Here is a 96,628-nt window from a genome sequence, read left to right as displayed (position 1 = left end):
GATCGCGCGCACCTGTTCCCCGCGCTGCGCACCACACTCGAGCCCTACTTCGAGCGCTCCGGCGCCGACCACATCGAGTGGCCGGACGACCCCCACGGTTAACCCGGTAAAAGACTTAGCGAGGTCAACGGTCAGGAAGAAACCAGCTCTACAACACTGGGTTCCTCGTCTGCGCGCACCGATGGACCGCCCGCCACGAACCCGGCGCGCGCGACGCACGGCATCGGTGGGACCGGCGGGCGCAGCTGCTCATCCCGCTGGGCGCCGAGCTGGAAACCTTCAGTCCCTCCAAACTGCTCGCCGCGGTCTACCCCGAAGCCGTCGCGGTCGCCGAACTGATCGGTACCCTGCACTGGCGGCGGCTGGCCGCCGGCAACCCCGACATGCAGCAAACGATTCGCCACCGAAATCGGGCGGCGCCTGGGCGATCCGGACTATCGCCCCCGCGTGGTTTGCGACGCCATCGCGCACTGGATGGACCAGGATAGCTGGCGCCCACCCAGCCTGCCCATCCACGATTACCGCAGCCAGCGCACCTTCGGCGGCCCCAGCCACCCCAAACCCGACCAGCGCACCGACAAGGCTCGCCTGATCAGCGCCGCCTGGTTTGCCCAACACCGCCGCGGCGGGCACACCATGCTGCATCACCGCAGCCTCGCCCCCGTCATCCAGCGCGACTGGTCACCACCCAACGTGCTGTTCGAAAGCGCCCTAAACGCCACCGCAACAGTCAGCCAACCCGACGCCGACCCCGACACCGACCGCACCATCGGATCCTTCGACTACATCCGGCCCGGCCCCGCCAACCACTTACCTCGACACCGCCGTCGAGCCCGCGTTGTGGCCGCACCGCACCCAACCCCGCCAGAAAGCCAAACTGCGACCCTGGTCGCAAAGCGAACGGCCCTACTTCACCCCGAGCCCGCCGACGGCGACAATTCCGAGCCAGATGAGAAACGGCTGCGTGGGCGCCGGTCACGGTCAACACCCGGATTGAACGAGCCGATACATCGCGGCCGCCGTTTTCGACGCCCCGGCAGTGCCGGATGACCTGAGCGCGCGTGACCGCGGTGATGTCCTCGCCGGCCGCACGGCTGGCCGGGGAGGGTACTGCGCGGGTGACCATCCCCTCGGCCAGCAATTCGCTGGCGGGGCCAACGGATGTCCGACCCCACGCAACTGGGTGGCGCGATCGGTGGAGGCTAAGAGCAGAGCACCCTGCTGGACACTACGCGCAGCAGCCTCGAAACGCCGCGGACTGCTTCGAGCACCCCTGCTCGGCAGGTTCTCGTTCAGTGCCGTGGCGGGTTGAGGTGATACGGCGTGTATCATACCGGTGAGCGTGGGCGTCACGGGGGGCGGGTGAGGTGTGAGTAATGAGGCGGTGCGTGACCAGCTTGATGAGGTGTTGGCTGGTCTGCAAAGCCAGCTTGCCGACGTCGCGGCCGCGCAAAAGAAACAGGCTGCGTTTCGGGTGGAGGGCCGGGCCACCGAGGGCACTGTTGCGGTGACGGTCGATGCGCGGGGCCAGGTAGTGAACGTCGTGATCGACACGTCGTATCTGGACGATCATGATTTCGATGGATTGGGAGGCTATGTCTTGCAGGCAGCCCAGGCTGCGGTAGGGGAGGCTGGGCAGCGGGTAGCGCAGATGTTGGCGCCGATCAACCAGCGCGACAAAGCCTTTCCCGCGTTTTCGGCCATTGTTGAGGACATCCCGCAGCTGCGGGATGCGCTGCCGCCCGGGCTGGACGATTTCGCTGCGGGCGCGCCGTGGAAGAAATCCCCTGGGATGTCGGTGGGCGGTGGCGACGAGAACCCTGAAGATGGGGCTGGGTTTCCGACGGTGAGGAGATGAGCTAATGACTGACCCATTTGCCGTGCAACCCGAGGGGCTGGCCGGCGTCGCTCGTTCGGTAGGCGATGTGGGTTCCCGCCATCAGGCGGCGGCAACCCAGATGGGCGCGCAACCGACGGGGTATTGCGCGCAAACTCACGGCGACATGAACGATCACTGGGCCCACTGGGCCGGAGTGTGCGCCGCGGTGGCCGCGCAGGCTGATTTCCTGACATCCCACGCCGAGGTGTTAGGGCATGCCGCGCGCATTTTCACGGCAGCCGACGAGGCTTAGCCGCCCGGCACCGGGCCCTCGGATCGCGCCCTAAGCACCGGCTATGGATATTCAGATACCCCCGCAGGTGTCGTGGGTGGCGGCGTTGGTAGGCCCGCCCTGGCCGGCGGGGCCTGAGCCCAACGGCAGCGAAAGCGCCTGGTGGGCCCACGGCGAGCAGGCGCGTGCCCTCAAGGCCCAGGTGCAAGCGCTGGTTCCGGACTTGGCGCGAGCACCCACCCAGCTCGTCGACGTGTTGGACGGCCAGACCCAACAGGAAGCCTTAACCCGGATCGCCCAGTTGTTCGGCGGCCCCTATGCGGTGGACAAGATCCTCGAGGCGCTGGACACCTTCGGTGAGGCTGGCGATGCCACCGGAACCAACGTGCAGGCCTACAAGCTGGGCGCGGTGTTCGCGCTGATCTATGCGGGCAAAGACATTCTGCAAGCGTTGGCCAGCGCACCGCTGACCGGTGATGAATCGCTGACGTGGATCCCGGTCATCGTGATGCAGGCCAGAGAAGTGATCGGCAGGTTTTTTTCGAAGATTACCGGCGATATCGCCGACACCCTTGCTGCGGCAGCACCCCGGACCACGGTGGCTTCGATGGCGATCCGAGGCGGATCGCAGGCGGTCGGGTTTGGGCTCAAGCAACAAGGGTTCACCGCTGCGGTGTTAGCCGGTGAGGGCCACCCCCAGCAGCTCAGCCTCGAAACCCTCGCGAAGACCATGGTGGTCTCAGAAGCCGAAGGCCTCGCCGCCGGAGGAGTCGGCACCGAGGTCGCCCATGTGCTGGGCGCCGAGAGCGGCGGTGTGGCCGGTGCGGCGAAAGCCGCGGTGGCCGGGATGTCGGGCATGGTTGCCGCCAACACCGCCGGCGGGCTCACTACAGGTGAGTTCACAGACCCGTTTTCCGGTGTCGGCCTTGGTGCGTTGGGGGCGGCGCATGGGGCCGGCGACCACAGCGCGTCGATGCATGCCCCCACCGAAAGCCCGGTACCAGCTAACGGCGCTGAGGCAGCCCGTGCACCTTCGAGCGGCCTGGAAGCCGCGGCTAAGGACGGACCTGTTGACCCGAATGCGGGCCGACCACAAACCGATACAGGCCCGTCGCCCACCAAACCCACTAGCCCGGCCGCCCCCACCGGCCGCACGGAAGCCCATGGCTCGCCAGGCGCTGATGACCCGGGCACGCACTCAGCGACCGGATCCACTCCCCGGCACGCATCGGCCCCAACCGAGGTGGCCGCCCAGAACGCGCACCCTAGCGAACCAACCAATACCGCCGATGCGCACACCCGGCCCGCCAACGCCACCCCGACCGCGACGGCGGAAACCACACCGGCCGCCAGGACCCACGAAGAAGGAGTACTGAACCTAACCTCGCCGCCTGAGACCAGACCCCCCACCGACCCGGCCAGTCCACCACATCCAGATTCGGTCACGCCCTCCAGCACCACGGAAAATCCATCGGCGGCCACACCGGTGCACGCCGCCGACACAGCAGACCCGAGCCCCACACCGCCGACCTCCCCGGAGCGCGGCTCCACTGTGGGGCCGCCAAGCCCCACACCGGATGCACGGGCCGAGCTTGCCGAATCGTCCTCTGTCGCTGGGGAGCCCGCCACCCAGCCCGCCGGAGCTCCGGCCGCGCATACCTCCAACACCGGCCCCGCGCACACCGGCCCGGGCACCCAGCACGGCGGCGTTGAGCGGGTGGCGCCCGCCCACACCGGCGGCACCGTGGAGAGTCCGACAGAGCGCCTGGGTCCCGAGCCAGCCACGACCACGCAGGCCGCCCGGTCCGGTGCTGACGCTCACCTGGTGGATCGCGGCGAGGGCGCCCGCGGCGAGAGCGGGCGCCCAACCGATCCGTTCAGCACCCGCAGCGACTCTGCCCGCCCAGGCAACACCCGCGGCGACGCCCACAGGCCCGCCGGTGCTCGCCCCGGCAAACAGCTACGGCGCAGCAGCGTTGCCCGCGACGTTCCCAGAGACCTACAACCCGCCGCCGCCACCCGTACCCGAGACCCACTTGCCGCAGGCAAGGACATCGGCATCATCAAAGCCAGCCACGACGACAGCGGTCCGCGCCCAGGCGAGCCGGAGTCACACAAGGGTGGCGGCGAAGGTCGCGACGGCCACAACACCCCAGACCCCGGCGCCAGCGGCGGTGGGGCAGACCATTATCGCGGTGGTGACAGCGGCCACCGTGGTAGTGGCGGCTATCGCGGCGGTGACGGCGGCCATGGTGGTAGCGGCCGCGGTGGTGGCCATGGTGGAGCGGGACCTGGTGACGGAAGCAGCGCTGGCGATCCCCCGGGCCGGGGCGGTGGCCGCGACGGTGCTGGCCACGGTGGACCGGGGCCGGGTGACGGGGGCGGTGTTGGCGATCGTCCGGACCGAGGCGACGGGGGCGGCCGGGGTGAGGTGCCCATGCTGCTGCGATTGTCTCACGGCGGCGACGAGACTCCGTTCCAATTCCTCCCGGGTGACGAGATCCAACTAAGCCGCAACCCAGACCCGAATCTGGTCATCGCTCCCGCATCAGAGACACCTGAGCACGCGACCGTCGGCTCGGACGCTGACGGGCGACTGTGGATCCGCGACAATAACTCCACCGGAGGCACCTGGGTCAACGGCGATCGACTGCCGCCGAGATACGAGTACCTATTGCGCGACGGCGACGCAATCCGTCTCGGAAGCGGCCACGAAATCACTGCCCGATTCACCCAGTCGGGGCCGGAGCCGGTCACCGTGCGACTGTCGCAAGGAGACGAGGTAGTGCCGCTGCGGTTAACGCCAGGCTCCGAGATGACGCTGGGGCGAATCACGGATTCGCCGCTCACCACCGTCTTCGGCGAATTCGCAGGGATGTCGCGCAACCACGCGAGCGTCGGTGTTACCACCAACGGAGACGTCTGGATCCGGGACAACGGCTCCCGCAACGGCACCTGGATCAACGGCGACCGGATCACTCCGGGGCGGAAGGTTCCGCTGTATAGCTTGGATACGCTCAAAATGAGCGGCCTCGAGACAACGGTCGCAACCGAACCCAAACCGACTGAACTGCTTTGGGTCCTGCCGATTGCGGAGAGCTCTCATCTTAGGGAAACTCTTTTGATAGCTGTTCGGCCGGGCAGTGAGGTGACACTCGGCAATGAGGCGTCCTCGCCGCTACCCCGCAGGATCGCCGAACAGCCGGGGATCGCAACCAACCACGCCACTCTCGCGGTTAGGCCCGATGGCTCGGCCTGGATTCGGGACAACGGGTCAGCGGAGGGTACCTGGGTCAACCAGATCCGGATTCGCCCGCACGAACCCGTCCCTCTCTACCGCTACGACGAAGTGAGCTTTGGCGATAATGCGCCGGTCGCCTCATACATACCCCACTCGAGTGAGCGCCCGCCGCTCGATCTGCGTCTGGACACGCGCGCCGATGGGCGATTGGCCCCGGGGATCCCGCCGCGCGCAGAGCTCAAGCTCGGCTCGGGCGCCGGCTCACCATTGGCTTGGGCGCGCGGCATCGCACCCGACCACGCCCGGATCGGAGTTCATCCAGACGGGTACGTGTGGATACGGGCCGCGGACGGGAAGACCTTCGTCAACGGCGAACGGCTAGTCGGCACCGAGCCGACCCGGCTGCGCGACGGCGATGTCGTTAGCCTCGGCCGCAAATACGAGTTCATCGCGCGGTTCACTGAACCGCGGCGGCTGGAGTAACCCGTTGCCCCAACGGATGCCCGCTCTCGCCCAGCTGCTGCCGGTCGATTCCGGCTCCGACCTGGTGCTGGGGCGCGCGACAGGCTCACCACTGGACGAGCTGCTCAGTAGGGATGACCATGTGTCCTCCAACCACCCAAGTATTCGGTGTCCGTCCCATGGAGTGTGGATAGGGACAACGGGGTCTGCGAACGACCCCTGGCTCAACGGCAAGTACTCGCCCGGGGGATCGCCGAAAATGCAAGGTAGGTCCGGACAGATCGCGCCAGCTCGTCCCGAGCTACCTTTCAATCGCCTGCAATGCAAGCGGACTTCTCGCAATCTTCAACCGGACAGGACAGCTGGTTCAGAGGTCGGGTGCAGAGCTGCGCGAGGGCGGCGGTGGTGAGATTTCTGGGTTTGGGTGCGGCCCAAGGGCTTCGCGGGCTTTAGCCGTGTCGTTCATGGGAAACAAAGCGGCACGCGAAGCGGCGACGGCGGCGCAGACCGAGGTGATGCGTTCCACGAACGCCAACGTCGAGGATTTTGCCGCGTTCTTCGATGCCCGCAAGCGTGCGGAGGCGGTCGATGGTTCGATGCCCAGGCGCCGGCATGCGTTCGCTCAGGAGGCCGCGGCCCGGCGAGATGGTCATCGCCTGCAGTGCGGGGCGGCGCTGCGCGCGATGCGCGAGCGCGTGGGCGAGATCGCGCGGATGGCTGGCATCAGCGAGAAACCGGTGCGGGAGTTGTTGCTCCGCGAAACCCAATCGGCGGAGTCGGCGGCACACGGCCGGGCAATGTGGTCGTGGCGGAGGCCACGACGCCAGGATCGTTCGTCGCGGAACCTGATTGGGCCCTGTATGTTCCCTGCGAATCGTGGTGATCCGGATTTTTCGACGCGACCGATACTGAGGTTTGGGTTACCTTGGCGTCATGAATCTTGAGGTCGATTCCGCGCTGTTAGGGCTTGCGGCAGCTGATGTTTCGGCGTTGCAGAACTCTGTGCAGAGGGTCTTTGATGATCTGCGCCGCGATTTAGCCAGCCGCGGGACATCGTGGGAGCACGGAAGCTTCGGGGAGGCTTTCGCGGGGGGCGCGCACGGTTATCTGGTCGCGAAAGATCAACTGTTCCAAAACGCACACAACGTTGCCACAACCCTCGGCAACTATTCCTTGGCCATGTCGCAAGCGGCCGACGCGTGGGTCACTGCGGACGGCAAATGAGCGAGGACCACGCCAGGGAACGCCTGTCAGCGATGATCGACGGTTTCGCCGAACACCTCGAGCGGGTCAAGCAGGCGCAGGAGCGACGTGCCCAGATCGTTGTCGAGGCCCACGCCGCCGACAGCCGCGTGACGGTGAAGGTCAATGCCGAGGGTGCGCTGGTGGATCTGCGCTTGTGCGATGACATCGGCGATCTCGCCTACGACGAGATCGCGGCGGCCGTGCTGAGGGCCGCGCGGGAGGCAGCGGCCACGGCCGGCGACCGCGTGCGGGAGGTGATGGCGCCCGTGCAGCGCCGCCCGGCGGCGATCCCTACCATCGCGGAGTTGATCGAGGACATCCCGGAACTGCGTGCGTGGGTGGGGCGTCCCTAGCGACCATGGGTCTGTACCTTCCGCCGCAACTCGACTGGGTGGGCTATATCGCGGGCAACCCGTGGCCGACCGAGGACGAGGACGACTACTGGGCGATCGCCGATGACTGGTCTGCCGCACGTGATCGCATCCTGGCACTGCTGCCAGGCGGATCCGCCCACCCGAATCTTGGCACCGCGACAAATGCGATGCAGCAGGCCTACCCGGTAGGCGCGGGCGGCGACGCCATGCGGACCGCACTGCAGGGACTCGCCGCTGGCGACGGTTCGCTCGCAGACTTGGCCGGGCAAATGAAGCTGGTTGTTGATGCCGCCAACAGCACCGGCGCCAAGATCCGCGAGCTCAAAATCATGATCCTAGAATCGCTGGTGCTGCTGGCCTGGGAGCTGGCGACCTCGTATCTCTTTCCCCCGACGGCACCCGCAGCTGATGCCGAGGAAATCGGGAGTACCCGGATCTACCTCCAGTGGCTGCTGCGCGAGGCACGTCTGGAAATCGAGCGGTTCTGCGAGCCGCTGCTGGGTGTATTTCGCGCTGTCGGGCGGTTGGTCTCCGGTCTCGTAGAGCCGGTGACCGATGCCGTCGAACGATTCGGGGGGGCGATATACGGTGCGGTAGAAGACGCGGCGGGCGAAACCGCGGCCAAGGCCGTGTCGTACCTCCCGAAGCTGGCGTGGGAGACGGCCCCCTCCACGGTGAAGTTCGTCGGCGCCCAGGACGTCATTGCTCAGGCCGACCCGGTCATAGAACACCGCAGCGGGTTCAACTACGAGGAGCTCGGTGTGTCGCTGGTGTCCGCCGAGGCAGGCACCTTGGCCGCGGTCCCGGGCGGTAACTTCGCTGGTGCGACTCTTGACAAGCTGCTCGGGGGTCTGGGCGCCGATACATCTCAGGGCTTGGCCGGGGGCATTCGTGGCTTGGCCGCGGGCGGGTTCGGCAACGTCTGCAGCGGGCAAATCTACGGTATCGCGTCGGGTGTCCTCACCACGGGCAAGCCGCAGTACCCGAACGCCGAAGGTTTGATCGGCGCGGTCATCCGTGGCACGGCCGGCTTCCCCCGCGGCTCCATCGGCGAACTTGGCGCCGCACCCGATAGTGTCGGCAGACCGCCCGAACCGGGCGTGCGGACGGTTCGCAACGAGGCAGGCGAGCTGGTGACCACCGCCGTCGACAAAACCGGCCGCACCACGATGACCACCACGAGCACCGATTCTGGGGGCAGGCTGGCCACCCGCACCGTCGGGCCGGACGGCTCGGTTACCACACGCACCGCCGACGGTGGCGCAGAGACCCGTCACGATGGTTACACCACCACCACGACGGCGGACGGGAAGACTCGCACCACGGCACCCGATGGGTCGACCACGGTCACGGCGACCGACGGTACGCGCGTCACCGAGCGTCACGGCGCGACCACCGCGACGTTGACCAAGGCCGACGGTGAGGTCACCGCTACCACCGTGGGCAATCAGGTGACAGTGCGTATGCCTGACGGCGCGATCACCACCACGCACAACGACAGCGGAGCGCTCACCGTCACCCACACCACTGCCGGTGGCTACACGGTCACTGCTCACTCTGACGGCTCGGTGACGACCACCGACCCTGCTGGCCGTACCACAACCGAACCCGCACCCGCATCGCCCGAATCACCCCAATCGCCGCCGGTTAGTGCACCGAAAACGTCCGAGTCATTCACGCATAGCGGCGCGCACCTGACACCCAACGACGACGAGCCCCACAACCAACACCTCGCCCACAACGAGCCACTACCACATAACGAACGTCAAGCATGGCGTCGCGAGGCGTGGCACACAATGCGGCAAGAGCGGCTGCAGCCGGCCCGCGATGCGCTGGCAGAACGTCAGCAGGCTGAAACCGAGCAACTCACCCAGACCCACCGCGAGCAGCAGCAGACCGCCGACCCGTCGCAGCGCGACGAGCTATCGGCCCGCCAGCGGGAGGAAAGCGACCGACTCGCCGCGCGGCACCAAGCCGAGCAGGACAAACTCGACCAAGCCCAACGACGCGAGGTCCGCAATGCCCAGCCGCGAGAAGGCAGCGCGATGCGCACCAGAACTCGCCCGAAAGAACTCCCGACCCATTACCGATGGCCCGACAGCGTCACCGTCCCCCATCCCGCGCCGTCCTTGCCCGTACCTCACCACACGCTACCGCCAGCCGGCCCGGCGCCCACTCCGCCGACCTCGGGCCCCGGATATATCGTGCAGCCGGGCGACACGCTCAGTGGGATCGCTGCACGCTTCGGAATCGACTGGCTGACAATCTATTCCGCCAACCACGCGGTGATCGGCAACCAACCCGACCGGCTGCTCCCCGGTGAGAAACTCACGGTCCCTCGCGTATCGCCAACCCAACCGTTGCCATACATCGTGCAGCCCGGCGACACGCTAAGTGGGATCGCTGCGCGCTTGGGAATCGACTGGCAGAAGCTTTATTCAGCCAACCATGCGGTGATTGGCAACGACCCCAACCAGCTCCTCCCAAGCAAACGATTCACCATCCCCTAAGACGAGATTCGCGCCGCCATCGGGCTGCGACGTGCAGGGTCCAGGCGCGTACGTGTCAGCGCAGCGGCACCTCATGGGAGCCGTGCCCGGTGAACATGGTGCACCGGCCACGGCTCGGTCGTTTTGGAGCTGCGCAGCCTGATAGAACACCGGCACAACGCGGTCGGCGCTGACGCAAGCGGCCTGAGCAACAGCTTCGACCGCTGGGTCACCGAGGCCATGGGTCACCGCGCCAGCAGCAGGTAGGACGGCCGGGAATCCTCGTCCGGGTTAACTGCGATCAACAATTCCGCTACCAGCCTGAGTCTGCCCGAGCGCACCTGAGCTGTCCCGGCCGCTGCCAGCCGCGTCGGCATCGCAGCGTCGACCTCGACTTCGCTCGATGACCCTACCACTACATGGCGATACGCCATGTATCGTCATGTGATACCGTTTGTATCAATCCGTGAAAATCAATCGATCTACGACTTAAAACGGGCGGGCCCGAAAGGGCAATCGCGGGCTTCTCTTCACGGCTACGACGCCATGTCGCGGTTGGCTTGAACTCCGATGCCGGCGTTTCCGCAGAACCGCTTTCGGACTCGCAAACCAATGTACTACTAGTGGTGCTAGAAAGTCAGCATGCCGATCACCCGGGCTGTGCAACTCGGATAGGTCGGTCTATTGCCAGTCGAGTTCGCTGCCGCCTGCGGAGTTGATCGACCTCACGGATGTACCCACCCGCAAGGAGATCGAGGAGTGTAACGTCGAGTTTGCTGCATGAGTACGGCGTGGATCACCTCGATCTTCATGAAGTAACTACGAGCCGGCGCGTGACTACTCAGACGATTGCTGCGACCTGTTCGACCGAGGCACCGGTGCCGTCCGCTTTCCTTCTCGCCTCGACGGTCGCGCATGCGTTGCCGTCTTCGAAAAGTGCGGCGCCGTCAGGGCTGCGGGTGAACCATCGCGCTCACCGATCCGTCACCCGAACCACTTACAGGAATCCGCCCGTCATCAACGCGGTTGCTCATGGCACTGCAGGCATGGTCGTGTGCGATTCGGAGCATGAGGGCAGTTGCCAATCGTTAGGGGCGTCAACGAAGCGGCGAATTTGCGCTCGCACCGCCTTGGGCAACCCCTTCGGGACGAGATCATGGCCCAGTTCACTGAAAGGACATACGGTTTCGAGCCACTGAGCGAACCCGCGAATTGCGCCAGGACGCACCGTCAGAGGGTCGCTGATCTGGCACACCATCGCACCGTTGAGGGTATAAGTCAGTTCCAGGGCGGATTCGTCGTAGTCGGTGGCGCCAGCGCAACCAATCACCAACGCCGGGTGGATCGCCAGATGCGGCGTTATCCTCTCCGCCAGCACCCCAATGGTCTCCCCACTCGAAGTGGGGATAGCGACGGTGATCATCGCCATGGCGTATTCCTTTCCCCGATAAAGCTTTCGGTGTCAGCGCTCTGGCTGTCGCCGGTTCGGGGCGGGTCCATGCCCCGGCACCGCAACCGTCCTGCGAGTACTCGCTGACGATCAGCCGGCGGACGGCGTCGTTGCCGCACAGCCAACGGAAGTCATCGTGACTCGGTCGAGATATTCGATGCATCCGTAGGTGATAAGTGGCAGGTGGCATACATACCTATCACACCCTGAGCAGGCATCGAGGCGCGGCATGGATCTGTTGCACGAGGGGTAGTGACTTAGCCGAGCGCGCGCCACCGTCGTCATTCCGACGTCGGGGTCGACGAGGATCTGCGCCCGCCATCGGTCGCGGATGACGCTAGAACTCCGGGGCTGTCGAACGCGATGACGCGGTATCCGGCGTGTGCGCCGGTCGCCAGCAAGGGGGACCGCGGCGCGGATCGTCTGGGCTCATGAAGAACTCGGCCGCCCGGTCGTAGTAAGCGGCAGCCATGGTGTGTCCGGCGGCCCCGTCGTAGCCGCCAGTTCGAGGAATGTCGTGATCCAGTCGGAATATGCGGTGGCTGACGAGCCTTGGACGTGTTCAGGAACATTGCCCCAGCGGGGGATACTATGCAGATGCAGCAGCGTCAATACCGCTCAGTCCTGCGAGCGCACGACGACAGTATCGCCGACCACCGGAAAACACTGCGGCTCAAGCTTTCCGGGCCGATCCGCTTTCGTTGGCCGACCCTGTTAGCGTCCAGGCTATCGGTGATCCGTCATCGGCGATCACTTCGACCACCGCCTACCGAGTCACTGCCCAATGGAAAGCTTTTCGCGCAACCGACGATTCACCGGTTCGGGCAGCAGCGCTGACACGTCACCTCCCAGCATGGCGACCTCTTTGGCCAACGACGACGACACGAACGAATACCGTGGTGCCGTCGCGATGAAAAACGTGTCGACGCCGGCGATGTGTTTGTTCATCTGTGCCATCTGCAACTCGTATTCGAAGTCGGTGCCGGTGCGCAAACCCTTCACGATGGCCGTCATCCCGAGCGACCTGACGAAGTCAACCACCAGGCCTCGCCCGACCTCCACCCGCAAGTTGGGTAGATGTGTCGTTGACTCCTTGATCATCGCGATCCGCTCATCGAGGTCAAACATGCCCTTTTTGCCTGGGTTGGTCAGGATCGCCACCGCCACCTCGTCGAACTGCGCCGAGGCGCGTTCAAAGACGTCGACGTGGCCCAACGTCACCGGGTCAAACGACCCTGGGCACACCGCGCCGCTCATGACCGATGACGGTAGCAGGGACGGGACACCCAGATTCGGCCATCTCCAGGCAGGCGTCGCCGAAACCCACTGGGGGCCGCACCGGTCGCCGGGCGGGGAACGCCTGATATGTGCCGCGTGCTCTATCGCCGCAACGGTCCCATATCAGTGGTGGAGGCGGGATGACGAAGACGACTACGACGGCCCACCGAAACCGGCCGAGGGCTGGAACGCACAAGTTGCATGCGCGGTTTGCGTGTGATCGCCTGCAGCACATGGTTGTTCGCGCCGGTGTCGATAGCTGTCATAGAGCTGGCACGGTGGCAGGCGGCTACAATGCTTGGCGGATGTCAGGGATGTTCGAAGGCAGGGCCCGCACCGGCCGGGCCATGCCGCTTGACGGCTCCCCGGTCGGCTTGGGGTATGTGACCCGTGCCGAAGCGAAGAGGTCGTGAAGCAGGGGGAACATCGATGGAAGATGGATCCACGAACCTCGGCGGGGCGCCCGGCGCTGATGCAGCGACTCTGCCCGAGGCAGTCGACCGAGCCAGGTTCCAGGCCGAATTGGACAGGCTGCGGCTTCGGGACAAGGCGCACACCCGGGAAGGCGATGCGATTGCCGCGGCCCGCCGGCGTCTACCCATGGTCGAGGTAGATGCGGGCCTCGAGCTGATCGGACCCGACGGGCCGCTCCCGCTGCTCGAAGCGTTCGAAGGGCGCCGGCAGTTCATCGCGTACTACTTCATGTGGAACCCCGGCCACCCCGCACCCGAGCAATGCGAAGGCTGCACGTTCTACACCAGCCAAGTTGGCGGGCTGTCCTACCTGCACTCGCGCGACATCACCTATGCAGTCGTTTGCCAGGGACGCAACACGGCCTCCCGCGGAGCCGATGTCCAGATGTCGTACGACGAAAGCGTTCGCTACCGCGACTTCATGGGGTGGGGCATACCATGGTACTCAGCACAGCCCTCCCTCGACGCCCTCCTTGTCGGTCGCGAAGCGGGCTTATTTCACCTCGTGTGCTACCTGCGAGATGGCGACCGTGTCTTCGAGACCTATTGGACGAGTCGCCGCGGCGTCGAGTCGATGGACTACAGCTACGCGCTTATGGACCCCACCGTGTACGGGCGCCAGGAGTCGTGGGAGGACTCACCCCATGGTTGGCCACGACAATGCTCCAACACGCGAACAGCCAGCGGGCCGCCCGATTGGCCACCGATAGCAGAGTGGCCGAGTGGACGCCCGATTGCCCAGTGGTCGAGCTTGGAAGCTGGACGTTCTGACGACCTCACCGTTCGGCGATAATCGTCGCTGCGACAACCGGTCGGACCGCGTCACTTTGGGCTCGTCAAATACGCTGCGCCGCAGGATAACTTGTCAAAGTCGCGCGTGTCATCGGTCCGACATGGTTGGCCAAACGGACGCGTCGAGTTGGTTGTCATTCACCGCTTTTCGTCTCCATGTGGGTCGTATTCACCACATTGCAGGCGCATGGCGGCCTGGGATCTCAGCCGCGAATGTCATTCGGTACTGATGGTATTGACGGTTGAGGCTCTCTATCGATGCGTTCAGTGACCGCTGTAAACGTTTCCGCCGCCGGGATGCCTCCACGGACTCCGTTCGTTGGGCAGGTCATTGCTCCCTTGGTCGACACGGATGCGTCAAGGCGGTCCAAGCCCGTGACTTCAAGCGATAATTGATCGCCGTCGTAAACTCGTCCGACGCCTTCGGGTGTACCGGTGGTCACGATATCCCCAGGGACCAGGGTCATCACCGACGATGCGTACGCGATCAGACGCGGCAGGCTCCATATGAGCTCCGAGATGGCGGCGCGCTGGCGTAGTACCCCGTTGACCCACAAACGAAGCTGCATGTCCTCAATTTGTGGCGCCTCATCCCGGGAAACAATGGTAGGCCCGATTGGCGTAAATGTGTCGAACGACTTTCGCATCGACCGGTCCTCGCCTCCGCGCATCGTCATATCCAGAAGGCACGTGTAACCGAAAACATGATTTAACGCGTCGGCTTCGGGCACATGACGAGCGGTCCTGCCGATGACCGCCGCGAATTCCCCCTCCTGGTCGAAACGGCGATCTCCGTACGGCAGCTGTATTACACCGCGGTGTTCAACCAATGACGATGGGGCCTTCAGGAAGACCCCGAGTGCATCAATGCAGCAGTCGGCTTTCATCTCGGTTTGATGGTTACGGTAATTCACCGGCGCAGCAACCACTTTCGTGGGATCCGTGACCGGTGCGACGACCTGGACCGACGGACGGCGCATCACCGGGCAGTCGCCGATCAGGTCGTCGATGCTGACACCCTCGTGCAAGATGGTGATCAGTCGGCGCATTGGGCCGACCTCACCTTGAGGCAGGCGGCTTGTCACGTCGACGATCATCGTCGGATCGGCCGGATGGACTACCCCCGCATGCAATGAGCCGTCGGCTGCGCGGTATGTCAGATAACGCGTGGGGCCTCCTCAAACGTCACGCGACAAAGTACCGAACATCCGGACTCTTGTCGCCGACGATTCAATCCACGAGCACTGGGGCGCCGGCGAATTCGAGACGCGCCTTTTCGTAGTCGAAGGCGATCGGCTCACACGCGCCCGCAATCAATGCCGACAGGCGCGGTTCGCCGATCACATAGCTGAACTGGGAGTTGCGCATGAGAATGCGGGCCCGAAGCTGAGCAACGGACAGCTCCTCGAGGGTCTGCCATTCGTCCGGACTGGGCTCTTCGTCGTCCAGCCCGACGATGCCTTTCAACATGTGGCCGAATTCGTCCTCATAGACCTTGGCGCAGGCCGCAGCGATGAGGGCATTGGCGCGTCCATGAGGTCCGTTGGTCCGCGACACGAGCTTCATGCCCTCAGAGAAGAGCGTGCAGTAACCCCCTTCGGTGAAGCTTGTTGCGCGTGCGCCAAGTTTGGGATGACGCGCTTTGTGTGCAAGGCGCAGTTCCGCGAGTGCGCGATCCTCCGGCCAAACGATCCTGGCGCTTTTAGGATTGAGCTTGGGTTCGTCGGCGAGCCCTAACGCGTCATGGACATCGGCGAAGGCACAATAATGTGCAAATTCCGCGTGCAAGCCTTCGGCGAGATCGAGGACATCGTGCCGATCGAGCTCGATGTCCACCTTCGAGAACCCGGCCACCAGCGCCTCGGCGGGTCCCAGGACAATGCCTTTGTCGAGCGGCGCCAAACCCGAACCCCAAATTTCCTTCGAGCATTGGTACGCAAGCCACCGGCGGTCCGTTTCGCGGGTGCGCTTGTTCCAGTCCCAATATGTGCGGAACACCTCCGCCTCAGCCGCCCAATAGGGCGAGGCTGCATCGATTAGCCGCCGAAGGCGAGCGCTTACGGTCATGCTTCACCTCACAGGGACCCTCTACCAAGCTGCCAACTATGACAGCGGCATGCGGGCCATCGTTGGGTTATCTGCGCCAGTCAGGAGGTGATACATAGCGTATCATCGCCAGGATACAGAGCGTATCACAGAGCGGCACCTACACAATATGGGCGGATTTGATGACGGCTCAACGATTCCGCTCGGCCGACCCGAGCGTTGACAGGCTCTACCACCAACTGGCGGAATGGTCGCTCCAGCCACTGTGGGAACTCGACGGACTGCTCACCGCTCAACCGAGGGCTCGGGCGGTGCCCTACCGCTGGCCGGGTGCGGTGTTACACGAACTTGGCACTGGTACGCGGAACCTTGTTTCGATCGACAGCGCGGGCGACCGGCGAGTGCTGGTGTGCTGTAACCCCGGCCTTGAGGGCGCTCCGTATACCGTGTCGACGCTATCGGCGGCGCTGCAATACCTTGACGGGCATGAAGCCGCGCCACCGCATCGGCATACCCCCGCAGCGCTGCGGTTTGTCGTCGAAGGGGAAGGGGTGTGGACTTTGGTCGACGGCCAGCCGTTGTATATGAGTAGCGGAGACCTGATCCTGACGCCAAGTTGGGCGTTCCATGAACACTGCAATCCCACACCTGAGGCCATGATCTGGCTAGACGTATTGGATCTGCCGGTCGTGGCCGCACTCGATGCCGTATTCTTCGAACCGGGTCCGCCAAAACCGTTGCCGTCCACAGAAATTTGCGACCAAAAGTCGTTGCCTCGAGGCGGGGGGCGTATGGAATCCGCGACTGATCGCCGATCGTCCCGACTGGTCCATCCCTGGGCGGAGATCGACGCTCTTCTAAGCACGCAACTCAGCGTCAGGGGAGGCGGTCACGCCCGCGTTCGTTACGTCGATCCGATTGATGGCGGCGACGTTCTGCCTACGATGCGCTGCGAGATGCAACGCGTACTCGCCGGCCGCGCGACGGGAACCGAACGGCAAACAGGCGGCCGCGTGGCCTGCGTTCTCCATGGTGCTGGCAGCATTCGTGTCGGTGACGAAACCTTCGACATCGAGCGCGGCGACGTAGTTGCGATCCCCTCGTGGCAGGCGTGGTCGATCAGGGCGGACGTGGATCTCGACTTGTTTTCCACCAGCGATGCGCCGGTTCTAGAGGGCCTCGGGCTATACCGCTGCGAGACGGCGAACGGCGGCGTTGACGTGCTGCAAGCTGATCATCGTTGACCAATCCGGCCACATCCCGCTTAACAGAACGTGTCGCCAGGCCACCGCATCGCTCGGGAGTTCTTACCGCACAGCCGGGTTCGCGATGCTGGGGGGTATTTAGGCAACCTTGGCGGCCGCTGACTGTTAGCGCCGAAGGGGCAAATTGGCTCTAGCCCCATGACGATACACCATGTATCGTCATGTCCAGTCCGATACATAGTGTATCGCACCTGCGGTCGGTGGGTGCTCGCCTGCGCATCCAGGAAAGGACTGCCGAGAGGTGACGAATTGGCAGTCGCCATGCACTGACGTCGATGGCGTCAGCATCCAAGTGTGGCTGCCACGGTCACGTGCGAGTGCCAACGCGCTCGCGGCAGCGGTGGCGCGGCCATGAACCTTCTGCAGCGCGAACTGAAGAATTTCGCCGACCTGTGTCAAGCCGGAGAGGCAGTCGCGGCCCAGCGACAGCGACAAACCTTGGTTAGTTCGACATTCGCGGTGCCGGACGCGTCAGTGGCGGAACGAGTTCGTCACCTGCCCAATCAGACTGGACGGACGTTCGTGTGGGCATCGTCGTGGACTGGAGAACGTCGACTTGCGGTGGGCATGGCGCTGGACTTGATCGGCCAAGGGGTTAACCGGTTCGACCAGGTGTCTGCCTCCTGGACGGAATGCCGGGATGGTGCGCTCGTCGACGGCACCGGTCATCAGCCTTCTCTCGTAGGGGGATTCAGCTTTCTACCGAATTCGGGAAAGCGACTCGGTGGATTCCCGGACGCTTTGATGTGGCTGCCGACAGCCCAGCTGACCGAGAACGCAGGTTCGGTACCAACACTGACACTTAATGCGTGGATAGGGCCGCGCTCAGGCTACGCCGCAGCCGTAGAACGCGCCGCACGGGCCGCCCGCACCATCACGAGCGACTCGGTGGTCCGCCCCAACCGGCAATCCTGCGTGAGGTCGCTGCGGGAAATACCATCGCCGCTCGAATGGAAGCTATCGCTGCAGCGTGTACTCGACGCGATCGAAGCGGGCACACTAGACAAATTGGTGTTGGCGCGCCAATTGCAGGCCACCTTCGACGGACCATTTGCCGTTACACCGGTATTGGCTTCCATGGTGCGCCAACACGATGCCGGGGCGGTGTTTGGTGTCGAGCTGGATAATCGCTGGTTCATCGGCAGCAGCCCCGAATGCCTGGTCCAATTCGACGGCGAACGCGCTAATTCTCACGGACTTGCAGGATCAGCGCCCCGCGATTCCGACCCGACTCGTGATGCGCAACTTGCTCGCAGGTTGCAAGCCGACCGCAAGCTCGTCAGCGAGCACGTCATCGTCGCGGACTTTGTCCGGCGCACGTTGCAAAAGTTCTTTCGTGATGTCCGGACCATTGGCGATGAGCCGGTGCTGAAGCTCGCGGACATTCAGCATCGACAGACCACCATCAGCGCGACCGGACCGACTCAGGCGGTTGATCTGCTGCGCCTGGCCGAAATGCTGCATCCCACGCCAGCCGTTGGCGGCTTTCCACGCACACAAGCGTTGGAGTGGCTGGACACTCATGAGCTGTTCGACCGAGGTTGGTATGCCGCGCCTATCGGCTGGACGGGTGCCGACGGCGGCGGCGAGTTCGCGGTTGCCATCCGCTCCGCCACGATCATCGATGCAACTGCAACCCTGTATGCAGGCTGCGGGATCGTGAAAGGCTCCGATCCTGACGAGGAATACGCCGAGAGCTGCGCCAAGATGCAGACGATGCGCAGAGCACTCGGTATCGCTGACGGCATCTTGGTCGCCTCGTGAACTCGGCTACGTCTCTGTCAGTGGTTCTGGCCGACGAATTTGCCCGATGCGGCATCCGTGACATCGTTATCGCTCCGGGGGCACGTTCGGGACCGCTAGTGCAGGCACTCCATCAGCGGGCCATGCTGTCGGGCCAACGCCTGCATATGCACTTCGATGAACGGGCGGCCAGCTTCCTCGCGCTTGGAATGGCAAAAACAAGTCGACGGCCCGTCATCGTCGTTTGCACGTCCGGCACGGCAACCGCAAACCTACATCCAGCAGTAATGGAGGCGAGCCACTCCCATCTTCCGGTGATCGTAGTGACGGCCGACCGCCCCCCGGAAATGCGTGGCACCGGCGCGAGTCAGACAACGGATCAGGTCAAGCTCTACGGTTCAGCCGTACGGTTGTTTGCGGAGGTGGGTCCGATTTCTCCGGAGGAGAATGCGGCCCCTTCGCCAAACAACTATTGGAGATCATTGGTTTGCCGAATCGTTGCTTCGGCGGCACAGGGGCCGGTCCACCTCAACGTGGCGCTGCGCGAACCGCTCACCTTCGATCTTGCAGACGACCCACTTTCACGGTTTCCCGGCAGACCCGATGGCAAACCATGGGTCGCCATAACGCCGCCTCCCCGCTGCGCCGCCGCGCCGATCATCACCGAAATACCGGCGCGCTCAAAAGGACTCGTGATTGTCGGCGACGACGTAGATGACGGTGATGCAGCTGTCGCGTTCGCTGAGGCAGCCGGTTGGCCGCTACTGGCCGAACCGCAGAGTAACGCCCGCAGCGGGCCCAACGCCATCACCACCTACCCATATTTGTTGGGCCACGCAACCATGCGGCAGCGGCTCATGCCCGAGATCATCGTCAGCGTCGGTCGCCCAGGAATATCCCGCGAGATTCTCGGCCTAGTGCACGAGGTCGTCGAGCACATCGTCGTCGATTCTCACACCGATTGGGCCGATCCCACCCGCAGCGCGCACAAAGTCGTCCCCACGCTTCCGCTACCCGTAGGGCCGTCCGCGGACGCGTCCTGGCTACGGCAATGGCGCGCTGCCGATCAGTTGGCTCGCCGTGCGCTCGACGATTTTCTCGATGAGTCGGACCTCAGCGAACCGCGGCTCATCCGAGACGTGCTCAATCACATTCCCCAAAACGCGCTCTGTTTCATCGGATCGAGCATGCCGATCCGCGACGCCGAAATCACCATGCCGGCCGGTCGAGCTCTCCGCATCATCTGTAACCGCGGACTGGCCGGAATTGACGGGAACACCTCCACCGCCATCGGGGCGGCCCTGGCGCACCAGGCCACCGGCGGCGGAAAAGCGTACGCGATCATGGGCGACCTCACCTTCCTGCACGACACCACTGGTCTTATCAGTTGTGCACACAGCGCGCGGCCGGATCTCACCCTTATCGTCATCAACAACCAAGGCGGAGGCATCTTCTCGCTTGTTGGATATACCGCCGACGCCATCGGCTTCGAGGACCTGTTCGCATCACCTCACAGCGTTGACCTCGCCGGGCTAGCCGCCGCCACTGGTTGGGAACATCAAACGGCTTCCACCCCATCGCAGCTGATCGCCGGCATTAACGGTCACGGTCCACGCATCCTGGAAGTTCATACGGCCCGAGGCGTCAACGCCAAACTGCACCAACGCCTCAAACAGCACATCCACCAACACCTGGACGATGGGCCCGGTATTGGTGAGGGGACATTGCTGGACTTTCTCGCCGACGAAGGTGAGCGCCAATGCTTGCTCGAGTCCTGACATCCGCGGGCACCGAGGCATTCGAGACCGGAACCTCGATGGCGCTAGGAACCGTTGAGCGCCCGACTGCCGAATTTCAACATGAAGCTGCCCGCGAAGACGTCACCTCGTCGCGAGCTGCGGCAGTCCCGATGCAACCGCTGGGTTCTCCGTTCGACCAGACGTTTCCGATGCCGGCGGATCTGAGTGCTCGGCTGGACGATGCGTTGACGAGGCCGGCTGCGCAACAGCCGAATTGGACGGCCAATCAAGTGGGGCCAGTCCGAACACTGTTGGAGACCGTGCCGCCGGTGACTGTGCCCTCGGAGATTATGAGGTTGCAGGACATGCTGGGCCAGGTCGCGCGTGGTGAGGCGTTTTTGTTGCAAGGGGGCGACTGCGCAGAGACGTTCATCGCTAACACCGAGCCGCATATCAGGGCCAATGTTCGCGCATTGCTGCAGATGGCGGTGGTGCTGACGTATGGCGCCGGCGTGCGCGTGGTCAACGTGGGACGCATCGCGGGTCAGTACGCAAAGCCTCGGTCAGCTGACATCGACGCGTTGGGTTTGCCGTCCTACCGCGGTGACATGGTCAACGGCTTGACCGCGAATGCCGCAGCGCGTGAACATGATCCGTCGCGACTGGTGCGTGCTTACGCCAATTCCGCGGCTGCGATGAACTTGGTGCGCGCTCTGACGTCGGTGGGTTCGCTGCACCTGGTCAGCGATTGGATTAGGGAATTCATCCGGATTTCGCCAGCCCGAGCCCGTTATCAGGCGCTGGCCGCGGAGATCGATCGCATGCTGCGGTTTATGAGCGTTTGTGGGGTGGATGACCGAGGCCTGCATAACGCCGAGATCTTCGCCAGCCACGAGGCATTGGTGCTTGATTATGAGCGCGCCATGCTGCGGCTCTCCGAGAGCCGGCATGGTGAGCCGCAACTGTATGACCTCTCGGCGCATTACGTGTGGGTGGGGGATCGGACTCGGCAACTCGATGGCGCGCACATCGGATTCGTCGAGACGATCGCCAACCCGATCGGGGTCAAGCTTGGGCCGACGACAACCCCGGAACAAGCCGCCGAATACGTTGAGCGCCTCGACCCGCATAACAAGCCGGGCAGGTTGACGTTGGTCAGCCGATTGGGCCACAACAACGTGCGTGACATGCTGCCACCGATCATCGAGAAAGTGCAGACCACAGGTCATCAGGTGATCTGGCAATGCGATCCCATGCACGGCAATACCCACGTGTCATCCACCGGATACAAGACACGGCATTTCGACCGCATCGTTGATGAGGCGCGAGGCTTTTTCGAAGTGCACCGGGCGCTGGGCACCTACCCCGGTGGCCTCCATGTGGAGATCACCGGGGAGGATGTGACCGAGTGCCTCGGCGGCGCGCAAGAGATCTCCGACCCCGGGCTAGGCGGCCGCTATCAAACGGCATGTGACCCTCGACTGAACGCGCAACAGTCGCTAGAGCTTGCGTTCATCGTTGCCGAAATGCTACGCGGCTACAAAGAGCAACGAGAACCGCAAATCTCGTCGAGTACTTGCGAGACTGCGGACGCGTGCTTCATGATCCATTGATAAGAGCGTTGGTGTGCCGGATATCCGCGAGGTGATCGCGGTTCTGCAGCGCCGACCGGCTGGGCGCCGGGTGCGCGTCGTCAGACGACCACGCCATGCAGGCCGGGGCGATCAAGAGCTGTCAAGAACGGGCCTCGGTTGCGTTCGTGTTGACACTGGCGTTCGCTGTAGTGGTCTGGGCCAATTGGACCGTCGGCGCGGCGGGGCCCTCGGCACCCTCGAGGGGACGTGTCCGCCCGTGCGAAGTGGCGAAGCCAACCATCAACAGAGCCCCGCCAGCACCGAACAGCGCAATGCAGGCGGGCAGCAGCGTCGACTGAGACATCGCCGCGGAGAACGGCTCTCGCACAGCCGAGGGCAGTTGCACAATTACGCCGTCGGTCCGCTGCAGATGCCCCCCGCTCGGTAGGCCGACCGCGGTAGTAACCCGCGACGTCATGAACGCGGCTATACCGGCGCTGCCCAACACGGCACCAAGCTGACGGGTTGCGCTATATACCCCCCCACCCGCACCGGCTAGGTGTAGCGGCAGGTTCCGCCCTGCCGTAGCGGCGAGTGGTGACCAGATGAACGCGATCCCTACTCCAATCGCGATGAACGGCAACGTCAAACGCCAGATGGGCGTAGACGGGGTCATCTCGATGGAGAGCCACGTCAGTGCGATCGCAAGCACCGAGAAGCCGGAGCCGACCACCGGTCGAGGATGCGACCTGTCGACGATCTTGCCCACTATCGGCGCCAGCAGACCATTAGTGATCGCCATCGGCGCGGCCACTAGCGCCGAACGGGTCGGCGACAGCCCGCACACCGCCTGCGCGTAGAACATCAACGGCAGCACCATCGCCGTCGTTGCGAAGCTGACCAGTGCCACGCCGAGACTGGAAAGACTGAAGTTGCGATCGCGGAATATCTCGAGCGGGATCAGCGGCTCGTGGGCTTGGATCGATTGCCAGTAGATGAACGCAGCCACGAACCCGATGCCGGCAAGTATCAGTGCCCAGATCCACGGGCCCCAGCCGGCGGACTGACCTTCCTGCAGGGCGAAGACGATGAGGAAGATCCCCATCCCGGACAACGCGACACTCACAAGATCGAACCGTTGCTTGTGGGTCGGCAAAGCCGGGATCAGCCAGATCGCCAGCCCCAGGCCGACGATGCCGATGGGGACGTTGACAAAGAAGATCCATTCCCAGCCCAACGCGGCGACCAGTACACCGCCGGCCAACGGGCCGACCAACGTGGCGACGCCGGCGGTGGCACCCCATACACTCAGCGCCGCACCGCGACGCTCCGCCGGAAAAAGGCGAGTGGTCATCGAAAGGGTCTGCGGCGCAAGCATCGCTGCCCCGGTGCCCTGCGCAACACGGGCAGCGATCAGCATGCCGATACTGCCCGACAGGCCGCACCATAACGAGGCGGCGCTGAACACAGCCAGGCCGAGCAAGTAGAGGTTCTTGGGGCCGAATCGGTCGCCGAGCCGGCCAGCCACCAACAGCGGAACCGCGTACGCGAGCAGGTAGGCGCTGGTCACCCAGATCACCGTGGCGTATCCGATGCCGAGCTCGGCCATAATGCTGGGATTGGCGACCGCGACGATGTTGGCGTCAAGCAGGATCATGAAGAAGCCGATCATCATGGCCCAGAGCGCCTTCCAGGGATCAGCCGTGTTCGTGGGCTTCGCCGCGGTCGTAAGGCCTATGCTTCGCGGGGCTCGGTGCGGCACGCCCGCGTTGCCGCGTGGACGGCGGTCGTGGTCACCGCCGGTGCACCCGGCGCGGATGGCGCCATGGGTCAACTCCGGGGTGGGTACGCGTGGATCCGCGTCTGCGCTTGGCAGCGCCCGCAATCCCAATTGAGATGTGCTATACGGTTTTTCGCGCCGGTGGTTGATCTCGTGCGAGGTCCGCCTCGGCCCCCGCGATGTGTCAAGGCCGCGGTCCATCCACCCAGACTGGTAACCAGACATACCTCAGCAGTCCTTTGCTCGGTCGCGCCTTTGCGGCCGGATCTGCGTAACCCGATCTCGGGCGTATCACTGACGATACAACGTGTATCAACGGTTAGACAACCTGCGGCCCGTCAGCCGAGTCGAGCAATGGGCGCTCGACGCGGATAGCCGGGAATTTGATGTTTTCGCGAGCGCTGTTATGGCGATCGAGGTTGAAATTGGACCGGCAGTGTCTCCAAGTGGAACGTCGCGCGCGGCCACGCAATGCGAGGTGTGAACCCGGGTTTAATCCAGTAGTCCGGTATGCGCCGATGGAATTCCTCGACCACAAGCCGCAAATTCCGGCGCGCCAGATGGGATCCGAGACATCGATGAATACCTCCACCGAAACTCAGGTGGGTGCGGCCGGCCCGGTCTAGGTCGATCTCATCAGGAAAGTCGCCGCCAATATCACGGTTGGCGCAACCCATCATGACGATGCAGTAGGCATCGGCCGGAATTCTAACCCCGCACACATCGACTTCCTGGGTAGTACGACGTGGCATATAGGGAACAGGCGCCTCAATCCGGAGAACTTCCTCGACCAAGGGCACGACGGTGGCCCGATCGTCGATTACTTTGCGGCGCAGGTCAGGCTGCCGTGCAAGATAGTAGAACAGAAAGCCGATTGCGCCGCTGGTCGTGTCGATCGCGGCGAGTACGAAAGTAAAGCACAGACCCAGTAGCTCGGTGTCTGACCATCGGTCCTCGCCGGTGATCGCTAGGATTCTGCTCAACATGTCGTTGCCGAGCCGGCCGCGCTTTCGCTCGAGGTTGTCCTGCAGGTAGGCGAACATCGCCAGGCCAGCTTCTTTCTGTACGTCTGACGCCACGTCGTGAGCCTGTGACAAAACGGTTTCCCCCCAGCTGCGGAATTTGTCACGGTCCTCGACCGGCAGACCGAATAGCGTCAGCAACACTTGAGTAGGGAACAACTCCGCGAGGTCCTTGACAACATCGCATTCGCCCGAGCCCACGAAGTCGTCGATTAACGCAGCGGCTTGTGCGCGAAGGCTATCCTCCAACGCCGCGACGACTTTCGGTGAGAGAAGTGGGTCCAAGATCTTCCGGTAGCGGGCGTGATCGGGCGGGTCGGTCATGAGAGGCAGTAGCGGAACTGGGCTTCCGATTGCGAAAGCTCTTGCAGAGGAGAATATTTCGGGATTACGAAGCGCGAAGCGCACCGCCTCGAGGCTCGTTAGGTACCACGTCCCTGCCGCCTCATATACAGCTCCGGGCCGTCTCATGTAACGCCAACCTTCAGTCCGGTCCAGCGCCATCGGGGCGGAGTCCAGATAGTTGCTTTGCATTTCCCGTGTGGCGTCAGTCATCTGAATTTCGCACTCCATCAATGCCGGGTAGCTTTGGTCGATCTGCTGGGCGCCGCGCGTACGGCGGTGGCGATGTGCAGTAGCGCCAGCAGGCCTCCGGGGGGGTGCGGGTGCTGCCGCACCGAACCTTTCGGATTGCGCGCTTATGCACTGGCCCGGCCTACGCCCGCCCCGGAGACATAACAGCCATTCTCATTGGGGCTCTGATGGCGACACATCAGTAGCTGCTAGGTGACGTACCTATACGTTGCGGTCCCGCTCGCTGGTCGACGGGATTCGCCCTCCTCGTCGATCGGGCTTCACCAAGGTGGGCTAACGACCTCGCCACTCAATCATCGCCGCCACCTCCGGTCTCGGACCAATCGCCGAGGTGGGCAGTCCTGAGCCAGCCTTGCCTTCCGATGATACAAAGCGTATCGTCGCGCTGATACAGTAAGTATCAAGAATCGGAACCCGGAAACGTTGTGCGAACCGAAGCAAAAACGGACCCGCACGGTCAGGCGGCCGCTATGAGCGACAATGCCCACGGCGTCGTGGCCTCGACTCCGTAAGCAAACGGGGCTGGAGCAGTGGACTTTGGCGCGCTGCCACCGGAGATCAACTCCGCCAGAATGTATTCCGGTCCCGGATCAGGATCGATGCTGGCCGCCGCGGCTGCCTGGGATGGGCTGGCCGCCGAACTGTATTCGGCTGCCAACGATTACCGGTCGGTGATCTCGGGGGTGACTGCCGGACCATGGCTAGGCCCGGCGTCGGCATCAATGGCGGCCGCGTCCGCCTCCTATATTGCCTGGATGAACATCACCGCGGCTCTGGCCGCGCAAACGTCCGATCAGGCCCGGGCGGCGGCGGCCGCATATGAGTCGGCGTTTGCCGAAACGGTGCCCCCGCCGCTGATCGCGGGCAACCGCAGCCTGCTGATCTTCTTGATCGCCACGAACATTCTGGGACAGAACACCCCCGCGATCGCGGCAACCGAAGCGCAGTATGGCGAAATGTGGGCCCAGGATGCCGCGGCGATGTATGGATATGCTGGCTCATCATCCGTCGCGGCGACGCTGACGCCGTACGCCCCGCCGCAACCCACCACCAACCCGGTTGGCGTAGCTGCGCAGGGCGCGGCCGTCGCCCAGGCAACCGGAACCTCGGCCTCGACGCACACGCAAGCGACGTTGTCACTACTAACTTCCACCGTGCCTATGGCGCTTCAGCGGCTCGCTTCGCCCGGCTCGTCAGGATCGTCGACCTCGGCGTTGTCGTCATTGAGTTCATCGTTGAGCTCCATGACTCCCGCTATCACGGCGACAGCTGGCGTTGCGTTAACAACGGGCTCGGTGCTACAGGCTGCAAAGGCGTTGATGCCGGCTGCGAGTGCCGTCAGCCAAGGACTCGCGTCGCCTGGATTAGCTGTCGCGGGACTCGGTTCGGGGACGGGCACGCTCTGGTCGGCGGGCTCGGCGGGCTCGGCGGGCTTGGGCCGGGCGGCCTCAATCGGGGCGTTGTCGGTGCCCCAGACCTGGGCCACGACGACCGGTGCGGTAAGCCCCGCTGCAGCCCCGGCGGGTACCAGTCTCGGCGCTGTTCCGGAAGTTTCTGGGAGTGGGCCAGGAGGGTTACTGGGTGGGTTGCCCTTGACGGGCACGGCCGGGAGGGCCGCGACCGGAGTCGTGCCCGACGCACGGTTCCTCGAGCGCCCTCCCATGTTGCCCCCTTGGTCAACAGTCATATAGGAAGGGGCCGGGCTTCCGGGCGGTCGGTGGTTCGTCACGCGGGACAGATCAAAAACAGTCGGCTGGCCAATATTTCCGCCAGGTAGGGCAATCACCAGAGTCAACGGCACCGCACCGGCAAGTGTCGGGGGCCGCGAATGACACGCGACGGGCAGTAGTCAGCTGCGCCGGTCACTCTGAGTCGGGGAAATCGCTCGTACAGCGCCCGTAGCGCGATCTCACCCTCCAGTCGAGCCAGGGCCGCGCCGAGGCAATAATGCACACCAGTGGCGAAAGATAAGTGCTCCCGGGCGTTGGGTCTGCCGATGTCGAACTTGTTCGGTTCCGAGAACACCGCGGGGTCTCGGTTGGCCGCTGCCAGCAAGGTGACGACAGGGGTGCCGCGGGATAGCTCTCGGCCTGCCAGCACCGTTGTCTCTCCGGCCACCCGCACGCTGTATTGCGCCGGGGCCAGGAGCCGCAACACCTCTTCGACCACTTGATTCGCTGAATCGAGGTTTGCCGCGAAAGCGTCGCGCTGCTCTGGGTTATCCGACAGCGCTATGACTGCATTTCCGATGATGTTGGAGGTGGTGACGAAGCCACCGATCAGTAGCGCCTGGCATGTCGCCAGCAGGCCCACCTCGGTCAACCCGCCGTCGTCCACGGCAGTTGCCAGCCTGCCGATCAAATCGTCGCTCGGATGCCTTGCGCGCTCGGCGATGATGGAGGCGAAGTAATCGGTAAGTTCGGCAAGCAGGAGACGGGTCCTGCGGCGGTCACTTAGCCCACGCGCGCCATCGACCGTCGCGCCGAATTCGATACCCCAACGCGCGAATAGGCTGTGGTCTTTCGGGGATAGGCCTAGCAGCTCGCAGATGACTCTGCTGGGGACCTGGATGGCGAACTCATCGATCAAATCGACCGATTCGCCTCGATCCAGTTGGTCTAGCTGTCGGTCGATGACTTCCTCGATGAACGCGCGCCGGGCGCGCATGAGGTGGGGACTGAACCACGGCGCCACGATCTTGCGGAGCCGGGTGTGATCAGGCGGGTTCTCAGAGGCCAACGAGTCGTCGAGCGGATGTACCAGCATGCCGCTCCGTTGCCACGGCAATGGGGTCAGATTCAAGTGAACAGCCGACGTGGGTGCGGCGAGGAACCGTTCACTGCGCAGTACGTCCTTGCACACCGCGTGGGAAGCGGTCATGCAGAGCCCACTTCGGCCGCGAACCAGGTCACCTCGGGCGCGTATCTTCTCGTACCGCGGGTAGCCGTCGCCGCCGCGCGGCATGGCCAGCACCTGGGCGACGGGATCACCCAGTGCGGCCGAGATACCGAGACGCACTCGGCCACGATAGATTCGGCTAATGGTGTGTAACTCGCTAAACTTGAGCATCATCGAATCTCCTGCGCCGAGCGAAGTTTCGGCGCGTGCGTGATCCCTCGATCGAGTAGCTCATTGCGGATGCGTTCGCGCAGCACGAATTTCTTGATCTTGGTCGCCGACATCGGCCATTCGTGGACGAATCGAACGTAGCGAGGTACCCGATAGGTCGCAATATTGCCGAGACAGAAGTCGATGATCTCCGACTCGGTTGCTGTCGTTCCGGGTTTCAATTCGATGTAGGCCGCCGGCACTTCCACGTAGTACGCGTCCGGGGCGGCGACAACTTGAGCGACGTGCACTGCGGGGTGGCGCAGGAGGAAATTCTCCACCTCGGCTGCCGAGACGTTTTCGCCGCCGACTTTGAGCATGTCCTTGAGTCTGCTGACGTAGGTGACTCGGCCTTCGGCGTCCATGACAGCCACATCGCCGGTGTGGAACCAACCTTCGTCGTCGAAAGAACGGGCGGTGAGTTCCGGATCGTGGAGGTACCCGTCGAAGCAATTGGAACCGCGAAACAACAGCTCGCCTTCCGTGCCAGATGGGACATCACGCCCCGTGCGCGGGTCCACCACGCGGCACTCCATGCCTGGCAGTGGATGCCCACCAGTGGTTGTGCGTCGTTCCAGCGTGTCCGTCTGGCAATTCAATGCCAGGAAGCCGGTGGCTTCGGTCATGCCGAAACAGGACACCTGAATGGCATCGGGAAGCCTACTTGCCATGTGGCGCAAGTGTTCCGGCGCGCCGACCGCCATGACCAGCCGAAGCGATGACAGGTCTCTGTTGCCGAAATCGGGTTGGTTCAGCACCGGTAGCCAGATTGTCTCGAAACCAGGCAGCGCGACGGTGCAGCGCTGAGCTTCCAAGTGGTCAAGAGCGGCATCGGGGCGGAAGAAGCCAACATGGCAACAACAGCAGCCCGCATAGATGCAGGCTATTACGAACGCAATGCCACCAATATGGAACAGCGGCAGCGCGTTCCACACTCGGTCCAGCCCAGTGAGGAATAGTCGGGCGTCCACCGTGCCCGCTGCAAACCGGCTGAATGCCTCGTGACTGATCATCGCCCCTTTCGGGCTGGCGGAAGTGCCCGACGTGTAGATAACCATCGCGGTGTCCCGCACTCGGACCAAAACTTGGCGACAGCGGACGGATCGCGGCGTGACTCCTTGCGCCGCAGCGAGAAAGTCCTCCTCGCACAGGAAGTCTGGAGACGGCTCACTGATGCCGAGCAGCACGATCTGTTCGAGCGTGGGCACCTCGGTTGCGATCGCGGTCAGGGTGTGGGACCTAGATGGCTCGCTGAACAGCAGTCGCATCCGGGAGTGTGCGATCACCTCGGTGAGCTCGTAATCCTTGAATCTGGTGCTCAGCGGCACGGGCAGCGCGCCTACCTTCATTGCACCGAACATCACCCCAATGGTGTCGGGGCAATTTGGCAGCAGGATGCCGATGGTGTCGCCCGCCGTGACCTCCAGCGCCAGTAGTCCTCTGGCGACCGCATCTGCACGCGCTGCCAAGCCGGCGTAGGTCAGCGTCGCGTCCGGAAAAACGAGCGCGTCGCGATCCGGGTGTTCGTTTGCCCGCCTGTCCAGTAAGTCGGCGAGGGTAGTGACGTCGATCCACTGACATCCGGCAGCGCTGTTGTCGTTTTCCACCACTGCCCCCACACCTACAACGATGCTTCCTGGCTACGCTCGCCGAACGAAACATTAACACCGTCCACCACCACGAGCTAGAGCTCGGCGCGGACGAGTGATCGGAGCACGCAGCAGAAGCTCCGGCACGAAAAGTGTTCAGGCCCTTGCAAAGTCCCCTGACGCCGATCAAGCCTGCCATCTGGTCGCAGGGTTGGCACCCCCATACCTACGGGATCCCATCGTCTACCGATGTGTAGCGCCTACCTATTAATCGACGCTCGGGCTGTGCCTTTGTGAGGTTTATGCCTCGTCCAATAGGTGTCGGGTGGTCTGAAGTGGGGGACTGGCCATGCTGTCATCCGTTTTCGAACGTCACGGTACGTCGCTCGATCGGGTCGTCGCAGACGCATTCGAGTATTTCCGACGCTGCCAGCAGCAGGATGGGTCGATTGCGGACGATCCGACGTCGGCAATGTTCCGAGAGTGGGACTCGGTCAACGCGCTCAAGGCTATCGCACTGTGGCAGAACGACATTCACGCGAACCTAACCGATGTCATCGAGGCAACACTCGAATTCCTCGCCGCGCGTGAGAAACCCACAGGAATGCTGAGCTGGGGCGGGGCGGAAATCGCACCGGACAAGTATTGCACCGAGACCAGCAGCGAATACGTCGCTGCCCTGACCTTGCTCGGCCGCACGGACGAGGCGTGTGCCAAGGCAAGTTTTCTGCGCGATAGGCAGCGGGCGGATGGAGCCTGGGACGAAATGCACAGTCATATTCCGAAGGCATTCCAGTTGGAACCGTCAGTGACCGGGTTCGCTCTTCTGGCGCTCGATGGCCTGGATATCGAGCCGAAGTATCTTGACGAAGCACTCGCCTACCTGGCCGGAAGGCAGCACAGTGATGGACATTTCGGCATAAATTGGTATTACTACGCCTCCTATTACTACCTGATGCGGCCCTCGGTGGCGGCATTGGCAAGTTACGCAAGCTATCCCGCAGTGGCGGCGGCCCGCGATTTCGTGCTGTGTCAGCAGCGGCCCGATGGAAGTTGGTTCAGCCGGGCCGAGGGCGCAGGTACCCCCGCCGCACCCGAATTACACACAGCACTTGCTCTGGCTACCCTCGCTCATGCGGGGATGTCGGCCAACGAACCCCCAGTATGTCGTGGGATCGACTGGCTGCTGGACCGCCGCAGGCACGACGGTTCCTGGTTCGGCGGGGACTATCCGTATCCCGAAACCGATGGATATCGGGAATTCCATGCCCCGCAGGATACTTTCACGACCGCGCAAGTATTGGCAGCGTTTAAACAGTTGGAGACGACGTGAAAGAGTGTGCCGACGAACCCGTTGCGATCATCGGTATCGGCTGCAGACTGCCCGGGGGCATTGCCGACCACCACGCGCTGTGGCGGGCCCTCGAAGAGGGAGTTGACGCGATCGGCCCGATCCCGGCGGACCGATGGGACGTCGAACGCTATTACTCGCCCAAAGCGCAACGACGCGGGCGGATGAGTGCTCGCAGCGGCGGGTTCCTTACTGAGGTCGATACTTTCGATGCAGCGTTCTTTGGCATATCCGGCCGCATCGCCGAGCAGATGGACCCGCAACAACGGGTGCTGCTCGAAGTCTGCTGGGAGTCGCTCGAAGACGCGGGAATCGTGCCGGGTGATCTAGCGGGCAGCCGCGCCAGCGTCTTTGTGGGCGCCTGCAGCCAGGACTACGGGAATCTGCAATCGGCACCGGCCGAATTGGAGGGGCTCGGACCGCATTCGGCCACGGGCACTTTCATGAGCATTATTTCCAATCGTCTGTCCTACATGTTCGACCTGCGCGGTCCCAGCATGACCATCGACACCGCCTGCTCTTCGTCTCTGGTCGCCGTGCACATGGCGATGCAGAGTCTGCGACGGGGGGAAAGCGAACTGGCCCTGGCCGGCGGAGTCAACTTGATGCTGACGCCGCAATTCGGCATCGCACTGAGCCAGGCTGCCATGCTGTCACCGGATGGTCGGTCGCGAGCGTTCGATTCGTCGGCCAACGGATACGTGCGTGGTGAGGGTGCCGGAATGGTGGTGCTCAAAACCCTGACCCAAGCACGCCTGGATGGTGATCGCGTGTATGCGCTGATCCGGGGATCCGCGGTCAACCAGGACGGACGCACCCAGGGCATCACCGTGCCCAATGGGGAGGCGCAGGAGGCGAACTTCAGGGTTGCCCTGGCCGCCGCCGGGATCGCGCCCGCCGACGTGGGCTACGTCGAAGCGCACGGCACCGGAACGCCGGTGGGCGACCCGATCGAAGCCAACGCCCTAGGGCGCGTGCTGGCCGCCGGTCGACGAGCGGGACGCAAGGCGCTGTTGGGTTCGGTCAAGACGAACATCGGGCATTTGGAGGCGGGTGCAGGCATCGCCGGTCTGATCAAGGCGGCAATGTGTGTATACCATCGGCGGATTCCGCCGAGCCTGCACTTCCGAAACCCGAACTCCGACATCGACTTCGCCGGCTTGCCCATCGCTGTCGCAACGGCCTCACAGCCCTGGCCGGACGAGTACGCCTACGCCGTCGCCAGCGTCAATTCGTTCGGATTCGGCGGCACCAATGCGAACGTCGTGATCACCGAGCCCGAGCCGGCCAAACATGTGCTGCCTGGCAGCACCGTCGACTACGCCGAGTTCCTTGCTGTAGCAACAGGATCGCAAATCGGTTGCATCGATGACGCCGTCGACGAAACCCCGGAACGCCCAGCCGCCAGCGGACCCGAGCCAACCCGATCATCACAGCCGGCAGTTTTGACGTTCAGTGCGCGTAGCGAGCAAGCCCTCGACAGCTTGGCTGAAAAATACGCCGACCTCCTTCGGGCGGACGCGTACGACTTGGAGACCCTGGGCGCCGCGCTATCGCTACGGCGCAGCCACCACGAGCACCGGCTCGTTGTGGTGGCGTCGGACGCAGCCGAGGCAGCGGCGAAACTCCAAGCGGCAGAAGTGGTTAGAGGACACGCCCCGCGCTCCGGCACCCGAAAGGTTGCTTTTCTATTCAACGGGCAGGGGCCACAGTGGTATGCGATGGGGCGGACATTGCTGGAAACGTCAGCGGTGTATCGCGCGAAGATTCTGGAATGCGACAAGGTCGCCAGGCAGTTTCTCGACTGGTCGATCTACGAGGCGCTGATGGCGGACGAAGCTTCGTCCCGGATCGGGGAGACCCAATACCTGCAGCCAACCATGTTTGCGTTGCAGGTCGCTCTCGTCGAATTGTGGCAATCCTGGGGCGTGCGACCTGACGCGGTGCTAGGGCACAGCATGGGGGAGATTGCCGCAGCCCATGTTTCCGGTGCGCTGAGCCTCTCCGATGCGCTCAGGGTGATTTGCCACCGAGCGCGTATCCAGCAAAAGGCCGATGCCTCCGGTGGAATGATGTTCATCGCGCTCCCCGCCGCCCAGGCCCGCGAATACTGTGTCGCCGAGCCGGACCAACTGTGGGTATCAGCGGTCAATAGTCCGCGCGCGTGCACTGTGTCTGGCCGCAGGCCGGCATTGCAGGCTTTGGCAAAGGAACTCGATGAGCGCGGTGCGTTCAACAGGTTGCTGAACGTGAATTGCGCCTGCCACAGCCCCGACATGGAGCCGTTGCGTGACGAGCTCCTGGACGCGCTCGCCGGCATCGTTGGCGGTGACACCACCGTCCCGATGTACTCGACGGCCACCGGCGCTCGCATTGATGGGAGGGAGCTGGGTACCGACTACTGGTGGCACAACTTCCGCAATCCTGTGTTGTTCGAGCAGGCGGTTAAGTCGTTGCTTGCCGACGGCTACGACACCTTCGTTGAGCTGAGCCCACATCCTGTGCTGGTCAACTCTCTCAACGAAATCACCACCGACGCAGTCGTGGTGTCGTCGCTGATGAGGAAGAAGGACGACTGGACGACCTTCCTTGACGGATTCGCCCGGCTTTACAACAGCGGCTGCCCGATAGACTGGCGGCAGCGCTACCCGGCGGGTGCACCGGTACTCGATTTGCCCACCATAGTCTGGAACCGCCAGTCGTTCTGGAATGAGAGCACCATCTCTCGCCGGTATCGCACTGTCGCGCAGGAACATCCGATGCTCAAACGGGTGGACGGCGCGCGGCCGACGTGGGAGATCAATTGGGACGATCACCGACTGTCTTGGGTGCGCGACCACGATGTGTTCGGATCGGTGATCGTGCCCGGCGCCTGCTATGTGGAGGCCGCGCTGTATGCCGCCCGGGAATTGACCGGAGGCCCTTGTGCATTAGAGTTCGTCGACTTCGAGCGTGCATGTGTACTGTCCGACGAACCGCAACTGAGCAGACTCGAACTTGACCCCCAACAAGGGACTTTCGAATTCCATCAGCGCGCGGTTCGCGGTGACAGCTGGCTGCGCAACGCCCGCGGCAGATACCACCCTGCCACGACGCAACCCAGCGAATGCTTCGATGTGGAAGCCATCCTGTCTCGCTGCACCAACACCCATAAGGCCGTCGACATCTATGGCCAACTGGCCGACCACGGGTATGTCTACGGCCCTGCGTTCTGCGGAGTAGACCGCCTGTATGTCGGCACCGGAGAGGCCCTGGCCCGTATCCGGCCACCTCGAATCCTTCGTAACCGCTTGTCTGGATACCTCTTTCATCCCGCAGTGCTAGACGCCTGCTTCCAGAGCGCGATTCTGCACCCAACGACCGATCGTCCCGACGACCTACTGCCCGCCAGCTATCTGCCGACCGGAATCGAGCGGGTTCGGCTTTACCGGGATACTGGCCTGCCCGCTTGGGCTTACACTCGGCTCCGCAAGCATGACGATGCCCTGGTGGTTGACATCTATCTGCTGGACGAGAACCGGCAGTTGATCGCCGATTTCACTCCATTGACCGGCAAGGCGGTTCGGCGGCCGGCCGCCACGGACCGCATCGAAAACCACTTCTATCACCTCACGTGGCAACCATCCGGACAAATCGTCCAACCGCAATGCAGCGCATTCACCTTCGAGCCCGCCGATTTCGCAGACGAGCTTGAGCAGGCCGGTCGCACCATCGCCGAGCGACTCGATCGGCATGTCTATGCGACCACCTACCAGGATGACGTGCGCCGGCTCTGCGCCGCATACGCGGCCGCCTGCCTCAATCAGCTGGGACCGGACACCGAGTTCACAGTGGCCGACCTTCCCGGCTTGCTACCCAAGTATCATCGCGCCTTTCGCGGCATATTGCGACTGCTGGTCGAGGACGGTTCGCTGAGCGAGCATGCGGGTCGGTTCCGGATTGAGCGAACTGCCGGCGGCGCCCTGATGGCGGTCGCAGAAGATGTCGAAAGAGTCTGGGCGGAAGCCTTTTCCAAGTATCCCGAGTGTGCTTGGGAACTGCTGTTGCTGCAGCGGACCGGCAGCAACCTGCACGACGTATTGACCGGTGCGGCGGATCCACTGGAGTTGCTGTTTCCGTCGGGCTCACCGGGCGATATCGAAGCCATCTACCACAATTCGCCCATCGCCCGGTTTTACAACCTGCTCGCCCGTCGCATCGCTCGGCGGCTCACCGAGGGTGCCGATCCGCGGCGCACACTTCGGGTATTGGAGGTCGGCGCGGGCACCGGCGGGCTGACCGCAAGCCTGCTTCCGGTGCTGCCGTCGCAGCGGTGTGAGTACGTATTCACCGATGTGTCGGCGGCATTCATCGCGGCCGCGCGGGAACGCTTCCGCGACTACGACTTCGTTGACTATCGTGTGCTGGACCTCGAACACGAACTTCCGGCAGAGGAGTTCGGTCCGGGTTCGTTCGACTTGGTAGTGGCCGCCGATGTCGTCCACGCCACCGCCGACGTAAAGAACAGCCTCTTGCGGCTGCACGACGTGCTCGCCCCCGGAGGCGCGCTGCTGCTGCTCGAGGCCGCTCCCGATACGCCCTGGCTCGACCTCACCTTCGGGCTCACGGCGGGCTGGTGGGCCGCACGTGATCTGCGGTTGCGTCCCGACGGCCCGCTGCTGTCCGTGCCGGTGTGGCAGGAGCTGTTGCGCTCGGTCGGATTCGACGAAGTCGCAGCGTTCGGCGACCCGGACCATTCCGGTGGGGGCTCGCAAACTGTGCTGCTGGCGCGGACCCCCCGGACTGCGGTGGAGGCCGACGAGTCATTGGTGTCGGTCGCCGCCGCAACGGTGTCCGATGAGCATGGCGGACATCGCCCGGAGCCATTGGGGAACTGGATGATCCTGACCGGCACCGATCGACTTGGCAAGGATCTGGCCACGCGAATCGACCAGCACGGTGGCCGAGCAGTCCTTGTCGACAGCCTCGCCGAAGACGACTTTCGCACGTTGCAGCCGACCGGCATCATTGACCTGCGCAACGCAAGCGGGCTATCGCTGGCTGATGCGATCACGGACTCCGCGGTGCAGCTTCTCGATGTGCTGAAAACGATTTGCCGCACCGATTCGCAGCGCTGGCCGCGGGTGTACGTGCTAACTCGTGGTGCCCATGCTTTGCGCAACGACGAGGTGGAGTTGTCCGGTTCGTCCGCGTGGGGAATCGGTGTGGTTGCGCGACTCGAGCTACCCCAGTTACGTTACGCCACCATCGATCTCGACCCGACGCCCACGCCGGGGGAGTTGGACGCGGTGTGGGCAGAACTGCGAAGCCCCGACAACGAGTGCGAAATCGCGCTGCGCGGCGGCGCGCGATTTGTGCGCAGGCTGGGGCCGGCACCCCACACTCCCGTGACCATTCCCGCGACCGACCTGCCGCCCGACGCCGGCTTCGCACTCGGTGCCTCAGTCGCCGGATCACTGGACGAGTTGCGCTACTACGCCGAGAAACGCCGCCCTCCTGATGCGGGGCAAGTGGAAATCGAGGTCGTGGCAACCGGACTCAATTTCCTGGACGTCATGATCGCCCTCGGGCAAGTGCCACCCCACGAATCTGCCGTGGGCTACCGGTTCGGGGCCGAGTGCGCGGGCGTCGTCACTCGGGTCGGCACCGGCGTCTCTCACATCAACGTCGGAGACGCGGTGGTAGCAGTCAACGCCACGCAGGGAGCGGCGGCAAGCCACATCACGTTGCCCGCGACAGGGGTGGTCGCCAAGCCTGCGAACCTGAGTTTCGAGGCCGCCTGCGCCTTGCCAATCGTGTTTCTCACGGCGTGGTACGCCTTGAACAAGCTCGCTCGGCTTTGCGCCGGTGAACGGGTTCTGATTCACGCTGCCGCGGGCGGTACCGGTATGGCGGCGGTCCAAATCGCTCGTCTGCTAGGGGCTGAGGTGTTCGCGACTGCGGGCAGTCCGGCAAAACGAGAACTGCTTCGCGCCCTCGGCGTGAAGCATGTGTTCGACTCGCGTGCAATCGATTTCGCTGACGAGATTCGTGTTGCCACCTGCGGCGCGGGGGTGGACGTAGTGCTGAACTCGATCGCTGGTGAGTCGATGTCACGCAGCATCGCCTGCCTTGCGCCGTACGGCCGATTTGTCGAACTGGGTAAGCGCGATCTGCTGGGCGACCGCCGGTTGGGGCTGCGTCCCTTTCTACGTAATCTCGCTTACTACAGCTTCGACTTGCGTCAGCTCCTGATCGACCGCCCAGCTGAGGTACACACCGAGTTGACGATGTTGATGGCCCGCTTCGCGGCTGGCGAATTGCATCCGCTGCCTTATCGCGTCTTTCACCCTGCTGAGGCTGAGTCGGCCTTCCGACACATGGCCGCCGCTCGGCACGTCGGCAAACTCGTGCTCGCGATTGCCGAGCGTGAATTCCCACTGGTAAATGCCCCCGAACCGCCGTCCATGACGGGCACCTGGTTGATCACCGGTGGCCTCGGCGGCGTCGGTCTGGCGATGGCCGAGCACCTAGCCGACGGGGGAGTGCGGCACCTTGTGCTGGTCGGACGTTCCGGTGCGTCCGATGAGGGCGCCGGCGCCAAGGTGGCCGAACTTCGGCTGCGCGGGGCGCGCGTCGAGGTCGTGGCCGCCGACATCAGCTCGCGTGACAGTGTGGCCGCGCTGCTCGATAGCATTGAGCGCGAATTGCCGCCGCTGCGTGGTGTATTGCATTGTGCGATGGTTCTCGACGATGCGCTGCTGACCGATCTGGACCGAACGCGCATGACCAAAGTCTTGGCGCCCAAGGCCTTTGGTGCGTGGCACCTTCATGAGCTGACCGCGCACTTGCCGCTGGAGGCGTTCGTGCTCTTCTCCTCGGCCACGTCGATGGTCGGCAACCGAGGCCAGGCGAACTACGCGATAGCCAACGCCTTCCTCGATCATCTTGCCCAGGCCAGGGCGGCCCAGAGCCTACCTGTGCTGACGGTTAACTGGGGTGCGGTGTCCGACGTCGGATATGTGGCCCGGCATGACGACGTCGGTCGGATAGTGGCGACGACCGGGATGCGTACCTTTAGTTCAGCCGAGGCGTTCGACGCGATGATGACCCTCTTGCGTTCGGGGCTGCCCCAGGTCGGCGTGCTGCCGATGGACTGGCCGCAGTTCTTCCGCCACTACGGCCTGAAGCCACAGACCACCCCGCGGTACGAGCACCTGTCGGCGCCGGGCGAGGGCGGTGAAGTCGTCGACTCGGGAAGCTCGCTGCGCCAACAATTGCGCATTCAGCCCGCCGAGGCCCGCGGCGAGTTGGTGACCTCCGCGCTCAAGTCTCGGCTGGCGGCCGTGCTCGGCATTCCACTCGATGCGCTGGACCCGCACATGCCATTGATGGACTACCTGGATTCGCTGCTTGCTGTCGAGATCGGCTCTTGGCTGGAAAGAGAGTTCGGGACCAAGGTCACGATCATGGAGCTGATGAAGGGGCCGAGCGCCCTGCAGCTGTCCGCTCAGGTGCTGGCCCAGTTGGATCAATAGCAGTCATGAACGGCGTCGAGGTGCCCGCATGAGTGTTGCTTCGTGGGTTCGTGATTCGGCAACAATGACCGGTCCGAGGCCTGACCCATTGATCCAGTTCGTGACTCCCCAAGGGGCACTGACAGCGCAGGGAAAGGCACACGGCATCGACGTGCAGCTGGCGCGCGATCTCTACCGGGACATGGCGCTTGCGCGCCGCTTCGATGCCGAAGCCCTTGCGCTACAACGCCAAGGCGAATTGAACCTGTGGTTGATGAGCTGGGGCCAAGAGGCGGCGCAGGTCGGATCGATCCGCGCACTCCGCGACTCTGACATGATATTTCCCAGCTACCGCGAACACGCCGTGGGCCTGTGCCGGGGGTTGTCGCCGGCTCAGTTATTGGCGCAGTGGCGTGGATGTTCCCACTCCGGATGGGATCCGGCGGCATATCGGGTCCACATCTACTCCTTGGTATTGGGAGCGCAGACGCTACACGCGACCGGGTACGCGGCCGGCGCCGCCATGGAGGGTACCGACGAGGTCGTCGCCGTCTACTTCGGTGACGGGGCATCAAGTCAGGGGGACGTCAACGAAGCGTTCAACTGGGCTGCGGCGGGTTCCTTGCCCGTGCTGTTCTTTTGCCAGAACAATCAGTTCGCGATCTCGACACCCACCTCGCTACAGATGGGAGCGTCTCTGCACCGACGTGCCGATGGTTTCGGATTGCGCAGCTACCAGGTGGACGGCAATGACGTGCTCGCGGTCCATGCCGTGACTAGCGATGCCGCTACGCATATCCGTGCCGGCCGCGGCCCGGCGCTGATCGAAGCTCAGACGTATCGCCTTGGAGGACATAGCAGTTCGGACGACCCGAGCCGATACCGTGATACCGCTGAACTCAAGCTTTACAAGTCACGCGATCCCTTGTCGCGACTGCGGACGCTTTTAGAGGACCACTGCACCGACGCCACGTTCTTCGACGATCTCGATGCCGAGTGCGACGCCTTGGCTGAACAGGTGCGGTCGGCTAGTCGGGCCATCGATGATCCACGACTGGATTCGACCTTCGACAACACCTACGCCGAACCGCACGCTCTCGTCGACGCTGAACACGAGTCCTTCACAGCGGCATCGTCACTGCTCGACAACGGGGTTTGATGGTGTCGACGATGAGTTTGGGCGCTGCCCTCAACGCGGGTCTGCGGACCGCGATGGAGGATGATGACAAGGTCCTACTGATGGGCGAGGACGTCGGCGCCCTCGGTGGCGTCTTCCGGGTCACCGACGGATTGCAACAGCGTTTCGGGTGCCGCCGCGTCATCGACACGCCCTTGGCCGAGTCCGGAATCGTGGGCACGGCCATCGGATTGGCGCTGCGCGGGTATCGCCCGGTCTGTGAGATACAGTTCGACGGTTTCGTCTATCCGGCGTTCGATCAAATTGTCAGCCAATTGGCCAAGATGCGGGCGCGATCGATGGGGCGGATCACATTGCCGGTTGTCATCCGCGTTCCGGTGGGCGGCGGAATTGGCGCGGTCGAGCATCACAGTGAATCCAACGAGGCCTATTTCGCGCACACCCCGGGCCTGCGCGTAGTGGCATGCGCAGACGCGAACGACGCGTATCACATGATACGGCAATCAATCCGGTGCAACGACCCGGTCATCTTCTACGAACCCAAGCGCGAATACTGGCGCAAGTCGGACGTTGACGAGACCGCTACCGAGCGCATGGACCGGGCACGCATCCGGCGGCACGGCAGTGATTGCACCCTGGCCGGTTATGGGCCCACGGTCGCCGTCGCGATGGCAGCGGCGGAGGCGGCCGAGGAGGATGGGTATTCGGTTGGCGTGGTTGACTTACGCAGTCTGTCGCCGCTGGACATGCCGCTGCTCGCCGAGCAGGTTCGGCGCACCGGGCGTCTGGTGGTGGTGCACGAGGCGTCGACTTTCATGGGGTTGGGCGCCGAGATCGCGGCCTCGATTGCCGAAACCTGCTTCGCCGACCTGCGTGCACCGGTGTTGCGGGTCGGGGCGTTCAACATCCCGTACCCGCCGGCACGTGTCGAAGCGCAGTTCTTGCCCGACATTGACCGGGTCCTCGAAGCGGTTGACCGAACCCTTTTCTGGCAGGACTGATCCGATGGCCATTGCGCGCTTCAAACTGCCCGACGTGGGCGAGGGACTCACGGAGGCCGAGTTGCGGAATTGGGCGGTCTCGGTTGGCGATACCGTGGCGGTGAATCAGGTGCTGTGCGAGATCGAAACTGCCAAGTCCGCTGTCGAATTGCCGTCACCGGTCGCCGGGGAGGTTCAGGCCCTCCATGTCGAGGAGGGCGACACGGTCGAGGTAGGAGCAGTCATCGCCACGTTCCGGGTGGGAGGCTCGATACAACGAGACCTTGTGGCCGTACCCGAGATGAAGGCACTCGTCGGACCGGGCGCCGGGCGCCGCCGGCACCTGCGCCCACGTAGTGACATGCCAGGACCCCCTCGTCGCGTACGCGAAACCCGCGTGCCGATCAACGGCGTGCGCAAAGCCGTTGCTACAGCAATGACTAGGTCAGCCTTCACCGCGCCGCACGTCACCGAGTGGCTTGCCGTCGACGTCACTGAAACTGTGGATCTGGTGCATGCCCTGCGGGCCGACTCACGTTGGTCCGGTGTTCGGGTAAATCCGATGCTCTTTGTGACAAAGGCGCTGTTGATTGCGGTTGACGAGTACCCCGCGGTGAACACTCGCTGGGATGAAGCCCATCAGGAGATCGTCTATCACAATTATGTGAACCTTGGCATTGCCGTGGCCACGTCGCGCGGCCTGCTGGTGCCCAACATCAAGAATGCAGGCGACCTCGCTCTCCCCGAATTAGCCTCTGCCTTAGTAGAATTGATCGACAAGGCACGAGCCGGCAAAGCAACTCCTGCGGATATGTCGGGCGGCACTATCACCATCACAAATATCGGCGCACTGGGGGTCGACGCGGGCACACCGATCCTGAATCCGGGCGAGGCGGCAATCCTCGCCTTCGGTGCGGTACGCCCCACCCCATGGGTCGTCGACGGGCAGATAACCATTAGGCAGATAACCCAATTGGCGTTGTCGTACGACCATCGCCTCATCGACGGCGAACTCGGCTCCAACGTCTTGACCAGGGTTGCCTCAGTGCTCACCAAACCCGTTCAGACACTGTTACATACACGTAGCGGGCCAAAATAGTATGTGCACGAAGCCAACAGCAGCCATGGCCGATGTCGCGTTCCGGCTACCGAAGTCAGGAATCACGCTGCGCGGCAAACGAAGACGCGACGGTAACGGTTTGCCGACCCTTTGCCTGCACGGGGTCCTCGACAACTGCGCCAGCTTCGATGCGCTGTCCCATTACCTCAGTGATCTCGATTTGATCACCATCGATCTGCCCGGCCACGGTTATTCCGACCACCTCTCCTCGACCCTCTGTCCCTACCTTGATTACGCGTCGTGTGTGTTGGAGCTAGCGCATACCCAGGGCTGGCAACGGTTTCAATTGATCGGTCACTCGCTCGGTGGCGCGGTGTCTTCCCTGGTGGCCGGCATCCATCCAGACAAGATCGAACGGCTTGTGCTCATCGATGCCATCGGACCGCTCTCGGCCGAACCGACGCAGGCCGTGTCGGCCATCGCACGCCATCTGAACATGTATCTGCAAGGCGACCGACATCCGGTCTACCGCAACCGAATGCAGGCGATCAAAGCTCGCGTTCAATTGGCCGACATCCTTCTCGAGACTGCAGAGCTGCTCGTGGAACGCGACCTGACGGAGGTGCCCGGCGGCTATTCCTGGCGCCACGATGTGCGGCTCAACCGGGGGTTGACCACCACCCTCGGTGAGGAACAGGTGCTGGCCTTTCTGAGCAATATCTCCGCGCCCACACTGTTGGTGACGGCCGAACGGACCGCTTTGCGGGAAAGCTTCTATCCACGACGGATCAGTAGCGTGCCGACGTTGCGCGAGCTGACCCTGCCCGGAGGCCATCACCTCCACATGGAAAACCCCGAGCCGGTGGGCCAGGCAACCTGTGCCTTCCTGGCGACCGGGTGACGCGGCGATGTCCATCTGCCGGGACGCGGCTGTCGGCGTGCGATGGCCGGAACAGGATTTCCACTGGTCGCCCGATGATGTGCGCGAGTATCACCGTGCGGTTGGGTGGATCGATGATCGGGATAACGTACTGCCCACCTTCGCGATGACGGCGCCCGGCATGTTTGGTGTTGTCTCGCCGGAGTTTTACCGACCGCGACCACCCGAGGTCTCGTTTCCCGGAATCCGGCTGAATCTCGCCAGTCTGCTGCACCGCGACCAGGAGATCGTGGTTCAACGACCGCTGCCACCGGGGGGAGCATTGCGTTCGGCCGGTCAGGTCGTTGACGTCGAGGATCAGGTTACCGCGGCGGTGCTCGTGCAACGCTCGACACTGGTCGACACGCGCGGTGTTCCCTTTGTCACCGGCGTCTCGCGGATCCATGCCCGGGGGGATGGGGGTTTTGACGGAGCACACGATTCGCGTGATTCCGTCATGTCGGGCTTGGTGCCTGAGGGTCGGCCAATCGCAGTAGCCAGCACGAAAACACTAGCGCACCAAGCGATCCGGTATCAGAGACATGTCCATGGAAGCGCGATGCGCGACAATGTGCACACCGATGCGGCGTTCGCTAGAGCGTCTGGCTTTCCCCGACCGATTCTCCAAGGTGTGTGCACCTACGGGATGGTCTGCGCGGCGCTGGTGCAGACGCTGCTGGCCAACAACGCAAACCAGGTGAGCAGGTACCGGGCTCGTTTTCTCGGTGTGGTGTTCCCGGGTGAAACACTGAACACCCGGGTGTGGGAAAGCCCGCAAGGCTACGTGTTCGCCACGTCCGTGCCCGAACGGAAAGGGACACCCGTGCTTCACGGAATCTTGGTGACGGACCAGAAGCGAGCGACGGTGAAAACCTTTGGAGAGCATTAAGAGTCCAATGGGGCGGTCCTCCCGCGAGTTGGCGCTCACCCGGCCCGCGGACTCGTAAGCAATGATACAGCGTGTATCATCGCGGTGTGATAGGCAGGCTTGCGAAACAGTTGGTTCCGATTTGGGGAGGAATAGTGAGGCTTGCGACCAGGCTCCCGGGGGAGCGCAGTCTGGCCGCCGACGACGCAGACCGAATTGCCGCGATCCGGGGTTCAATCATTAGAATTGGCGACGCGTGGCGCGCCCGGCATCCCTGGCTGGCCAGCAATCAGGACCAGATCGGCTTAGCGATATTTCTTGTCGCGATCGCGGGAGTCATTGCCGATGCCTGCTTGTACGCAGCGGACCTGCTGCCGTGGTGGGCGACGATCCCGCTGAGTGGCTTCTGGCTCTCATTGCTGCACGAACTGGAGCACGACCTAATCCATGCGATGTACTTCCGAACCAATCGGTTCATGCACAACTTGATGATGTTGGGGGTATGGCTTTTTCGCTCCAACACCATCAACCCGTGGGTACGCCGCAGGCTGCACCTGCACCATCACGAGTTCTCGGGCACCGAGTCCGACCTCGAGGAACGAGCGCTCACCAACGGCGAAGGTTGGGGCCCCTACCGGTTGGTAAGTCTGCTGGACGCGTTTGTGGGCCTTTACGCCAAGCCGTTCCGGATGCTGCGCCTCGTGGATTCCTACGTCGGACAGGCGGCCCGCACCCCTACGGAGGCACGCCACCTGGCGACTATCAATAAGCTCGCCATTTTCCCGCTCAGCGCCGTTCACTACGGACTATGGCACTTGTTCCTGGTAATCCATGCCTGCCAGCTGTTTGTCGGCCCTATCCACGTCCCGGGTCAGGGGGCCCTGGACTTCCTCGCTGTCGTCATCCTGGCCCCCAACCTGGTACGCACGTTCTGCCTATACTTCGTCAGCTCCAACATGCATTATTTCGGTGATGTTGAGCCGCGCAACGTGCTTCAGCAGACCCAGGTGTGGACTGCCATGTGGCTCAAGCCATTTCACGCTTTCTGCTTCAATTTCGGCGAGACCCACGCCATCCACCACTTCCTGGTCCGCGACCCCTTCTATATTCGCGAGCTCATCAAGCGTGACTGTCAGGACGTCCTTCGCCGCGAGGGCGTGCGATTCAACGATTTCGGCACCTTCCGCCGCGCGAATCGTTTCGCGCTCGCGCCGGCCGTTGCAGAAGGCTAGGGCGACGGTGGCGATCCCCGCCGGGGGTGGAGCCATGTCGTCCCGGTCCCATCAAATGCGGCGGGCGTCGCTTTGTCGAACCAAGACGAAAGAATGACGTGACCAACACCGACACGCAGCTATGGATCTGCGTTCGCTGCGGAATGATCTACGACCCTGCCGAAGGCGATCCTGACGGCGGCATTGCGCCGGGCACCGCGTTCGAGGACATTCCTGCCGACTGGGTTTGCCCGGTCTGTGGCGCCGAAAAGGCCGACTTCATCCGCTACGACGGTTAAAAACGCCGGCGCCGCCGGGGCTGGGCGAGCGTTTGGCCTGAGCCAGCTCCAGCCGTTGCTCACGCCCGGTCTAAGCGATACACTCTGTATCACGGCGCTGGGGGTGACAGATTGATTGGTAAAGCGCTCGTAGCCAGTGCGTTGGCTCAGCTCCCCTCTGTTCACGCCAGGTGTGGCTGCCCGGCGATGTCACGGCTGGAATGCGGCAATGGCACTGCCCTGCCGATGCGGCTGGCCAACGAGATGAGATTGCCGCCGCGTCGCCGCCCGCCTGACAGCCCCCAGCGTCGGCCTAACGACCAAGTCACGTTCGGAATCTGACATGACTGATGACAAAATGGTCCTGCGCGACATGCTCGAATTCGTCCGCGTGCACAACACCGCGAGTGTGCTGCGGAAATTCGGGATTGAGGAGTGCGCGGCAGCGTATTGCCGATTCGATCACGGTGCGGTGCTTGTCTTTCCGTCCAGCTTGGACGAGTTGCGCGCAGACTTAGCGGCCCAAGACCTTGTCGCGGGGGAGGCCACGCGCAGTGTCGTAGTGAGGGATCGGCTGAACAGTCGATATGGGCACCCACACTTGGACGTCGCTATCCTCAGCGCTCGGGTGGGTGGTGCCAAGATCGAGTTATTGGTGGTGCTCGATGGGCCAGCCGATGTCGTTGCGGCCGAACGGGAACAGCAGAATGAGACTCACCTCGCGTTACGGGTGCTAGCGCCTGACCGGATCGCCATTACTGGGCTGACCGCGGCACTAGCCCGAGCGGGGCTGGTCGCCGATGACGGTGGCTACAACTGCTACACGAACACGACAGTGCTTTACTTCCGCGCCGCACGACAACGAATTGCGCTGATCTGCCAGGGCCATCACGCGGCCACGTTGACTGCGCACCTTGGCAGCAGCCCGAGCGCCGTCTGCTCAACTCGATGACCGGGGGGTGGGAAACCCAGGCGCGGCGGTGGCTGCTGAACTGCGACCGGTGGACCCGATGAGGCGGCCCGCAGTCATGCCGGTACCTGACCGGGTTCGGCTTCTCCGTGGTCGGGGACTGCCACCCGACCCAGCCTGGCGAACTTCTGCGCAAGGGCTGATGCGTATGCCGCTGGGCTAAGCGAGTTACGCCTGGCACCTTGTGAAAATTGTTTGAATCTCTGGTTATCGCAAAGGATACATGCAGTTTCAATGTATAACGGCTGATATTGTGAACGGGTGGTTAAATCACCCGCGCGAGGTCAGGACTCCCCACCACTCGCCCGGCGCGAGCAAATTATTGAGGCCGCCCGGGCCGTGATCGAGGAACACGGACCCGACTCGTTGACTGGTCAGATCGCCCAACGTGCGGGTTTGGCGCGCCCCAACGTCTATCGCCACTTTGCCAGCAAAGACGAACTCGATCTAGAGGTGGCGCGCAGCGCGTATGAGGAGCTGCGAACGCAAGTCCTGGCCCGGATGGACCAGCCCGGCACTCCGCTCGACGTGATCCGCGGGCCGATCGCGGCCCAAGTCATTTGGGCCGACAAACACCCCAACCTGTATCGGTTCCTCATCAGCCGCGGCTATGAGTCCAGTTCCCGTCGTCGCAAGGCGGTGCGACGCGATTTTGCCGCCGATGTCGTGGCGGCCGGGGTACCCTACTTCCCGCGTTTCGCGGATAAGCCGGACATCGCTGCGACCCTGGTTGTCGCAATAGGCGGCCTCATCGACGCGTCGATTCTGGATTGGTTGAATCGGCGAGCCGAATCGCGCAAGGGACTGATTGACCGGCTTACTCTGCACGCTTGGCTGATTATCGACCATCAACTCCGCGAGCTTGGCGTCCGCGTCAACCCTGAGGTGCCGCTACGGCGCCCCGGCAAGAAGTCGCGCTGACACGACAGTTGCTGGCGCTCTTCGTCGTGCGAAATCCGCTGATGAGAACGAGGATTCGAGCATCGATGTCCGTTCTCGGCGATTTCAGGGCATTCTCATCGACTCTGGGCTAGATCTGCGTGAAATAGGTTTAGTCGCAGAGTATCTCGTGCGTACCTCAGCGAAATGTGTCTACGCGCATTCGACTTGCCCTTCGGTGCCCCAATAGCCCGCTTGTGTGGCCGCATGAAAGGGGGTATGCAACCTCCGATGATCACTCTGCTGCCAGAAGGCGGACGGCCACTTCGCGGCCAGCTTCATCAGGACCTGTCGACCGCAGACGTGGCGGTTGACTGAACTATCTGCCACAAGGTGGCCGATACTTGGTGTATCACCGATAGTCAGTTGAGCGAGAAGCACCCGGCTCGGCTCAAACCGGGCTAATAGCCACGGCGAAACACTGGCGGATGCGCAGAACGATCTGCCATAATACGCGGATACACGCCGTATCATGGAAGCGTAAATAGCGCCAATCTTTCCGGTTGGCGATCTTGATGACGACGGTGATACTGGGCCCGAGATTCCCACGGCAAAGGAGCCAAGGCGATGGCAGACCAGTTTCGTATCGAATCGGCCGAGGTGCGTGCGGTTGCCGATCGGCTATCGGGATTGAGTGGTCGGATGACAGGGCACGTGTCAGGGCTGGGAGCGCAGGTGGCCTCCGCGGGCGCCCCGTGGGGTAGCGATACCACCGGCGAGAGGTTCGCCGGCGTCGCGAACGGTTTTGTGGCCCATATGCAGCAGTCGTTGCAGGCGATGGCCGCACGCGCAGAGACGGTCCAGCGCCACGCGGATCGTCTTGCGGCACACGCGCGTGTTTTCGAGCAGGCCGATCAGGCCTAGCAGCTTGCGCATCCGGGTCTAGGGCGCGTCGATGGGCTTCGACATTGCCACCCTCAATGGGCTCGCCGCCGATATCGGCGCTCCCATTCCCAATGGCGACCCAGAAGCGCTCTTCGACCTCGCTGACCAGATAGAGGCCTCGGCGAAGGCGTGGGACGGTCACGCCGATGAATTGGCGCGGTTGAAGGCGCAGCTGCGGTCGGTGTTGGAGGGCGACACCGCCGAGGCCCACGATCAACATTTAACGGAGCTGCTCAACGGCCCGGATTCGCTGCAAGGCGATTCTGAGGCGGTGCGGGCAGGCGTGGCGGCGCTGCGTAATTACGCGGCCGATCTGCAGGACAACCAGTGGACCTCACTACTGCTGGCGGGCTGGCTGGCTGCCACCATCATCTGGGGGATTGTCTCAGCCGCTACAACCGCCGGGGAATCGCTGGTGGAAGTGGCGGTCGCGCGGGTGCGCGCCGCGGCAGCGATCAACGCGCTCAAAGAAGCGCTGTGGCAGCGCATCGGAACCATCCTGACCGACTTGCTCGTCAACACCGTGCGCGCAACGTTGGTGGGCGGCGCCGAGCAGCTGGCAGTTCAGGGCGTTCAGGTCGCGAGGGGAGATCGCACGGGCCTTAATGGGCAACTGATCACGGGGACGGCGCTGTCTTTTGCCGAGTTCGGGGGCGCGGCCGAGGCGGTCGAACGCGGGTTGTTGTGGCGGGTCGCCGGTGCCGTCAACGATTCTAAGGCTGGCAGTGTGGCCGCTTTGCTGACGAGCAAGGCGTTATCCGGGATGGCGGGCAATACTTTTGCCACCGCGGTCAGCGGCGGCCCGGTCACCCTCGAAACCCTGCGGGACGGGGCCTTCATGGGCGCGGCCGGGGCGGCCTTGGACGCCCAGCGGCCGCTGATGGACATGCTGCCCTGCCGCGGTAAGGGTGCACCGGCCGTCGACACCAAACCCAGCGGAGACGACAATGCTGTGGCGGCCACGACGCCCGGCGAGACGACCCATGATGCTGGCCCAGAAGCCCACACTGCAGCGCCCGCCTCCACCTCCGAGCCCGCCACGGCCGCCGGTGAGCACAACGCCGGCACGCCAGCGCCTGCCTTGCCCGCCGCCGCTGACCCGGGGGCGCGGCCGGTGGAGACGACCACCACCAGGCCGCCCGCGGCAGCCGACTCCGGACACCTGCCTGCCACACGCGCCTCGGTTAGCCCACATCTTCCGGAGGGCACAGTCGATGTCCCGACAGACTCACCAGCGGCCCACACCGCCACAGCCGGCCCGACCGCCTCCCCTCCGCCCCCGACGTCGAATGCTGCAAGCCCGGCGGCACCCGCTGCGCCAACCGTGCCGACCGTTGTGGACCCGGCCTCGCCGGCGCAAACTGTGCCGAGTGCCGCAGGCCCGCCCTCACCGGCGCCGACTTCGACGCCCGCATCGCCGGGCCCGAATGCCGAGTTGTCAAGCCCCACACCGGATCCACCCGCCAGCCCTGCGGAGATCTCGCCCGCTGGCAAGTCGAGCTCCGAGCCAGCCGGAGCGCCGACCGCAGGTCGCGTCGACACCACCGCCACACCCACCGAGCGCGGCCTGCACGACACCACCGCCGAGCAAGGCCCGCCGGCACAGGCCGTCGGCGCGGACCGCGCGCCGCAAGCCGGAAGGTCCGACGTTGGGAGTCACGCAGCGGATCGTGAGGACAGCGCAACAGCTGATCGACCCCAGCAACAGCAGCGGCCGGCCGAGCCGGTCACCAAAGGCCAAGACCCCAGCACCCGGCCGGACGCGGCGGCAGGCAACAAGGCCCGCCCCGACGGCAAAGGTCCGAATTCCGGTGAGCCAGAGTCACACCAAGGTGGGCGCGCCGGCCGCGACGACCACGACACCTCACACCCAGGCAGGGCCGGCGACGAGCCAGGCGACAATCGCGGTAGGGCAGGCGGCCATCGCGGTGAGCCAGACAAGGGCGGCGGCGAGCGCGGTGGACTGGAGCCGAGTGACGGTAGCCGTGCTGGCGATCCGGCCGACCGAGGCGCCGGCGGGGACAAGAGCGAAGAGGTTTCGCTACAGCGCCGCGACGAAGCAGGGCAGCATCAATCGGATGAGCCGGCATCGCAGCCCGCCAAGTCCGATGTCCCACAGGCACACAGCGACAACGACCACCCGATAACGCCTAGGTTGCGAAATACCGCCCTCCTCATGGGGGGAATCGGACAAGCATTCCATTCCGACCCGCTCGAGGCGGCCCTCGTCTTGGTGGCACATCATCCTTGGTTATTCGACAGGCTCCTCGATGGAATGGGTGCTGAGCCTTGGCTATTCGATATTTTCCTCGACCAGATGGCCGATCGTCCGGATCTGTTCAACCTGCTGCTGGGCGAGATGGCCGCCCATCCGCAGCTGTATGACTACTTCTTGAACACGGTGGCCGCTCATCCGGACATGTTCAACATGTTGCTGGACAAGATGGCCGCCCACCGCGAGCTCTACACCGACTTCCTCAACATCGTGGCCGCCGACCCCGACATGTTCCAGTCGTTGCTGACCAAGATGGCGGAGTTCCAAGGCGGCCACCAGCACAAGCTGTGGGACGAGTTCCTTGGCACCATGGGTCAGCATCCGGACATGTTTCAGTCGTTGCTGACCAAGATGGCGGAGTTCCAAGGCGGCCACCAGCACAAGCTGTGGGACGAGTTCCTTGGCGCCATGGGTCAGCATCCGGACATGTTTCAGTCGTTGCTGACCAAGATGGCGGAGTTCCAAGGCGGCCACCAGCACCAGCTGTACGACGAGTTCCTCAAAACCATGGACAAAAACCCAGACATGTTTAAGTCATTGCTGGAGACCATGGCTCACAAACAAGACGGCCAGCACCAGCTGTACGACGAGTTCCTTGACACCATGGGCGCCAACCCGGGCATGTTCCAGTCGCTGCTGGGCACGATGGCCCATAATCCCGTGCTCTACAACGACTTCCTTGCCACGATGTCCGCCCACCCAGAGATGTTCACGACCCTGCTTGACAGGATGGCCAACGATCCCAAGCTCTATGGCACTTTCCTTGACGGGCTGGATAGTCATCCGGCATTGCTGACCGGGCTGCTTGACAGGATGGCCAACGATCCCAAGCTCTATGGCACTTTCCTTGACGGGCTGGATAGTCATCCGGCATTGCTGACCGGGCTGCTTGACAGGATGGCCAACGATCCCAAGCTCTATGGCACTTTCCTTGACGGGCTGGATAGTCATCCGGCATTGCTGACCGGGCTGCTTGACAGGATGGCCAACGATCCCAAGCTCTATGGCACTTTCCTTGACGGGCTGGATAGTCATCCGGCATTGCTGACCGGGCTGCTTGACAGGATGGCCAACGACCCCAAGCTCTACGACACCTTCCTCAACACCGTGGTCGCCCACCCCGAAATATTCGACAAACTGCTGGACAACATGTCCGCTAATCCCGCGCTCACCGTCGCACTCGTCGAAGCAGTGGAAAAGAACCCCGAAATCATCCCCGCCACCCTCGAAGGAGCGGCCAAGCATCCCGAGATCATCGGCATGCTCCTCAACGGACTAGCCCGTCATCCCGAGCTCATCGGCACAGCCATCGGCGCACTTCTGGGGTTGCCCACGCCTGCCCGGTAGTCGACAGCGTGGCGCCGATCCCAACGCCAGTCGGTGCTGCCGCTCATCTGAAAGTGACCAGTCCTCTCATCGAAAGTGACCACCCCTAGGCGACTCGCCGTTTGAGATCCGCCGGTTGTAGGCGGTCCCTTCCAGGGCTCCGGGTGTCAAAGTCCGGATTTGGTCTGCCCGAAATGAAGCCGATACACTGTGTATCAGCACAGCGCAGGTGACCTCGGGACTAGGCAGGTGGGACACGTTGAGTAACGAAGCGGCTCGCGACCGGCTTACCGATGTGTTGGGGCAGCTGCAAGATCAGCTCACCGACATTGCGGCCATTCAACAGAAGCAGGCCGCACTCAAGGTCGACGCCGAGGCCGCCGACGGCACCGTGCAAGTCACGGTCAATGCGCGAGGCCAGCTGGTCAAGGCCGTCATCGATAAGTCCTACCTTGACGAGCACGACTTCGAGGAACTCGGGGACCACCTGATGGAGGCCGCACAAGCGGCCGCCCAGGATGCCGGTCGGCGGGTCGCCGAGCTGTTGGCGCCGATCAACGAGCGGCACGCGAAGTTTCCCTCGTTTTCCGACATCGTTGAGGGCATCGCGGATCCCAAGGACTTGGTGCCACCGGGGCTGGACGGTTTTGCCGGTGTCCCGCGGCGCAAGGAACCGTCCGCGTCTTCGCCCGGCGGTGCCTACGACGACAGCGACGACGGTGACTTCCCGACGGTGAGGAGGTGAACCAATGGCCGGCGAATTCAGTGTCACACCGGAGGAGCTGCTCCGTGTCTCGCGCGAGTTGCACGATGTCAGTTCGGCGATGAAGGCGGTGATGTCCACGCTGCACGCGCAGCTGGCCGCCGAGGGCCCCGCATGGGGCGGCGGCGATATGGGTCATCAATTCGCCGATGGTCCCAGTGGTTACCTGGCTCAACTGGACTGGGTCAACGGATCGGTTGACGCCAAGACCGGTCTGCTGGACTACTACTCGGATCTGCTCAAGCAGGCGGCGAATACGTTCCAGCAGTCCGACGAAACGGGATTGTCATCTGCAGCCTCGGGCGGCACGTCGGGTGCGCTTTCTCAGCAGGGTGCGGGCGGCCCGATTTCCGCCGGTACGACCGTTGGCGGGCCCACTATGGCCACCGCGGGCACGCCCAACGGTGCCAATGCGGTTGAGCCAGCGACTAATACGGCCGCCTCGCCGGCCATGGCCTCCGGCCCAACGGCGAGTGCCGGCAGTCCCGGCGCCACCGGGTCGTCGGGCGGAGGCGGCGCGACGGGATCCTCGGGCGGATCCGGCGCTAGCGGCGGTCCGAGCCAGAGTGATCCGGCGAGCGATGGGTCGGGCAGCGCAACACCGCCGGCGGCGGGCACCGGAAGTTTGTCCGACGATTCCGCCGGCCTGGGTGTAGAAGCGGACCCCGCAGCCTCCCTGCCCGTTGACTCGAATCCGGAGGCAGCACTGGGCCATTCGGGACCTTCGCCCGAATCCGGACCGTCCGCCGACGCGGCTGGGCCAATGGGGTCGGATCCTTCGGCCCCGCCGAATCTGCCGCCGCCGCCCGGCTTCCCGACGCGGCCGAGCCCTCGGCGCGCCGGCGCACCCGAAGACCCGAATTCGGAGTCGTCGACCCCGGAGATGGATGGGCCGCCCAGCGCCGCCGAAGATTTCGACCCGGCTCAGGCCGAGCCCGGGATGCAGCGCACCGGTGCGAAGCCTCCCGCACAAGATTCCTCGGGCACACCCGCGAAGTCGCCTTCGGTGGCCGGGCTATCCGACGCCGCCGAGGACGGCGTCCGGCCCGACGGTGCCGCACGCACACGACGCCGTACACGCGGATCTTCGCGGCGCAGCGGTGTCTCCGGCGATGAGCAGGCCACCGACGGAATCGGCCTAGCCACAGGGCACTCCGATGACGCCGCGGCTTCCGATTCGGTCGGTGAGCAACAGTCGGATGAGGAAGTACCCACCGGACCGCATGTCGATGACGATGGCGCGGACCGCGAGGATAGCGGGACGGATGGCCATGGCCGTCCGCGGGGGACCGACTGACCTCTGATCGAGGCCCGGGTTCGGGTAGCGGGATCTCGGTGATCATTCGCTAGACGTCCGAATGGCCGTTGGGCCGAACGAAATTAGGACAACGGGGCGCCGCGGAAACGTGCTGGTGATCTGTCAGCATTGACGCGATACACTATGTATCGCCATCGGGGGCGCCAGGGACATCAGGTTAGGGGCAAGTGCGGATGCGATCGCAGGCGAGACAAGCCTTCTCGGGCCTGACTCGACAGAGCGTGCGATGGATCGGCGCTGCGCCCGGCCTGGGGGATTGCCGCGCGAATTTCGTAGCGGAAGCGGCGAATTCGCCTCATCAATCCGATCGGCGTAGCCACTGTGTAGCCGGCGCTGGTTGCCGCGGGGTCTGTTGATGGATATCCAGATCCCTCCGGCATTGCAGCCGTTGGCGTACTTGGCCGGGACGGCGTGGCCGACCGGTAGCGAGACGCGGATGGGCGGCATCGCGGCCACTTTGCATGCGATCGCTGATCGGTTAGAGGCATTGATCCCCTCGCTGGCGCAGGTGCGCTCGGCGACGCAGGCCGTGTTGGCGGGCCAGACCGCGCAGGCCGCCGACGTGCAGTTCCACATGTTGTTCGACGGCGAGTACGCGGTGGACAAGCTGGTGGACGCCGTGCGGGCGCTGGGAGATCTCGCCGACAGCGGCGGCACCAACATCCAGTACTCCAAACTGCAGATCATCTCCACGTTGGGGATCACCGCGGCCATGATCACGTGGGCGCTGGCCAACTTTGAGTGGACGGGGGGTGCCTCGCTGTCGGAGATCCCGGCTGCCGAGGAGGCTGCCATCTCGGCGATTGATGAGATGGAGTCGGGGGTGCTCGGCCGGCTGGCGACCGCGCTGGGCCAGACGCTGACTAAGACCATGGTGTCGCGGTTGGCCCGCGAGGGCCTGATGGGGGCGACCCTCGGCGCGGGCCAAGAGCTGGCGATGGAGGCCATTCAGGTCGCCGAGGGCCGCCGCGACGGCATCGATATGGGGCGGGTTCTCGACACCGCGGTGTCGATGGCAGAGGCTGAGCTGAGTGCCGGGGGGGTGGGCCATCTTGCCGGTGCGGCGTTGGGCCCGGCCGAGGGCCTGGCGGCGCAGATGGCCAAGGGTGCGGTGGCCGGCCTGTTGTCCGGTGAGGCTGCCATGGTGGTGGGCACTGCCACCGGCGGTGGGGACGTAACTGGCGCGAACCTGCTCGGGGGCGCCATCGGATTCGTCCACGGCGCTGCCCACGCGGGGGCCGGCGGCAAGGCTGGATCGGCACATCAACCCGCCGAAAGCGTCCCGCCCGAGAGCGATCTGCGCTCCGAAGAACGCAGCCCGGCTGGTTACCTCCCCGCCCATGCGGACGATCTCCACGTTAATAGTGCTGTGGCAGAGCGTAATTCGGCTAACACGCCAAGCATGCTTGCGTCCGGCCTCACTGATCGCGCCGGCGGAGCGCCGGTCCCGCGTGATCTGGGCACGCGGCCATCGGAGGGAGCCACCTTCGGTCGCAGCGCATCCCACACCGCTGTGGAGACCTCGGGCCCACGGCCTTCCACCTCAACCCCGTCCGCCGATCGGGTCAGAGGCGATAGCGGGCTGGGGCCGGCCGCGCACACGGGCTTGGATGCCGTACCCGCGGAAGCACATTCACCGACGGCCCCGCCGCCCGCGGCGCCCGAACCGAGCTCGACAACGGCGGTCGCCCCCGGGCGTGGTCCCGATCCGGGACAATCGGGCGATACCCCGGACCCGCGGGCTGGGGTTGCGCAACCCCAGCCCGAGGAATCCGGCTCCACGCCGTCCGGAACGCCCGCCGCGAGGGGCTTTGACTCTGCCGCGCAACCTCGTTCAGAAGCGGACCACGGTGAGCTTCAGCACGCCGCGGGTGAGCACGCCGACGGCCACGTGCCGGATAGTGGGGAGCACGCGTCGGGCACTCCTGTGCCGGAGACGTCACACCCGGTGGCCACAGCGCCCTCCGACGGGACGGGAGTGGAGCGCCCGGCGCAGGCCGGTCGACCGGACGACGGCGGGTATGTACCGGATCGCGCCGAGCGCACACCGGAGTCCGGCGAACGGCCCGTGTCGCGTGTGGAGGCTGGCCGCAACGGCGACGCCGCCCCCCGCGAAGGCGATGCTCGTGTGGCATCGGGTCGGCGTGACGGGTTGTCCCCGGTTGCCCGCCGCACCGATCTCACCGTCGCGGGGGAGCGCACCGGCGACCACACCAGGACCGAGACAGTGGGCCTGGATGCCGCCGAGGACCGCGTCGCCGCGGTCGAAGAGCCGCGGGCGGCAGGCCCGGATCGCGCCGACTTCCTTGACGTGATCGACGCTGCCCGGCAGAAGGAGGATCAGCTCAAAGAAGATCTGACGGAGAGCCGGGAGAAGTATGAATCTGCTGCGGCCAAGCGTGCCGCGGAGCTGCCCAACTTGCGGGAGCGAGTGGAGGCCGAGGAAAAGGACCGGTTGGCTCCGACGAGTGCGGAGCTGCGAGGTGCCAAGGAGGACTTGGCAATTCGGCAGGAGGTGCTAGATGCCGCCAAGGCCAAGCATGACCTCGCGCTGGGGGAGAGCGTCCCAGAGCAGGATCCGGAAGCCCAATCCGCGCACCAGCAACGACTCGACTACTTGGAACGGCGCGTCGTCTCTGCCAACGCCGCCCTGGCAGAGGGTGGGCGCCTGGTCGCGGAGGCGGAGGCGCGCCGCGAAGCGGTGCTGCAGATCGCAATCGAAGAGCGGACCGAAGAGCTGGAGCGCCGGGTTACCTCCGCACGTGCGCACCTAGACCAGAGCAGCAAGGCCGTCGACGACGCCGTTGCGGAGCGCAAGGCGGCCGAGGCCGCGTTGCGGGCCGCCGTCAGGCAGCGCCACGAGATCAGGAACCAGCGAGCCCTCGCGACGGCCGATGACGAGGGCAACGCTCACGAACAAACTGATTCGGGCGAGGCCGAGCCCGACGGGCCGGGTGTCGGGGCGGGCGACGTCGCCGCCGAGGAGAAGCCGAAGATGGGCTGGCGCGAGGAGAAGAAGCGCGCCGAGCTCCGCGAGAAAGCCTCGGAGGATCCGTATGTCCAATCCACCAAGGATCAAGTGGCTCGGGCGCGCACGCACCGCGAGCAGAGTGCGGCCGCGTCCAAGTCGGCACTAGCCGAGCTAGAGGAGCGGGTGCCGGAGTTACCGCGGGCGCGCGCGGAGCTTGCGGATGCCGAGGATGACTTGCCGCGACGGGAGGCGGCCCTTGAGGGCGTTACGGCTGAGCGGAATCGCGTGTTCGGGGAGATCGCCACAGAAACTGATCCCGAAGCGAAACTCGCTCGCCAGCAACGCCTTTCGGAACTCGACGAGCGCGTCAGGGAAACCCAAGCCGATGTGACGGCCGGTAAACAAGCGGTCGATGCGGCGGAACGATCCGTCGACGCGGCTTTCCAGGCCGCGCACGACGCGCACCCCGACGTGGTGGAGGACGACATCCTATGCGGGCAAGCGCATCAGACGGACATCGAAGATCTTGAGAAGGCTGAGCAGACCCACGACAAGGCGCTGCAGGACGAGGAGGACAAGCTCTACGCGGCCGAGAAGGCCAAGGCGCAGGAGAAGATTGACGCTGCCGACGCGAAGACGGCACAGGTAGTGGCGAAGGCCACCGAGCGCATCGCGGCGGCGCGCGAGGAAGCCGCGATAGCCCAGAACGCGGTGCACGACAGCCGTCGCGTCCACGATGCTCGCAAGGCCGAGGCCGACGCCAAGGTGGATCGCGAATTGAAGGAGAGTATCGCGGTCGCCAAAAAGCGCGTGGAGGACGCAACCAAGGATTTGGACGTAAGTAAAGGGCTGCTTGACAACGAGGTGCGTGAGGCGAAGGAGCGGGGTGTCAAGCCGCGGCCCGAGGAAGTTGCGCTGCGCAAAGCCGAAATCGAGGACCGCGCTGAGCAGTTGTGGGAGGCGCTGGTCACGCGCGAGGCGCAGCTTCGGGCGGCCGAGGGTGATCACCGGGCTGCGCTGGCGGAGGCCGAGGCCGAGCGCAACAAGGTGGTGGCGCTGTGGCGCAGGCAACGTTTCGAATCCCAGGTGCGAGAGCAGGAAAGGGAGCTCGACGCGGTGTTGGCGGGTCACAGACGCGCTGCCAGTGACGAGCTGGTGGAGGAGGCGCGCCTGCAGCTCGAGCAGGCCGAGGCGGCGGCCGTGGCAGCTGACACTAACTACCAGGCCGTGGTGCGCGAGGCGTCAGGCGACCTAGTGGCTGAGGCGCAGGTGGCCGGCGAGGAGTACATCCGCGCCTTCGACGAAGGCTTGCTGGATTGGAACAAAGCCAATGACGGAGTCGATGAGCATCGCGGGTCGGTGGGCAAGGCGGCGGCCGGTGCGCTGCAGGAATTGCGCAGGATGCTCAAGTTGGGCGAAGCGACGCCGGCCCGGCTGCGGGAACTGTTGTGGGGCAATGACCCAACCAACAGCAGGATGGCTGCCACCGAGATTGCTCGGCGTCTGTTGCCTCCCGAGGCCGATGTCTATTTCACGCAGGAAGAGCTGGCTTTGGTGGTCGGTACCGACGCCGGCGGCAGGTTGTGCTCGGTGAACATGGGGTGTGGCGAGGGCAAGTCTGTCAGTGGGGTGATCTATGCCGTCGCGAAGGCCGTCGAGGTGGCCAAGGAGAAGCAGGGGTTGTCGGTTCGGATGACGACGTCGCGCTCGTCGCTGGCCGCCAAAAGTTTCATCGAATACCGCGAGGCGTTGAGCAATGACTACGGCATCGATGTTTACTACCGCGACAACGCAGATGCGCCCGTGAGGCAACGGCTTAAAGACCGTGGCGCGATCTACCTGATGGATGCCAATACCGAGGTCTTCAGCCATCTGAAGGACAACCCTGTCCCCAAGGGCCCCAATGTGATCGACGAGGGTGACGAAGCGACAGTCTGGAGCGGCGGGGGAGACCGGGTCGGCACCACTTACAAAATATCCAAGGGTGCTGCCCAGTTAGCCCGCGACGAGGTGCGCGACCAATTCAATTCCGCACGCGAATTCTTCGACGCCAACACGGCCAGTGGACGTTTCTCGGCAGAAACATTCGGTGTGCCTAAATGTGGTTACGGCAAGGTCGAGCTGACCGACGAAGGCCGAGCCGAAATCCAACGTGTGCTGACCGAGCAGGGCAGACAGGACATCGGGGTGGACGATGTGGTCAAGCACGCCATCGCGGAATACCAGTACCGGCGCGATATCGACTACAAAGTGCGCGACGGGATGATTTATCTGATCGACCGGATCAACGGCGAGGTCCGCACCAACTTCGAGGAGCAGAGTGGTGATGTCCGGATTACCAACGACATTCACAAGGCGCTGGAGGCCAAGGAAAACGTGGTTGAGCGCACGGCGGGCAGGGAGGGCGTGCCGATTCGCCACGACGCCGAATCGAGCACCGAGATCACCTCCCAGCAGTACTACAACGAAATACGCCGGGATGACGCGATCGCATTGATCTCGGGGACGGCCAGCGAATCCTCGGAGGTGGTGGCCGAAAACTATGACCGGATGGGACCGGTGGTACGGGTGGAAAAGTTCAACCCGTCGGATGTCATCGACCACGGCGACATGGTGTTCGATAACCAGGACGCCAAGCAGGGGTGGGTCGCCGAAAAGATCCAAAGTCTTCATGAAAAGGGCCAGCCGGTGGTATACGGCGCCGACCGCGACGACAAGCCTGCGGCGCTGGCAAAGTTGTTGACAGCCATGAACATTCCGCACGATGTGATCGGCGATGCGGATTATCAGTTCGAGCACGGTGCTAGATGGCGTGAGCAGATGGAAGCCGACATCAAAAGATTGGCCGGTAGCGCGTACCGCCTATATATCGACGAAGCCGACGTCCCTAAATACAGGGGCCAGGTCTACCGTGATGCCGACGGCAGAGCATATGTACTTCGCGGCAGGGTAGTGCTCGTGCCCGCGACGGGGGCGCGCGGGACCGACTACCGAGTCAGCGACGAGGTAAAGGAACTGAGCGAGCAAGGGAAAATGCACGGCATATTCCTGCTCATCGACGGTCGCTCCGGGATCACCGACGTCGTTGACACCCAATTCAAGAACCGCGTGGGCCGCGCCGGTGACCCTGGCGAAGTCCTGTTTTGTCTGTCACCCGACGACGACGCCTTCACCCAGGTCCGCGATCCGGAGATCGGGCTCGCCATCACCCGTTACGAGGGTGCCGCCGAGGACGCCGCCAAGGCCTACGCCGATGCCGAGGCCGCCCATCGCGCCGATCCTACCGAGCAAACGGCCGCCGATCTCCACGCCGCCGAACAGGCCCGCGTCGCAGCAGATCGCAAGCTCCTCGACCTCATTCCGCAGATCCGGCAAATCGCCCAGCAGAACCTCACAGCGCCTGCAAACTTCGGTATGAACCAAGAACTGGCCGCGCAGTTGCGGTCCATGCTTCAGGAGGGCAAGCTCAACCTGACGACGCAGCCGACACCGGGTCGCGGACCACCCGCGGACACGGTCAGCCAGAAGGCTTCCGACCAGCCGGCCAGCCCGACAATCCCATCGCCACGGACCCCGCCGTCGTCAGAGACTCTGCACCAGGTGCGCGCGGCCGCAGCCGACCCCAATTCCACAGCGACACCAGCGGGTTCATCAAGTCCCACTTCGACTTCCGGCCCGTCAGGCCCAACGAATGACGCGCGAGCCGATCTCGCAGCGAAACCGCCGACCGAGGCTACGGCGCCCGTCGTTTCGCCCGGTGGTGGGGGCACGTCGACGGTCGACGGGGCAATGCCGACCGATGACCCGACGGCGGCACAGGACGCAACGTCTGAGGGCACTGCGGAAAAGTCGGGCGATGCCTCGGCCATTCCCGCGGCGGGCGCGCCGGTATCGGAACACGAGGATGGTTCCGTCCCGGTGCCGGTAGACAGCGCGCCGGCGGACGACGCAAGCTCGGGTCCTCGCGTCGAAGACCAGCGAGTGCTCGTTTTCGCACACGATTGGGAATTGGTGCGCGATCTGTGCCGCGGGCTCGCCCAAGCGGTGGCTACGGTGTATGTCGTTGCAAGGCAGCCGATCCCTGGATCGGAGATTCCGCCGGGCGTCACCGTCATCACGCGCAATGCCGATCTGCCAGATAAAGATGAAGTCAGCGTTGTCATCACTCAACAGGGCGACATCGAGGCGGCGGCCGCCAGAAGGAAGTATCGCGCTGCGCGAGCGGTGCACTTTGTGCATGAGGCACCGACCGGCGAGCGCAGTCTGTCGCAGCTAGCCGCCGACATCAACGCCGCCCGCAGCAGCGACATCGTGGCCCGCGTGCGTCGCGAGGATGACGACGATGACCACGTGGCCCGATACGCGCTGAGCGTCTCGACCGGACGAGGCGGAATCTACCGACTGGATTCTGTTGTGGCCGAACAGCCGGAAGGCACCTCTTCCGACGAAACCGACGGCACCAGAAAGCAGAGTGCAGAAGGGCTGATCAAGGCGGTTATCGGCACGCCGAAAACTGATGCACGCAAACGGTTCTGGACACGCACCCAAGTGACCGTTCAGCCCGATCGCGTGCTGGTGCGCACCACGCCGGGAAGCGAGCTGACGGACTACGACGTCGCCGAAAAGATGGAGACCAGCGAGGCACTCAGGCGTGCGGTGATCGCCGGAATGCCCATCCAGGCCCAACCCTCCTTGTTCGGCGAGGACCGGCCGGATACTGGTCCGCCGATGACAGCGCCCGGCCTGGAAGGCAAGGAGGCGACGGACAGGGCTATCGACGCCGTGGCGCCGGTCCGGCTTGTCTACGCGTCTGTGCCGCTCCCGGAGACCCTGCCGAATCCCGCACTTGCAGCGGAGGATCCGGTCGACGCGGCGCGTGACGGGCAAGCCTCTTTGTCGCCTTCGGGCGACCGCAGCGCTGACCAAGTCACTGAGGATCGTGGAGCGGGGTCGGGTGAAGGTGATGGTCCGCCGGATCCGGTTCAACCGGCCGATGCAGCGCCCGGCGACTCGCGGTTTGACACACAGCGGGAGTTGGCGAAACGGGCGTCGGACAAGCGGATGCCGACGTCGCCAGCGAACGAGTGGGTCGCTCGGCCGGGTGACGCGGCGCAGGCCGCCGTGGTGGCGGCCGCGAATGTTGTGTGGATGGCCAAGCTCGCCCCGGGCGAGATCGACGCGCTGATCGCGCAACATACGCTCGCAATGATCAATGGCGTATTCGGCCGAGATAACGTCAACGACGCGGCGTTTCGCCGCAGGCACAAGCATGCTGTGGAGCGTGCCAATCGTTTACAGTCCGAGCTGCCCAGCGCGACGCGTGCGAAACGCAAGGCAATACGGAAGTTCACGCGGCGGGTGTTCTGGGTCGAGGCCGCGAAGCTTCAGCTCGATCTGGCCGGCGAGCGCGCCGGGGTGGGCGATGCGAAATGGGCGAAGTTTTATGCCAAGGCGGTTGACGGTGATGGGCGGGCCATGATCGTCGTTGGCGACGACCGTTTCAGGGCGACGACGGTGTCGTGGTGGATCGTTAGAGAGCCGATCGACCGGATGTGGGAGACAGATTTCGGCCCCGTGTTTGACCAACTGCGGCTGGACCAACAGAAGGGGTCGGCGGCCGCCGTCATTTGCGTCGCCAAGAACACCGGTCTTCTTTACGCTGACCTTGCGGCGTTCCACGCTGCCCGTAGGGCCCTGGGCGAGCCGCGCGCCGAGATCCACGTCTACGCGCTGGGTTCCCCGTCGAGCAGGGGGCGTACCACTAACGGAGCGGACCGCACTCGGGGCAAGTCCGTATGGGTGTCGCGGGATACCCGGCCGTCGGTGGTCGCCCATCGTGGGGCCTCCGCCGATCGGCCTGAGAACACTTGGGCCGCTTATGAACTGGCTTTGGTGCAGGGCGCGACCTGTCTGGAGGGCGACTTTCACCTCACCAAAGATGGGCACGTGGTCCTCATCCACGACCCGTGGGTGAATCGCACCTCCGATGGCAGGGGCTTCGTGCGGGGCAAGACCCTGGCGCAGCTGAGCGAACTCGATTTCGGCGATCGGATACTCACCGGTGACGAGTGGGTGCAGCAGGTGAAGAACTGGGTGCACAGCTACGATCCCGATCGGCAGGTGACGCTGTTCTTAGAGATCAAGCATTTCCTCCCGCGTCTGAAGTTCTACGGTGTCGAACGCGAGCTGGTGGCGCTGCTGCAGCGCCATGGCCTGGCTAAGCCCGCACCGGCGGACCAGTTCCGCGCGGCGGTGATTGGGTTCTTCCCGGACGGGTTGAAGCTCGTGCGTAGGCTCGCACCAACGTTGCCCACCGCGTATCTGGTGCCGCCGCTTGGCAACGCCGCGACGCGGGCGTTAGCGATGCGTGCCCTGGATGTGGCAAAGGCCGTCGGGGCCACCGCGTTGGGGCCCAGCATTCAAACCCTCCGCGCGTACCCCGAACTCGTCGACCTGGCGGCCGCCGAGGGCATGGTCACCTACACCTGGGTAGTCAACGAGCCGCGCGATCTGCAGTACGTCAGCGATCTCGGTGTCCCCTTCATTGGCACCGACACTTCGGAGCGAGCCATCAGCTGGCTTGCGCGCGGACCCAGCGACGCCGTGCCCGAGGAGGCCATTAGCGAGCGCGGCCCAGCGGAGCGTTGGCGTGATGTGCCGGCGGGGATCGATCCTGGCGGCGAGCTGGCGTGCGATGCGCTGTCGACGAAGTGGGATCCGCCGCTTTCGCCGGAGGCGGTCGAAGAGCGGCTGAACAAACAGGGCACTGCCACGGAACGTGTCGAACAGTCAGCGGCCGACGCCAGGGCGTGGCTGACCTTGACCGGCGAAGAGCAGCGTGCGTTGATCGACAACTACTCGGAATTCGTTGGCAACGGCGGCTTCCCGACAGGGGCGCGCTACAAAGCCAATGAACTAACGTTGGAGCGGCTCCAAAATTACCGCCACGGGTTGCTGTTGCAGCAACGCGGCGGCAGGAAGCTCACCGCCGCAGAGCACAGGTTTGTGGCCGACGTCGACGAGGTCGACAAGAAGATTGAGAGCGTCGCCGCGGCCGCCGCTGAGGCCGGGATAGCTGAGCCGCATATATGGACATTCGACCGCCACGGTCGTCTCATCTTCAGCGGTGGGGACCCCCTCAAGCGACCGGTCGAGTTGCTAGCCGACAGGCGAGGTCGGCTGCCCAATGTCGATGCCTTCCCGCCCGCGGTGCTCGACAATCTGCGGTCGGCTGATACCCACTCCTGGATGTTGTGGGCACGCCCGGACCGCGAGCCGGTGCGGGACGCGGCCCTTCGGCCAATAAGACTGGGCCAAAGCGCGCTCTACCGCGACCTCGTGGACGTGACCGCCGCGCGGAGAACCGAGGCGGCGGAGGGCGCCAATCCCACCGTCCCGCAGGTACATTGGGCATTCGGGCCGTTGCGGCGTTCGGAGCGCCCCGCGCACACGTCGGTGCTGCGGGCACCCGGCGGTGAAATGTTGGTGGTGGGACACCGCGGGTCGCCGTTTGATCGTCCGGAGCTTACCCTGGCGGGCTACGAACTGGCGCTGGCGCAGGGCGCAGGCGGTATCGAATGCGACATCCGGCTCACCAGCGATGGGCATCTGGTTGTCATCCACGACAGAGAAGTGGACCGCACCTCCACTGGTACCGGCCTTGTCGCCGACTTGACGCTGGCCGAGCTGCGGGCACTCGAATATGGCACCGACCACCCGAGCACGCAGGCCGGCGCCGTATACGGCGACACCGGCCTGCTCACTCTGGAGGAGCTCCTGAGCTTCGTCCGTGACTATCCCCGGCCGGTTACGCTCATGATCGAGACCAAGCCACCGAAGGAGGGCGGGGCCTACGTGCGCGAAGTGCCGCGCGTGCTCAACCGCGCCCCGAAGTACGCGCGGGCACTCGAGCAGGAGCTGGTGCGGCTGCTCAACCTATATGGCATGGCCTCGCCCGGATCTCCGGAGGAATCCCGGGCGGTAGTCTATTCGCCTTGGCACGATTCGCTCTGGCAGGTCCGCCAGGCCGCCCCCGACGTGCCGACCGCGCTGATGTGGGGCAGCGGGCCCGAGGCCTTCGCCGCCGCGAAGCGCGTCGGTGCATCAGCCATAACCGTCAACATCGCGGAGCTTCGCTCGCGTCCCTTCTTGGTCGAGAAGGCCCATCAGGCAGGCCTGGATCTCATCTGCGCATGCCGGACAAGCGAATTTGGGCACACCGCGCGCCGCGACGCGGAATACTGCCAGAGCCTCGGGGTCGACGCAATCACTGTCAACGACCCAGGCCAGGCGGTGAGCTGGCTGCGGCCCGCCCCGTCCGGGGCGGCCGGTAAACTGGGCAACTTCTCGGGAGAACGCTATAAGCGCGATGCGCCTCGCGACCATGAGGACCCCGAGGACAGGCTCGGCCGAGGTGCGCGTGGATCCCGCTTCCGGGGACCGATGGCACGGTCCGGCGTCTCCGGCGGCGGCGATAAACCGACCAGCGAGCCGCAATCCGGCCCACCCAAGCAGACGTCGCCGGTCCAGCAGGGCCTGCCACGCCTGAGCCGCCGTCAAGAGCAGGTGCTGTCGCTGGTGGCCGAGGGCCGCAGCAACCAGGCGATCGCCGAGCGGTTGGGCGTCACGGTCAATACCGTAAAGGATCACGTCCACGGCTTGCTGACGAAGTTAGGTGCACATGACCGCACCCAGCTGGCGGTGTTCTTCTGGCGCAGCCGAATGGATCCGGGTTCCCACGTCTACCTGTCGGAACCGTTGAGGAAACGCCTCAGCCCAAGCGAGTGCGATGTGCTTTTGCTGGCGGTCGAGGGCTACACAACCAAAGCGATCGCCGGCTGGTTGAACATCAGTGAGCAATCCGTACGTGACTACGTCAGCGACGTGCTGCACAAGCTGGGCGTAGGCAACGGCAATCGCGCCTACCTCGTAAGGATCATCTACGAGAGTTGGCGAGCAGAACCGGTGAGGCTGCTGGCTCAGGGCTGCAACGTCCAAGAGATCGCCGACCGAACGGGATTCGTCGTAGCAGACGTTCGCAGGATCCTCCGGGACGCAGCCAGGAGGCATGGCGCACTCACTCTTGCTCAGCTGGCCGCGATTGCCCACGACCGCGGCTGGGTACAGGCGCCCAAAGACGCGCCGGGCCCGGGGCTGTTGTCCAAACGCCAGCGCAAGCTGGTCGCGTTGCTGGCCGCCGGGGCTACCGAGCGAGGCCTCGCCGCGGGGTACGGCGTGTCGGTGCGCAGAGTTCAACTACGGATCCGCCTAATCAAGGCGGCCCTCGGCCTGACAGACGACCACGACAACACCCAGGTGGTGGTGCGCGCCTACGAGGTGGGCGAGCTACCGTTGACGCCCGCGGTCCACGCGCGGGGGGCTTCGCCGACGCGCCCGGCCCAGGCGGCCCCGAAGACGAAGCTGACGAGCGACCCCGCCGCAGTTTCATCTAGACCAGACCGTTCCGCAACCCCCTCAAGGGACCGCGCCAGGATGCCCGAAGACATTGCCGGCCTAGCAGAAACGTTGGCAGCCTATCCGGGCGGGTTCTGGGATTATCTCCGCGACCGCTGCGAGCCGCTCGGCTTGTCTCAGGCCGCCTTGGCCGGGCGCGCCCAGCTGAGCAAGTCCGTGGTCGATTCGGTCAGACGGGGTAGCAAACCGTCGAGGGACGTTGCTAGGCGGCTGGCTGTGGCTGTGGGGTTGCGGGGCATGGCGCTGCGGGTGGTGCTTGACCACTTCTTTCCGCTGACGGCGGTGACGGTGTTGATCGAGTGCGATTACTTCCAGCGGTATTGGCTGCCCGATATCCGCGAGGGGCGCCGCTTGTCCCGGGCCGACCTAGCCAAGCGGGTCCAAGTGTCTAACGCCCATGTCTACCGTGTGGAGTCGGGCCAGATTCGGCCGTCAGCGAAGCTTGCTGAGCGGTGGATTGAGGCTTTGGGGTACACGGTTGAGGAGGCGCGGCAGGCCGTAATACGGATCGGCGTCGAAGATGCATATCTAGGGCGGGCTGACCACTTGGTGGCAACGGTGCGCGCCTGGCGCGACGGGCGTTTCGAGGAACAGGGCCGCTACCCGAACGATTCCGCGGTAGCCGAGGCGCTTGGTTTGTCGTTGGAGCTGGTTGAGTTCGCGCGTGCCGTGATTGAGCGCCCGATCGGCAAGGACGGTTCGGCGACGAACCAGGCCGCGGACTCCGCGGTGGAGCAGGAAGTCAGTGACAGTGCAGTGCTGCGCTTGGTTCGCGCCACGTTGGTCGGGCTGTCGGCCGAAGAGATCGAAACGATTCTCGACCATATGTTCCTCGGGCAATCTCTTGAGATGGTTGCTGAGCGGTTGGGGACCGATGAAGCCACGGCCGGTGACCGCGTCAACAGGGCCAAGGAACTCCTTGAGACGGCGTTCGGTTCGGCTAACGAGTCCCGTTCCGAGGCAGACCGTCGCGCGGTGTTCGATGCGCCGCCGGTCGGCGGTCGACTGGGCGGTTTCGGTCCGGACGAATGGCGCAATGCGCCTCGCGCCCCCGAGGATGTGTTCTTCGGCCGAGGTGCGCGTGGGTCCCGCGTCAGGGGAGCCCGGTGGCCGGCTAGGGCCGGCGGCTCCAGCGGCAGCGACACCCCCGCCGCTGCGGATGCGTCGGCCGCGGATGCGACGCCACAGTCTGATCCGCTGCCGGATCTTGTTCCCCCAGATGCTGATTCGTCGTCCGGGTTGCTGGGGGTTACGGATCCCCGGGAGCATGGCCCCGGTTGGCGATATGCGATGGTGCCGTTGAGCACGCGAGGCGGAAAGCTTCGCGAATTGCTGGGCCCGGATTCTCGGGTAGCTAGCTCGACTCCTGAGGATGTCTTTGTTCGTGATCCCGACCGGGTTGGCGTCCGCGGCGGGTATGACCCGGACCCGGACGCGATGTCTCATGATCCCGTTCTCATCGACGCCGAACATCCGCCGGAGCACGCAGGACTACTTGTCGGGATTCCTTCGCAGCACCTGTATCTGGGGTACGGCCTCGGTAGCACCGGCGACCAACTCATGGCCGAAGAGCGCAGAAAGGGCGCCCCGGTCCGGGTGAATAGCAGGTTCGGACCCGGTGTGGAAATCGTCGGTGTGGTCATTCCGCAGGTGCAGAGTTCTGACGGCGCGGCAGGACCGATCAGCGCTTGGGATGACGAATGGTTGGGGCAATTGGCCACCGAGCGAGGATTGCCGATCATCAGGACCCCGGCCAAGGCGGGTGAAGGGCAGCGGGTTGAGCTGGGGCCCGACGGGTGGCGTGTGGTGGTCCCCGCCAACCAGTTTGGCGAAGGCGGCACCTATCCCTTGACGGGTGAGGGGGCGTTTCGGTCCATTGAAACCGACCACGCCGCTGGGTTGTTGATGGATCCCAGTCGGCTCGGCAGGGCGCTGGAGGACATGAAAACCGCCGGGGTCAGCGACGAGGATCTGTGTGCGATTGCGGCGAGTTTCGAGTCGTTTGTCGACACGGCCATGGGCCTAGCACAAATCTATGCGGACATCGCCAACGCCGGTAACCCGATAGAAGAGCCCGACGCGCCGAGTCGGCGCGCTCCTCAGCCTCCAGCCCCAACGCGCGGGTTCGACGGACACGCCGATGGCGCGGGCGAGGACGCCCAGGCAAACGACGACGGCGATGAGGCACCGGCGCAACAGGTTTCGCCGGTGGACCCGCATGAGTCGGTGCACCCGCAGGATCACGCTCAGGCTGCAGCCGAGGGCAGCGGTGGCGAAGCCGACGCCGCGTCGGCGCAGCGCGACCCAAACGACAAAGCCACCGGCCCCCGCGCGAACATGGCTGATGGCGGAGACGACCTGGGCGTCGCGTCCGAGCGGGCTCGGTTTGAGGCCGAGATGGCGGAGATTTTGGGCCCGGATGCGCTGGCCGCGTATCTGGAAGGGCGCAGAGTGCTCGACGCGACACCGGTGGGCTCCGAGCTTGAAGATGAGGGCCCGCAGGGCCCGCAACCGGCCAGGTCCGGCGTCTCCAGCGGCGCCGGGCCGTCGCCGTCCGCGCGAAACCGACCGGCCTATGTCAATTTCGAGGAGGCCCGGCGGGCGGGCTTGACTCGCCGCGAAGTGCAGGTGCTGGAGCTATTGGTCACCGAGGGGCTGGCCAACGAAGAGATTGCCGATCGATTAGTCATCGAGCAGCGAACCGCGGAAACCCACATCGAACGCATGCTGAGAAAGCTGGGTGCAGCCAGCCGGGCAGCGGCCGTAGCGATCGCCTTCCAGCGGAAACTGGCGGTTGCGGTCCCGGCGCCAATAGCCCTGCGCAAGAGCGTGTTTGGCCTCAATAGCCGCGACCGCGAGGTGTTTTGGCTGCTGGCCAAAGGCCTCAACAGCCAACAAATCGCCGACCAGATGGTCATTAGTGTCAGGACCGCGGAACGCTACGTCGAACGTGTCCTGGGCGAGCTGCATGCAGGACGCGCCCAGCTGGTGACGCTGTCCCAGCAGATCGAGGTTTGCGAACGCTATCGGCAACAGCCGGTCGGGGCTCGTGAGGCGAATCCTGAGTATGCGAGCACACTTTCGGAAGTTTTTGCTGCGATGGGATCTGATCCGGAGGGTCCGTTTGTTGGGTGGCTTGCTGAGGATTTGTCTGGCTGCTACGGGGAGCGCGGGGAGTTTTTGTTCGAGTTTGACGGTGTGTGGTCGCCGAATCCGGATGGCGGTGTGATTGGTTTGCGCGCTGCGGTTTCGCGCGATGGTGTACGGGTTGGTGTGCTGCAGATAGGTTTTCGCCTCGATGGGCAGCATCGGCCACCGGTTGTGTCCTTGGCTGTTGACGGTGTCGATGGTGGGCCGGTGGCGGATCGCGGGCAGTTGCTGAGGGTCGCGGGTGCCAAGCTGCGGCCCTACTTCACGCGATCGCAGGTTCAACACATCCAGTCCGCCCACGACGCATCGCTTCGCATGGCCGCCGCCGGCGAGCAGGACGACTTGGAGGTCGAGTCCGAACCCGATGACGATCATCCGACCGAGGTTGAGTTGGGCTGGGTGGCTCACCCGCGCTCCTCGGAAATCGCACAGGCGGTGCGCGACGCTGTGGTGGCCAAGACCGATTGGTGGCCTTCGGCGCGGCGCCGTCGTCTGGCGGAAAGTGCCGTCGTGCGCGTCGTCTCGTTGGTCTATCCGAATATTCGCGAACACGAGCCCGGCCGCCTTTGGCTGTGGAGTAGTGGGGATCCCAATTTGCGTGGGGCGGTGTTGGGCCGGGATCCGATCCTGCGCGCGGCAGTATTCGGGAGCGACGGAGACATCGTGGCAACGGTCGTTGTGGGGCACGGCAAGGTTTTCGTCGAGGCTCGCATCCATGCCGACGGCACTGCCTACCCCGCTGCGCTGCAGCACGTTGAGGACGGGGTTAGTGATGTTGCCCGGATACCGGAGCCGATCGCCGCCATCGCGAACCCGGAGGCGGCAACTGGGATTGCGAAGGCGACAGCGCGCCTGGTGGAACAGGGCGGCATGTCACCGACGGTGAGGGTGCTCGTCGACGAAACAGCCGACGGCAGTTACGAAATGCAGACCTACGAAGTGCGGGTCGAAGTCGGCTACGCAGTTACGGGCACGAGCGCCTTAGGATCGGTCGTAGAGTCCACAGTTGTTTCGTTTGCTCCATTTGTCGGCGATCGCGACATCGTCGCCGAGTTCTACGCTTTCGACCCGAGTCGGGTCAATGCGCACTGGCGGCTCGATCGAGGGGGCGGCACCGTCGATGTCGACATCCTCGTCGGTGGTGCGGCGTTCCGCGTCCAGCCGACCCTCAAGAGCAGGGCGACCGCATCTCAAGTCGCGGACCTCCAGCGCCGCCTCGCCCCCCTGATCGAGGGGCACAACGAAGACAACTTTTGGGTGCCGAGCGCCATCCACGCATGTCTGCAAGAGGTCGCGAACCGGTCCCCGCTGGAGGCCATACTCACCGTCATGGTCAGCGATGATCCGGCAACGAGGGCGCGGACAGTCACGATCGCGGCGGCCGTGTCCGACCCGACCACAGGGGGTGAATACGTAGCAGTCCGCACGCGGGATGTCCTTTCAGCGGCCGACGAATGGTCTTCACTTCTTCAAACCGCTCGCCTCGCGGGTGAGCCGCTGCCCGAATTGCGCAGTTCCAGCATCGCGCACCGCAGCGTTTCCGAACAGGCGGTAGCGGCGGCACGTTGGCTTGGGGGCTACTACCGCAGCGCGTGGGGTACGAGTTCGCGGCCGCAGCCCGGAGACGATTTGGGCGAGAACGCGAGCATCGCGGACATATCGCAGTGGGCTGATGGGCACGCGGAATACTTCGGCCGGGGCGAGGCCGGTCGCATTCACCTGGCGCAGCGATTGTTGGGCGGTGCGCCGGGTCAGCCCGCGACCGACGAGCAACGATTGGCCGGCCACCGTCGCGGCGCGCTTGTCGTCGACGGTAGCCGGGTTTATGCGCTGGTGAACCACCTCGGCGAAGTGCTGGCCATCGAGATGGGCCGGCTGGCAGGCGCTTTCGATGCGGCCGGGACCGGAAGCGGCACGGCCGACGTCCATGCCGTCCAGTACCACCCCAACGGCGAACCGGTACATCGCGTGAGTGTGTTAGGTCCCGGGACGGCGCTTGCGGCGCAAATCGGTGTGGTGGAGCCGGAAACGGCCCGGCGGATGGTGCGGTTCACGCGCCGGTTGGACGGGGCGTACGCCCGGTTGGAGGCGGCGCGTCGGGAAGGCGAATCCTCCGCGGTCGAGGCTGCTGCCGCCGAGTATCGACGACTTGGCCAACTGTCCGCCGCGCACACGTCGGCCGTGGTGCGGCTGGTCGCGCAGGGCCATCATGTTCGGGGTCGGGCGAATGGGCTGGGTATCGATGCGTCGTCCATCGAGTCTCTCGACGATGGGATCGCCGACCGACGACAGGGCTCCCCGGGACCGAATCGGGAGACGGGACAGGCGCTGCAGAAGTTGGAATCTGCGGTGGCGGAATACCGGCAAGCGGTGCTAGACGTGCGGCGGGCGGAGATTGCGATGCTCATCGATGACCCATCCGATCCGGTCGGCGATGACCCGCCCGAATGGCCCGGCGGTGCGCCCCTCGGGTGGGCGGCGGCCGATCTGGACGCTCGCGCCGAGACGCGTCGGGCGCCTTTCAACTTGCGGGTGGCATTGCGGGAGCGGCTGCCAGGCACTGTGGCCTGGGTGACCGAACGGATCGATGGCGAGGACATCCGGTATCTTCTCGTCGATCCTCCCGGCTCATACGGATCGAGGAGCGTTTGGGTGGATCGGACGAGCGGCGCGGTTTCGCTCGTACCCTTTAGCCACATCGTTACCGCTGAGCTGTCCGCCGCGTTCTTCCGACCAGAGCGGCCGCAGTCCGACTCCCCGCCGCCTGAATCCCAGCAGCTTCCTCCGCCTCGGAGTGACGACGCGGTAGAAACCGAACAGGCTTCGCCGGAGGATCCGGTGGACCCGGCGGAGCCAGTGGTCTACGGCTGGGCGGTCGACCCCGGGGACCGGCCACAGGTCGGCGGACCCGAAAGCCGGGGCCGTGTATACAAATTCGCGACACGTGCGCAGCTTGTCGAGCACCTCGCCGAGCTCGACGCGGACGCAACGCTGCTTGTGCGGGAACGATATTCAGACGGTGACCGCGAGTATTCGGTCCGTCTGCGCGACGGCCTGCCTGTTGTCGTCGTGCCGGGAACCGTTGGCGTGCAGGAATATTCGACCGCGATGCCGACGGGATTGCCCCCTATTCAGGGCATCGCCGTCGATCGCGACGGCAGGCCATTACAGCCGACCACGAATTACGTCGAGTGGTTGCGGAGGGAGCGCGACGAGCTGGCGCGTTCGTTCGGCCTAGACACCGTCGACTGGTTGGACGACGCTCTGCACGAGCAGCGCACGGCTGCCCAGGCAAAGTGGGTGTTCGCGGACCGTTTCATCGCCGCCGTCCACGACGCTCCGGCCCGTGCCGAGTACCTGGCCGAACAGTATCAACAGCAAGGACTCAGCGGTCGTGACATCGAACGTCTCACGCAGCTAGCGGCGCTGGCGGAGGACTACCGCATCGCTGCGACGCGGTTCGCGGATGCGGCTGATCGAGCCGATGCCCGCCGGCACCTTACCGACCAGGTCCGGGCGGTGGGCGGAGAGGTCCTGACTGACCATGTGGCGCGCTTGTTCGAGGCATCTATGCCGGTGCTGTTGGTCATCGCTGCTCCACCCGGGGCCGCCGACGGCACGTTGGGGAGGGATTCGTGGGAGCGGCCGCATCTCATCGAAGCGCTGCGCGAATTAGCAAGGCGTTACCCGGAATACCGGGATGTGCTCTGGTCGAGGCGGGAAATTTGGTACCGGGAACTGACCCGCGATGAGGCCGGTCGGGCAGGTGTCACGGGGCTGGACTCCGACGACGCAGCCGAAATGGAACGCAATACGCGACTGCGGTACCTCGAGGCGGCGCGAGATCGTCTGCTCGCTGAGTACCTGGGGCGGCGAGCCGCGGGGGAACGCCCCATGTGGTGGGACGGCTCGTCCGGCGTGATCCTGAACCGGATTCGTACTGCGAACGCCGACAGCGTGTTTGAAGCGGCATCGGCAGCGCTGGCCGACGATCCGGACTTACCCTCCAATGACCCGGCACGGCTCGTGTACGGCGTCATGACCGGTCCATTTCCGCTGCCGCGCAGACACGATCCCACCGGGGCAACACAGCGGAACGTCGACGTCACTTACTTCGGCGCGGTCCCGGTACTGGTGGAGCAGACCGACACCGGCCTTTGGAGGTTGGCACCGGACGGCAGTCCGCTGGCGCAACATTTCGGCGAGATGACCGCTAGGGCCGATTGGCGGTTGACCGAACTTGTGACCGCTGCGGCAAACGGTACGCGCGCGTTGCCGTGGATTGGTGGGATTGGTGACGTTCGTGACTGGATGTCTCGCCGGCGCTCCAAGGGCTCGAGGCCCGAGGCCCCGCAACTGTCCGCCGAGGACCGTCCCCCGCTGACGCCAGCAGAATTGGGCGATCTTCGGCCCGAGTTGAAGGCCGCGCACCGCGCGGCCGAGCAGTGGCCCGCGTCATCGGATCCGCCCGTGAGCGACACCGACGAGCGGCGGGCGCGACTGATCGCCGCCGCCGACGCCGTCGACGAGTCAGCGTGTCGGCAGGTCATCGATGCGGTCATGCGATCGAGGCCGGGCGGCATACGGCTGTCCCCCGGTGCCGTCCACTACCGGGCCGAGGGTGAATTGGTTCTCGCGGCCAGACCCGGCAGACACGCCTGGGAGCTAGACCAGTTGATTGCCACCCGACCGGACCTGCTCAATCCCCGGGCACCGCCACGGGCAAGGCTATTGGTCGCGAAAGTCAGCGTGAACGGCCGCGTGGCGGTATCCGAGCTGACAGACCAGCTTCCCACACAGATCGTGGTGGACGGCCCTGCTGGTCCGGAGGGTCCGGAACCAGGCGGTGGACTGCGCGGTTTCGGTTCGGACGCTCAGCGCAGTGCGTCTCGCGACCCCGCGGACCCCGAGGACAGGCTCGGCCGAGGTGCGCGTGGGGCCCGCTTGGGGATATCGACGGGGTCCGGCGCATCCGGCGGCGGCGATCACAGCCCGGGCGACTCGGACAACTCGAGGACCGGGTTCGAGGGCCTCGATCCGAATAAGGATTTGCCTGTCGGCCAAATCGGTGCCGGGATGCCCGACGTGCCCGTGGTCGCCGTCGAGCGCCCGGAGGACCGCGATCCGGTGCTGTCGCGCGTGGCGGAGGGGGACTCCGACGATGAGATCGCCGAGTCGTTGGGTCTCACGGTGGGCGATGTGAGACGGCGCGTCGGGTACTGGAACAACAGGCTGGGCGCGCGCTACCGCGTCCGCGCCCACTTGCGCGACCGCGCCCACTTGGTGGTGCTTGCATTGCAGAGCGGCCTAATAGATTCGGGGTCTGCTGAGGACCTGTCCGACGACCTTCGGACGCGGCTGGAGCGGCTGACGGCGCGCGAGTGCGAGGTCTTTGTGGCGCTGGGTGCGGGGCAGAGCGTCGAAGAGATCGCCGGTCGGTCGTCCATGGCTGTACGCACCGTGCGTAAGCATGTCTTGCATGTGCGGATGACGCTGCATGCACGCAACGATGCGCATTTGGCGGCGATGGCCTGGCGGTTCCGGTCGGTCGTAGTGGGACGCCTGCAACAGTCCACTCCGGATTCTTCGTCGGGCTCGCCCGAGACCGCTGACGCCGAGCCGGCAGGCGAGGCGACGACATCCGTTGCCGGGGCTGACATGCGCGTAGTCGCCGTCGAGCGCCCGGAGGACCGCGATCCGGTGCTGTCGCGCGTGGCGGAGGGGGACTCCGACGATGAGATCGCCGAGTCGTTAGGTCTCACGGTGGGCGATGTTGGCGAAGCCGACGCCGCGGCGGCGCAGCGCGAGCCTAACGGCACGGTCACCGTCGAGGGCGATGTTGCCCAAGCACAGAACGACGCCGATGAGGCATCGCCGCAACGGGTTTCGCCGGCAGACCCGGATGAATCGTCGGCAAATCGAACACTCGCGGCGGCCGACACCGATCCCCGCGCCACCGACAGCGCAGATAACGCGGCTGGCGCGGACGATATAGACCCTTTGCCGCCACCTGTTTCTGACGGTTCGAGCGGCAGTAGCGGCGACCGCGCTGTCGGGTTGTCGGCAATCTTCCACGGGGACGAAAGCTGGCGTAGTAGTCCTTCAGTGCTCGATATCTCTGGACCAATCGGTTGGCATGCCGATGCGCCGAGTTCCAATGGCCAGCGGAGGTTTTGGTTTACCCCAAATACCATCGACGATGACGCCGACGAATTTTTCGGTAACAAGTGCTGCCACCATTTGGCTGCTGCGATGCAGTATCTGACCGGCTGGGACATCGTGACGCTGGATCGCGAAGCCGACGGGCGACGGGTGCCGGTTCACAGTGCTGTGCGAACCCCCGAGGGGGATCTACTCGACATTTCTGGCCGCATAGATCTTCGTGCGGCAATGTCGAGATCCAACGCGACCAGGCATCGGGTCGTGTCGGTGGAGAACATGCCCGGCGACGTCTTGGTGGACGTTGATCACCGCGGCAATCCTCTGTGGTGGGCCGCAGAAAACCAACGGGAATTCGTCGCCGTCGTCATGCATTTTGCGCGATGCGTGCTCACTCGTGGGGGTTATCGGTTGATGGGCGGCCAGGTTCTAGCCGAAAACAACGACAGCGGGGTGGGGGTTTTGCAAACCCCCGAACACGGTGATCTCGTCGGGATCGGCGAGGTGCGCTATGTGGTCGGGCCACCCGAGATAGCTCCAAACGCCCGAGAACCCGGTGTCGAATCCGAGCCGCTCCTGTTGCGCAGGCTCCGGCGGCTTCTGGGCGGCACCGAGCCGATCGTGTGTGTGCTCGTAGACCACGCGCACGGCTTCACGCCCGAGCTGCATTCAGCACGATTGCGAAAAGGGCAAGACGTCGGTGTTGTTTGGACCGGGCCAGCCGGCAACAGCCTCGCGTTCGCTGCGGTCGCGTTGCGGTTGGACGAGGACCGCGCGGTGTGGCTGGAGGCCGATCCATCTGATGGCGTGCGGGTCAACGCGGTGCCGGTCGACACACCCGAGCCAGTGCGGGTGCGTGACAGTGACGTCGTGACGTGGGATGGAGGACATCACGGCGTTGTCAAGTTCTCCCAGACGCTTCACCCCGTCGACGCCAAGGACGAGTTCGATCCGTCGCGGCCCGTGAGCATCTGGAACATGCCGCCCTGGGATCACCTCAAGTACGACCCGTTGGCGCCTCTGACGTTCCTCGTCCGGTATCGAGGTGCACCCATCGCCGTGTACACGGTAGGTCGCCACAACAGCGCGATCCGCGATGAGGTCTCGGCTTGGCGTATCGCAAGGCGGTTGTTCCCGCAGAACCAGATGCTGGTGCCGCCCACGCGAGCGTGGCTCGGCGAGGCAGGACTGGGCGTGCTGCAGCAATATCTTCCCGGCGCCCAAAGGCTGACTGGCTACAGCCCAGGTGGGAGCCTCGCTAGTTTGCGGGCGGTGGTGCAGAAGCTGGCCGAGCAGTTGTCATCGGGTCGCGACACCGACACCGAGGCGACGGTACTGGAGTGGGATTTGGCCGGCCGGACAGCGGTCGATGTTGAGGTGGCGCAGCAGGCCATCACCGGACCGCGGGCGACCAGGCCAGTGTTCGGCCGATACCCGGACGGTCTCATGTTGCGCGTCGGTTTGGGGTTGTGGGCCAAGATGATTCGCGGGCAACAGCAGCCCGGGCACGGCGTCGGATTGTGGGCAATGGTCGTCAAACCTCCCGCCGAGAACGATCGGGACGGTCACGCGGTGCTGTGGAGGATCACCTCTGACCGCAACAAGACACTGGTCTGGGAGTGGGATCCGCAGCAGCTGGACCGAGAGTGGACGCGCTGGTCGCCCTCACGGGATGCCGGCCGAGGCGGTGTATGGCAGGCGGCGGTGCTGTTGGATGACGGCGCACCGACACCGCGTGTTATGCCGATCGACAGTGCGCGCCTGCTGGCCGAGTTTGGCGGGTCGTCGGCGTCCTCAGAGCAGAGTCTCGGCGTTGGTGATGACGCCATTTCGTCGCCGGCGGGTGCGCGCACTGAGGGCCCGGAGGGTCCGGAACGGTCAGGACTGCGGGGTTTCGGTCCTGACGTTGGGCGCCATGCGTCTCGCGATCCCGAGGAGCCCGAGGACAAGCTCGGCCGAGGTGCGCGTGGGCCCCGCTTGAGGAGATCGCGGGGGTCCGGCGCATCCGGCGGCGGCGATCGCACCCCGGGCGACTCGGACAACTCGAGGACCGGGTTCGAGGGCCTCGATCCGATTAAGGATTTGCCTGCCGGCCAAATCGGTGCCGGGATGCCCGACGCTCCGGACGCCGCGCCGGCGAGCCGCGTCCTGCTGCGGCTCGAACTGGAGATGGTGCGGCTGCTGGGTCGGGCCTTGAACTACAAGCAGATCGCCGCCACGCTGAACGTCGACCCCGAACTCGTGAAAATGTACCTGAGCAGCGCCAGGGCGAAGCTTGGCGCAGTTACTGACGCCCACCTGGTGGACATGGCCTACCACCTCGGCCTGGTGCATCCGCCGAAACGCGCGCAGAGCCGGGTGAAGCTGACCGGTTTCCAACGCACCGTGATCGCGAGGCTGGCGATCGGACGAAATGAGCAACAAATCGCCGCGAAATTCAGGGTGCCGACTGACGTCATTACGAAAGTCATCGGCCGCGCGATGACAGCGATGCACACAGCCGGAGGGCAGCTCATAAAGACCAATGCGCAGCTGGTGGCACGCGCCTACGAGCTACACGAGCTGCGTGTGCCACGTTCGCGACCCGGGGCCGATGCGGCGGAACCCTCGGCGGTGGTCGACGCTGGCATACCAGCCTCGGAGGAGCACCCGGCCTCCGAGCCCGGTAGCGAGGGGCTCGACGTGCCCGTGGTCGCCGTCGAGCGCCCGGAGGAGCGCGATCCGGTGCTGTCGCGCGTGGCGGAGGGGGATACCAACCGCGAGATCGCCGGGTTGTTGGGTCTGGATGTGGACGACGTGGGGCAGCGGGTCGCGGACTGGACGAACAGGCTGGGCGCGCGCGATGGTGACCGCGCCCACTTGGTGGTGCTCGCTGTGCTGAACGGCCTACTAGATCCGGGGTCTCCGGCGGACCTGCCCGACGACCTTCGGGCTTGCCTGGAGCTGCTGACGCCACGCCAGTGCGAGGTGTTTTTGGCCCTGGGCGAGGGACGCAGCATCGAAGAGATGGCCGCTGGGTTGTCAATCGATCCAACGACTGTGTATGACCACCTCAGTCGGGCGCGGGCGCGGCTGCTTGCACGCAACGACGCGCACCTGGCGGCGATGGCCTGTCGGTTCGGGTGGGTGGTGGCGGCGCCGACGAGCCCGGTCCTGCAGGGGCCCGATCCTCAAGTGCTGTCGCTCGTGGCGGAGGGGGACTCTGACGTCGACATCGCCGGATTCTTGGGTCTCACTGTCGGCGACGTGAGAAGGCGCGTCGCGGACGCGACGAACAGGCTGGGTGCGCGCGATGGTGACCGCGCCCACTTGGCGGTGCTCGCTATCCAGAGCGGCCTACTAGATTCGGGGTCTCCCGAGGACCTGCCGGACGACCTTCGGACGCGCCTGGAGCGGCTGAGGCCGCGCGAGCGCCAGGCGTTTTTGGCGCTGGGCGAGGGGTACAGCATCCAAGAGATCGCCACTCGATTGTTCGTCGCTGTAGGCACCGTGCGTACGTTCCTCGTGGGTGCGCGGGCAACGCTGCTTGCACGCAACGACGCGCACCTGGCGGCGATAGCCTGTCGGATCGGGCGGCAGGAACGTGGCAATCCTGCAGCCGAGGGCCGGGAGGGGCCGAAATCCGATGGCGGGCTCGGGCGCCGCTTTCCGGATCGGGACTCTGGGCGCCATGCGAGTAGAGATCCCGCGGACGAGCCTCCGGGTGCGCGTGGGTCCCGCTTCACGAGATCGGGGCGGTCCGGCGGGTCCGGCGGCGGCCACACGCCGGGCGACTCGGATGACTCGACGACCGGCTCGGACTCTGATTCAGAAACCAATTCGCCTGTCGGCCAAGGTGATATGTCGGACGTGCCGGGCCTGGATCACGCCGGTCACGCGGCATCCGACGCGGTTGGGCTTGAGCCGGCCAATGAGCTTGAGTACGCCACGCGCCAGGTCGAGGACGCGCAGCGAAAAATCGACGACTTGACCGATGCACTGGCGCAGAGGTTGGGCGCGTTGCCGATCAATATTGATGTCGCTCAGGCGGTTTCATCGGTGGATCACCTGCTGGACGCGTTGGAAAGCAGCGCGGTAAGCCAGGCCTTTGCCGAGTTCGCTGAACTGCTAGGTCGGTATCTGATGGCCGTCGATCGGAAGGAAACATACCAGCAGCGGCAACGCGATTTGCAGGCTGAGGACAGAGCAGGGGTCCAGCTAGCTGAGTTAGAGGCCAAATCGCAGAGGGCGCGGGATTTGGTGTCACAAGCGGAAACTGGCCTCGACCTGATGTTGGCTTTGCTCGCCGAGGTATGGCCCGTGGTGGGGTCGCACCTTCGCGGAATCCCGCGGCGGTCCCTGGTGCCGCGGTTGTGGGGGGAGATCGCGGGGTTGTTCTGGAACGGTGGCGACGACCGCGAAGTGGCCCGAAGGGCCATCAAGGCGCATCTGCGATTTGAAGCTGCCCGCCAGCAGGCGTACTGGTCGCAGTTGGCGCTCGAGGAAGCCCGCCGCGACCACGAGTCGAGCAGTCAGAGTGAGTACGCCGGGCAGCAGGTGCACGATGCGCGGCAACGTATGGGCGCGGCCCAAGCCGGGTTGGTGCAGTGGCTCAGCGGGTTGCCGATCAATGTTGATGTTGCTGAGGCGGTTTCGACGCCGCGAAAGCTGCTGAATGCGTTGGCGGATGACCAGGTACGTGATGCTGCCCGGACTTTGTTAGTTGACCAGCCAACGGAGTACAGCAGGGTCACCGAGTTGCTGGCGGAATATCTGATGGCTCTCGGTAGGGAACGTGTCTACCGTCAGCAGCAGGAGACTTTGGAGGCGGGGGAGCCTGGCACCACTGCGCAGCAAGCTCACAGCTGGGCGTCGGAAAAGGAAGTCGCCCTCAGGCACCTGCTGGACGAGGCGCTCGCCACTATGTCGACGGAGCAGCAGGAGACGATCCGGGAACTCCCGCTGATGCTGCGATTGCCGCTGTTGTTGGACGTGGGTTTGTTCTGGCGAGACCGGGATTTGGCTCAAAGAACCGTCGCGGCGCACGCGGAGGTGGAGGCCGCGCGCCAGCAGGTGCGCTGGCTAAATCAGGCGCAACGCGACGATGCCGAAAACCTCGACGCCACAAGCGCAGCGACGGCCGGCGAACAGTCCGGTGCCGCGCCGGCCGACTACGAGCACCGTCCTGGCCTGGATGAGCAGCTTTTTCAACTTAAGCGATTGGTGCGTGAACTTGCGCGGGGATGGGGCGGCACTTACCCGGAGCGGTTGTTGACACCTGCCAGCCAGTGGTCGGCACTGCGCGATATTGACCATCGCATCGCCTGGGGTGGCCACGGCAAAAGTCCGTTGGTGGAGGCGACTCAGCAATATCACCGGCTGAGGCGTCTGATCACCATGCTCGGCCCGGAGTTGGTCGGGGTCGCCGATGAGGCCGTGATAAGCGCCGACGGTGGGCTGGATAATGCAACGGGGTCGTGGTGGAGGCCGGTCGGTGATACTGACGCCAGCGTTGTTTATGAGATTGCCGGCCCCGATGGCACGTGGCGTTTGCTGCGCGAGGATTCCCGGTGGTGGCTAGTCGCGCCTGATGAATCCGGGTGGGCCCGCCGACAATTCATTAGTGACGAGGCAATCGAACGGATCGGCGACTGGCTCGCGGGTAGCGACGTTGGGCGTGAGGCGCACGGCGATCGGCAGCGCTTCGGTGCCGAACGCGCGGACACGGCCCGTGGGCAAGAACACCGGGAGGAGTCGCTCGCGGGCGCGGTGACCTGGTGGATGAAGCTGGCCACAAGAATCCAGGAGTTGGCCGATGACATTCCGTGGTTGAGCGAGCTGGTCAGTCATTCAGACGGCCTCGATGCAATGAACATCGACCTCACACTGGATCGTGGCGTGGCAGCCAGAGTAATGAACGACACACAGCGGGTGGCTTACGGCCAATTGCGGCTGCTAGCACCGGCGTTCATCCTGGCGGACGAGGCGATGCGCCGGGTGGCTGCATCCCAAAGGCCCACCGGCGACAACGATTCAGCTGCCGGTGAGGCCCGCGGGTCGACCGCCGATGAGGATAAGCCCGGCAACACAGCCAGTCCCGGCGAAACCACCAGCGGACCAGCAGAACTCGACCGCATCGATGCGGAAATCGAAAGTGTGGGCACCGATTCCGGTGCCATCGGACTAGCGAAAGACCTTGTCCAGGAGCGCTATTGGGAATTCCGCGAGCAGCGTGCTGTGCAAGTGCGTCGGGGGTTCCTCAGAGACCCGGCGTCCGGGATCGTCGACGATGAGGGCTGGGCGGCGTTCCTGAGCACTGAGCGCGCGCGCCGGCTGATTGAACGTCTGGCGGCGGAGTCCACAGAGGCGTGGGTGGGGAAGTGGCTTGGGCGTGCGCGGCGGGCTAAGTCCAACTTTGTGGATTGGTTGGCGTGTATCTATCGCGTCGAGCATGGGCTCGCCCTCGAGATAGACCCGTCGCTGGGTGCGGATCAGCGTTTCGGCATCGACGCACTGGTCGCCGTGCTCGTGGAGCTGGCTGATGCCGAAACACGGGTGCAGGCCCTGCTGGAGAGGCATGAGGGCCTGGTGGACAGGGGCGGTCAGCGATGGCTCGACCAGATCGCGGCCATTCGTCGGGGTCTGGCCGAATCGCTTGCCCAAGTTTTCGAAGGCAAGAACTCCAGGGGACAGCCGATCACCCCCGACACCGCGCAACTGCCCCGGAAAGACGGTCTAGTGGGAACCCTCCAGGGTTTGCTGGGTGAGATTGGGTTGGCCGAAGGATTCGATCGGATCGACGCGGTGTCCCAGAAGGTGACCGCTGAGCACCCGACGTTGGGTGTTCTCGACGCCGAGGTCGACCTCGTCACCGATGGTGGCCGAGTGTGGCATGAGGTGAAAACCAAACCATCCCGCCGGCTACTCAAGCAGAAAACTGAGCTGGGAGACCAAGGCGAGAAGCAACTTCTGGTCTCCTTTTTTAACAAGGAATACTGGGTCAACAGGAAGCCACCGCGGATCGTCTTCGATTTCTTGCGGCATGTGCCCGGCGCCGTTGAGGGCATGCTGAAAAGCCGCGAAATCGAGGACGAGCACGGAAATCCCGTTTCCGACCATCGCATCGAGGTGAAAGACCACTCACGAGCGCTCGATAAGGGCGACGACGGTGATGCGGCGGCAGAGATTGTGGAGACCGCCGCCCACCACGGCAGTAGCGGCGACGTTTCGGACCCATCGCCGGAGATGGCCGGCAGCGGCAGCGGCGGTGATCGTGGTGCTGGTGATCGCGCAGCGGAGCCGGGCGACCGTGGCGGGGCGCCCGACGTGCCCGTGGTCACCGTCGAGCGCCCGAAGGGCCCCGACCTTGTGCTGTCGCTCGTGGTCGACGGTTGCCCCGACGACGAAATCGCCGAGTTGTTGGGTCTGGGTGTGGGCGACGTGAGCACGCGCGTCGAATCTTGGGAGAACAGGCTGGGCGCGCGCGACCGCGCCCACTTGGTGGTGCTCGCTGTCCAGAGCGGCCTGGTAGATCCGGGGTCTCCCGAGGACACCCCCGACGGTCAGGCGCGCCTGAAGCGCCTGACGCGGCGTGAGCGCGAGGTCTATACGGCGCTGGGCGAGGGGCACAGTATCAAGGAGATCGCCGCTCAGTTGTCCTGCTCTGTAGGCAACGTGCGTGTCCATCTCGATGGTGTGCGGGTGACGCTGCTTGCACGCAACAACCTGCACCTGGCGGCGATGGCTAGTCGAAGCAGGCGGCTGCTACTGGGGCGCCAGCAACAGTCCGCTCAGGACTCAGCGCCGGGCGCACCAGAGAGCGCCGACGACGAGCCGGCAGGCGAGGCGGCGACGAGCCGGCTCCTGCAGGGGCCCGATCCGGTGCTGTCGCGCGTGGCGGAAGGGGACTCCGACGACCAGATCGCCGAGTTGTTGGGTCTCACGGTGGGCGACGTGGGGCAGCGGGTCGTGGACTGGACGAAGCGGCTGGGCGCGCGCGATGGTGACCGCGCCCACTTGGTGGTGCTCGCTGTGCAGAGCGGCCTACTAGATCCGGGGTCTGCTGAGGACCTGTCCGACGACCTTCGGACGCGGCTGGAGCGGCTGACGGCGCGCCTGTGCGAGGTGTCTTTGGCGCTGGGTGAGGGCCAGAGCATCAAAGAGATTGCCGCTGGGTTGTCCATCTCTGCAAAGACCGTGCGTTACTACCTCAACCAGGCGCGGGCGCAGCTGCTTGCACGCAACGACGTGCACCTGGCGGCGATGATCTGCCGGTTCCGGTCGGTAGTAGTGGGGCGCCTACGACAGTCCGCTCAGGATTCCTCGCCGGGCTCACCAGAGGTCGCGGACGCCGCGCGGGCGAGACGGGTTCTGCTGCGGCCCGAACGGCAGGTGGTACAGCTGCTGGGTCGGGCCTTGAACCACGAGCAGATCGCCGCCACGCTGAACGTCGACCCGGAACTCGTGAAAACGTACCTGAGCAGCGCCAAGGCGAAGCTTGGCGCATTTACTGACGCCCACCTGGTGGACATGGCGTACAACCTCCGCCTAGTGCATCCGCCGAAACGTGGGAAAAGGCCGTTTGAGCCGACCGGGGGCCAACGCAGGGTGATCGAGCGGCTGGCGATCGGACGAAATGAGCAACAAATCGCCGCGGAACTCAGGGTGCCGACTGACGTCATTAAAAGGGTTATCCGCGACGCCAAGACGGCGATGCAGCCAGCCGCAGAACAGCTCATAGAAACCAATGCTCAGCTGGTGGCATGCGCCTACAAGCTACGCGTGCTGCGTGTGCAACCATCGCAATCCCGGCCTCACGCGCCAGGACCCTCGGCGACTGCCAACGCCGACATACCACCCGGGGAGGAGCATCCGGCCTCTGAAGACGGTGGCGGGGCGCCCGACAGGCCCGTGGTCGCCGTCGAGCGCCCGAAGGTCCCCGACGTCTCTGTGCTGTCGCTCGTGGTCGACGGTTGCTCCGACGACGAGATCGCCGAGTTGTTGGGTCTGGGTGTGGGCGACGTGAGCACGCGCGTCGAGTCTTGGGAGAACAGGCTGGGCGCGCGCGACCGCGCCCACTTGGTGGTGCTCGCTGTCCAGAGCGGCCTGGTAGATCCGGGGTCTCCCGAGGACACCCCCGACGGTCAGGCGCGCCTGGAGCGCCTGACGCGGCGTGAGCGCGAGGTCTATACGGCGCTGGGCGAGGGGCACAGTATCAAGGAGATCGCCGCTCAGTTGTCCTGCTCTGTAGCCAACGTGCGTGTCCGTCTCGACGGTGTGCGGGCGACGCTGCTTGCACGCAACAACCTGCACCTGGCGGCGATGGCTAGTCGAAGCAGGCGGCTGGTACTGGGGCGCCAGCAACAGTCCGCTCAGGACTCAGCGCCGGGCGCACCAGAGAGCGCCGACGACGAGCCGGCAGGCGAGGCGTCGACGAGCCGGCTCCTGCAGGGGCCCGATCCGGTGCTGTCGGCCGTGGCGGAGGGGGACTCCGACGGCGAGATCGCCGAGTCGTTGGGTCTCACGGTGCGCGATGTGGGGCAGCGGGTCGTGGACTGGACGAACCGGCTGGGCGCGCGCGATGGTGACCGCGCCCACTTGGTGGTGCTCGCTGTGCAGAGCGGCCTAGTAGATCCGGGGTCTGCTGAGGAGCTGTCCGACGACCTTCGGATGCGGCTGGAGCGGCTGACGGCGCGCGAGTGCGAGGTGTTCTTGGAGCTGGGCGCGGGGCGCAGCATCGACGAGATCGCCGATCGGTTGTCCATGGCTCTAAGTACCGCAGGTACCCATGTCTCGCGTGTGCGGATGACGCTGCTTGCACGCAACGATGCGCACCTGGCGGCGATGGCCTGTCGGTTCCGGTCGGTGGTAGTGGGGCGCGGGCAACAGTCCGCTCAGGATGCGGCGGCATCCGGTGTTGAGGCCGACAGGCCCGTGGTCGCCGTCGAGCGCCCGCAGGGGCCCGATCCTCGAGTGCTGTCGCGCGTGGCGGAGGGGGACTCCAACGGCGAGATCGCCGGATTCTTGGGTGCCACTGAGGGCGCCGTGCGCGAACACGTCGTGGACTGGACAAACCGGCTGGGCGCGCGCGACCGCGCCCACTTGGTGGTGCTCGCGTTGCAGAGCGGCCTACTAGATCCGGGGTCTCCTGAGGACACGCTGGAAGTTGAGGCTCGCGTGGAGCTGCTGATGCCGCGTGAGCGCGACGTGTTTATGGCGCTGGGCGAGGGACGCAGCATCAAAGAGATCGCCGCTCAGCTGTCCATCAGTGCAGGCACCGTGCGCGGGTATGCCCAGAATATGCGGACGACGTTGCGTGCACGCAACAATGTGCACCTGGCGGCGATGGCCTGTCGATTCCGGTCGGTGGCAGCGCGGCGCCAGCAACAGTCCGCTGAGGATCCAGCGCCTCCGGCCACCGACGCTGCCGGTATCCCGATAGATCAGCGCGAGGCGCCGAGGCAGCCTGGCCCGCGGCCTGCAACCCGAGCCCCCGCGGCGGCAGAAACCGATCCGCGCGGCAATGCGGCCGACGAAAGCAAGCCGGAGTCCGGCGAAGGCCTTCCGCAGGAGGGCGGTGGCCCCGCCGGCATCGACAGCCTGGATCAGGTATTGGCCGAACAGGCCGTTGTCGTCGGCGACGCGGCGATCGAGCAGGCGCTGGGGCGCCGTCCGCCCGGCGCGGACGACGTCATCGAACTGTCGGTGCCCGAGGAACTCTACGAGCGCTTAGCGAACACCGAAGGGTGGACGCCGGTGGGCAACAATTACGGCAATCCAGTGCTGGCGCGGGACCGGGTGCGCGTGTCGTCCGGCTGGCGCGGTTTGGTGTCGCACGAGGATCTGCGGAGCAGATCGTGGCAGCCCCCGGCCGGAGTGCACGCGACCGAACTGGCCGAAAACGTGAAAAACGTTGCCATACTGGCTGACTCGTATTGGTTGGATCAGGAGCACGGCGGGTCGCGCGGCCTCCAGCGCTACATCGAAGCGGCCGACTGGATCAAGAATCGCCTACTGGACCCGACGACCAAGCTCTCGCCCGAAGTGCTCGCGCACGAGATCGCTCAGATCACCGAGATGCTACGGCCGCTCATCGCGATGCTGCAGGAGCTGGGGCAGGACGAAATCGTCCGCAAGTGGATCGTCCCGTCGATCCCGGAGATTGCCGAGGGCCTCTTCACCAACCGAGTGCTGTATGGCCACCCGGACATCGGCAGAGCCAACCACCTCTACGGGCGGTTCGAGCGGTGGGAACACCAAGTCCGGGCGTTCTACCACAATGGTTTCGGCGCCGCGGAGGCTCTGAGGCACATTCTGAAAAATGCCATGCTGCAGAACGGCATGCTGCGGCGCCTCGGCTTCGATCTCGTGTTGATCGTGCGGGCGCTCATGGCGACGTTGAAGGCCGACGCCAAGGCCGACAACATTTATGGCGAGGGCAGGGAAAGCAACAATCGGGACAATCCGGAACGGTTTGACGAGAAGGCTACGGCGAACCTGGTGGTGGCTCAAGCCGTTCATCGCGGTGATGACTTGTTCGAAGCCACGATCGTGGCATTGGGTGTGCACGCCACTGGGTTCAACGAGGAAACCAAGCAGCAGTTGGTGAAGGACATCGACGCCCTGCGGCGGCGTTGGCAGATCGTCGACGCAGAACAGGGCAAGCTCGCCGCGATCGTCGCCTGCTGGAACGCCGCGGCCGACCTGCACACCCTGTCGGAAGCCGATTCCTGCGAGCGGACTCTCGAATTGGTGGCTGAGGATCTCATGTCCAGGCGGTATCACGTGCTGCGGCTGCTCGGCCGGTTGTTGGTCAATCTCGGCATCCGCGTCAACAAGGCAGTCGAGGCGTTGCAGGCGATGGACGACCACGGCAACGAGCCCGAGCCCTTGCCGCCAGGCGTTGAGGGTCCTCGGCTGGCCATCAGCAGCCGCCAGGGCGGCATCGATCGGTTGGTTGGAAACGGGTTCTTCCACCATCCCCTATACGGGCACGACACTCCGCCTGGCTGGCTGCTCGACAACTGGGAGATGCGCCTTGATCATGCTGCTTGGCAGTGGGAGACCGCCCGTCGGCTGCAGGAGGACCCGAACTACACGTGGGTGCAGGCGTATGAAGAAGCCAAGATACACACCACAGAGATGGAGCTGAAATATCGCCGGTTCCGCTGGGAGCTGGTAATCCGCCCGGGTGAGCAGCCCTGGAACTCGATCGAGATCGCCGACACTCTCGCCGCCCAGCTGCCTGGGTCCGACCAGTCGTCGCGGGATGCCGTAAACGCCGCATTGCTGCTGGCCGACCGGGTCCAGCCGGTTGCTGCGAAAGACGCCGCGATCGTCGTCACCCGCACCGGGAACGCGGACGGGCGGCCCATTCTGCGCGTGCGGCTCGAGTACTCGCGTCCCGACCGCACGGACTCCGATCCCGGCTTAACCGAATCGGAAGTGCGGCAAGCACTTTCGGGAATAGGAATGCCGACCCTGACGACCTATCAGGTGAAGCGCGGCGAGGGCGTCGATCACTGGCACCGGATCGTGGTCGATGTCGCCGATCCCGTAGACGTCGACGGCCCGTTTAGCAGCGGCACCGTCCGCGGACCGGACACCGAGGCGACTGAGCTGCCGAGCACGGTCAGTGCGAAGTTCATCATCGAAGGCGCACTGGACAGCCGCGAGTACACCGATCAGCTCGCCCCTGCGCTCGACGAGGTTATTGCTCGCAGTGGTGCAACGCAATTGCACGTCAAGCGCGACACCGATTTTGACGATAACGTCGTCATCCTCCAGACGCGCGCCAACGACTGGAGCCTGGAACAGGAGGTCGACATTAGCTGGGTCGACCACCCGCTGCCGACCGAGTTCCGCGTAGAGATGCCGGGTGTGGCCGCTGACGACCTCACTCACGGCGACGTCGTAGGCGTCCAAGCGTCAGGCAGCGACGACTACCTGCAGCGCCAGCGGGGATACCGTGCTCGCGCCGGGGACCCCACTCGCAAGGTAAATACCGACTATGCCCAGACCCTGCGCGAGCTGCTGCGCAACCCTTCAGAGGCGGCGCTCACCCAGTTCGCCGCCGATTCCTCCGGCGAAATTGGGCCCGCTCGCGCCGAGCTGGAGGCTGAGGAATTCCACGGCATAGTGACCGTCAGCGGTCGGATTCTCAACGGGATTGACGTAATTGGAGAATTCCATTGCGACTATTTCCTAGACGGCGATGACAACCTGGTCGCCCATCCCGTGTTACGCATTTGGGAGGAGCGTTTCAGGTTCAAGGGGTTCTCTAAAGCGCTGTTTGGAGAGCTGGCGCGTTACTACGCGCGATGTGGCGTTCATCGCGTCGTGTTGCGCCCCGAAGAGATCGGGTTCCGCGCTTGGGCCCATCTGGGCTGTACCTGGTATCCCGATCGCGAAGTGCTGCTTAGGTCGCTGAGCACTATTCGGGCCTGCATCCGCCAATTGCTTGATCAGGTCAGTCTCGAGGCGCAGCCGATTGTTGATCAATTCATGCAGCGGTTGGATCCCGACCACCCGCAGCTGCCGACGCCCGTCGATCTCGTCAGGTTCGCAGACGACATACCTGGGCTGGGCGAACAATTGGTGCGGTTGGTAAACGAGGCACGGGTACCACTGGTGAAGTATTTGCGGTTGGCCGCCGCCGACATCCGCGCGGTACTCACCGCCTGTCTGCCCGAGGCGCAGCCGCAGTTCGTCGACGAGATTATGGACGCTGTCACCGATCTGCCCAATGGCCCGCTGGCGATCGCCGTGACCCGCGCCATTGGCCACCGCGCAGTCGCAATCACCGCCGGAGGTCGCCGCCTGCTGTTCTTCGAGGAGGGCGACTACACCTATCAGCGGCGTCTGGCGGACAGCGAGTTCGCGGACCTCGTCCCGAGGGCGCCGCCTGATGAGGACCCGAAGCGCCCAGCGGACGAGGGCCGAGCCGAAGACCTCCGTCGTCAGGACGAGGGCCGGGAGCGTCAAGCGGCCGAGGCCCTCCGGGAACTGCTGCCGGTACACGCGGACCTGACCGACCCGGCCGCCAATTCCGCAGTCGTTATTGACGGGGGCAAATTGAGCTACGACGTCATGGTGGCGCGCGCACCGCCCGCGGGCGACTATCAGCCTGGCACCAGTACGTCGGTCGACCTTGTCCTGGCGAGCGGTATCCCAACGGTGTCGAAGAACGAGGTGCTCGCGTTCGTGCGGCTACCTGCGGGCACGCCAGTAACCTGGGATGCCGACAGCGGACAACCTCGCGTCACCGCCAACGTGCGCATTACCCGCACTGTCGCCGCCACCGCCGACCAGCCACCCCGCATCTATGGCGTCGCAAATCCGTCGGATCCCGACGACCGCGAATGCGTTGTTCCGGACACGCCGACGTCCGGACCAGGTTCGCCAGACACCCCCGACGCCGGTGACGAGGGCGGCGCCCCCGCTACCTCGACCTCGCCTCCTGTCGAGGATGTGACGCAACAGTCTGATCCGGTGCCGGGTCTTGATTCCGCAGATACCGATTCGTTGGCGCAGGTCGCCAGCCTTCGTGATCGGGATGCGATGTTGCATAACGCATTGCGGGGGTTTGTGCGAGACCTGGCATCGTGGGCCGGGGAGTCGCCGGATGCGCTGTTCGACGGCAGCGCGGCGCTGTCGCGGCTATCGGATGCGCGGGATGCGACGCACCGGGTGGTGATCGCGGGGTTGCGAGACCCGGAAGTTGTTTCGGCGCTGGAACACCTGGCGACGTTAGGGTACGAGAAGCTGCGTTTGGCGTTCGACCGCGATGCGGCCGCGGTAACCGTGCGCGTCGTGGATTCGGTGAAAGAGGCTTTGAAGATGTCTCCCGACCGCGGCTCGGACGCGGTCGCGAACATGATCGAGAATTGTCAGCGGTTCGTGAACCTCAACGCGCTGATTGAAACGATTCCCGAGTTGGCTCGCATCGAGCAAAGAGTCATCGAGATCGGGGCGTTCCAGCAGGCGCTGCGCACCGCGGAGCACCAGCGGGATCATTGGAAAGCGCGTGTGGCGGCGCTTGGGTCGGCCCATCCCGGCGAGGATCTTACGAAACCGGTTGCTGCCCGCGATTATTGGCGCGGCAAAGTCGATCGGTTGACTGCGGCGGCTAATGAGCTCGGTGAGCTGGCGACAGCCAACGAACGGGCGAAATCATCGATCCTGGACTTGATACGCGACATGGGGATGGAGCACGCCGCCCAATCGCATGGGGTGCGAGTCGGTGATCTGTTCGAAGACTCGTTGGAGCTGCAGTTCGTGATCGGCCTCCGTGATGCTGCACGTCGAAGAGCAGCGGAGCCGGTCGGGGATCCCCCCGCGATGGACGCCGAGCAACTGCAGGCGCTGGTCGACCACGCCGAAATGATCAATGACCTCCGTCGCAGTTACAGCGATCTCGTAGCGCGACTGGATTCGCAGTTGTCGCACGTGTTTTCGTGCTGTGTCGAGCATGGCGATCGCGCCTGGGTGGATGTCGTGGCGGCTCGGCAGGCGGGCCTGACTCCCCGCGAAGTGCAGGTACTCGAGCTGCTGGTCATCGAGGGGCTTTCCAACGAAGAGATCGCCCATCGGTGGGCCATCCATGCGGGGACGGTGGAGGACCACGTCGGACACATCCTGGACAAGCTGTCTGCAAACAACCGCGCCCACGCGGTGGCGATCGCCTTCCAGCGGAAACTAGCAGTCGCGGGTGAAGCGCCAAAAGCCGAGCGGGAGCTCGTGATCGACCTGACGGACCGCGAGCGCGACGTGTATTCACTGCTGGCCGAGGGGCTCAGGAGCAAACAAATCGCCCATCGGTTGCATATCGCTGCGAGAACCGCGGAAAAGCACATCGAGCGCGTCCTAGCGAAGCTGCATGTGGCCAACTACGCCCAGCTGGTGACAATGGCCCACCGGATCAAGCGGGCAGAAGCGGGCGACGCGCCAAAAGCCCCGCGGGAGCTCCTGACCGATCCCGAGCACAAAGTGATTTCGCTGGTGGCCCAAGGGCTCGCCGACGAAGAGATCGCCGAACGGTTGGGTTTTGATCTGGACACCGTACAAGGCCATGTCGGTCGCACCGTGAGAAAGCTGGGTGCGCACGACCCCGCCCACGCGGTGGCGATCGCCTACCAGCGGGGGCTCCTTAAGCCGAGCGCCCCACCAAAAGCCCTGTGGAAGCTTCTGATTGGACTGACGCCCCGGGAGCGCGACGTGATTTTGCTGCTGGCCGAGGGGCTCAGCAACACACAAATCGCCCATCGGCAGGACATCAGTGTGAGAACGGCCGAAACGCACGTCGAACACATCCGAGTGAAGCTGCGCGCAGCTAACCGCGCCCAGTTGGTGACGATGGGCCATCAGATCAAGCGGGCAGAACGTGAATGTTTGGTAGTGGCGCTGGTTGAGGCCGAACAGCGCACTGGCTGCGTTCTGACCGAGCCGACGGTGGCGGTTTTGGAGGCGGTCAAGGGTGGGCCCGTGGTGCGGGTGCGCAGTGTTGCTGAGGCTAAGCGGCTGCTCGGCGATCGGGTCGCCGAGTTGGGGTTGGCCGGTGCGGGCATGCGGGCCACGATCGTGCAATCACCGTTGGCCGGCGCGGATCTGGGGTCCGTGCACTCGTGGGTTGCCGGGTTTGACGCCTCCGGGAAGGTTGTCCTCGACTTTGTGGACGAGAGCGTGACGGGCGTGGATGAGACCGAGGTGGCAGACCCGGCGCGATCGGTGTGGGTGGCGTTCAGCGGCGCTGACGGGGGGTATGTGTCGGCTTGGTTTGACGAGTACCACGACCCGGCGCAATCGTCCGGGGAATCTCAGTGGTTTGGGCTCGACTGGGCGAGTTCTCGCTTGGATGCCAGTGGGCGGCGGGTCGGCTTCCAACCGCAAGACGCCCGTGGGGATCGCGGGGCTCCCGTGGAGTTTGTCGGGGCCTATACCGGTACGGAATGGCGCATGCTGCCCGACGGTGATGGGGCGGGCTGGGAGGACGACGTCAAGCGGTTGCTGCGCGGGGCGGCCGCAGCGATGCGCCGGATGGATGAGATCAACACTCCCGATTCGGAGCCCATTCGTGAGCACAGCGATGACGGGGTGTGGGCGTTGGTGGTCGAGCAGGGCAAGCCCGGACATGTGCACTCGCGGGTGCTGAGGGTCCGCTACGACCCCGCCCGCGAAGACGACCGGCAGTACAAGGGTGTCCGCACGGTGAAGCTGATCGATCTGGGCAAACTCAACCCCCAAGAGCGCGCGCCGAACACGACCTCAGCGCGTCGCCGCTGGGCGGCGCTGTTCACCAAAGACGGCTACCCGCTATCGCTGATTACCGACCCCCCCAGCGCGGACCAGCCAAGCGGATTCGACGTCGCACAGATAGGCCGCCCCGAAGACGGTGAAGCCGGGGATTCCTCTAGCGGCGACGCCCCACCAGCCCCGCGGGGGGGCGGCCTGGAGAAGTTGACCCCCCGCGAGTGCGAGGTGTTGATCGTGATGGCCGCCGAGGGGCTCACCAGCCGCCGAGAGATCGCCGCGCGGTTGAACATCAGTGAGCCGACCGCAAATGCCCACATCGAGCACATCCTGGCGAAGCTGCTTGTGCGCAACCGCATCCAGGCGATGGTCGTGGCCTACACGTATGGCCTAGTACATCAGCTGACCACCGACGACGCCCCCCCGGAACTGCGGCAGGGCTGGGGGGAACTGAGCGACCGCGAGCGCGAGGTGCTAAAGCTGCTGCCCACCGGGCTCGAAAACGAAGAGATCGGCATTCGGCTGCAGATCGCTGAGAAGACCGTGAAGCACTACGTCACGCAGATCCTGGGGAAGCTGGGTGCACCCGGACGCGCCCAGGCGGTGGCGTGGTGCTTACGGTTTAGGTTCCTAGACCTGGAGCCCACGACACCTTCGTCTACCGGCGACGCCCCACCAGCTCTGCGGGGACTGGATGAGTTAAGCCCCCGCGAGCTCGAGGTTTTGATTGTGATGGCCGCTGAGGCGGTCACAGCCCGCCGAGAGATCGCCACACGGTTGAACATTGGTGAGCCGACCGTAAGGCGTTACGTCGCGCAGATCCTGGCGAAGCTGCACGTCCGCAACCGCGCCCAGGCCGTGAAGTTGGCCTACACCTATGGCCTCGTACCTCAGCTGCCCACCCGTGACGCGCCCCCAGAACTGCGGCAGGGCTGGGAGCAACTGACCGAACGCGAGCACGACGTGCTGGAGCTACTGCCCACGGAGCTCAGCTACCAAGAGATCGCCCGGGAGTTAGGGATCACCGAGAAGACCGTCAAGAACCGCGTCGGAAAGATCCTGGCGAAGCTGGACGCATACGACCGCGCCCAGGCGGTGGCGAAGTGCTTGCGGTATACGTTCCTTAATTCGGGGTCCCCGGCTGACGCACCAACATCCCCACAGGATGCCGGTCCGGATGAACTGGAGCCGCACGAACATAGTGCCGAGCATGTGCCGGCGGGCAGATCGGACAGCTCCGCCGGTGAGGCAGAGCACCTGTCCGCCGGCGACGCCCCGCCAGCTCTGCTGGGGGGCGGCTTGGATGAGTTAAGCCCCCGCGAGCTCGAGGTTTTGATCGTGATGGCCGCCGAGGGACTCACCCGCCGCCGAGAGATCGCCCAACGGTTGAACATCGGTGAGCGCACCGTCAAGGATCACGTCGCGCAGATCCTGGCGAAGCTGGATGTCCGCGACCGCGCCCAGGCCGTGAAGTTGGCCTTCCGGTATGGCCTCGCGCGTCAATTGTCCATCGATGACGCGCGCTGGGACCCGCCGCTGGGCTGGTGGGCACTGAGCCACCGCGAGCACGACGTGCTGGAGCTGCTGCCCGAGGGGCTCGAAAACAAAGAGATCGGCATCCAGTTGCATATCGCTGAGGACACCGTGAAGCACCACGTCACGCAGATCCTGGCCAAGCTGGGCGCACAGGACAGCGCCCAAGCAGTGGCGATCTGCTACCAGTATGGATTCTTAGATCCGGGATCCCCGGCTGAGGCGCCAAAATCCGCGCAGGAACCCGGCCTAGCTGAAATGGACCTGCAGGGCGGCTTGCCGGATCGGTCCCTCGGGGTTGCGAGCTTGGCGCAGCTGGGCCCCGCCGCTCCCACAGCCCGCGCCGCTGCTCCCCAATCTGTACAGGAAACCGGTTTTGGCGGCTGGCGCGCGTACTGGGCAAACGAGGTCGGCGGCACAGATCCACGAGCGCTCGTCGATTTTGAACCAGAAGGCGCCGGCATCAAAGTGATTCATATCGATCGCGGGGCGCAACCGCCGGGAACGGCTGGACAGATGCTGGCTGACTCGCTGCGGGCCGTAGGAATCGCTCAGCCCACAACGATCCGAATGCGCGGCATCATTAACCTCAAAACCCAAATTGCCTTAGCAGCCGGGTTGGCGGCAAGGGAAACTCCGGTGGGCAAAACGATTCAGAATTCCGTTTCCGAATTGGGCGGAACTGTGACGGGCTGGTCCACGGGAATTGATGATAGAGAAGGAATCTGGATACGGGCGGTCGTACAATACGACCTCGCTCCGGTCGATAACGTGGTGCCGTTTTACCTGCCGGGTGCTGCCGCGCCGGAAGCCGCGCGGTTAACGGACGGGAGCGATGCGGACGCGTCGCCGTCGACGCCTGATGCGCCTGCGCAGCAACAAGATACGAGCGAGTCGCAGCCGCATCAGCCAGCCGCCGACCAAATCGGTGACGTACAAGGAGACGTCAGCGCCGCGGGCCAACACAATGACGGCCAGGGCCCAGGGCATTCCCGGCGCCGGGATGATTCCGACCACCCAGTCGAGCGCGTATCCCAGACCCGGCCACGGTCTCAGGGCGCAGAATCCGAGGGACAGCGGGAGTATCGCAGCCAGGATCGCGCCACCCGCGAGGTGAACAGCGATTACGCGGAGCTGCTGGGCGACGTGGTCGACAACCCATTCGATCGCGCGAGGGTCCGCCAGTTCGCCCGGGACCTGTCCGGCGTGTACAGGCTTCAGGACATGTCCGGCCTGGACAGGCCATACCACCTTGAGCTGAAGCCCATCGAGTCAGAGGGTGAGGGAGACGACGACGTTGCTTTGACCGGTCCGATCCTCTACGGCAAGAAGGAAATTGGCTTCGTCGAACTGCTCTTTCGCCGTGACACCGAGGACAACATGGTCATCGATCTCCACTGGGTGGAAATCTACGACGAGGAGTTTCGGGGCAGGGGCTTTTCCAAGGCGCTGTTGTTCGAGCTAGACCGATACGGCAGGCGATCCTGCGCCGAGGACCACTCCGGGAGGGGCTCCGGCGCTGATCGCATCCAGGTGCTCGCTGAAAGGGACGGGAGCGTGGCCTGGGCTCCTTACTTCGACCTGGACCGTCATCCACGAGCTCTACCGAGGTACCGGGCCGGCGTCCTCGACAACTGCGAGCGCCTACTTTCGTTGGAGATCAGTCCCGAGGCCCGGAAGCGTCTGCGGGACATCAAGGCGGGGTTGGATCCTAACCAACCAGATCGGCTGCCGGAGCCCAAAACCCTCGTCGTCGAGTCCACGGACAGGGAACCCGATTTGGGCCGTCGTGTGCTAAAGGGCGTGATCTGGCGCGGGGTAAGGAGTCTGCGCGACGGCGAGGTGAATGGCCTCCCCGACAATCCCTGGGTTGCAGCCACGCGGGGCCCGCGCCGGCCACGCAGCCCACCGCCGGGAGGTTCTCCGACAAGCGAGGACCCACAGGCAACCGCCCTCGGCAGCG

General features: G+C 64.6%; 37 protein-coding genes and 2 pseudogenes. 29 read left to right on the top strand and 10 right to left on the bottom strand.

Annotated features, from left to right (window positions below; genetic code table 11):
- Window positions 1-474: 474 nt before the first annotated feature.
- From A5736_RS19190 to A5736_RS19175, 4 genes are all read left to right on the top strand, one after another.
- On the top strand, window positions 475-1,050 hold the full coding sequence (locus A5736_RS19190) for a hypothetical protein (protein ID WP_139333429.1): 576 nt from the start codon (window positions 475-477) through the stop codon (window positions 1,048-1,050).
- 319 nt (window positions 1,051-1,369) lie between these two features.
- Window positions 1,370-1,858 (top strand): YbaB/EbfC family nucleoid-associated protein, encoded by a 489-nt coding sequence (locus A5736_RS19185; RefSeq protein ID WP_076248013.1) that lies wholly within the window; start codon window positions 1,370-1,372, stop codon window positions 1,856-1,858.
- 4 nt (window positions 1,859-1,862) lie between these two features.
- On the top strand, window positions 1,863-2,132 hold the full coding sequence (locus tag A5736_RS19180) for a hypothetical protein (RefSeq protein WP_076248011.1): 270 nt from the start codon (window positions 1,863-1,865) through the stop codon (window positions 2,130-2,132).
- A 43-nt stretch (window positions 2,133-2,175) separates the two neighbouring features.
- Complete coding sequence (locus A5736_RS19175) at window positions 2,176-5,835, top strand: FHA domain-containing protein (RefSeq protein WP_076248009.1); 3,660 nt, start codon at window positions 2,176-2,178, stop codon at window positions 5,833-5,835.
- Between the two features lie 428 nt (window positions 5,836-6,263).
- Here A5736_RS19175 and A5736_RS26100 read toward each other — a convergent pair whose 3' ends face one another.
- A complete protein-coding gene (locus tag A5736_RS26100) occupies window positions 6,264-6,581 on the bottom strand; it encodes a hypothetical protein (RefSeq protein WP_139333428.1) in 318 nt (105 codons plus the stop codon).
- A 166-nt stretch (window positions 6,582-6,747) separates the two neighbouring features.
- Between A5736_RS26100 and A5736_RS19165 the strand changes: the two genes are divergently transcribed.
- The 3 genes from A5736_RS19165 to A5736_RS26455 are packed head-to-tail and all read left to right on the top strand — an operon-like array spanning window position 6,748 to window position 9,943.
- A complete protein-coding gene (locus A5736_RS19165) occupies window positions 6,748-7,038 on the top strand; it encodes a WXG100 family type VII secretion target (RefSeq protein WP_139333427.1) in 291 nt (96 codons plus the stop codon).
- Entirely contained in the window at window positions 7,035-7,412 is a 378-nt protein-coding gene (locus tag A5736_RS19160; protein WP_076248003.1) for a YbaB/EbfC family nucleoid-associated protein, read from the top strand. Before A5736_RS19165 ends, A5736_RS19160 begins: the two co-directional genes overlap by 4 nt.
- Window positions 7,413-7,417: 5 nt before the next feature.
- Window positions 7,418-9,943, top strand: a complete 2,526-nt coding sequence (locus A5736_RS26455) for a LysM peptidoglycan-binding domain-containing protein (protein ID WP_175611337.1) — start codon at window positions 7,418-7,420, stop codon at window positions 9,941-9,943.
- Between the two features lie 224 nt (window positions 9,944-10,167).
- Here the strand turns inward: A5736_RS26455 and A5736_RS26450 are convergent, their stop codons facing one another.
- The 3 genes from A5736_RS26450 to coaD form a co-directional block, all read right to left on the bottom strand.
- Window positions 10,168-10,338 carry a hypothetical protein gene (locus tag A5736_RS26450; protein ID WP_175611336.1) on the bottom strand — a complete coding sequence of 57 codons (171 nt, stop codon included), beginning with the start codon at window positions 10,336-10,338 and terminating at the stop codon, window positions 10,168-10,170.
- Between the two features lie 614 nt (window positions 10,339-10,952).
- Complete coding sequence (locus A5736_RS26090) at window positions 10,953-11,351, bottom strand: hypothetical protein (protein WP_139333426.1); 399 nt, start codon at window positions 11,349-11,351, stop codon at window positions 10,953-10,955.
- Window positions 11,352-12,146: 795 nt separating this feature from the next.
- A complete protein-coding gene (gene coaD, locus A5736_RS19145; protein ID WP_076248000.1) occupies window positions 12,147-12,629 on the bottom strand; it encodes a pantetheine-phosphate adenylyltransferase in 483 nt (160 codons plus the stop codon).
- 450 nt (window positions 12,630-13,079) lie between these two features.
- Between coaD and A5736_RS19140 the strand changes: the two genes are divergently transcribed.
- Complete coding sequence (locus A5736_RS19140) at window positions 13,080-13,916, top strand: DUF899 family protein (protein ID WP_083667570.1); 837 nt, start codon at window positions 13,080-13,082, stop codon at window positions 13,914-13,916.
- A gap of 202 nt (window positions 13,917-14,118) precedes the next feature.
- Here A5736_RS19140 and A5736_RS19135 read toward each other — a convergent pair whose 3' ends face one another.
- Window positions 14,119-15,012 carry a fumarylacetoacetate hydrolase family protein gene (locus tag A5736_RS19135; protein ID WP_083667568.1) on the bottom strand — a complete coding sequence of 298 codons (894 nt, stop codon included), beginning with the start codon at window positions 15,010-15,012 and terminating at the stop codon, window positions 14,119-14,121.
- Window positions 15,013-15,145: 133 nt separating this feature from the next.
- On the bottom strand, window positions 15,146-15,982 hold the full coding sequence (locus tag A5736_RS19130) for a hypothetical protein (protein ID WP_139333425.1): 837 nt from the start codon (window positions 15,980-15,982) through the stop codon (window positions 15,146-15,148).
- 161 nt (window positions 15,983-16,143) lie between these two features.
- Between A5736_RS19130 and A5736_RS19125 the strand changes: the two genes are divergently transcribed.
- The 4 genes and pseudogenes from A5736_RS19125 to A5736_RS19110 form a co-directional block, all read left to right on the top strand.
- Window positions 16,144-17,205 (top strand): cupin domain-containing protein, encoded by a 1,062-nt coding sequence (locus A5736_RS19125; RefSeq protein ID WP_076247995.1) that lies wholly within the window; start codon window positions 16,144-16,146, stop codon window positions 17,203-17,205.
- 372 nt (window positions 17,206-17,577) lie between these two features.
- A complete protein-coding gene (locus A5736_RS19120; RefSeq protein ID WP_139333424.1) occupies window positions 17,578-18,990 on the top strand; it encodes an isochorismate synthase MenF in 1,413 nt (470 codons plus the stop codon).
- A gap of 20 nt (window positions 18,991-19,010) precedes the next feature.
- Window positions 19,011-20,747 carry a 2-succinyl-5-enolpyruvyl-6-hydroxy-3-cyclohexene-1-carboxylic-acid synthase gene (gene menD, locus A5736_RS19115; RefSeq protein WP_076247991.1) on the top strand — a complete coding sequence of 579 codons (1,737 nt, stop codon included), beginning with the start codon at window positions 19,011-19,013 and terminating at the stop codon, window positions 20,745-20,747.
- 131 nt (window positions 20,748-20,878) lie between these two features.
- Window positions 20,879-22,243 (top strand): annotated as a pseudogene (locus tag A5736_RS19110) (class II 3-deoxy-7-phosphoheptulonate synthase); the annotation flags it as partial.
- Between the two features lie 322 nt (window positions 22,244-22,565).
- Here the strand turns inward: A5736_RS19110 and A5736_RS19105 are convergent.
- Window positions 22,566-23,984, bottom strand: a pseudogene (locus tag A5736_RS19105) (DHA2 family efflux MFS transporter permease subunit); the annotation flags it as partial.
- Window positions 23,985-24,466: 482 nt separating this feature from the next.
- On the bottom strand, window positions 24,467-25,408 hold the full coding sequence (locus A5736_RS19100) for a cytochrome P450 (RefSeq protein WP_175611334.1): 942 nt from the start codon (window positions 25,406-25,408) through the stop codon (window positions 24,467-24,469).
- Between the two features lie 800 nt (window positions 25,409-26,208).
- Between A5736_RS19100 and A5736_RS27275 the strand changes: the two genes are divergently transcribed.
- Window positions 26,209-27,369: a PPE family protein gene (locus A5736_RS27275; protein ID WP_076247990.1), complete on the top strand. Its 1,161-nt coding sequence runs from the start codon at window positions 26,209-26,211 to the stop codon at window positions 27,367-27,369.
- A gap of 100 nt (window positions 27,370-27,469) precedes the next feature.
- Here A5736_RS27275 and A5736_RS19090 read toward each other — a convergent pair whose 3' ends face one another.
- Both A5736_RS19090 and A5736_RS19085 read right to left on the bottom strand, forming a co-directional pair.
- The gene (locus A5736_RS19090) at window positions 27,470-28,696 is read right to left on the bottom strand and encodes a cytochrome P450 (protein WP_175611333.1); all 1,227 of its coding nucleotides are present in this window, start codon (window positions 28,694-28,696) and stop codon (window positions 27,470-27,472) included.
- A gap of 50 nt (window positions 28,697-28,746) precedes the next feature.
- Window positions 28,747-30,396, bottom strand: a complete 1,650-nt coding sequence (locus A5736_RS19085; protein WP_139333423.1) for a class I adenylate-forming enzyme family protein — start codon at window positions 30,394-30,396, stop codon at window positions 28,747-28,749.
- A gap of 328 nt (window positions 30,397-30,724) precedes the next feature.
- Here A5736_RS19085 and A5736_RS19080 point away from each other — a divergent pair, with 328 nt between their 5' ends.
- From A5736_RS19080 to A5736_RS19005, 16 genes are all read left to right on the top strand, one after another.
- Window positions 30,725-31,708: a prenyltransferase/squalene oxidase repeat-containing protein gene (locus A5736_RS19080; protein ID WP_076247986.1), complete on the top strand. Its 984-nt coding sequence runs from the start codon at window positions 30,725-30,727 to the stop codon at window positions 31,706-31,708.
- Window positions 31,705-39,243 (top strand): type I polyketide synthase, encoded by a 7,539-nt coding sequence (locus A5736_RS19075; protein WP_076247985.1) that lies wholly within the window; start codon window positions 31,705-31,707, stop codon window positions 39,241-39,243. Before A5736_RS19080 ends, A5736_RS19075 begins: the two co-directional genes overlap by 4 nt.
- Before the next feature lie 88 nt (window positions 39,244-39,331).
- Window positions 39,332-40,381, top strand: coding sequence for a thiamine pyrophosphate-dependent enzyme (locus A5736_RS19070; RefSeq protein WP_254848408.1), 1,050 nt, complete (start codon window positions 39,332-39,334; stop codon window positions 40,379-40,381).
- 17 nt (window positions 40,382-40,398) lie between these two features.
- Window positions 40,399-41,361, top strand: coding sequence for an alpha-ketoacid dehydrogenase subunit beta (locus A5736_RS19065; protein WP_254848410.1), 963 nt, complete (start codon window positions 40,399-40,401; stop codon window positions 41,359-41,361).
- Between the two features lie 4 nt (window positions 41,362-41,365).
- Window positions 41,366-42,439, top strand: coding sequence for a dihydrolipoamide acetyltransferase family protein (locus tag A5736_RS19060; RefSeq protein ID WP_076247981.1), 1,074 nt, complete (start codon window positions 41,366-41,368; stop codon window positions 42,437-42,439).
- Window positions 42,440-42,464: 25 nt separating this feature from the next.
- Window positions 42,465-43,301, top strand: coding sequence for an alpha/beta fold hydrolase (locus tag A5736_RS19055; RefSeq protein WP_076247980.1), 837 nt, complete (start codon window positions 42,465-42,467; stop codon window positions 43,299-43,301).
- Window positions 43,302-43,308: 7 nt separating this feature from the next.
- Window positions 43,309-44,208 carry a MaoC/PaaZ C-terminal domain-containing protein gene (locus A5736_RS19050; RefSeq protein WP_076247978.1) on the top strand — a complete coding sequence of 300 codons (900 nt, stop codon included), beginning with the start codon at window positions 43,309-43,311 and terminating at the stop codon, window positions 44,206-44,208.
- An 86-nt stretch (window positions 44,209-44,294) separates the two neighbouring features.
- A complete protein-coding gene (locus A5736_RS19045; RefSeq protein WP_254848407.1) occupies window positions 44,295-45,419 on the top strand; it encodes a fatty acid desaturase in 1,125 nt (374 codons plus the stop codon).
- A 98-nt stretch (window positions 45,420-45,517) separates the two neighbouring features.
- Window positions 45,518-45,697, top strand: a complete 180-nt coding sequence (gene rd / locus A5736_RS19040; protein ID WP_076247977.1) for a rubredoxin — start codon at window positions 45,518-45,520, stop codon at window positions 45,695-45,697.
- Between the two features lie 337 nt (window positions 45,698-46,034).
- Window positions 46,035-46,628: a hypothetical protein gene (locus tag A5736_RS19035; RefSeq protein ID WP_139333422.1), complete on the top strand. Its 594-nt coding sequence runs from the start codon at window positions 46,035-46,037 to the stop codon at window positions 46,626-46,628.
- A 279-nt stretch (window positions 46,629-46,907) separates the two neighbouring features.
- The gene (locus A5736_RS19030) at window positions 46,908-47,567 is read left to right on the top strand and encodes a TetR/AcrR family transcriptional regulator (protein ID WP_076247973.1); all 660 of its coding nucleotides are present in this window, start codon (window positions 46,908-46,910) and stop codon (window positions 47,565-47,567) included.
- 585 nt (window positions 47,568-48,152) lie between these two features.
- Window positions 48,153-48,449 (top strand): WXG100 family type VII secretion target, encoded by a 297-nt coding sequence (locus tag A5736_RS19025; RefSeq protein ID WP_076247972.1) that lies wholly within the window; start codon window positions 48,153-48,155, stop codon window positions 48,447-48,449.
- Between the two features lie 31 nt (window positions 48,450-48,480).
- Window positions 48,481-52,092, top strand: a complete 3,612-nt coding sequence (locus tag A5736_RS19020; RefSeq protein ID WP_076247970.1) for a hypothetical protein — start codon at window positions 48,481-48,483, stop codon at window positions 52,090-52,092.
- A 238-nt stretch (window positions 52,093-52,330) separates the two neighbouring features.
- On the top strand, window positions 52,331-52,816 hold the full coding sequence (locus tag A5736_RS19015) for a YbaB/EbfC family nucleoid-associated protein (RefSeq protein WP_076247968.1): 486 nt from the start codon (window positions 52,331-52,333) through the stop codon (window positions 52,814-52,816).
- Window positions 52,817-52,820: 4 nt separating this feature from the next.
- Entirely contained in the window at window positions 52,821-54,131 is a 1,311-nt protein-coding gene (locus A5736_RS26445) for a hypothetical protein (RefSeq protein ID WP_076247966.1), read from the top strand.
- A 376-nt stretch (window positions 54,132-54,507) separates the two neighbouring features.
- A partial coding sequence (locus tag A5736_RS19005) for a LuxR C-terminal-related transcriptional regulator (RefSeq protein WP_139333420.1) occupies window positions 54,508-96,628 on the top strand: 42,121 nt, incomplete at its 3' end.

The sequence above is a fragment of the Mycobacterium sp. SP-6446 genome (assembly GCF_001954045.1).
Taxonomy (GTDB): Bacteria; Actinomycetota; Actinomycetes; order Mycobacteriales; family Mycobacteriaceae; genus Mycobacterium.
This window is presented reverse-complemented; position numbering and strand designations above follow the sequence as displayed.

Coding starts and splice junctions, on each gene's coding strand:
- A5736_RS19175 (WP_076248009.1), top strand. CDS start 2,176: ATGGATATTCAGATACCCCCGCAGGTGTCGTGGGTGGCGGCGTTGGTA.
- A5736_RS19080 (WP_076247986.1), top strand. CDS start 30,725: ATGCTGTCATCCGTTTTCGAACGTCACGGTACGTCGCTCGATCGGGTC.
- A5736_RS26445 (WP_076247966.1), top strand. CDS start 52,821: ATGGCCGGCGAATTCAGTGTCACACCGGAGGAGCTGCTCCGTGTCTCG.
- A5736_RS19050 (WP_076247978.1), top strand. CDS start 43,309: ATGTCCATCTGCCGGGACGCGGCTGTCGGCGTGCGATGGCCGGAACAG.
- A5736_RS19100 (WP_175611334.1), bottom strand. CDS start 25,408: ATGACCGACCCGCCCGATCACGCCCGCTACCGGAAGATCTTGGACCCA.
- A5736_RS26455 (WP_175611337.1), top strand. CDS start 7,418: ATGGGTCTGTACCTTCCGCCGCAACTCGACTGGGTGGGCTATATCGCG.
- A5736_RS19125 (WP_076247995.1), top strand. CDS start 16,144: ATGACGGCTCAACGATTCCGCTCGGCCGACCCGAGCGTTGACAGGCTC.
- A5736_RS19055 (WP_076247980.1), top strand. CDS start 42,465: ATGGCCGATGTCGCGTTCCGGCTACCGAAGTCAGGAATCACGCTGCGC.
- A5736_RS19020 (WP_076247970.1), top strand. CDS start 48,481: ATGGGCTTCGACATTGCCACCCTCAATGGGCTCGCCGCCGATATCGGC.
- A5736_RS19160 (WP_076248003.1), top strand. CDS start 7,035: ATGAGCGAGGACCACGCCAGGGAACGCCTGTCAGCGATGATCGACGGT.
- A5736_RS19140 (WP_083667570.1), top strand. CDS start 13,080: ATGGAAGATGGATCCACGAACCTCGGCGGGGCGCCCGGCGCTGATGCA.
- A5736_RS19135 (WP_083667568.1), bottom strand. CDS start 15,012: ATGATCGTCGACGTGACAAGCCGCCTGCCTCAAGGTGAGGTCGGCCCA.
- A5736_RS19060 (WP_076247981.1), top strand. CDS start 41,366: ATGGCCATTGCGCGCTTCAAACTGCCCGACGTGGGCGAGGGACTCACG.
- A5736_RS19035 (WP_139333422.1), top strand. CDS start 46,035: ATGGTCCTGCGCGACATGCTCGAATTCGTCCGCGTGCACAACACCGCG.
- A5736_RS19120 (WP_139333424.1), top strand. CDS start 17,578: ATGAACCTTCTGCAGCGCGAACTGAAGAATTTCGCCGACCTGTGTCAA.
- A5736_RS19180 (WP_076248011.1), top strand. CDS start 1,863: ATGACTGACCCATTTGCCGTGCAACCCGAGGGGCTGGCCGGCGTCGCT.
- A5736_RS19165 (WP_139333427.1), top strand. CDS start 6,748: ATGAATCTTGAGGTCGATTCCGCGCTGTTAGGGCTTGCGGCAGCTGAT.
- coaD (WP_076248000.1), bottom strand. CDS start 12,629: ATGAGCGGCGCGGTGTGCCCAGGGTCGTTTGACCCGGTGACGTTGGGC.
- A5736_RS19190 (WP_139333429.1), top strand. CDS start 475: ATGGACCAGGATAGCTGGCGCCCACCCAGCCTGCCCATCCACGATTAC.
- A5736_RS19025 (WP_076247972.1), top strand. CDS start 48,153: ATGGCAGACCAGTTTCGTATCGAATCGGCCGAGGTGCGTGCGGTTGCC.
- A5736_RS19130 (WP_139333425.1), bottom strand. CDS start 15,982: ATGACCGTAAGCGCTCGCCTTCGGCGGCTAATCGATGCAGCCTCGCCC.
- A5736_RS26090 (WP_139333426.1), bottom strand. CDS start 11,351: ATGGCGATGATCACCGTCGCTATCCCCACTTCGAGTGGGGAGACCATT.